Source organism: Snodgrassella sp. W8158 (assembly GCF_016100435.1).
GTDB lineage: Bacteria > Pseudomonadota > Gammaproteobacteria > Burkholderiales > Neisseriaceae > Snodgrassella > Snodgrassella alvi.
In genome coordinates this window covers 1-115,343 of the sequence record NZ_JACFSM010000001.1, presented here as the reverse complement: position 1 = coordinate 115,343, position 115,343 = coordinate 1, and the positions used below count along the sequence as shown (strand labels likewise).

Annotated in this window: 94 protein-coding genes, 8 tRNA genes and 1 pseudogene; 49 read left to right on the top strand and 54 right to left on the bottom strand. The window is 39.2% G+C overall.

Going from position 1 to position 115,343, the window contains the following annotated elements:
- Positions 1–22: 22 nt before the first annotated feature.
- From H3V11_RS00515 to H3V11_RS00505, 3 genes are all read left to right on the top strand, one after another.
- Complete coding sequence (locus H3V11_RS00515) at positions 23–1,210, top strand: MFS transporter (RefSeq protein WP_078474359.1); 1,188 nt, start codon at positions 23–25, stop codon at positions 1,208–1,210.
- A 301-nt stretch (positions 1,211–1,511) separates the two neighbouring features.
- A complete protein-coding gene (locus H3V11_RS00510; protein ID WP_198206844.1) occupies positions 1,512–2,693 on the top strand; it encodes an FAD-dependent monooxygenase in 1,182 nt (393 codons plus the stop codon).
- Between the two features lie 36 nt (positions 2,694–2,729).
- Complete coding sequence (locus H3V11_RS00505; protein WP_198223367.1) at positions 2,730–3,893, top strand: FAD-dependent monooxygenase; 1,164 nt, start codon at positions 2,730–2,732, stop codon at positions 3,891–3,893.
- Positions 3,894–4,502: 609 nt separating this feature from the next.
- On the opposite strand, the gene H3V11_RS00500 is transcribed toward H3V11_RS00505, so the two are convergent.
- The 8 genes and pseudogenes from H3V11_RS00500 to msrAB form a co-directional block, all read right to left on the bottom strand.
- Positions 4,503–4,593: transfer RNA gene (locus H3V11_RS00500), tRNA-Leu, on the bottom strand.
- Positions 4,594–4,635: 42 nt separating this feature from the next.
- Positions 4,636–4,710, bottom strand: a tRNA-Cys gene (locus tag H3V11_RS00495).
- An 18-nt stretch (positions 4,711–4,728) separates the two neighbouring features.
- A tRNA-Cys gene (locus H3V11_RS00490) sits at positions 4,729–4,802 on the bottom strand.
- Positions 4,803–4,842: 40 nt separating this feature from the next.
- A tRNA-Gly gene (locus tag H3V11_RS00485) sits at positions 4,843–4,918 on the bottom strand.
- A 30-nt stretch (positions 4,919–4,948) separates the two neighbouring features.
- Positions 4,949–5,024, bottom strand: a tRNA-Gly gene (locus H3V11_RS00480).
- A gap of 30 nt (positions 5,025–5,054) precedes the next feature.
- Positions 5,055–5,130: transfer RNA gene (locus H3V11_RS00475), tRNA-Gly, on the bottom strand.
- Positions 5,131–5,237: 107 nt separating this feature from the next.
- Positions 5,238–5,810, bottom strand: coding sequence for a CDP-diacylglycerol--glycerol-3-phosphate 3-phosphatidyltransferase (pgsA, locus tag H3V11_RS00470; protein WP_025331015.1), 573 nt, complete (start codon positions 5,808–5,810; stop codon positions 5,238–5,240).
- 238 nt (positions 5,811–6,048) lie between these two features.
- A pseudogene (gene msrAB, locus H3V11_RS00465) lies at positions 6,049–7,041 on the bottom strand (bifunctional peptide-methionine (S)-S-oxide reductase MsrA/peptide-methionine (R)-S-oxide reductase MsrB); the annotation flags it as partial.
- A 146-nt stretch (positions 7,042–7,187) separates the two neighbouring features.
- Here msrAB and H3V11_RS00460 point away from each other — a divergent pair.
- The 5 genes from H3V11_RS00460 to rfbD all read left to right on the top strand — a co-directional run bounded on the left by H3V11_RS00460 (position 7,188) and on the right by rfbD (position 11,401).
- Positions 7,188–7,676 (top strand): GNAT family N-acetyltransferase, encoded by a 489-nt coding sequence (locus tag H3V11_RS00460; protein ID WP_025331014.1) that lies wholly within the window; start codon positions 7,188–7,190, stop codon positions 7,674–7,676.
- A 388-nt stretch (positions 7,677–8,064) separates the two neighbouring features.
- Entirely contained in the window at positions 8,065–8,520 is a 456-nt protein-coding gene (nrdR, locus tag H3V11_RS00455) for a transcriptional regulator NrdR (protein ID WP_025331013.1), read from the top strand.
- Between the two features lie 189 nt (positions 8,521–8,709).
- Positions 8,710–9,219 carry a hypothetical protein gene (locus tag H3V11_RS00450; protein ID WP_078474211.1) on the top strand — a complete coding sequence of 170 codons (510 nt, stop codon included), beginning with the start codon at positions 8,710–8,712 and terminating at the stop codon, positions 9,217–9,219.
- Positions 9,220–9,222: 3 nt separating this feature from the next.
- Positions 9,223–10,365 (top strand): bifunctional diaminohydroxyphosphoribosylaminopyrimidine deaminase/5-amino-6-(5-phosphoribosylamino)uracil reductase RibD, encoded by a 1,143-nt coding sequence (gene ribD, locus H3V11_RS00445; protein ID WP_174830350.1) that lies wholly within the window; start codon positions 9,223–9,225, stop codon positions 10,363–10,365.
- Positions 10,366–10,540: 175 nt separating this feature from the next.
- A complete protein-coding gene (rfbD, locus tag H3V11_RS00440) occupies positions 10,541–11,401 on the top strand; it encodes a dTDP-4-dehydrorhamnose reductase (protein ID WP_174830349.1) in 861 nt (286 codons plus the stop codon).
- 57 nt (positions 11,402–11,458) lie between these two features.
- On the opposite strand, the gene H3V11_RS00435 is transcribed toward rfbD, so the two are convergent.
- Together H3V11_RS00435 and H3V11_RS00430 are read right to left on the bottom strand one after the other, a co-directional pair.
- Positions 11,459–11,896 (bottom strand): DNA polymerase III subunit chi, encoded by a 438-nt coding sequence (locus H3V11_RS00435; protein ID WP_174830348.1) that lies wholly within the window; start codon positions 11,894–11,896, stop codon positions 11,459–11,461.
- A 10-nt stretch (positions 11,897–11,906) separates the two neighbouring features.
- Positions 11,907–13,316 (bottom strand): leucyl aminopeptidase, encoded by a 1,410-nt coding sequence (locus H3V11_RS00430; protein ID WP_174830347.1) that lies wholly within the window; start codon positions 13,314–13,316, stop codon positions 11,907–11,909.
- A 133-nt stretch (positions 13,317–13,449) separates the two neighbouring features.
- On the opposite strand from H3V11_RS00430, the gene lptF reads away from it, so the two are divergent.
- Positions 13,450–14,559 (top strand): LPS export ABC transporter permease LptF, encoded by a 1,110-nt coding sequence (gene lptF / locus H3V11_RS00425; RefSeq protein ID WP_084547227.1) that lies wholly within the window; start codon positions 13,450–13,452, stop codon positions 14,557–14,559.
- Positions 14,559–15,647, top strand: a complete 1,089-nt coding sequence (lptG, locus tag H3V11_RS00420; RefSeq protein ID WP_174830345.1) for an LPS export ABC transporter permease LptG — start codon at positions 14,559–14,561, stop codon at positions 15,645–15,647. The genes lptF and lptG overlap by 1 nt, the downstream gene beginning before the upstream one ends.
- A 602-nt stretch (positions 15,648–16,249) precedes the next feature.
- On the opposite strand, the gene H3V11_RS00415 is transcribed toward lptG, so the two are convergent.
- From H3V11_RS00415 to H3V11_RS00405, 3 genes are read right to left on the bottom strand one after another with little or no spacing between them, the layout of a single operon-like run.
- Positions 16,250–17,569, bottom strand: a complete 1,320-nt coding sequence (locus H3V11_RS00415) for a TolC family protein (protein ID WP_078474731.1) — start codon at positions 17,567–17,569, stop codon at positions 16,250–16,252.
- On the bottom strand, positions 17,569–18,996 hold the full coding sequence (locus tag H3V11_RS00410) for an HlyD family type I secretion periplasmic adaptor subunit (RefSeq protein WP_078474734.1): 1,428 nt from the start codon (positions 18,994–18,996) through the stop codon (positions 17,569–17,571). The genes H3V11_RS00415 and H3V11_RS00410 overlap by 1 nt, the downstream gene beginning before the upstream one ends.
- Before the next feature lie 34 nt (positions 18,997–19,030).
- Positions 19,031–21,196 carry a type I secretion system permease/ATPase gene (locus H3V11_RS00405; RefSeq protein WP_078474730.1) on the bottom strand — a complete coding sequence of 722 codons (2,166 nt, stop codon included), beginning with the start codon at positions 21,194–21,196 and terminating at the stop codon, positions 19,031–19,033.
- A gap of 470 nt (positions 21,197–21,666) precedes the next feature.
- Here H3V11_RS00405 and H3V11_RS00400 point away from each other — a divergent pair, with 470 nt between their 5' ends.
- From H3V11_RS00400 to H3V11_RS00390, 3 genes are all read left to right on the top strand, one after another.
- Positions 21,667–24,333 (top strand): calcium-binding protein, encoded by a 2,667-nt coding sequence (locus tag H3V11_RS00400; protein WP_198223366.1) that lies wholly within the window; start codon positions 21,667–21,669, stop codon positions 24,331–24,333.
- Between the two features lie 349 nt (positions 24,334–24,682).
- A complete protein-coding gene (locus H3V11_RS00395) occupies positions 24,683–25,594 on the top strand; it encodes a hypothetical protein (protein ID WP_144340625.1) in 912 nt (303 codons plus the stop codon).
- 84 nt (positions 25,595–25,678) lie between these two features.
- The gene (locus H3V11_RS00390) at positions 25,679–31,903 is read left to right on the top strand and encodes a hypothetical protein (protein ID WP_198223365.1); all 6,225 of its coding nucleotides are present in this window, start codon (positions 25,679–25,681) and stop codon (positions 31,901–31,903) included.
- 436 nt (positions 31,904–32,339) lie between these two features.
- On the opposite strand, the gene H3V11_RS00385 is transcribed toward H3V11_RS00390, so the two are convergent.
- From H3V11_RS00385 to H3V11_RS00370, 4 genes are all read right to left on the bottom strand, one after another.
- Positions 32,340–33,860 (bottom strand): catalase, encoded by a 1,521-nt coding sequence (locus H3V11_RS00385; RefSeq protein WP_198189986.1) that lies wholly within the window; start codon positions 33,858–33,860, stop codon positions 32,340–32,342.
- A 292-nt stretch (positions 33,861–34,152) separates the two neighbouring features.
- Positions 34,153–34,500, bottom strand: a complete 348-nt coding sequence (gene erpA, locus H3V11_RS00380; protein WP_025330995.1) for an iron-sulfur cluster insertion protein ErpA — start codon at positions 34,498–34,500, stop codon at positions 34,153–34,155.
- Positions 34,501–34,554: 54 nt separating this feature from the next.
- The gene (gene argC / locus H3V11_RS00375) at positions 34,555–35,601 is read right to left on the bottom strand and encodes an N-acetyl-gamma-glutamyl-phosphate reductase (RefSeq protein ID WP_198223672.1); all 1,047 of its coding nucleotides are present in this window, start codon (positions 35,599–35,601) and stop codon (positions 34,555–34,557) included.
- Positions 35,602–35,632: 31 nt separating this feature from the next.
- Positions 35,633–37,504, bottom strand: coding sequence for a potassium transporter Kup (locus H3V11_RS00370; RefSeq protein ID WP_232335724.1), 1,872 nt, complete (start codon positions 37,502–37,504; stop codon positions 35,633–35,635).
- Positions 37,505–37,945: 441 nt separating this feature from the next.
- Here H3V11_RS00370 and rimP point away from each other — a divergent pair, with 441 nt between their 5' ends.
- The 4 genes from rimP (at position 37,946) to rbfA (ending at position 43,362) form a co-directional block, all read left to right on the top strand.
- Positions 37,946–38,428 carry a ribosome maturation factor RimP gene (gene rimP, locus H3V11_RS00365; protein WP_198223364.1) on the top strand — a complete coding sequence of 161 codons (483 nt, stop codon included), beginning with the start codon at positions 37,946–37,948 and terminating at the stop codon, positions 38,426–38,428.
- 47 nt (positions 38,429–38,475) lie between these two features.
- A complete protein-coding gene (gene nusA / locus H3V11_RS00360; RefSeq protein WP_037392462.1) occupies positions 38,476–39,963 on the top strand; it encodes a transcription termination factor NusA in 1,488 nt (495 codons plus the stop codon).
- Positions 39,964–39,973: 10 nt separating this feature from the next.
- The gene (gene infB, locus H3V11_RS00355) at positions 39,974–42,910 is read left to right on the top strand and encodes a translation initiation factor IF-2 (protein WP_198223363.1); all 2,937 of its coding nucleotides are present in this window, start codon (positions 39,974–39,976) and stop codon (positions 42,908–42,910) included.
- A gap of 80 nt (positions 42,911–42,990) precedes the next feature.
- Positions 42,991–43,362 carry a 30S ribosome-binding factor RbfA gene (rbfA, locus tag H3V11_RS00350; RefSeq protein WP_025330989.1) on the top strand — a complete coding sequence of 124 codons (372 nt, stop codon included), beginning with the start codon at positions 42,991–42,993 and terminating at the stop codon, positions 43,360–43,362.
- 76 nt (positions 43,363–43,438) lie between these two features.
- Here rbfA and H3V11_RS00345 read toward each other — a convergent pair whose 3' ends face one another.
- Positions 43,439–43,924: a YbhB/YbcL family Raf kinase inhibitor-like protein gene (locus tag H3V11_RS00345; protein WP_038648930.1), complete on the bottom strand. Its 486-nt coding sequence runs from the start codon at positions 43,922–43,924 to the stop codon at positions 43,439–43,441.
- Between the two features lie 218 nt (positions 43,925–44,142).
- Here H3V11_RS00345 and H3V11_RS00340 point away from each other — a divergent pair, with 218 nt between their 5' ends.
- Positions 44,143–44,835, top strand: coding sequence for an alpha/beta fold hydrolase (locus H3V11_RS00340; RefSeq protein ID WP_198223362.1), 693 nt, complete (start codon positions 44,143–44,145; stop codon positions 44,833–44,835).
- Between the two features lie 78 nt (positions 44,836–44,913).
- Here H3V11_RS00340 and H3V11_RS00335 read toward each other — a convergent pair whose 3' ends face one another.
- The 3 genes from H3V11_RS00335 to eno form a co-directional block, all read right to left on the bottom strand.
- The gene (locus H3V11_RS00335) at positions 44,914–45,291 is read right to left on the bottom strand and encodes an STAS/SEC14 domain-containing protein (RefSeq protein WP_198223361.1); all 378 of its coding nucleotides are present in this window, start codon (positions 45,289–45,291) and stop codon (positions 44,914–44,916) included.
- Positions 45,292–45,584: 293 nt separating this feature from the next.
- A complete protein-coding gene (gene ftsB, locus H3V11_RS00330) occupies positions 45,585–45,905 on the bottom strand; it encodes a cell division protein FtsB (RefSeq protein WP_198189991.1) in 321 nt (106 codons plus the stop codon).
- A gap of 30 nt (positions 45,906–45,935) precedes the next feature.
- Positions 45,936–47,219 carry a phosphopyruvate hydratase gene (eno, locus tag H3V11_RS00325; protein WP_100125926.1) on the bottom strand — a complete coding sequence of 428 codons (1,284 nt, stop codon included), beginning with the start codon at positions 47,217–47,219 and terminating at the stop codon, positions 45,936–45,938.
- A gap of 459 nt (positions 47,220–47,678) precedes the next feature.
- Here eno and H3V11_RS00320 point away from each other — a divergent pair.
- Both H3V11_RS00320 and H3V11_RS00315 read left to right on the top strand, forming a co-directional pair.
- Positions 47,679–47,771 (top strand) — tRNA-Ser (locus tag H3V11_RS00320).
- Positions 47,772–48,074: 303 nt separating this feature from the next.
- Entirely contained in the window at positions 48,075–50,054 is a 1,980-nt protein-coding gene (locus tag H3V11_RS00315; protein WP_198223360.1) for a ligand-gated channel protein, read from the top strand.
- Between the two features lie 210 nt (positions 50,055–50,264).
- Here the strand turns inward: H3V11_RS00315 and H3V11_RS00310 are convergent, their stop codons facing one another.
- The 12 genes from H3V11_RS00310 to leuC form a co-directional block, all read right to left on the bottom strand.
- Positions 50,265–51,032 carry a TatD family hydrolase gene (locus H3V11_RS00310; protein WP_198223359.1) on the bottom strand — a complete coding sequence of 256 codons (768 nt, stop codon included), beginning with the start codon at positions 51,030–51,032 and terminating at the stop codon, positions 50,265–50,267.
- A 44-nt stretch (positions 51,033–51,076) separates the two neighbouring features.
- Positions 51,077–51,514, bottom strand: coding sequence for a ProQ/FINO family protein (locus H3V11_RS00305; protein ID WP_025330981.1), 438 nt, complete (start codon positions 51,512–51,514; stop codon positions 51,077–51,079).
- Positions 51,515–51,615: 101 nt separating this feature from the next.
- Complete coding sequence (gene aroC, locus H3V11_RS00300) at positions 51,616–52,731, bottom strand: chorismate synthase (protein ID WP_025330980.1); 1,116 nt, start codon at positions 52,729–52,731, stop codon at positions 51,616–51,618.
- A gap of 252 nt (positions 52,732–52,983) precedes the next feature.
- Positions 52,984–53,238, bottom strand: a complete 255-nt coding sequence (locus H3V11_RS00295; RefSeq protein WP_038648923.1) for a hypothetical protein — start codon at positions 53,236–53,238, stop codon at positions 52,984–52,986.
- 401 nt (positions 53,239–53,639) lie between these two features.
- Positions 53,640–54,176, bottom strand: coding sequence for a membrane integrity-associated transporter subunit PqiC (locus H3V11_RS00290; protein ID WP_025330978.1), 537 nt, complete (start codon positions 54,174–54,176; stop codon positions 53,640–53,642).
- Positions 54,176–55,813, bottom strand: coding sequence for an intermembrane transport protein PqiB (gene pqiB / locus H3V11_RS00285; protein WP_174830318.1), 1,638 nt, complete (start codon positions 55,811–55,813; stop codon positions 54,176–54,178). Before pqiB ends, H3V11_RS00290 begins: the two co-directional genes overlap by 1 nt.
- On the bottom strand, positions 55,800–57,137 hold the full coding sequence (locus H3V11_RS00280; protein ID WP_100125981.1) for a paraquat-inducible protein A: 1,338 nt from the start codon (positions 57,135–57,137) through the stop codon (positions 55,800–55,802). Before H3V11_RS00280 ends, pqiB begins: the two co-directional genes overlap by 14 nt.
- Before the next feature lie 108 nt (positions 57,138–57,245).
- Positions 57,246–58,316, bottom strand: coding sequence for a 3-isopropylmalate dehydrogenase (leuB, locus tag H3V11_RS00275; RefSeq protein WP_037392326.1), 1,071 nt, complete (start codon positions 58,314–58,316; stop codon positions 57,246–57,248).
- Between the two features lie 91 nt (positions 58,317–58,407).
- Positions 58,408–59,049 carry a 3-isopropylmalate dehydratase small subunit gene (gene leuD / locus H3V11_RS00270; protein ID WP_198223358.1) on the bottom strand — a complete coding sequence of 214 codons (642 nt, stop codon included), beginning with the start codon at positions 59,047–59,049 and terminating at the stop codon, positions 58,408–58,410.
- 66 nt (positions 59,050–59,115) lie between these two features.
- Positions 59,116–59,256: an entericidin A/B family lipoprotein gene (locus tag H3V11_RS00265; protein WP_051506459.1), complete on the bottom strand. Its 141-nt coding sequence runs from the start codon at positions 59,254–59,256 to the stop codon at positions 59,116–59,118.
- Positions 59,257–59,274: 18 nt separating this feature from the next.
- Complete coding sequence (locus tag H3V11_RS00260) at positions 59,275–59,400, bottom strand: entericidin A/B family lipoprotein (RefSeq protein ID WP_078474712.1); 126 nt, start codon at positions 59,398–59,400, stop codon at positions 59,275–59,277.
- Between the two features lie 95 nt (positions 59,401–59,495).
- On the bottom strand, positions 59,496–60,902 hold the full coding sequence (gene leuC, locus H3V11_RS00255; RefSeq protein ID WP_198223357.1) for a 3-isopropylmalate dehydratase large subunit: 1,407 nt from the start codon (positions 60,900–60,902) through the stop codon (positions 59,496–59,498).
- A gap of 608 nt (positions 60,903–61,510) precedes the next feature.
- Here leuC and gshA point away from each other — a divergent pair.
- From gshA to H3V11_RS00205, 10 genes are all read left to right on the top strand, one after another.
- Positions 61,511–62,869 carry a glutamate--cysteine ligase gene (gshA, locus tag H3V11_RS00250; RefSeq protein WP_198223356.1) on the top strand — a complete coding sequence of 453 codons (1,359 nt, stop codon included), beginning with the start codon at positions 61,511–61,513 and terminating at the stop codon, positions 62,867–62,869.
- Positions 62,870–62,964: 95 nt separating this feature from the next.
- Positions 62,965–63,975: a tryptophan--tRNA ligase gene (gene trpS / locus H3V11_RS00245; protein ID WP_025330971.1), complete on the top strand. Its 1,011-nt coding sequence runs from the start codon at positions 62,965–62,967 to the stop codon at positions 63,973–63,975.
- Between the two features lie 69 nt (positions 63,976–64,044).
- Positions 64,045–65,016, top strand: coding sequence for a glutathione synthase (gene gshB, locus H3V11_RS00240; protein WP_198223355.1), 972 nt, complete (start codon positions 64,045–64,047; stop codon positions 65,014–65,016).
- Positions 65,017–65,066: 50 nt separating this feature from the next.
- Positions 65,067–65,474 carry a diacylglycerol kinase gene (locus H3V11_RS00235; protein ID WP_198206822.1) on the top strand — a complete coding sequence of 136 codons (408 nt, stop codon included), beginning with the start codon at positions 65,067–65,069 and terminating at the stop codon, positions 65,472–65,474.
- 147 nt (positions 65,475–65,621) lie between these two features.
- On the top strand, positions 65,622–66,548 hold the full coding sequence (locus tag H3V11_RS00230; protein WP_096765950.1) for an AEC family transporter: 927 nt from the start codon (positions 65,622–65,624) through the stop codon (positions 66,546–66,548).
- Positions 66,549–66,710: 162 nt separating this feature from the next.
- A complete protein-coding gene (locus H3V11_RS00225) occupies positions 66,711–67,643 on the top strand; it encodes a DMT family transporter (protein ID WP_198223354.1) in 933 nt (310 codons plus the stop codon).
- Positions 67,644–67,670: 27 nt separating this feature from the next.
- On the top strand, positions 67,671–68,588 hold the full coding sequence (locus H3V11_RS00220) for a LysR family transcriptional regulator (protein WP_084548016.1): 918 nt from the start codon (positions 67,671–67,673) through the stop codon (positions 68,586–68,588).
- Positions 68,589–68,882: 294 nt separating this feature from the next.
- Entirely contained in the window at positions 68,883–69,740 is an 858-nt protein-coding gene (gene dapF, locus H3V11_RS00215) for a diaminopimelate epimerase (RefSeq protein ID WP_198223353.1), read from the top strand.
- Entirely contained in the window at positions 69,737–70,390 is a 654-nt protein-coding gene (locus H3V11_RS00210) for a DUF484 family protein (RefSeq protein WP_084548014.1), read from the top strand. Before dapF ends, H3V11_RS00210 begins: the two co-directional genes overlap by 4 nt.
- Positions 70,390–70,944 carry a hypothetical protein gene (locus H3V11_RS00205; RefSeq protein ID WP_084585695.1) on the top strand — a complete coding sequence of 185 codons (555 nt, stop codon included), beginning with the start codon at positions 70,390–70,392 and terminating at the stop codon, positions 70,942–70,944. Before H3V11_RS00210 ends, H3V11_RS00205 begins: the two co-directional genes overlap by 1 nt.
- A 109-nt stretch (positions 70,945–71,053) precedes the next feature.
- Here H3V11_RS00205 and H3V11_RS00200 read toward each other — a convergent pair whose 3' ends face one another.
- Entirely contained in the window at positions 71,054–71,269 is a 216-nt protein-coding gene (locus H3V11_RS00200) for a hypothetical protein (protein WP_198223352.1), read from the bottom strand.
- Positions 71,270–72,328: 1,059 nt separating this feature from the next.
- Between H3V11_RS00200 and H3V11_RS00195 the strand changes: the two genes are divergently transcribed.
- A complete protein-coding gene (locus tag H3V11_RS00195; RefSeq protein WP_198223351.1) occupies positions 72,329–73,984 on the top strand; it encodes an electron transfer flavoprotein-ubiquinone oxidoreductase in 1,656 nt (551 codons plus the stop codon).
- A gap of 77 nt (positions 73,985–74,061) precedes the next feature.
- Here the strand turns inward: H3V11_RS00195 and H3V11_RS00190 are convergent, their stop codons facing one another.
- Positions 74,062–74,313: a hypothetical protein gene (locus H3V11_RS00190; RefSeq protein WP_198223350.1), complete on the bottom strand. Its 252-nt coding sequence runs from the start codon at positions 74,311–74,313 to the stop codon at positions 74,062–74,064.
- 142 nt (positions 74,314–74,455) lie between these two features.
- Here H3V11_RS00190 and H3V11_RS00185 point away from each other — a divergent pair, with 142 nt between their 5' ends.
- Complete coding sequence (locus tag H3V11_RS00185) at positions 74,456–75,391, top strand: hypothetical protein (RefSeq protein ID WP_198223349.1); 936 nt, start codon at positions 74,456–74,458, stop codon at positions 75,389–75,391.
- 162 nt (positions 75,392–75,553) lie between these two features.
- Here H3V11_RS00185 and H3V11_RS00180 read toward each other — a convergent pair whose 3' ends face one another.
- Together H3V11_RS00180 and H3V11_RS00175 are read right to left on the bottom strand one after the other, a co-directional pair.
- Complete coding sequence (locus H3V11_RS00180; protein WP_084562332.1) at positions 75,554–75,886, bottom strand: carboxymuconolactone decarboxylase family protein; 333 nt, start codon at positions 75,884–75,886, stop codon at positions 75,554–75,556.
- Between the two features lie 99 nt (positions 75,887–75,985).
- Entirely contained in the window at positions 75,986–76,501 is a 516-nt protein-coding gene (locus H3V11_RS00175; RefSeq protein WP_198223348.1) for an RNA polymerase sigma factor, read from the bottom strand.
- A 569-nt stretch (positions 76,502–77,070) separates the two neighbouring features.
- Between H3V11_RS00175 and H3V11_RS00170 the strand changes: the two genes are divergently transcribed.
- Positions 77,071–77,146 (top strand) — tRNA-Thr (locus H3V11_RS00170).
- Positions 77,147–77,436: 290 nt separating this feature from the next.
- On the opposite strand, the gene H3V11_RS00165 is transcribed toward H3V11_RS00170, so the two are convergent.
- Positions 77,437–78,414, bottom strand: coding sequence for a bile acid:sodium symporter family protein (locus H3V11_RS00165; protein ID WP_198223347.1), 978 nt, complete (start codon positions 78,412–78,414; stop codon positions 77,437–77,439).
- Positions 78,415–78,716: 302 nt separating this feature from the next.
- A complete protein-coding gene (locus tag H3V11_RS00160) occupies positions 78,717–80,312 on the bottom strand; it encodes an inorganic phosphate transporter (RefSeq protein WP_198223346.1) in 1,596 nt (531 codons plus the stop codon).
- Positions 80,313–80,429: 117 nt separating this feature from the next.
- Between H3V11_RS00160 and thiE the strand changes: the two genes are divergently transcribed.
- Both thiE and hemH read left to right on the top strand, forming a co-directional pair.
- Entirely contained in the window at positions 80,430–81,056 is a 627-nt protein-coding gene (gene thiE / locus H3V11_RS00155) for a thiamine phosphate synthase (protein WP_025330955.1), read from the top strand.
- Between the two features lie 214 nt (positions 81,057–81,270).
- On the top strand, positions 81,271–82,278 hold the full coding sequence (hemH, locus tag H3V11_RS00150; RefSeq protein WP_078474240.1) for a ferrochelatase: 1,008 nt from the start codon (positions 81,271–81,273) through the stop codon (positions 82,276–82,278).
- Positions 82,279–82,365: 87 nt separating this feature from the next.
- Here the strand turns inward: hemH and yegQ are convergent, their stop codons facing one another.
- A complete protein-coding gene (gene yegQ / locus H3V11_RS00145; RefSeq protein WP_198223345.1) occupies positions 82,366–83,718 on the bottom strand; it encodes a tRNA 5-hydroxyuridine modification protein YegQ in 1,353 nt (450 codons plus the stop codon).
- 179 nt (positions 83,719–83,897) lie between these two features.
- Here yegQ and recO point away from each other — a divergent pair, with 179 nt between their 5' ends.
- The 9 genes from recO to tssH all read left to right on the top strand — a co-directional run bounded on the left by recO (position 83,898) and on the right by tssH (position 94,489).
- Entirely contained in the window at positions 83,898–84,629 is a 732-nt protein-coding gene (gene recO / locus H3V11_RS00140; protein ID WP_078474242.1) for a DNA repair protein RecO, read from the top strand.
- A gap of 581 nt (positions 84,630–85,210) precedes the next feature.
- Positions 85,211–85,714 carry a type VI secretion system contractile sheath small subunit gene (gene tssB / locus H3V11_RS00135; protein WP_025330951.1) on the top strand — a complete coding sequence of 168 codons (504 nt, stop codon included), beginning with the start codon at positions 85,211–85,213 and terminating at the stop codon, positions 85,712–85,714.
- A 21-nt stretch (positions 85,715–85,735) separates the two neighbouring features.
- Positions 85,736–87,268, top strand: coding sequence for a type VI secretion system contractile sheath large subunit (tssC, locus tag H3V11_RS00130; protein WP_037392136.1), 1,533 nt, complete (start codon positions 85,736–85,738; stop codon positions 87,266–87,268).
- 64 nt (positions 87,269–87,332) lie between these two features.
- The gene (locus H3V11_RS00125; RefSeq protein WP_198223344.1) at positions 87,333–87,596 is read left to right on the top strand and encodes a PAAR domain-containing protein; all 264 of its coding nucleotides are present in this window, start codon (positions 87,333–87,335) and stop codon (positions 87,594–87,596) included.
- Positions 87,597–87,623: 27 nt separating this feature from the next.
- Complete coding sequence (gene tssK, locus H3V11_RS00120) at positions 87,624–88,967, top strand: type VI secretion system baseplate subunit TssK (RefSeq protein ID WP_110414315.1); 1,344 nt, start codon at positions 87,624–87,626, stop codon at positions 88,965–88,967.
- Complete coding sequence (locus H3V11_RS00115) at positions 88,957–89,598, top strand: DotU family type IV/VI secretion system protein (RefSeq protein WP_171991476.1); 642 nt, start codon at positions 88,957–88,959, stop codon at positions 89,596–89,598. The genes tssK and H3V11_RS00115 overlap by 11 nt, the downstream gene beginning before the upstream one ends.
- Positions 89,599–89,606: 8 nt before the next feature.
- Positions 89,607–91,217, top strand: a complete 1,611-nt coding sequence (locus H3V11_RS00110) for an OmpA family protein (RefSeq protein WP_078474410.1) — start codon at positions 89,607–89,609, stop codon at positions 91,215–91,217.
- A 34-nt stretch (positions 91,218–91,251) separates the two neighbouring features.
- Positions 91,252–91,737, top strand: a complete 486-nt coding sequence (locus tag H3V11_RS00105) for an Hcp family type VI secretion system effector (protein WP_037392137.1) — start codon at positions 91,252–91,254, stop codon at positions 91,735–91,737.
- Between the two features lie 61 nt (positions 91,738–91,798).
- On the top strand, positions 91,799–94,489 hold the full coding sequence (gene tssH, locus H3V11_RS00100; RefSeq protein WP_078474409.1) for a type VI secretion system ATPase TssH: 2,691 nt from the start codon (positions 91,799–91,801) through the stop codon (positions 94,487–94,489).
- A 454-nt stretch (positions 94,490–94,943) separates the two neighbouring features.
- Here the strand turns inward: tssH and H3V11_RS00095 are convergent, their stop codons facing one another.
- A complete protein-coding gene (locus H3V11_RS00095) occupies positions 94,944–96,176 on the bottom strand; it encodes a hypothetical protein (protein WP_198223343.1) in 1,233 nt (410 codons plus the stop codon).
- A 303-nt stretch (positions 96,177–96,479) separates the two neighbouring features.
- On the bottom strand, positions 96,480–97,688 hold the full coding sequence (locus H3V11_RS00090; protein WP_198223342.1) for a hypothetical protein: 1,209 nt from the start codon (positions 97,686–97,688) through the stop codon (positions 96,480–96,482).
- Between the two features lie 394 nt (positions 97,689–98,082).
- Between H3V11_RS00090 and H3V11_RS00085 the strand changes: the two genes are divergently transcribed.
- Both H3V11_RS00085 and H3V11_RS00080 read left to right on the top strand, forming a co-directional pair.
- Entirely contained in the window at positions 98,083–98,298 is a 216-nt protein-coding gene (locus tag H3V11_RS00085) for a DUF4177 domain-containing protein (protein ID WP_174833649.1), read from the top strand.
- Positions 98,291–98,506 carry a hypothetical protein gene (locus H3V11_RS00080; protein ID WP_037473124.1) on the top strand — a complete coding sequence of 72 codons (216 nt, stop codon included), beginning with the start codon at positions 98,291–98,293 and terminating at the stop codon, positions 98,504–98,506. Before H3V11_RS00085 ends, H3V11_RS00080 begins: the two co-directional genes overlap by 8 nt.
- Before the next feature lie 338 nt (positions 98,507–98,844).
- Here H3V11_RS00080 and xerD read toward each other — a convergent pair whose 3' ends face one another.
- The 8 genes from xerD to rph form a co-directional block, all read right to left on the bottom strand.
- Positions 98,845–99,744 carry a site-specific tyrosine recombinase XerD gene (xerD, locus tag H3V11_RS00075; RefSeq protein WP_198223341.1) on the bottom strand — a complete coding sequence of 300 codons (900 nt, stop codon included), beginning with the start codon at positions 99,742–99,744 and terminating at the stop codon, positions 98,845–98,847.
- Positions 99,738–100,196 carry a methylated-DNA--[protein]-cysteine S-methyltransferase gene (locus H3V11_RS00070; protein WP_198223340.1) on the bottom strand — a complete coding sequence of 153 codons (459 nt, stop codon included), beginning with the start codon at positions 100,194–100,196 and terminating at the stop codon, positions 99,738–99,740. Before H3V11_RS00070 ends, xerD begins: the two co-directional genes overlap by 7 nt.
- Entirely contained in the window at positions 100,189–100,635 is a 447-nt protein-coding gene (locus H3V11_RS00065) for a peroxiredoxin (RefSeq protein ID WP_025330937.1), read from the bottom strand. The genes H3V11_RS00070 and H3V11_RS00065 overlap by 8 nt, the downstream gene beginning before the upstream one ends.
- 36 nt (positions 100,636–100,671) lie before the next feature.
- Positions 100,672–101,055 carry a hypothetical protein gene (locus H3V11_RS00060; protein WP_084547264.1) on the bottom strand — a complete coding sequence of 128 codons (384 nt, stop codon included), beginning with the start codon at positions 101,053–101,055 and terminating at the stop codon, positions 100,672–100,674.
- Positions 101,056–101,126: 71 nt separating this feature from the next.
- Complete coding sequence (locus H3V11_RS00055; protein ID WP_025330935.1) at positions 101,127–102,365, bottom strand: MFS transporter; 1,239 nt, start codon at positions 102,363–102,365, stop codon at positions 101,127–101,129.
- 11 nt (positions 102,366–102,376) lie between these two features.
- Positions 102,377–103,306, bottom strand: coding sequence for a tRNA 2-thiocytidine(32) synthetase TtcA (ttcA, locus tag H3V11_RS00050; protein ID WP_198223339.1), 930 nt, complete (start codon positions 103,304–103,306; stop codon positions 102,377–102,379).
- A 109-nt stretch (positions 103,307–103,415) separates the two neighbouring features.
- Positions 103,416–104,657: an aspartate kinase gene (locus tag H3V11_RS00045; RefSeq protein WP_096765968.1), complete on the bottom strand. Its 1,242-nt coding sequence runs from the start codon at positions 104,655–104,657 to the stop codon at positions 103,416–103,418.
- 203 nt (positions 104,658–104,860) lie between these two features.
- Positions 104,861–105,598: a ribonuclease PH gene (gene rph, locus H3V11_RS00040; RefSeq protein ID WP_078474400.1), complete on the bottom strand. Its 738-nt coding sequence runs from the start codon at positions 105,596–105,598 to the stop codon at positions 104,861–104,863.
- 162 nt (positions 105,599–105,760) lie between these two features.
- Here rph and H3V11_RS00035 point away from each other — a divergent pair, with 162 nt between their 5' ends.
- A complete protein-coding gene (locus H3V11_RS00035; protein WP_198223338.1) occupies positions 105,761–106,633 on the top strand; it encodes a YicC/YloC family endoribonuclease in 873 nt (290 codons plus the stop codon).
- 104 nt (positions 106,634–106,737) lie between these two features.
- Here H3V11_RS00035 and dapC read toward each other — a convergent pair whose 3' ends face one another.
- Entirely contained in the window at positions 106,738–107,925 is a 1,188-nt protein-coding gene (gene dapC, locus H3V11_RS00030) for a succinyldiaminopimelate transaminase (RefSeq protein ID WP_198223337.1), read from the bottom strand.
- A 153-nt stretch (positions 107,926–108,078) separates the two neighbouring features.
- Entirely contained in the window at positions 108,079–109,248 is a 1,170-nt protein-coding gene (locus tag H3V11_RS00025) for a nitronate monooxygenase family protein (protein WP_025330929.1), read from the bottom strand.
- A 339-nt stretch (positions 109,249–109,587) separates the two neighbouring features.
- On the opposite strand from H3V11_RS00025, the gene H3V11_RS00020 reads away from it, so the two are divergent.
- Positions 109,588–110,115, top strand: coding sequence for a C40 family peptidase (locus H3V11_RS00020; protein WP_084585117.1), 528 nt, complete (start codon positions 109,588–109,590; stop codon positions 110,113–110,115).
- A gap of 55 nt (positions 110,116–110,170) precedes the next feature.
- Positions 110,171–111,376: an acetate kinase gene (locus H3V11_RS00015; RefSeq protein WP_025330927.1), complete on the top strand. Its 1,206-nt coding sequence runs from the start codon at positions 110,171–110,173 to the stop codon at positions 111,374–111,376.
- A gap of 227 nt (positions 111,377–111,603) precedes the next feature.
- Here H3V11_RS00015 and H3V11_RS00010 read toward each other — a convergent pair whose 3' ends face one another.
- Both H3V11_RS00010 and H3V11_RS12000 read right to left on the bottom strand, forming a co-directional pair.
- Positions 111,604–114,372 carry a calcium-binding protein gene (locus H3V11_RS00010; RefSeq protein WP_198223336.1) on the bottom strand — a complete coding sequence of 923 codons (2,769 nt, stop codon included), beginning with the start codon at positions 114,370–114,372 and terminating at the stop codon, positions 111,604–111,606.
- 443 nt (positions 114,373–114,815) lie between these two features.
- Positions 114,816–115,343: calcium-binding protein (locus tag H3V11_RS12000; protein WP_304944947.1), on the bottom strand; the 528-nt coding region annotated here is incomplete at its 5' end.

Here is a 115,343-nt window from a genome sequence, read left to right as displayed (position 1 = left end):
CTAATAAATAGTTTGCATTATAATGAGTAAACCACTTACACCTTCAATCACTCCAAAACTGAATCTGGCCTTAATTATAACAGTGCTGATTACCGGTGCTCTGGCTTTTATTCAGGTTTACGCTATTCAGTCAGTGTTACCTGTATTGATGCAGGAGTTCCATGCCAGTGCTGCTGCAATAGGTTCAACTGTAGGAGCGACAATTTTGGCTGTCGCATTAACGTCTCCGTTTTTAGGAATGATTTCAGATGCTTTCGGACGCAAAGCTTTTATTGTAGGTTCGGTTTTTTTTATTGCTATTCCTACTTTAGCATTGTCTTTTGTGCACAGTATCAATTGGCTATGGTGGTTGCGCTTTGCTCAGGGTGTTGCAGTACCCGGCATAACTGTCGTTTTACTGGCTTATTTAGGTGAAGAATTTTCTGGTAATACACGTATCAAACTGATGAGCTTTTATGTTTCTGGTACGGTATTGGGTGGTTTCCTTGGCCGGTTTCTGATGGGATACCTCACAGACTTTATGGGCTGGCGTCATGCTTTCTTAATAATGGGTATTATCAGTATATCTGGAGCGGTTCTGGTATGGAAAAATCTTCCTGCATCGCAAAAATTCGAGGCTAAACCACAGATTTCAACAGCATTAATAACCTTATGGCATCATTTACATAACCGGTATATTCTTGCAGCTTGTGCATTGGGTTTTTGTGTTCTGTTTTCTCTGGTTGGTTGTTTTACCTATATCAATTTGTATCTTGATCAGCCGCCATATAATCTAAGCAGTTCACAATTAGCTAATATTTTTGCCGTATATCTGATTGGTATGATTATTACTCCATTATCAGCTCGGTTAATTGTCAAATTTGGTACCAATCTAACTGTATTAATAGCTATGAGTTTATCCATTTTTGGTGTGCTGATAACCCTGATGCATCCGTTATGGGTTATTGTACTGGCACTGGCTATTATGAGTAGCGGTATTTTTATTACTCAATCGTCTACTATTACCTATATCTCTGCCAATGTAACAGAAGGCCGTTCACTGGCTTCCGGTCTGTATTACATGTGCTATTATGCAGGCGGTTTTGCCGGCTCATTATTATGTGGTCATGCCTTTGAGAGTGGAGGGTGGTTTATGACTGCTGTTGTATTAATTAGTGTACAGTTGCTGGCAATGCTGATTGGTGGTGTATTGATGCGAAAAAAAGCATAAACAGAAACATTGAAACCATATAAAGCACCATTTTTATAATGGTGTTTTATTTTGTATATTTTTCGATTTAGTAATTGTATCTGTCGAAATAAATTTTATCAATTTATAAACTATTAAGTAAAAGAGTAATATTTATTTCATTATCAGGCTGAAGAAGTTGGAGTAGAACTTTAGTGCTTGAAAAAAGAATTACATATTAGCTTAGCAAGAATTTTATTTAATCTGACTGGTAAATAAGATTTATGTTTCTATATGGATAAATTACGTTAGAATTTGACTGTCTTGATTAAGAGTACTGCTTATGCAGCCATTATCACATTATCCGTTTATTATTATCGGTGCAGGCCCTGTTGGCATGCTTACTGCTTTGTTGTTAAAACAGCAGAATCAATCGGTTTTATTACTGGAGGCCAGAGCTGCTGACAGTAATCTGAATGATCAGCGTACTCTTGCTTTGTCATATCATAGTATCCAGACTTTCCGGCAGGCCGGAGTATATCTGCCTGATGAAATGTTGACTTTTATCCGGCAGGTACATGTTTCACGGCAGCATCATTTTGGTCGTGTACTAATGTCAGCACACGATATAGGATTACCTTATCTTGGAGCGACGATTGATTATGTCAGATTATTACAGGCTTGTGAAACAGCATTACAAAAAAACAATATATCTGTGCAATGGCAAACAACTGTTGAACAGGTACAAAGTACAACTCATTGGGCTTCAGCACAGTGTTTTTATCAGCAACGAAGGCATAACTTAACTGCACAATGGCTGATTCTGGCAGAAGGAGGTGAACTGGCTGCCGGTTTGCCGAATATAAAAGTACACACCCATGATTACCGGCAGCTGGCTTTAGTTAATACTCTAAAGTTCGAGGCAGGCAATCATGCTATTGCCTATGAACGTTTTACTGAAAATGGACCGCTTGCTTTATTACCTTATAGAAATGATTTTCGACTGGTCTGGACATGTACTCATGAAGAAGCATTGCAACGAGAGCTGTGGAATGTGGCTGAATTTAATCAGCAGTTACAGTCTGTAATGGGAGATCGCTTAGGTCATTTAGAGCAAATGGGAACGCCGGCAACTTTTCCATTGAAATTACGTCAGCTTAACCAGGTGTATAGTCGGAGAGTAATTTGCATCGGAAATGCCGCTCAAACCATGCATCCAGTTGCTGCACAAGGATTGAATCTCGGTGTTCGTGATGCCGAAATGTTAAGTGCAACATTTGGTAAGACAGATAAGATTTCTCTTAATGATAGTTCTTTAGCCGGAAAATATGCACGAATACGTGCTTATGATGCTCGTGCAGTTGTAGGCTTTACGCATATTCTGGTACAACTGTTTGATCATGCTCACAGCGGGCTGGCATATGGACAAAGTATGGGTATGAGTATTTTGGGATCAGTGCCTGTTTTGAAGCATAAGTTTACCAGGCAGCTGGTTTTTGGAGTAACTCCGCATCCCGATATCTAGAATAAATACTATTGTTTAAACGATATGGAAAGCAAAATGTGCATAAATACACAATATGATTTTGATGTCATTATTCTAGGGGGAGGGTTGGTTGGTGCAACTTTAGCTTTAGCTTTACATCGGCAAGGTAAAAAGATTCTTATCATTGAAAAAAAGCCACCTCAAACAGATTTGCTCAGTCTCTCTCAGTCTTGGGATGCCCGTATTTATGCCATTAGTCCGACTAATCAGCAATTTTTAAATAGTTTAGGTGTTTGGCCGGAAGAAAGAGTACAAAGAGTAAGCCATATGGAGGTTTATGGTGACGGTAATGGATGTATTAGTTTTGACGCCTCCAGTATAAATGTACCTTGTTTAAATTCAATGGTTGAAAACCGCTATTTGCTGGCAAAATTGTGGCTAGCATTGGAGGAAGAGGGGGTAGCAATAGTCAGTAATTGTCCTCAATCTGTGATTACCGATGTATGGTCGGCAAAGATAACTCTGGAAAATGGTCAAACTTATTGCAGTCAGCTAGTGGTTGGTGCAGATGGAGCTAATTCTTGGTTGCGTGAACAGGTTGGCATTGAAGTAAACGCTTCTCCATATCAGCAACAAGGTATTGTTGCTAATTTCAACACGGAAAAACCACATAATGGATGTGCTTATCAGTGGTTTCGTGGTAGTGATATTCTTGCTTATTTGCCTTTGCCGCAGCAGCAGATTTCTATCGTATGGTCGATATCTGACCCAGAAAGTCTGACGAAACTGGATAAAGAAAGTTTTGCACGGGAAGTTGCTTTGGCAGGTAATCAAAAGTTAGGTGAACTAACACTAACCACTCCTGTGGTCAACTTTGACCTGATAATGCGACAGCCTAAAAAAATTGTCAGCCAAAGAATTGCTCTGATTGGGGATGCAGCTCATACTATTCATCCATTGGCCGGACAAGGCGTAAATCTGGGTTTTGTAGATGTGCAATGTCTCAGTAACTTACTGACAAATGCCAGTGATTCGGGTATATGGTCTATTCTCAGGCAGTATCAGCGATCAAGATTATTAGCAGTAAGGCTGATGCAATATAGTTGTGATGGTTTATTCAAATTATTTGCCAATGACTATTTTCCTGCCATTGGCTGGGTTCGTAATAAAGGATTGAATCTGGTGAATTATTCAGGCTTAATTAAAAAAAGAATGATTCGGGAAGCAATGGGTTTATGATTTAATAATAAAGATTTGTTGCTAAAGATAGAGTAATAATGACTGGATTAAGCAATAATGAAATTATTTTTATATTCTCAATTTATATTTCAATTTATAGCTCATCATAATTGAGAATATAGATTTGTATGAAAAATTTTGCTTTATACGATAGTAGTATTGAATAAAACATTTATCTAACATTGGAATTTCGCTAATTTCATTGTTACCAATATAAATTTGCTGGCTTTTTATCTCTGTAGTTCTTTATCAGTTTTGCTATTGGCTGCGCATGCCTAAGGTATTAGCTACTTCGAATTCAGTGCCTGTTTTAAAGTTCTATACGCTTCACCCAGCTTTAAATTCATGTTTTTTAAAATGCATGGTTATTAAAAATACTAAGTATAGTTTGATTACTGCTTTTCTAAATTTTATAAAATATGTTAGAGCATGTTCTTTATGTATAGGAATATATGTAAGAGGTAGAAAATCATCAATAGAATTTCAGGTATCAATTTGATGTTTTATATGTCACAGAGCAGTTGAAAAAGCAAAATATACAAGTGTGTATTTCTTGAAATATAAATGTAAAGAATCCAGATACATCTAAGTGTATCTGGATTCAATAAATGGTGCCCGGAGCCGGAATCGAACCGGCACGGCCGTTTTAAGAGCCGACGGATTTTAAGTCCGTTGTGTCTACCAATTTCACCACCCGGGCGGGTAGTTTTTAATGCACTTTTGTGCATATTTGTGTGCTGTATGGAGGCGGGGGCACGGATTTAAACCGGCCTGCACAGCTTTGCACACTGTGGCATAGTCACTCTGCCACCCCGCCATAAACTTTAATATAATCTGGAGGCGGGAGTCGGAATCGAACCGGCGTACACGGATTTGCAGTCCGCTGCATGACCACTCTGCCATCCCGCCTTATATATTACTCAATCGGGTAGAGCAACTATTATAAAACTGGAGCGGGAAACGAGTCTCGAACTCGCGACCTCAACCTTGGCAAGGTTGCGCTCTACCAACTGAGCTATTCCCGCAAATTCACTTTATACATGTGAACATGTTTTTGGAGCGGGAAACGAGTCTCGAACTCGCGACCTCAACCTTGGCAAGGTTGCGCTCTACCAACTGAGCTATTCCCGCAAATTCACTTTATACATGTGAGCATGTTTTTGGAGCGGGAAACGAGTCTCGAACTCGCGACCTCAACCTTGGCAAGGTTGCGCTCTACCAACTGAGCTATTCCCGCGTTGTTCATTCGTACTGAATGAAGAAGCAACATTATATCGATGAAAAAAAATGTGTCAAGATTATTAATACATCTGATGAAGTATTTTTTGCTTTCACTATGATTTTTTAGGATTTAAATTCTTTCGTTGCCATCTTTAAATAATACAGCATTGACCAGATAGTAAGGATACAGGCTATAAGCATAAGAATATTTCCAAATATCCATAACAAATTGGGTTCTGCTAATGGTGGGGAAGTGAGTAGTAAAAGAAAAATAGCTGCCATTTGTGCCGCGGTTTTAAATTTTCCCAATTTGGCTACGGCAACACTATTTCGTTTGCCAAGCTGAGCCATCCATTCCCGTAAAGCAGAAATGGTAATTTCACGACCGATGATAATCATGGCAAATATGGCATAGGTGCGGCCGGTTGCTACAAGTAATATCAGAGCAACAGCTACCATTAGTTTATCCGCAACCGGGTCAAGAAAAGCACCAAAATTAGATGTTTGTTTCCAACGACGTGCCAGATAACCATCAAACCAGTCAGTTATTGCAGCTACGGCAAAAAAGCCTGCTGCAAGCCAGTTAATGATCTGGCGATCACTAATCCAGTCTGCTGGCAAATAAAATAATAAAGTAAATATTGGAATGATAAGGATACGCAACCAAGTGAGCAATATCGGAAAATTCCATGGCATAACGGGGTGTCCCTGACAAGTTATGATTTGGTTGCTTATATGATACCGCTTTGAGCGCTTTAAGGTGATTTTTTATTATTGATTAATGAATGTATCTCGGGATAAATTGTTGTGATAATTTTATATTTTTATTTAAATATTTAATTATTAGTTATGTTTTGATAGTAATTTATACTATTGGAAACTACAGCATCGGACAGCAAAGATAGTTTATATATCCTGTCCGATGCTGAGGAAGTTATTTCACCATGTCTTTATAGGCAGCATAGCCGGCTGCATCCATCTCTTCATAGGGAATGAATCGTAAACTTGCTCCGTTGATGCAATAACGTAATCCACCACGATCTTGCGGACCATCTTTAAATACATGTCCTAAATGTGAGTCTGCATGCTGACTACGCACTTCAGTTCGCTGCATGCCATGACTGTTATCTTCATGTTTACTCACTGCTTCGGATTGTATTGGCTGACTGAATGCCGGCCAGCCGCAACCGGAATTAAATTTATCCCGTGAGCTGAAAAGTGGCTCTCCACTGACAATATCTACATAAATCCCAGGGACAAACAGTTCATCATACGGATGACTATACGGACGCTCAGTGCCTGCATTCTGAGTAATTTGATAAGCTTCTTCACTCAGTTGCTGGTGTAAAGTGGCTGCATCAGGTTTGTGGAAAGCATTTGCATCATATAATGTTGTGGAAGTCTGCGATGGTGGCAATTCAGGCAGAGGCTCCCGGGCTTTTCGTAAATCAATATGACAGTAGCCTTGTGGATTTTTGTCCAGATAATCCTGATGATATTCTTCAGCGGGGAAAAATTGTTGTAAAGGCAAGTCTTCTACTACGATAGGTGCAGTATAACGCCCTTGTTCAGCTTTAATCATTGCCTGAATGACATCATGGTCAGCCGGATCTGTATAGTAAATACCGCTGCGGTACTGGGTGCCTGTATCGTGTGCCTGACGATTTAGGGTAGTAGGGTCTACAATCCGGAAAAAATGCCGCAGGATATCAGTTAAAGAGATGATATCTGCATCATATTTAACCTTTATCGTTTCAGCATGGCCTGTGTCCTGATTGCATACTTCTTCATAGCTTGGATTATCAGTATGACCGTTGGCATATCCGGCCTCGGTTTCAATCACGCCATTTAAACGCTTAAAATAGCCTTCCATACCCCAGAAGCAGCCGCCAGCTAAATAAATAGTTTTTAGATTCATGATGTTATTCCATATATTTGTGTGGTTTATTTGTACATGCTAACACCAGCATGTGTTGAATAAAAGATGTTGTTTTGCTTAATTATGTTTAAGTGATATAAAATCTCTGACTTATTTTGATAAATTGATGCATCGTCATATTGGTTAAAGATCATATGAGTATTATTACTTATTTACGTCCTGCGAGACCGGAAGACTGTGAAGATATTTATAATGCTCATCGCTATGCTGTTCAGTATACCTGTGCACGTAAATATGATGAAACAGTATTGAAAGCATGGTTGTCATTATTAAATATACAAAGCTATTTGCATACGCTGGCAGATGCTAATAAAGCTTTATGGGTGGTTGATTATAAAGGCCATATACAAGGCTTTTTTCAGATGGATTTAGTAGAAGCTCAACTGGATGCTTTATATATCCATCCTTTCGTACATAATCAGGGTTTGGGAACTGCTTTGTTGCAGCGTGCTGAAGATGTTGCCAGTCGTGCAGGGCTGGGTATGCTGAAGCTCTATGCATCGCTTAATTCCGTAAAATTTTATGAAATTAATGGTTATACTTCATTAGGTGAATGTGCATTGCCACTCAATCGTGAAGTTACCGTTAACTGCTTACTGATGCGCAAATATTTAATTGAGTGATGTGCTATAAACAATATTTAATACTTAATACAGAAAATGAAAATTTAAAATTAATGGTTTGAATAATTATTAAATTTATTTTTATAAATTGTTTGTTTAACTAAATTGTTGATAGTAAATTTCTATTTCTCTTTTTTTGAGTGTGTTGGATTATCCAATAATTATAATGTGCCTATTTTTTAATCAATAAAAAATAATCAATATAAATCAATATTATATTGTAGTTATCCCCATATTTTACCTAAAGTTTTGCGCTGAATTTTGTGTACAGGTAGATAAGTTATCTATAATTGATTAAATCATTTGAATTTACAGAACAAAGAAGCTTGCCAGCAGTGGTACTGCCTGCCACAATAGCTATTCAGTTTAATATTTATTTTGTATTTATATGAAATGTCCTTTTTGCCAGCATAACAATACACAGGTAATTGATACACGTCTGAGCGAGGGTAATAATAGTATTCGCCGACGTCGTCGCTGTCTGGCTTGTGATTGTCGGTTTAGTACGTTCGAAGTAGTTGAAATGCGGATGCCATTGATTATCAAACGTACTGGAGAAAAAGTTTTGTTTGATCCGGCTAAGTTGTATACCAGTATCAGCAGGGCATTACATAAACGGCCAATGGATAGGGAAAGTATTGAAAATGCAGTGGCAGAAATAGAAACTAATCTTTATCACATGGGGGTTAAGGAAGTTCCCAGTCAGATGATTGGAGATATGGTCTTGAGTTTACTGGCTAAGCTGGATGAAGTTGCTTATGTGCGCTTTGCTTCTGTCTATAAAAGTTTTCACGATGTTTCGGAATTTACTCAATTAATTGCTACTTTAAAAAATACCAATTAGTTATATCAGCCCTTGAGAAGAGTATTGTTTTGTTCGCTGCATTCGGCGCTAATTCTTGTTATACTTTGTAACTATTATGCCTTGTCATGAAAGCTTAAATATATCATGTTGAAATCTCGTATAGGGTTGTGTGCAATACTTTTTTTATTGGGCTTATCTGCTTGCACGAAACAGGATACTTCTGTAACTATGGATGCAAGTGATACTCAGACTGCCAGCAGTAGCGCAGCATCTGCTGATGAACCTGCTGTTTCTGCTACTCAGACTCTGACCAGTAAAGACAGTAAACTCAGTATAGTAGTAGACGGAGATTTTGCTGATGTACTGGATAGTGCAACAGACTGGGTAGATCCGGCACAATTAAATAATCTAACTTTATTACAGCATGATGACGGTAGTAATATCACTTTGGCAGTAAATAACTTAGGTACATTAAAAATTAAACCAGATGAATATTTTAAAAATCTGGCTGACAGTCTCGAACATAATAGTAGTATTAGTAATATCAAAGTAGGTGCCGCTACTGTAAACCGTATGAATTATCGTTTCAGTCATCAGCAAAATGGTACGTTGCTAAATGAAAGCTGTGTTGCACTGATTGTGGATAATAATCTTTATTCAGTATGCGCCAGCAGTGAAAGTGCCGACTATAATGCACTTGCTGGTACTTTAAAAACCATAAATGTACAGAATAATTAAAAAATGAGCTTTTCTGAGCTTGATGCGAAATTTATGCAAACCGCCCTTGAGCTAGCCTGGCAAGGGCGGTTTTCTACCAGTCCTAACCCGCGAGTAGGCTGTGTTATTACTCATGGCGAACAAATTGTGGGTCAGGGATTTCATGTCTGTGCAGGACAGCCTCATGCAGAAATTCACGCATTACATCAGGCCGGATATCTGGCAAAGGCTGCTACTGCCTATGTAACCTTGGAACCGTGCAGTCATACAGGTCGGACAGGACCATGTGCTCAGGCATTGATTGATGCTCATATTAAGCGTGTTGTTGTTGCTATGAGCGATCCAAATCCATTGGTAAAAGGTAATGGGTTACACATGCTGCAAAAGGCAGGAATTCAAGTTGACAGTGGTTTGTTTGCACAACAGGCGCGTGAACTGAATTCTGGTTTTTTATCCAGACAGGAAAGAAATAAACCTTATATCAGATTGAAGATAGCAGCTAGTCTGGATAGTAAGACAGCTCTAAGTAATGGTTTAAGCCAGTGGATTACTGGAGAGGCAGCGCGTGATGATGTGCAGACATTACGTGCTGAAAGTTGTGCCATATTAACTGGTGTTAATACTATACTGGCAGATGATCCTCTGTTAAATGTACGTCGTTTTTCGACATTAAGACAACCATTGCGCATTATTCTGGATAGCCGCTTACGTCTTACACCTGAGTATCAGATAATTCAGGACACTAAAAGTCCTACACTGATCATTACTACTGTCACAGACAGCGCTAAAAAAGCCATTTTTGTATCTTATCCGCATGTTTCTATTCTTACTGTACCTGCAAATTTGCGAGGACAGATTGATTTACAAAAACTTTGGGTGATTCTGGCTAAACGTGATATTGGTTCGATATTGGTGGAAGCAGGTTCTATATTGAATTCAGCATTGCTGACAGCTGATGCAGTTGATGAAATCATTTACTATCAGGCTCCCAAAATACTCGGAGCTAATGCGCGCAATGCTATTGAAATATCAGAAAATCCAAATGCTTTAACAGAGCGGAAATGGCAGACTGTTGATGTAAAAGTTTTAGGTCAGGATTGTCGCTGGTTATTGCGTCATCGTGAAAGTGCCAAATGGTTAGCGGGTAAAACTGCTTCAGAAGCATAGTTAGCTGCATATCAAATCAATTCTTCTGAGTAAAAATTTTTTGGTGCTGAAAATAAACTTTCAATATGTAACAATAAGCTTATTTTATGTAAGCATAATTTTTAAGCGTGATTTAGCGTTATTGTTGTAAATATATTCATTTTTCTATTGGCAATTTAAAATAAAAGGTTTCGCCATGCGTATTTTATTAACAGGTTCAAAAGGTCAGGTAGGTAGTTGTTTAAGAGACAGATTACCGGAAAGCTGGGAGCTGATTGCCAGTGATTCTCAGACTCTGAATATTACTGATGCACATAATGTGCTTAATATGGTGAAAACTTTTGAACCGGATGTGATTATTAATGCGGCAGGGTATACCAAAGTTGATGCTGCGGAAGCAGATATAGACAGAGCTTTTGCTGTAAATGCAACAGGAACACTGAATCTGGCTCAGGCTGCGCATTCCATTGGTGCACGTCTGATTCATATATCGACTGAACAGGTATTTGATGGCCATCATCATGTCATTCTCACGGAAAATATGGCACCTAACCCTTTGAATGTATACGGGCATAGTAAACTGGCGGGTGAACTGCTGGCTTTAAATGCTCATGTAGATGCTGTGGTTATTCGTACTTCATGGGTTTATAGTGAATACGGACATAATTTTGTAAAAATTATGTTACAAAAAGGATTGGAAACACCCAATATACGGGTTGTTGGTGATCAGATTGGTTGTCCTACCTATGCCGGTGACTTGGCTGAAGCCATTATACGCCTTGCAGCATTACCTCATTCTCCGCGCGGTTTATTACATTTTGCGGGAAGTCAGCAGATGAGTTGGGCAGAATTTGCTCAGCGTATATTTACTGAAGCGGCAAAAATTGACGAAAGGTATAATCAGGTTAAGGTAGAGCGTATTGCCACAGCTGATTACCAGTCAGCTGCCAGAAGACCTGAGTTTGGTATTCTGGATAGCCGTACCTTGCAAAATATGCTTCCGCAACCGGTTACTGATACACCTTTAGCTCATATTGTTGAAAAATTGATGAGATAAAAATTATAGAAAGAAAGCGGGTTAACTGATAACCCGCTTTTTTGATAACTGCTAGTTTTAGTTTTGCGTCCTCATATCGAAATGCTCAACTTTAAATCCGGCGCTCCGATAAGTGCGAAAACGTTGACGTGCAGCTGCGATTTCATCCAGATCATTACTTACCAGTTCTAATACGCGTTCTGGTTTCCGTGGGGCATTACACCAGTATGCATCTGCAAGATTAATAACAACATAATCTTTTTCTATTACTGGTAAATCTTCACCATAAGCCAGTAATACTGCCTGAATTGGTTGAACATGTTGTGGTGACCAGATTTCATGTGGAATAAAACTTGCAGGTTGAAATGACCATAAAGCATGATCCAGTTGATTAACACGGCTTACATCATCACACCAAATCAAAATATTTGAACCACTTTTAAATACTTTTTGCGTCAGCCGGCATGTAAATGAAACGGGGTCAGTAATGTGAGTATAAAAAGTAGTTGTGGCCATATCTTTTTTCTCAGGATTGCTGAATCAGATACTCAAGCAGAAGTGGAACAGGACGACCTGTCGCACCTTTATTATTGCCGGAATTCCATGCCGTACCGGCAATATCAAGATGTGCCCACGAGTAAGATTCAGTAAAGTATGAGAGAAAGGCAGCAGCCGTAATCGTTCCCGCAGGACGACCGCCAATATTTTGTAAATCAGCAAAGTTGGATTTTAATTGTTCTTTGTATTCCTCAAATAATGGTAGTTGCCATGTTTTATCATTAATACTGTCTGCTGCCTGTAATAACTGATCGATTAATTGCTGATTGTTGCCTAATACACCTTGTGCAACATGTCCTAAAGCGATGATACAGGCACCAGTAAGGGTGGCAACATCGATTACTGCTTTAGGCTGGAAGCGTTCGGCATAGGTAAGTGCATCACATAATATCAGTCTGCCTTCTGCATCAGTGTTTAAAACCTCAATATTTAAACCATTCATAGCCTGAACAATATCGCCTGGTTTAACAGCATTGCCTGAAGGCATATTTTCACAAGTTGGGATTATTGCAACGAGGTTTAATGGTAGTTTGAGTTTTACTGCAGCTGCAAAAGTACCAATAACCGAAGCTGCACCACACATATCAAATTTCATTTCATCCATGGCAGCACCCGGTTTAAGAGAAATACCACCAGAATCAAAAGTAATACCTTTGCCAACCAAAACTACCGGCTTATCTTCGTTATTCGAAGCTCCATGATATTGCAATTCAATAAGATAAGCTCCGGCCGTGCTTCCCTGTGCAACAGACAGTAAAGCATTCATACCCATTTCCTGTATTTCGGTGTCGTTTATGATTCTTACACTGGCACCTAAATCATTGGCAATCTTGGCAGCAGAAGAAGCCAAATAGGCCGGAGTACAGATATTTCCCGGTGCATTGCCTAAATCTTTACAGATATTCATACCATAGATAATAGCTTCGGCCTTGCTAAGGTGGTTATTGACAGGGTGAACAGTCTGATAATTGATTTTTTCAAGTAATACCGGCTTAGAATCTTTTTTGAATTTATCAAAGCAATAGACCGCTTCGCCAACAGCAATTGTAAAAGCCTGTACCCATTTCTGGGCAAGTATTTCCGGCAATTTGCTTAAATCTATATTGAGTGATGATTGCTCTTTGGACCAGCTGGCAGCTTTTGCAGCCAGTTTCTGGATGCTGGCATAATCATCTTTATCGATGTTTACTACAGCTAAAGCCTGTAAAAATTCATCTTTTACTGTGTGTGTCGCAATAAAATCCTTTTGTTGCTGTTGTAATTGAGTTAACAAAGTATTAGCCAGATTTTGTTCTGGTTTGCTTTCTTTGCAATACACAAATAGTAAAGAACTGTTGTTTTGCGGCTGCAATTGTTCCGCATTTATGCTAAATTCCATATTTTCCTATCCTATTTTATAAGGGCATTGTATATATTCTGTACGAATCATGCGTTAAGCAGAACCGGATGCACTTATTGTAACGCAGGCTGCCGCTAAAGTAAGGACAGTCGCAAATGTGTTTAATTATCTTATGATTTATCAACGCCAATTTATTAAAGAATTATCATGGACTGCCGTAGGCATATTCGTGATCTTATTGGTAGTACTGGTAGCTACACAGGCAATTAATCTGCTGGGTCGTGCCGCCAGTGGCCGTGTAGCCATTGATGCAGTGTCTGCGTTAATTGGATTCTGGACAATTGGCCTGACACCTGTACTGCTTATTCTGACAGCTTATATCAGTATCATCACGGTACTTACACGTTATTGGCGTGATAGCGAAATGGTGATATGGCTATCCAGTGGCTTATCATTAAGAAACTGGATTATTCCTTTAATGAAATTCGCTATTCCGTTTGCAGTTTTGGTGGCAATAGTTTCCATGCTCATTCAGCCTTGGGCAGAGTGGCGCAGCCGTGAATTTGCGGAGATACTAAAACAAAAACAGGAAATGTCATTACTGGAACCCGGGGTATTCAAAGAAATTGGCAAAAGCCATCCGCGAGTTTATTTCATTGAAACATTTGACCCTGATAGCGGTCGTGCCAGTAATCTTTTTGTTCGTGAAAAAGAAAAAAATGGCAAGGAAAGTTCGATTTTTGCGAAAAAAGGCGAATTTAAACAGGATGGAGAGAAACGTATTCTTACTCTTGAAGACGGTTTTCGCTACTATGGAAAGCCCGGACAGGCTGATTATCAAAGAGCTTCTTTTGATAAAATGACAATGATTATCAGTGTTAATACAACCGTTATAGATCCAAAACAGAACCGGCATACAATTCCTACTTCTGCATTATTTGCTAGTAACAAACCCATTTACAAAGCAGAACTAATGTGGCGCTTATCATTACCGATTAGTGTTATTGTACTTGCTTTAATGGCTTTACCATTATCCTATTTTAATCCCCGTACCGGACATACATACAATATTCTGATTGCAATTGCAGTATTTTTAATTTATCAAAATGGCCTGACCTTTCTGCGAGATCTGGTAGAAAATGGTCGTATACCTTTCTGGCTAGGCATATTTCCAATGCATCTAATGATGTTTATGCTGTTTCTATTCTTATTACGCTGGCGTGACTTCCCATCAGCTTCTTTTAAAACAGCGTTTACATCATTACTGGGAGGACGGTCCTGATGCGTTTGCTTAATCGTTTTGTCATCAGCCAAATGACTGTTTATACTTTATATGCATTATTGGCACTGGTAAGCTTATACAGTTTTTTCGATATTATGGGTGAAATCAGCCATGTTGGTGACGGACGTTATACTGCCGATAAAATGCTGTATTATGTTCTTATGCTGATTCCGACACATGCTTATGAGCTTATGCCTCTGGCTGTACTAGTTGGTGGTCTGGTTTGCCTTAGTCAAATGGCCAGCAATAGTGAATTTACTGTAATCAGAACATCCGGAATCAGTTTGTCTAACATTATTAGTATGATGCTGCAATTTGGACTATTCTTTGCAGTCATTGCTGCGCTGCTTGGTGAATATATCGTACCTAGAATAGGTCCTTATGCAGAACAGTATCAATTACATGCACGTCAGAACAGCATTAGTGCTGGAGATAGTGGTATATGGTTAAAACAAGGAAAAGATATTGTAAATGTAGCTGAAATGCTTCCAGATGGCAGTTTAACAGATATCAATATTTATCGTCATGATGAAAATTTTCAACTGACTGAAACTTTACATGCTTTCAGTGCTAAAGTGGATGTTCATTCTACTGAAGGTAAAAAATCTAAATGGCATTTGAATCAGGTAGATCAGTCACTATTGGGGAAAAATCAGATATCTGTAAATCATATTGAAAATCTGGATTGGAAAATGTCTGTTAATCACCAGCTTCTCAATATATTGCTGGTAGCACCAGAACAAATGTCAGCTATAGCACTTTCAACTTATATCAAGCATCTGAAGCATAATCATCAACAGACAACACGCTACGAACTTGCCTGGTGGAGAAAGATTGCCTATCCATTGGCGTGTATGGTTATGGCTTTGGTAGCGCTGGCATTTACGCCCCAACAAAACCGGCATGGGAATATGGGTTTGAAACTATTCTATGGAATATGTTTAGGACTATTATTTCATTTTTCCGGAAGACTGTTTGGATTTACCAGTCAGTTATATGGAGTGCCGACTATAATTGCTGCATTTTTGCCTACAATTCTTTTTCTGTGTCTGGCTGTTTATCTGATTCGAAGACAGGAAAAACGTTAATATCCATTTTGTATTTAAACTTTATACGCCTGAACCGTAAAATGTTAAGTGATAGTTACTAATTTCAATAAGAAAATTAAATGGATATTGTTTTTATGGTAAATCTCATTAAACAATTTATTAATTGTTAAGAAAAATATTAATGAATTAGTTTCTAAATATTATTCAGTAGAATTTTAGCAAATAATTGCCGGTAAAAAATTTGGTTATAGTGAGTTTATTTCACATATGAAAATTCTAAGCAAATGAGGAAATTATATTTATATTTACCATTTTGTAAAAAGTTACCATACCTGAAAATAGCTTTAGTGAATTTGAGATTTTTGCTTTATTTATAATCGAAAATAAAAAATTATCGTCTGTAAAGAATTGACTCAACAGTTAACAGATAATTTAAATGATTGCGATTTTAATTCAATACATTAATTTTTAGGAAACGCTAGAAATTAAATAATATTTTTATTTAAATAAAAATTGATTTAACATAAAAATGAAAATTCAAATAAAGTAACAAATTTCTCTTTAGTAGCTATCAATTAAATATCAGAGAAATTGATAGCTACTTAATCTAAGGTACTTAATAAGATTAATTATAGAATTGCTTAATACAGCAATTTATGTAATTTTTTTTGTTCTGTGGGTTGAGTCAAAATCCCTGCGCTTTGTAGAAGCTGAATATACGTTGTTATATAACCATATTGTGCTTCGGCTAATTTTTGCTCAGCATCAGCCTTAGCCTGTAAAGCCTGTAATTCATCCAGATTACTGCGTATACCTACTTTTCGACCTAATTGGGTAGCTTCTAGTTTTACAGAATTCGCTTTTAATAATTGTTGCTGTGCCTGAATCTGATAAAGATTGCCTAATGTAGTCTGATAAGCCTGATTAACATTAAGTTCAATTTTACGTTCAGTTGCAATTAATAAAAATTTATTTTGTTGCTCTTTTGCTGCTGCTTCTTTAATTTTACTGTGGATTAATCCACCAGTAAATAAAGGCATTGAAAGCTGGACTGTAACAATCCCGCCTTTACTGCGAGTACCATGATCCAAACCATAAAATTGCTGAATCTGATGATTGTCCTGATAACCGCCATTAATCGTTAACTTCGGCCAGTTTTCTGCTTTAGCTGCGATATAAGCTTGTTTAGCATTTTCTAAAGCTAGCTTTTGCTGCTGCCATTCTGGATTATTTGTTTGTGCTGTATTTATCCAATCTGCTTTGCTTGTTTTGCCCAGTAAGTCGCCAAAATCTGTATGTCTTAAACGTTTAATTTTCTTCGGATCAAGGCCTGTGATATTAGCCAGATTATTTTGAGCTACCAGCAGATCGGTCATTGCACTAACTTTTTTTGCACGCGCTGCTTCATACCCAGCCTGAGCTTCGTTTGTATCCAAAATGGTGGCTGCACCTTTATTGAATAGAGCTTTGGACTGTCTGATTTGCATTGCATAGGCTTCTTTTTCTTTTTCAATTGAAACTAGTTTATCTTCAATGAGTAAGACCTGAAAATAAGCCTTAGCAACATTAAATAGCAAATCTTCTTTTACGTTCTCCAATTGCCAGTCAGCCATATTGGCGGTAATTTTACCTTGCTGGTATTGTGCCCATTTAGTTTTATCAAACAGAGCCTGACTTGCCTGAACATTCCAGCCATGAGTCTGGGTTGTACTGGATAGAGAGGGGGGCTGCTTCTGATAGATATAATTGCCATTTACCTGAGGGAGCAGAGCAGCACGTGTCTGTGCCAGTTGTTCTTTTTGAGCATCGCGTTCACTTTGAGCTGCTGAAAAATCTGCAGAATAGTTTATTGCAGCCTGCCAGGCATCAAATAAATCGAATGCCTGTACAGGAGCAGTAATAACACTGTATCCAATACAAATACAGAAAACTTTCCAAATAGTAAAAGTATATTTTTGCATCAGCGTTCTCGCATACTTTCATCAACTTTAGTTTGCAGCGGGCTTAACAAATAGGTGATAACGCGACGCTTCCCGGTTTTAATTTCTGCAGTTACATTCATACCGGCTGTTAAATTTACTTTTTTACCATCTATCATCAGATAATTTCTGTCCAGAACAATAGTAGCAGCAAAAACCAGCCCCAGCTTTTCATCTTCAATTGCATCAAAACTTACATTTTTTACTTTACCGGTCAGGTATCCGTAGCGAGTATAGGGAAATGACTCAATTTTAATAATGGCACTTTGTCCTGCTTTAACAAAACCGATATCTTTATTTGGAACAAGTGCTTCGATTTCCATCTGATCCTGATCCGGCACAATAACCATAATTTGCTGAGCAGCTGTAACGACACCGCCTATAGTATGTGTGGCCAGTTGCTGCACCGTACCGTCGACAGGTGATTTCAATGTCATTAATTGTTTACGCTGTAACGCTTTATCAGTTGCTTCTGTTAGTTGTTGAATTTGTTCATTGGCCTGACGCAATTGATCGAGTGTATCGCGTCTAAGGGTATTAGTCTGTAACTGTCTGTTTTGCTCTGCTTCGCGTATGCTTTCCTGAATTTGACGAAGCTGACTACGCTGGCTGGCTAAGTCATTTTTATTTTGAATAAACTTGCTTTCCTGCTCGTAATAAGCATGTTTGGATACAAAATTTTGTGCCAATAAGTCCTTATAATCAGCTGTACGACGTTGCTCAATGGCTGTAGTTTGTTCAAGTTTACTTACCTGTGACTGGGTTCCCTGTAACTGTGCCTGATGTTCACGCAATACAGTCTGCAATTGGGCATCCTGAGTAAACCATGTTTGGAACTGATTTATTGCTAATGATTGTGCTTCCATAATCTGATCAGGAGTCAACTGCCATTTTGTTGCTAGTTCGTGATCCAGTACAGGAGGTTGATGTGTATCAACAGCACGAATCACCGCTTCCAGACGTAATTTATTTAAACGTGCGGCCTGCAGGGATTTTTCTGACTGAGCATAATCACTGTCAGAACCAATACCACTTAGCTGAACTAATACTTGTCCGCTTTTTACATGATCACCATTTTTGACTGCAACTTTATCGACAACAGATGTTTCAAGCGGCTGGATAACTTTACTGCGTCCGCCCGGGGTGGTTTTACCCATTGCTACAGCAACAATATCCAGTTTGCCAATTAATGCCCATAATAGTGCCAGCACGGCAAACAGAATAATCAGTCTTGCTGTCCATTTAGGTGCGGCAGAAATAGGTGTTTCAGTTAATTCCAGATGTGCCGGTAAAAAAGCACGTTCGTCTTCATCTCGTTTAGGCGGATCCAATTGAAAGCGTACCGCCCAGACATTTTTCCAGACTGTGCTATATCGTTGTAAAAAATCTTTAAAAGCTTGAAAGCGAATGCCCATATCTTATTTTCTTATTTTAAATTTAATGTCAGCTGTTTTGCAGTTGATATAAATAGCGATAGTAACCATTTGGTTTTTCCAGTAACTCCTGATGAGTACCTTCTTCTACTATGCAGCCTTTATCCATGGCTATAATACGATTGGCCATACGGACTGTAGACAGACGATGTGCAATAATCAATACAGTACGTCCTTTGCAGATAGCCTGCATATTTTTCATAATAGCTCGTTCGGATTCATAATCCAGAGCACTGGTTGCTTCATCAAGAATCAAAATACGCGGATTGCCTACCAGAGCCCGGGCAATTGCTACTCGTTGTCTTTGACCTCCTGAAAGACCAGCGCCCTGTTCTCCAACTATAGTGTCATATCCTTCCGGCAACTCCATGATAAATTCATGTGCGCCGGCCATTTTAGCAGCATACATTACTCTTTCCAGCGGCATGCCCGGATCAGCAAGAGCAATATTGGCACGGATACTCTGATTGAGTAGAACGTTTTCTTGAAGCACCACACCTACCTGACGCCGTAACCATGCCGGGTCAGCCAACGCCAGATCATTACCATCAACTAAAACCCGCCCCCGCTCCGGTGTATATAAACGCTGTACCAGCTTGGTTAGAGTGGATTTACCTGAACCAGAACGCCCGACAATTCCCAGAATTTCTCCGGGCCGGATATTTAAACTCAGATCCCGTAATATTTCTGCACCATCAGGCCGGTAGCGAAAAGAAATTTTTTCAAATTCAATTTGTCCTTTAATATTGGGAAGAGCCATGCGCGAAGTTGGATTTTCCGTCGGAGTATTCAGAATATCTCCTAACCGTGATACCGATATTCCCACCTGCTGGAAATCCTGCCATAGCTGTGCCAGCCGGATAACAGGAGCCGCTACTTGTCCTGCAAGCATATTAAATGCAATTAATTGACCTACAGTCAGATCGCCCTTAATTACCAAATGCGCACCAAGCCATAATGTAACAACTGTAACCAGTTTTTGGATAAACTGTACACCTTGTTGTCCGATAGTAGCCAGCCGGGCAACGCGAAAACCGGAATTGACATAAGCGGCCAGTTGCTGATCCCAGCGTCTGGTCATCTGTGGTTCAACGGCCATTGCTTTAATGGTACCGACAGCAGTGACTGATTCAACCAGAAAAGACTGATTATCGGCATTGCGGGCAAATTTTTCATTCAAACGAGCACGCAAAATCGGGCTGATAGTTGCAGACCAGATGGCATAGCAGGGCAGGGAGATAACAACTACCAATGTTAGCCAGCCACTATAAAACCACATAACCAGCAAGAAGATAAAAGAAAAACATAAGTCTAAAACAGAAGTTAATGCCTGTCCGGTTAGAAAATTCCGGATTTGTTCCAGTTCACGCACCCGTGCAACGGTATCTCCCACTCTGCGATGCTCAAAATAAGCCAGAGGCAGACTTAACAGATGTCTGAATAATCGTGCACCTAATTCAACATCAATACGTGATGTGGTATGAGCAAATATATATGTACGTAATCCGCTTAGCACGACATCAAAAATAATGATCACCAGCAATGCAATAGTAATAACATCAAGTGTTGAAAAGCTGCGGTGAACCAGAACTTTATCCATTACCACCTGAAAAAACATAGGTGTAACAAGTGCAAAAAGCTGAATAAAAACGGATACAACCAGTACTTCCAGAAAGATACGCCGGTATTTGATAACAGCCGGAATAAACCATGTGAAATCAAATTTGGCCAGTTGACCAAGTATTGATGCACGGGAAGTAACCAATATAAGCTGTCCAGAATAGCGTTGGGTAAATTCTTCTTTCGTAAGGATAACCGGTTTACCCTGTTCAAGATCCTGAATTAAATAGCGATCACCATCTATTCTAGCCAGAACAAAATGCTGTCCGTCATCCCGCCAAACAACTGCAGGTAAAGCCACAAGATGCAGACGTTCAACATTATGCTTTACCAGCCTGGCTTTTAATCCCAGGTCTTTGGCTGCCAATAGCCATTGCTCACTGTTTAAATCCCCTTTTTCAGCATATTTATGGGTAATATCGGCAGGATTAACTGCCAAACCATGAAAATGGGCAATAAGTACGAGTGCAGTAACCGCTATATTGGGTTTTTGAAAACTATCTGATTTTTTTAAAGAATCAGATTTTGAAGGCAGAGACTCAGGTGATAATGACATAGGTATTAAAAATATCTTAATTTAAGATGACAAATTAACATAAATAATAACAAAAATACACATAAAAAAGACAATAAAATCCAAATATTTAATATTTAATTATATTGTATAAAATTTAAAATATATATAAATAATATGTATATATTTGACTTAACATCAAATAATGTTAAATTTAATTGATATCAATTCAGGATTTTAGTAGTCTGTTTTAAATCAGATTTTGTTGATTTTATATAAAAAGGATAACTAAGTTCATATAAGAATATTTTTAAACACGAACTAGTATTTTATTCCTTGTTAATATAAAAATGATATACAGATAATTTTATTTAATAAGTTAAATGTAGAGTTGTATTTATTATTTTGTTTATAAAGTAAAGGGGGGATTTTATATAAATAGAAATTAATTTTTAGAATGCAAATATTAAATTTAACTTTTGTATTAATTTTTTTAATTAAGGATTAGCTATATGAATGCGTTAATCAAAGAATACCAATATCAGAATACTAGCTCAATATTTTCAGATAATGTGAACCTAATTGAAGGAAGTGATAAAGATGATATTTTATCAGGAACAAGTCAGGATGATACTCTGATAGGAGGTTCAGGGAATGATAAGCTATACGGAGGTGCAGGTAACGACACTTACGTTTTTGCTAAAGGATATGGTAAAGATCTGATAAGTGACGAGGGAGGTGAAGCGGATACAATTCAGTTTTTAGATGTCAATTTTGAAGAAGTGAAATTCAGGAAAAAAGACAATACACTGTTTATTTATGGTTATAACGAAGAAGATTCAGTTGAAATACGAGATTTCTTTAATTTTAATGGTAAGTATGCGATAGAAAATTTTGTATTCAAAGATAAGACAATTACGCTGGAGCAGTTGCAAAAAGAAGGTATGGAACTGTACGGAACATCAGGAAATGACAATATCAATATATCAAAAGGCAGAGGAATACTGCATGGCGGAGATGGTAATGATACTCTTAAAGCCAGTCAATATGATATTGCAAATGACATACTGGATGGTGGTGCAGGAGATGATACATTATGGGGATATAAAGGAGATGACATCCTGATAGGAGGTGGAGGAAATGATAATTTATATGGAGGAGAGGGTAACGATACTTATGTTTTTGCTAAAGGACATGGTAAAGATCTGATAAGTGACGAGGCAGGTGAAGCAGATACGATTCAGTTTTTAGATGTCAATTTTGAAGAAGTGAAATTCAGGAAAAAAGACAATACACTGTTTATTTATGGTTATAACGAAGGAGATTCAGTTGAAATAAAAGATTTCTTTATTGGCTGGGGAAATCATTCAATAGAGAATTTTGTATTTAAAGATAGAACAGTTACATTAGAGCAACTTCAGAAGGAAGGAATGGAACTGTACGGAACATCAGGAAATGACACTATCAATATATCAAAAGGCAGAGGAATACTGCATGGCGGAGATGGTAATGATACTCTTAAAGCCAGTCAATATGATATTGCAAATGACATACTGGATGGTGGTGCAGGAGATGATACATTATGGGGATATAAAGGAGATGACATCCTAATAGGAGGTGGAGGAAATGATAATTTATATGGAGGAGAGGGTAACGACACTTATGTTTTTGCTAAAGGACATGATAAAGATATTATAAGTGACGAGGCAGGTGAAGCAGATACGATTCAGTTTTTAGATGTCAATTTTGAAGAAGTGAAATTCAGGAAAAAAGACAACACACTGTTTATTTATGGTTATAACGAAGGAGATTCAGTTGAAATAAAAGATTTCTTTATTGGCTGGGGAAATCATTCAATAGAGAATTTTATCTTTAAAGATAAAACTGTTACGTTAGAACAGCTTCAGAAGGAAGGAATGGAACTGTACGGAACATCAGGAAATGACACTATCAATATATCAAAAGGCAGAGGAATACTGCATGGCGGAGATGGCGATGATTTGCTCCAAGGCAGTACATTGGATATTGCGAATGACATACTTGATGGTGGGGATGGTAATGATACCCTTTATGGATATAAAGGAGATGATACTCTGATAGGAGGTGCTGGAAATGATTGGCTATATGGCGGAGAGGGTAACGACACTTATGTTTTTGCTAAAGGACATGGTAAAGATCTGATAAGTGACGAGGCAGGTGAAGCAGATACGATTCAGTTTTTAGATGTCAATTTTGAAGAAGTAAAATTCAGGAAAAAAGACAATACACTATTTATTTATGGTTATAACGAAGGAGATTCAGTTGAAATACGAGATTTCTTTTATCCGCATGGAGGGCATGCGATAGAAAATTTTGTATTCAAAGATAAGACAATTACGCTGGAGCAGTTTCAGAAAGAAGGAATGGTAATACACGGTACTGCTGGCAAAGATGAAATTTGGCTTAATACAGGTAGAGCAATTTTATTTGGAGAGGATGGGGATGATATCCTTAGTGGCGGAAAATATAATGATGTTTTAGTTGGTGGTAACGGAAATGACATTTTACAAGCTTATGGAGGAGATAATACATTAATAGGAGGGACAGGTAATGATGATTTAAGAGCAGATGATGGGAAAAATATATTTGTGGGCGGAGCTGGTGATGATTATCTTTCCGGCGGAGGTGGTGATGACATATATATTTTTTCAAAAGGACATGGAAATGATTTTATCTGGGATGGAAATGTATTATTACAACATAATAATAGTAAAGAAGATACTATAATATTTACAGATGTGAATATGAATGAAGTTATATTTAGAAAAAAAGGAAATTCATTATTTCTTCTAGGTTATAATCAGGGTGATTCCATTGAAATAAGAGAGTGTCTTTCTAAAGGTGCTGGAAATTGGGCTGGAGTCGAGAAGTTTGTTTTTAAAAATCAATTAATTACATTATCAGAAATTTTTGCTAGTTTTGAACGAAATGGAAATAAAGATGGTGATTACTATTTTTATACTGAAAATAATGTAAATCATAACGACATAACCGGTCATCCTCAGGTCACACAACAAGTTCAACAGCTTGTTAATGCAATGGCAGGATTAAATACAAATGCAATAGATGATGTGCAATTGTGTGAATTATTAGAACAAAACAGATTACTGGGTAATATTGCAACCAGTTTTGATAAATAATTGAAATTTAATTATTAAAGTCTGTGTAAAATAACCTGTGATTAATATTAATCACAGGTTTATAATATATTTGACAAAGATATTTATATAAAATAAAGACCTATATTAATTATAAAAATTTTGAAAAATATAAATCCAAGATTTTATTAAAATTATTTCATATACAGCAAATATAACAATTATACTCGGGTAAATATTAATTTTAAATATTTTATTAAATGGTTTATTATTTGATTATTTGAAAAAATTTTTCTAAAGGGATATATTAGCAATGTTTAAACTTATATTGATATTGGATCAGATAGGTACGCTCATAATCATTTTACCATTACTATATTGTCTAGTAAATATGATAGATAAAGTACTGATTATTGCAAAAAATAATCAAAAAAAAACAAAATATATAGTAATAGTTTTATCCATGATATTAATTATTGCAGGAGGATTTAAAATAAAAAAACTATATTATGAAAGACCCCCTTATCACTTTTGGTATGAATTATTAAAAAAGAATTCTAAACCTTTTTACATTTCACAAAACGAGTTTGAGGAAAAGAATAGAGAAGGATACTGCTGGCGAGACAGGAAATATTACACCAAAAAAGAGCTTTGGCATAAAGCAATGAAAAGTCTGATAGGAAAAATCATATATGAAAATAAATTATATTGGGAAAATCGGACAAAAAATATGGATGGTAAATTTTTACCTACTTATGGTCAATGTACCAGCTCGGATAATTGCAGAGTATGGCAAGTACCAGTTGATCTAACAAATCAGAAGCTTAATAATTATATAGGTGTTCAAAATAATTATTTGGATAATATTAATGAACTTATTAAATTACCAAAAGTACAGACTTTTATATATGACTCAGATAAAAATTATATTAATTATAATTTTGGATTAGAAAAATTTATTTTAATACACCGAAAAACAAGTGAAGATTCTATTAAATTATATGGGAGTGATTGTTGTACAGTATATAATAAATCTGAATGGCAATTAATGAAGAAAAGAAAAAATTATGTCTTAGCATATAAAGAATCGATTTTTGATACTTTTGTAGAAGAATCAAGAATTCCTCCAGATGAAGATATAAATTCATTGGGAGTAGGTAATTATTATTTTGGTATAGATGGTTTTTTACCAAAAACCAAAACAAACTATTATCCGATAAATTATCCGTATGAAGTATTTTATTTAAATAATTGTGGCGATATTTTATATAAACCATATTTCTATAAAATAAATAAAATGTAATTATATGACAAATGTGATATATTTTGTAAAGCTTATTAATAATAAGTTTTATTAATCTAAAATTATGTATGAAAGTATAAATATATGGCTTATGAATTAGAAAATGGGAAAGATTTAGTTAGTGTTGATGAAATTCTGGCTAGATATATTTGGAATCAGGAAAAAGCACCATCACGCACAGAATTAATTGATGATAAATGGATAAGAGAGACTAATGCCGTAGGTGAAGCATTAATTATAGACGCAAATGAATTTATGTGTCATGGGGGAGGACGTTTTGTTTCAGCGGCGGATTTTGGTATGTTTGAAAAATTTTTTGATTATAAAAGTAATATATTAGCCGGAAACTATAATTTCCTGAATATGTGTAAGTTAATATACAAAAATGATAAAGATTATAAAATTGATGAAAGTGATCCCGACTGGCGGGAAAAACATCAATATTTTAAAGATAAAGTTTTTAAAAGACACATAAGTCAATATGATACTGGTTTTAGTGCAAGTGATTTTATCACACGTGCCTTTATTTTTGGCTCAACAAGCTTCACTATAGATTTTGATTCAATAGAATTCATTGTAAAAGAGGATGGTTCAAAGGAAATACGAGGATTAAAAATAATCCCAAATGCAGATAATTTTGATTTTGAAGGCAAAGGATTAAAAGCAGATATATTTAACTCTTTATACAAAAATAAAATTGATCCGTATGGAATAGGTAGACAAGTTCCTATTGTATTTTCAGGTAATATTTCTGCTATTACTGTAACAGAGGCAGATTTTGCTCAATTGCGTTTACAAAAAAAAGAGCTTAAATCGAAAGACGGTCTGATTGCAAAATCAAAGGCATATACAAATGGTTTATTTGAGATAGATAATTTGATTAGAAACTCTCCATCTATTAATTTTAAAGATTCCTTGGGAAGAAAAGTTATTTATGATGCAGATAGTAAATTTCACAATGGTATTTTAGAGGCCGAATCTATAGATGATATGGGAATGGTGTTTAATGGCCCTGGATCTGTATTAATTGGTGGTGGTGGTGAAGATGATTTAATAGGTAGCGATGGTGATGATTTGTTAATGGGCGCCAGTTCCTACTCATATGAAAAAGATCTACTTAATGGAAAAAACGGATATGATACTTATATTGTTGATACCATGGATGTTATTGAAGACTCAGATGGTTCTGGAGAAGTATATTTAAGAGATGGCAGAAATAAATGTCTTGCACCAATCAGCAGCTATAAAGGTAATAAATTAACCGGTGGTGTTCATGCTGAAAATGATCCTGAAAATACTTACTATGGTGGCGGAATTAAGTATTTTTGGGAAGGCGGGGATTTAATTATTAATGATGGATTGATCATAAAAAATTTCAGAAATGGAGATTTAAATATCCGGCTGAGAGAAGAAGATGATACTCGGCCGGATTTCAAGGATGCGGAGGATATCAGATCACCTATTATCATTGATATGAATGGAGATGGTGTAAAAACTACTGCACAAGGTAAGCATACATATTTTGATCATGATGGAAATAGTTTTGCAGAGAATACTGGCTGGGTTGATAGTAATGATGCACTACTGGTTTTAGACCGTAATCAAAACGGATTGATTGATGACGGAAAAGAGTTATTTGGCAGTAATACTTTATTATCTTCTGGTAAAAAAGCACAAAATGGATTCGAAGCCCTGGCTGAATTTGATGAGAATCGAGATGGTGTAATTGATACTGCTGATTCAGTGTGGTCGAGATTACAATTATGGCAAGATAAAAATCAGAATGGTTTAGTTGATGAGGGAGAATTATTGTCGCTGAGTAATACTCAGATTACAGAGATAGGACTTAAATATCTGAAAGGTGATAAAAAAGATGAGAATGGTCATGAGCACAGAGAAACATCTCAAGTTACCTGGGCAGACGGGCATCAGACAGATGCAACAGATGTATGGTTTAAGGTAGATAAAGGAGATACTTTTAATACTGATAACTTGGCAATTGATAAAGATATAGCGAAATTACCTTATATACAAGGCTTTGGTAATGTATCAGATCTGCATACTGCTATGCAGAAAGATGCTGTTCTAAAGGAAATGGTTAAAGCTTATCTGACAGCTGATACTAAAACACGTGAATCATTACTGAACAATTTGATTTATAGATGGACTGGTTCTGAACAGATTGATCCCGTAAGTCGAGGAAAATATATTGATGACGCACGGAAGTTGGTAACTTTAGAAAATCTAACCGGCTCAGATTTTTTAGGTACTTGGTGCTGGGGAGAAATTGATTCAGATCCTCATTCAAAAGCAGCACCTATACTTATTAAGGAGTTTAATAAATTTGCAGAATATGTTTCTGCCAGTTTATTGGCTGAAGGAGTATATAAAGAGCTATTTTCCCCGATTATTCTGGCGCAGTGGAATGCTGAACAGCAAAATATTGGATATGATTACTCTAAGCTAAATCAAGAGCTTGTAAAATTAGTTGAAAATAATCAGCTGGTCGAAGCTAGAGAATTGATGCAAATTGATAAGAATCTTGGTAAATATAATAGTGAGGCAAAAGAAAGAAGGCTGAATAATATCAGAAAATTCACTAAAGAAGCCAATAATGAAATGGTTTCTAAATTATACGGAGAATTAGATAATATTTATTTCAGTACGACTGGAAATGATGTTTTTGTCGGACAGAAGAATCAGAAAGATCGGTATATATTTCGGATAGGTCATGGTCAAGATGTAATAGAAGATAGAGGTTATGTAAGAGCTGATGAAAATGAATTACATTTTGAAGGAGCAAAATCTTCAGATGTGCTATTTTTGCGGGATAAAAAAAATTTAATTATAAAAGCTTATGGAGCGAATGACTCGGTAATATTATCTGATTACTTTTCATATTGGAATATATGGGATTTTTTTAAATTTGTATTTGAAGATGAAAGTGTTTCTGCGAAAGATTTAGAAAGTAGGTATATTATTACACAGAATGGTGATGATAAAGATAACAGAATCGATGGTTGGCACGGTAAAGATCTCATCAAGGGAGGGGCAGGAAACGACGAATTATATGGAGAAGATGGCTATGATATTTTGATAGGGGGGGCAGGAAACGATAAATTATATGGGGGAAATGGTCATAAAGATCGTTATGAATTTGAAGCCGGACATGGAGCAGATATAGTTTATGATGAAGGTAATCGAATTATTAACCCTAAAAATCAACGCAATGATCTAGTATTTAAAGGTGCTAAATTCTCAGAAACAAGATTTATTTGTGTTAATAAATATGACTTAGTTATTCAGGCATATGGGGCTGAAGATTCGGTAACTCTGCCAAATTTTTTTAATGCTGATTATTATGCAAGCAGAGAATTCAACTTCATATTTGATGATCAAAGTATTACATATGAAGATCTTTATGAATATCCTTTGTTAGGAAGTGATAAAGATGGTGTTCTGAATGGAGGAAAAGGAAATGATGTTCTGAATGGAAAAAAAGGCAACAACATTCTTAATGGTAATGATGGTAATGATATTTTAGTTGGCGGAGCTGGAAAAGATATTTTGAATGGAGGAGATGGTGACGATATTTTATGGGGAGGTTTTGATTATGATGTTCTGAATGGCGGTACCGGAAATGATGTTTTAAACGGCGGTGATTGTCATAAGGACCGTTATGAATTTGAAGCCGGACATGGTAAGGACATAGTTAATGATTTAGGATATATGGATAAACAACGTCAGGATGAGCGTAATGATCTGATATTTAAGGGAGCTAATCTTGCAGATGCTAAATTTATCCGTTCTGGTGAAGATTTGGTTATTTATGCATATGGATCAGATGATTCAGTAACCTTGCCCGATTATTTTAATACTATTTTTAATTTTATAAATGAATATAACAGAGCTTTTAATTTTGTGTTTGAAGATAAAAGTGTTACCTATGAAGATATTGAAAGAAATTTTCCTTTCACTCAAAATGGTGATGAAAAAGATAATGTTATTTCGGGCTGGCTAGGAATTGATATTTTAAACGGAGGGGCTGGTAATGACACTCTCAAAGGTGAAAATGGCAATGATATTCTGAATGGAGGAGCTGGTGACGATATTTTATGGGGAGGTTATGGTTATGATATTCTGAATGGCGGCACCGGAAATGATATTTTAAAAGGCGGTGATTGGCATAAGGATCGTTATGAATTTGAAGCTGGACATGGTTACGATGTAATTGATGATAGAGGGGAAAGCTCTAAAGAATATATAGAGCATCGTAATGATGTAGTATTTAAAGGTGCTAATTTCGCGGATGCTGAATTTATCTGTTCAGAAGGCAATCTGATCATAAAAGCATATGGAACAGAAGACTCTGTGACGATCTTAAACTATTTCGGTACCGATAGTTACTACTACCACTCTTTTAATTATATATTTGAAGATATAACTATAACATATGAATATATTATTGATAATTATATCTTTACTTTTATCGGAAGTGATGAGGACGATAGACTATACGGATCAGATGGAAATGATATTCTTAACGGGGGAAAAGGTAATGATTCCATAAGCGGCGGACTGGGATACGATATTTTGATTGGAGGTACAGGAAACGATCGTTTATTCGGGGGAGATGGTCATAAAGATCGTTATGAGTTTGAAGCGGGGCACGGGAATGATTTTATTGATGATATGGGAAGTTACGGCAAAATAAACTATTATAAAGATAATAATGATTTAGTATTCAAAGGAGCAAAGCTGACAGAAGCGGAATTTACCCGTTCCGGAGATCATTTAGTTATCCGGGCATATGGAGGTGATGATTCGGTTACTTTGTGGGGCTATTTTAAGGGAGACTCTAGTAGCTATAATGAATATAGATCATTTAATTTTATCTTTGAAGATGAAACTATTATAGGTAAAGATATTAAAGAACGATATACTTTCAATCAAAGTGGAAATGAAAAAGACAATACTATTTTTGGATGGGATGGAAAAGATATTTTAAAAGGGGGAGAGGGTAATGATACTTTATGGGGAGGAGAGGGTGATGATATTTTATACGGCGAAGAAAATAACGATATACTGAATGGGGGAGATGGTAACGATATACTATATGGAGGGGATGGTAACGATATACTGTATGGAGAGGATGGTAACGATACACTGTATGGAGGGGATGGTAACGATATATTGTATGGAGGGACAGGTAGAAGTATTCTGAATGGGGGAGACGGTGACGATATTCTTAATGGGGGACGCTTCACTGATATTCTTATTGGCGGAGCTGGTAATGATATATTAAGTGGAGGAGATAGAAATAAAGATCGCTATGAATTCGAAGCTGGTCACGGACATGATATAGTTAATGATTTAGGTGGAGGCTATGGGAAATTTGATTTTAATGATTTAGTATTTAAAGGTGCGCAATCAGCAGAAGCTGTATTTAGTCGATCTGAAAATAATTTGATTATTCAGGCTTACGGTTCAGAAGATTCAGTAACTTTACCTGATTATTTTGATGTCAATAATCAATATAGTAGAGAATTTAATTTTATATTTGATGATAAAACTATTAACGAATACAATCTTTATTCTTATCCTATAATTCAATGTACAGACGACAAGAATAATACTATTTACGGATGGAATGGAAAAGATATTCTAAAAGGAGGAGCAGGTAATGATATTCTGAATGGAGGTTCAGGAAATGATGTTCTGATTGGAGGTGCTGGCAACGATATTTTAAAAGGCGGTGATTTTGATAAAGACTGTTATGAATTTGAAGCCGGACATGGTCAGGATATGGTGAATGATTTAGGAAATATGGGTAAAAAATATCAGTATCAGCGTAATGATTTGGTATTTAAGGGGGCTAATCTGACAGATGCTGAATTTATCCGTTCTGCTAATGGTAAAGATTTAGTTATTTATGCTTATGGATCAGCAGATTCAGTGACCTTGCCTGATTATTTTAATACTAAAAATAAAAATAGCAGGGCTTTTAATTTTGTGTTTGAAGATAAAAGCGTTACCTATGAAGATATGAAGAAAAATCCTTCTTTTGGCGTAACTAAAGCTAAAAATGGAAATAATATTGCTAATCTACGGAAAATTGCTTCCAGTGATTTGGCAGATAACTCACCACTTAAAGGTAAATTTGTTTCTAATCATAGTAATGATCCTTCAGCACAGATTCAGAATTTACTTTCAGCCATGGCAGGATTTACTCCCGCTATTGATGATAGATTAAATTCGGTGGAGCCGATACAGCAATCTATGCATTTAACAAGTGTCCCTGCTTATTGAATAAATTGGTTTATTTATTAATTAAGCCTAGGTAATAAAATACCCGTAATTGCTGATTACGGGTATTTTTTATTGTGCATGAAATTATCTGTGGAAAATTTAAAATAAAGATAAATGTTAATTTAATGCAGAATTTGAAGGTTTGAAATAAGTCGATGATCGATGAATAGTCATTAAAGAAATTCAGGTAATTAATATTATGAATTTTAAATATTAAAATATTTTGATACATTTTTATGTTGTAGTTTAATTTATAGTTTTTCATTCCCTTTATATAGAACATTTTTCTGATTAAATTATTTTAATGTTTTAGTTGTTTATGAATCCGGATTAATAAAGATTTTAGTTTTAATAAATTATCTAACGGAAATATATTTCTATATAAAAAATCCTTAAACGTTATTGTTTAAGGATTTTTATCAATTAATGATTAAGTTTAAATCAGAACAGCACATCCCTGTGCCGGGTCACTGCTGCGTGCTGCTATAGCTGCTTCTACTGTCATGCCCAGTGCTTTGGCTACGCCTGCACCATAGTCCGGATGGCAGGCATTGCAGTTACGAATATGTCTGTATTTGATAAAGTCAGGTGCATCACCCATAGCTCGTGCTGTGTTTTCAAACAGTACCTGCTTCTGGTTATCATTCATTAAGTTAAATAAGGCGCGGGGCTGGCTGAAATAGTCATTATCGTCTTCGTGGAAATTCCAGAAATCAGCATCACCATGTATTTTAAGCGGAGGTTCACGAAATTCAGGCTGTTCCTGCCATTGATGAAAGCTGTTAGGCTCGTAATGGGGCAGACTTCCATAATTGTCATCTACCCGGGTTGTACCATCACGATGGTTACTGAAAACGGGACAGCGTGCTTTATTAACGGGTATCTGATGATGATTGACCCCTACACGGTAGCGGGCAGCGTCTGCGTAATTATACAGGCGTGCTTGTAATACTTTGTCAGGAGAAACGCTGATTCCCGGCACCAGATTACTAGGAGCGAAAGCAGCCTGTTCAACGTCAAGATAATAGTTATCCGGGTTGCGGTTTAGTTCGAATTCGCCCACCTCGATAAGCGGATAATCGCCATGCGGCCATACTTTAGATAAATCAAACGGATGATAGGGTACTTTTTCTGCATCGGTTTCCGGCATGATTTGGATATACATTGTCCATTTAGGAAAATTACCGGATTCGATAGCATTGTAAAGATCGCGCTGATGGCTGTCGCGATCTTGTCCCATGATAGTGGCGGCCTCTTCATCGGTAAGGTTTTTAATTCCCTGTTGAGTGCGGAAGTGAAATTTAACCCAGAAGCGTTCTTTATTAGCGTTAATGAAACTGAATGTATGTGAACCGAAACCATGCATATGCCGGTAACTGGCCGGTATGCCTCTGTCGGACATGGTAATGGTTACCTGATGAAATGATTCCGGCAGTAAAGTCCAGTAGTCCCAGTTATAAGTAGGGCTGCGCAGATTGGTACGGGGGTCGCGTTTGACGGCTTTATTAAGGTCTGGAAATTTACGCGGATCACGCAGAAAAAATACAGGTGTATTATTGCCTACCAGATCCCAATTGCCCTGTTCGGTATAAAAGCGCATGGCAAAGCCGCGGATATCGCGCTCAGCATCTCCGCCACCGCGTTCAGCTGCTACTTCGGAAAAGCGTACAAACATTTCGGTTTTTTTGCCAATCTGGCTGAATAGTTTGGCACATGTATATTGGGTTATATCGTGGGTAACTGTGAAAGTACCAAATGCACCTGAGCCTTTTGCATGCATCCGGCGTTCAGGGATAACTTCACGGACAAAATTGGCCAGTCTTTCGTTCAGCCATAAATCTTGAGCCAGTAAAGGACCGCGTGGTCCGGCTGTAAGACTATTCTGATTATCAGAGACAGGCGCCCCCTGATCTGTTGTGAGATGGGTTACCGGGCATTTTTTTATATCATGGTTCATGGTAAAGCTCCTTGTTAATTTGTTATTAAAAAAGTCCTTTACTGCTTTTGGCTACCCAGATGATTATAGGCTTTTGAATAAAATATGATGTTAATATTTTGTTATTTTATGTTTTATTGTAAATAGAAATTATTTTTAATATTGTGTGAAATTTTTAATGTATTGAGTTTTAAAGTGAACAATTTTTGGTTATTGCTGGTTGTTGCCCATAAATAAACCAGCCTGCTTTGGCTGGTTTAGAAAATTAATTCAGTTGTTTGAGTAAAGAAATCTTGCTATATAGTCGATTCACTTAAACAGAGAAAGACGAGCCACAACCACAGGTGGTAGTTGCGTTAGGGTTGCGGATAACAAATTGTGAACCGTGCAGACTTTCAGAATAATCGATTTCTGCACCAACCAGATACTGATAACTCATTGGATCAATCAGAAATGTTAAGCCATCTTTCTGGATTTCAAAATCATCATCATTAACGATTTCATCAAAAGTAAAACCGTACTGGAAACCTGAGCATCCCCCACCTGTTACGAATACGCGCAGTTTCAGGTCCGGATTGTTTTCTTCTGCAATTAAATCTTTTACTTTGGTACAACAGCTTTCAGTAAAGATAATCGGTGTTTCAATATCGGTTTCTGACATGGTGTAGTCCTTTTAATAATATGTGCATACTTGATTGTCTATCCTGCTGACCGGTTATGGCAAGAGGGGAATAAGATTTAATCCGCTTTTTTCATCAAACCCGAACATGATATTCATATTCTGTACAGCTTGTCCGGCTGCACCTTTTACCAGATTATCAATTACAGAAAGTATAATCCAGGTATTATTCTGCGGCGCAGGTTGTATACTGATGCGACAGAGATTCGCTCCGCGGACTGAGCGGGTTTCAGGTGCACTGCCAGCAGGCATGACATCAACAAACGGGCTGGATTGATAATAATCGGCAATCAACTGATATGGGTTGCAACCTTCTTTTACTTGAATATATATGGTGGCATGCATGCCGCGAATCAAGGGCATCAGATGAGGTACAAACACCAGACTGTTACCTGAATTAGGTTGTAAAAGATTCAGTGTTTGCCTGATTTCCGGTAAATGTCTGTGTCCGCTGATACCATAAGCTTTGAAATTATCGCTGCATTCTGCAAACAGGTTGCCGGTATTTGCTTTGCGACCAGCACCAGATACTCCAGATTTACAATCGGCAATAAGCGGCATGTCATGAATCAGACATTGTTGCTGTAATAAAGGTAACAAAGGCAGGCTGACGCAAGTTGGATAGCACCCAGGATTGGCTACCAGCTGCGCCTGAGTAATGGCAGTACGGTTCAGTTCCGCCAAACCATAAACAGCTTTTGCGATCCATTCGGGGCTGGCATGAGTAAACGGATACCATTTTTGCCAGACTGCTACATCTTTGATACGGTAATCTGCAGACAGGTCGATTACTTTAACTCCCTGTGTCAGTAATATTGGAGCCTCATGCATGGCTACACCGTTAGGTGTTGCAAAAAATACTAAGTCACATTTACTTAAGTCGGCCTGATTGGGATGTTGGAAAATCAAATGATCATAGATGCCGCGCAAACTGGGAAAATAATCGCTTAGCGTTGTTCCGGCAGTGCTGCGGCTGGTAACAGTGATGATTTCAGCTTCCGGATGCTGTGCCAGTAAACGTAATAGTTCTACACCAGTATAACCTGTGGCTCCGACTATGCCGATTTTAATGCTCATATGGATCTCTCATGAATTTTTTGCAATTGCTGTGTAGTTAAATCACGACCTGAGCGCCGAGTTCGACGACGCGGTTAGCCGGTATATGATAGTAATTACCGGCTGAAGCACTGTTTTTATATAACCATTTGAAAAGGCGTGCACGTAACCGCCCCATATTGCCATGTTTGGTTTTGGCGGCAACAACAATGCTGTCGTGCGACAGAAAAAATGAGGTATCCATGGTATCAAGTTTAATCCCTTGTTCAGCCATCAATTTCAGAATATGGGTGATATTGGCTGTTTCCTGAAAACCATAATTGGCGATGACTCTGGTAAAGCGGGGACCAATCTGTTTCATGGCAATACGGTCATTATCGGCTACATAGGGTATTTCTTTGGTTTTGACGCTGAGTAATACATTATAGCTATGCAGTACTTTATTGTGTTTCAGATTATGCAGGAGTGCTCGCGGAATGCTGAACGGGTCGGAAACCATGAATACTGCATTGCCGGAAACAATCTGAGGCGGGTAGTAGTGCAGGTTTTCAACAAAATTATCCAATGAAAATTCCTGATTTTGCTGTGCCTGTAGCAATTGTGCCTGTCCGCGACGCCATGTTGAGAATAATGTAACCACAATCAGGGCTACCATTACCGGGAACCAGCCGCCATGAATTAGTTTTAGCAGGTTACTGCTGAAGAAAACCAGATCAAAACACAGGAAAACCGAAGTCAGCAGTAAGGCAAGCGGGATTGGCCAGCGCCAGTTTTTAATCATCACTACACAGAACAGACATGAGGTAATAACCATAGTACCCGTAACCGCAATACCGTAAGCTGAAGCCAGATGTTCTGAGTCGTGAAAAGCCAGTACTACTAATGTAACTGCTACCAGTAACAGCCAGTTAACCAGCGGCAGGTAAATCTGACCAACTTCTTCATTATTGGTATGGATAATATTCATGCGCGGGGCAAAGCCAAGCTGTATTGCCTGACGGGTAAGCGAGTAGGCTCCAGCAATAACGGCCTGACTGGCAATAATAGTTGCAAAAGTAGCCAGAATAATTAATGGAATCAATAGCCAGTGCGGTGCGCTGAGAAAAAACGGGTTATTAATTGCATTCGGATTATGCAGAATCAGGGCACCCTGACCCAGATAATTGATAATCAGACTAGGTAAAACAATTTTTATCCATGCTGTCTGGATTGGTTTACGACCAAAATGTCCCATATCGGCATAGAGGGCTTCTGCACCGGTTACAGCCAGTACAACGCAGCCCAGCCCGATAAAACCGTCCCAGCCATGATTAATGGCAAAATTAATTGCATAGAAAGGGCTGAACGCAAGAATAATTTTCGGAGCCTGAACTATCTGATACAGGCCTATCAGTGCAATAGCACTAAACCATATCAGCATAACCGGACCAAACAGTGTACCGATTTTGTGTGTACCTTTTTTTTGAATTAAAAAAAGTCCGAACAGGATAACCAATGCTATTGGCATAACATAAGACCGGAAGCTTTCACTGATTACCGTTAACCCCTCTGCAGCGGATAAAACCGATACGGCCGGCGTAATCATGGCATCACCGTAAAAAAGAGCGGTGCCGGTAAGCCCCATCATCATCACAATCCATACAGGTTTACCCTTAAGATGCTGCATTGCCTGCTGCATCAGTACAACAACGCCGCCTTCACCATTATTATCGGCTCGCAGAATAAACAGAACATATTTCAGAGTAACGATCAGGAGTAATGACCATACAATCAAAGAAACAAAGCCCAGTACATTAGTTTCTGTGGGAGCGATTGTAGAAGCGCGGAAGCTTTCTTTTAAGGCATACAGAGGACTGGTTCCAATGTCACCGTAAACAATACCCAATGCAGCCAGTGTCATTGCGGTATTGGCAGAAAACTGTTTACGCATTTATTTACCTCTAGTGATTATAGGGGAGTGCAGTTTAGTCTTAACGTCAACTTTAGCCAATCCCTTAAGTGTGAGTTTCTTTAGTTTTTTATTCAATAGTCATAGCAACTTATAATTAATTCATATTAATTTTGTGCTTTTGGATATGATGCAGATGCATCATTTATCAGTATATCTGAACGAAACGGTAAATTGTTGACATTATTTCATAATTTGTTATGAAAAATTTACATAATGTTAATTATTATGACTGATTTCAGACAGTGATTATACAGTGCCAATGACGCAATTAATTGATATGTTTGTGCTAATCGGTATTAATTTTAAATTTGAATAATGGCAGGTGGTTTCTTTTTTTTCAACAATGAGTTAAAATAAAGAAATTTTTCGAATTATTGAGAAATGGCCCTAAGGCCATTTTTTTGTTTTTATGGAGCACAGATGGATATTCAGGGCATTTTAGAAAAAACTTTGCCGGGTCTGGGCTATGAGCTGGTTAATTATGAGCTGACTGCTCAGGGGGATTTACGCGTCTTTATTGATAAGGCAGAAGGCGGTATTTCCCTGGATGATTGTGTTGCGGTCAGTAATCATTTAAGCCGGGTATTGGCTGTAGAGGATGTGGATTATCAGCGTCTGGAAATTTCCAGCCCGGGCTTAGACCGTCCTTTAACCAAACCGGCAGATTTTACGCGTTTTACCGGGCAACTGGCCAAGATTAAGACACGTTTGCCTATAGACGGGCAGAAGAATTTTATTGGTCGGATTAATGGTATTGATGAAAACGATTTAATCAGTATTACGCTGGAAGAAATTAATGAAGCGCGTCGGGTCAAACGTGCTGCTGTGGCAGCCGGTAAGACAGTTTTAATAGAATGGCAGAATATTGATAAAGCACGTTTAAAACCAGAATTTGATTTTTAAATTGAAATTTCATATTTTTGTAAGCAAAGGCTTACAAGGAGAATTAAATGAGTCGTGAAATTTTACTACTGGCCGAAGCTTTGGCCAGTGAAAAAAATGTAGATACAGAAGTAGTATTCAGCGCGCTGGAATTTGCTCTGGCCAGTGCGGCAAAGAAAAAAACTGAGCGTGAAAATATGGATGTGCGGGTGGTGATTAACCGCAATACCGGCGATTACAGCAGTTTTCGCCGCTGGCTGATTGTGGCTGATGAGGATTATACCTATCCCGATATTCAAAAAACCATTGAAGAGATTCAGGAAGAAATTCCGGGAACTACGCTGCAGATTGGTGAGTATTACGAAGAACCAATCGAAAATGTAGAATTTGGCCGGATTGGCGCACAGACAGCCAAACAGGTTATTTTGCAGCGCATTCGCGATGCAGAGCGTGAACAGATTTTAAATGAATTTTTACAGCGTAAAGATAGCCTGGTTCTGGGTACGATTAAACGTGTGGAACGACACGGTGCAATCGTGGAAATTGGCCGTCTGGAAGCACTGTTGCCGCGAGATCAGATGATTCCGCGTGAAAACTTTCGTAATGGTGACAGAGTACGGGCTTTGTTTTTACGGGTAGACCAGATTGGTAACCGCAGTCAGGTTATTCTGACACGTACTTCGCGAGAATTCCTGTTAAAACTGTTTGAAATGGAAGTGCCGGAAATTGAAGATGGTCTGCTGGAAATCAAGGAAGTAACACGTGATCCGGGTTTACGTGCCAAAATTGCGGTGAAATCCAATGATGCTCGTATTGATCCGCAGGGTACTTGTATTGGTGTACGCGGTTCGCGTGTCAATGCAGTAACGGAAGAGTTAGCAGGTGAGCGTATTGATGTAGTGCTGTGGTCGCCTGAAACTGCACAGTTTGTGATTAATGCGCTGAGTCCGGCCGAAGTAACCCGTATTCTGATAGATGAAGATCATCATTCTGTTGATGTGATTGTGGCAGAAGATCAGCTGGCCCTGGCAATCGGACGTGGTGGACAGAATGTACGTCTGGCAGCCGAACTAACAGGCTGGCAGCTGAACATCATGACTGTGGATGAGGCTCAGGAACGCCACGAAGCTGAAGATAAAGCCGTACGTGAGCTGTTTATCAATAACCTGGGTGTTGATGAAAACGTAGCTGAGGTACTGGTTCAGGAAGGCTTTACCAGCCTGGAAGAAGTGGCTTATGTTCCTGTTCAGGAAATGCTGGAAATTGAGGGTTTTGATGAAAGTACGGTAGAAGAATTGCGTAATCGTGCCCGTGATGCCATTTTAACCCTGGCCATCGCCTCTGAAGAGCAGTTAGAGCACATGGACGAAGATTTGAAAAATCTGGAAGGTGTTGATCAGGAAATGCTGCATGATCTGGCCAATGAAGGAATTAAAACCCGTGATGATCTGGCCGAATTGTCAGTAGATGAACTGATTGAAATTACAGGCATTGATGAGGAAACCGCCAAGAAAGTGGTGATGGCAGCACGCGCCCACTGGTTTGACGAAGTATGAGGGTACGCGAATGAGTAATCAAATAACTGTAGAACAATTTGCCTCGGAACTGCATTTATCAACCTTAAGGTTGCTGGAACAGTTAGCCGAAGCAGGAGTACACAAACAGGCAGCGACGGATAAACTGACAGCTGCAGATAAAAAACAGTTGCTGGTTTATTTAAAGCAGTCTAATGGTAGTCAGTCTGCCGGTACCATCACGCTGAATCGTAAAAAACCAGCTGAAAAAAGTACTGTTGGCGGCGTTGAAGTTGAAACCCGCCGGCGGCGGCGTATTGCTGTACCGCCGGAAGAACAGGAAGCCAGACAGGCAGAAGAAAAACAGAATCTTCCGCAGCCTGAATCCGAACCGGTGAAAACAGCAGATACTGAGGCTGAAGAACTGGCAAGAAAAGCTGCTGAAGAGCAGGCTGAAGCGCGACGCAGAGAAGAATCTGCTGCGGCAGCAGCTGCAGAAGCAGCACGTCTGAAAGCAGCACGTCTGAAAGCAGCAGCGGCGGCCAGTAAAACCGAACAGAAACCTAAAGTGGAATCTGTGCAGACAGAAGTGGTAAAACAGGAAGTGAAACAGCAACAGAACGCAGCAGCTCAACCTGCAGAAGTACCTGCTGATAAAAAGCCAGCAGCAGACAAAACTGAGCAGTCTAAATCCAAACGCAACAACCGTAACCGGAATGCGAAAAAAATTGATTTGGCTGCACTTAAGGCTGAAGCAGCTAAGCCGATTATCAGTCCTGAAGAGCAGGCTCAGCGTGATGAAGAAGCCAGACGTGCTGAAGCCATGCGCGCTCATCGTGAAATGTTACTGAAACAGAAACAGGAACGTCAGGCACGGCGCGAAGCAGCTAAACAGCAGGCTAAGGAAGAAAGTAAAGCAGTTAGTGAGCAGAAAACTGCTGAAGTGCGTTCGGCTAAGCCAACTGAGAAAAAGCCGGTGAGCAGTAATGCACCGAAAGCGGCAGAAAATGTGTCTGAATCAGCAGGCCGGCGTAAAAAGGATGAACAGCGTCATCAGCGTGAAGACGATATGCCAAAAGGTAAATCAGCACGCGGTGGTAAAAACCGGCGTTCGGCAGATGCGGCCAACTCTGAAGAGGGACGCAGCAGCAGACGAGGCAGTAAAAAAGGTGGTAAGAAACAGCTTAAACTGGAACCGAATCAGCATGCCTTCCAGGCACCTACTGAACCTGTAGTACATGAAGTGCTGGTGCCGGAAACCATCACGGCTGCTGAGCTTGCACATAAAATGGCTGTTAAGGCTGCAGAAGTGATTAAAACCCTGATGAAGATGGGTATGATGGTGACCATCAACCAGTCACTGGATCAGGAAACCGCCCTGATTGTAGTAGAAGAAATGGGGCATATCGGTAAGGCTGCTGCAGCTGATGATCCTGAAGCCTTTCTGGATGAAGATACTACCGTTACTGAGGCTGAAAAATTACCCCGTCCGCCGGTGGTTACTGTGATGGGGCATGTAGACCATGGTAAAACATCCTTACTGGACTATATTCGCCGTGCCCGTGTTGTGCAGGGTGAAGCAGGTGGTATTACACAGCATATTGGTGCCTATCATGTGGAAACACCGCGCGGTGTGATTACATTCCTGGATACACCGGGACATGAAGCATTTACTGCTATGCGTGCCCGCGGTGCGCAGGCTACCGATATTGTGATTCTGGTGGTGGCTGTTGATGATGGAGTAATGCCTCAGACTATTGAAGCCATTGCACATGCTAAAGCTGCTAAAGTACCTTTAGTAGTGGCTGTAAATAAGATTGATAAAGAAGGCGCCAATCCTGAACGTATTCGTCAGGAACTGACAGCACATGAAGTCATCCCTGACTCATGGGGTGGTGATGTACAGTTTATTGATGTTTCTGCCAAACAGGGCACCAATATTGATGCATTGCTGGAAGCAGTATTGCTGGAAGCAGATGTTCTGGAGCTGAAAGCTCCTGTAGATTCTGCTGCTAAAGGTATTGTTGTCGAGTCACGTCTGGATAAAGGGCGTGGTGCGGTAGCAACCTTGCTGGTACAAAGCGGTACATTGCGTAAAGGTGATGTTGTGCTTGCCGGTACGACTTTTGGTCGCGTACGTGCCATGGTAGATGAGAACGGCAAAACCATTACTGATGCCGGCCCGTCTATCCCGGTAGAAATCCTGGGCTTGTCAGATGTACCTAATGCCGGTGAAGATTTTATTGTACTGGCCGATGAGAAAAAAGCACGTGAAATTGCTCTGTTCCGTCAGGGTAAATATCGTGATGTACGACTGGCTAAACAGCAGGCCGCCAAACTGGAAAACATGTTTAACAACATGGGTGAAAATCAGGCGCAAAGCTTGCCGATTATTATTAAAGCAGATGTTCAGGGTTCTTATGAGGCCTTAGCAGGAAGTTTGCGTAAACTGTCTACTAATGAAGTACGGGTTGATGTATTGCATAGTGGTGTAGGTGGTGTGACAGAATCTGATGTGAATCTGGCTATCGCCTCGGGCGCAGTAATCATCGGCTTTAATGTACGTGCTGATGCCACTGCACGTAAACTGGCTGAACATGAAGGTATTGAGATCCGGTATTACAATATCATTTATGATGCTATTGATGATGTGAAGGCAGCTTTAAGCGGTATGCTGGCACCAGAACAAAAAGAAAATGTGATTGGTACAGTAGAAATTCGTCAGGTTATTAACGTATCAAAAGTGGGTAATATCGCCGGCTGTATGGTAACCGATGGTTTAATCAAGCGTGATTCTCATGTTCGGTTAATCCGTAATAATGTGGTTGTACATACAGGTGAACTGGCTTCATTAAAACGCTTTAAAGATGATGTTAAGGAAGTACGTCAAGGCTTCGAATGCGGTCTGATGCTGAAAAACTTCAATGAAATTATGGAAGGTGATCAGCTGGAAGTCTTTGAGGTAGTTGAAGTTGCCCGTAAGCTTTAAAATGATTTAGGGTATAACAGGCAGCCAGAGAAGTTTCCGGCTGCCTGAATTTACTGGCCTGATCACAGAAAGGAATGATTATGCGTAAACCTCAGCGTGGTTATGCTCGTCAGGATCGTGTTAAAGAGCAGATTATGCGTGAACTGGCCGAACTTGTACGTGTTGGTCTCAAAGATCCGCGTGCCGGTTTTATTACAATTAATGAAGTAGAAGTAACCCGCGATTATAGTCATGCTACTATTTATTACACTGTGCTGGATGACAGTACCCGTGCTGTAACCGAAGAAGCACTGGAACATGCTAAGGGTTATTTGCGTAGCGAACTGGCTCGTCGAATAACTTTATTCCGTACACCTGAGCTGACGTTCATTTATGATGACTCGCTTGAACGAGGTATGAGTATTTCGCATTTGATTGATAAAGTTTCTAAAGAAAAACCGGTTGAGGATTAAATGAAGCTTAAAAAAGAGGTTGTCCAAGATTGGACAACCTCTTTTTATATTATTTAACCTGATTTATATTATGAATTTAGCGGCCATAGTGAACCATTACTGAGGCTTTGGCAATGGCATGACTATTCACTACAAAACCCGTATAACTAGTAGTTGCATCCTCGGGTAAATCAATTTTATCAGTATTCAGAGCATAAACAGTAAAAATATAACGATGGGGCGGATGACCTTCTGGCGGATAAAAACCCGAATAACCTAAAGTTCCGCTATCGTTACGTAGCTGACGTGTTCCGGCAGGTAAATTCTGCCCGCCTTTTGCACCAGCATTTCTTTTCAGTTCAGTTAAGTCTTTTGGCAGATTAATCGCCATCCAATGCCACCAGCCTGCACCTCCTGTAGGCGCATCAGGATCATGGCATTGAATTGCAAAACTTTTGGTTTCGGCTGGCGCATTTTCCCAAATTAAAGCAGGAGACTGGTTATCACGATCACTTTGATAAGAGGAATCAACAGTATCGCCATTTTTAAATTCAGGACTGGTTAAAGTAAATGTATTTGGCATTATATTTCTCAATGTCATTGGAAAATAAGATATGTAGTGATTTAATTTTGCTGGATAAGGTTGGTTAAGTCAATGTAAATGTAAAAAAATTAAATAACAATGGAATTAGTTAAATGGGTTTTAAATTGGCAGCAAACTAATTGCAAACATTAATTTGGCTGATTGATAAACTGTTATAAAATATCAGACCAGTGGTTTGCTCTATTGGGAATATCAAGATGAAAGAAATATTACCTTGGGTATGCATTCCTGGTTTTATGCTCGATGAAACATTATGGAATGATATGAAAGCTAATTTGGCTGAATCCCAGCCGGTATTATGTGCATCACTGGTAAACGGAGACAGTATTGCTGCTATGGCAGAAAATATTGCTGTTTCTGCTCCTGAACGTTTTGTGCTCATTGGTTTTTCGCTTGGCGGCTATGTTGCAAGAACACTGGCCGCCCAGTATCCGCAGCGGGTTGCTGCCCTTGTCTTAATTGCTACTTCATTGCGTGAGGATACACCACAGCAATACGCAGCAAAGCAAAATACTTTACAAATTCAGCAGCATCTAAATTTTCGTGGTTTGGGACATAAGGCTATAATCCAGACGTTGCGACCTGATAATCAAAATAATCAAGAGATGATTAGCAGAATCCGGCAGATGAGTGAACGTTTGGGTTTTGATGTGTTAAGCAGACAATCTTTGCTAAACCGTAAAACTCCGACAGGTCAGAAAATTTCCTGCCCGACTTTGATTATTGCTGCTGCGCAGGATCAGATGCGCTTTATCGATGAAGCTAAGGAGTTGCAGGAATTTATACCACAGGCTAGTCTGAAAATAATCGAAAATAGCGGGCATATGTTGCCACTGGAGCAACCGGAAATATTGGCTGAAACGATATCCGGCTGGCTCAATCAGCTTTGATGTAATTAAATTTAATTAAAAATATTTTTGGTTTTATCAGTTAAATATATTAAGTGTGCTTACTGATGAATAAAGCAGTTAATTATTGCGGATGGCATTTGAATTTTGTGTATTCTGTTCCAGCCATTTTTGCGCTGTAGCTGTATCACTAAAGTATCTGGGTCGTTGCAAAGTTAGTAAATTAGCAAGACGTATACCTATACGAATCCAAACATCGTCAACGACAATAGCAGTGCGACCAAAATCATGGGCATGCTGACGCAGAAATCTGAGATGTTCTAAAGCCATATCTATAGTGAAATCTTTCATCTGGCTCAGATCAAGTAACAGATTAGGTAAATGAATGTGTTCAATGGCTTTTAACAAAGCATTTTCCAGCTGATAAAAGTCTTCCAGTGTAAATTCATTGTATAGTACAACGTCTAAACCGTAACTTTTCTGATGGATAGAAATCATATATTTGCCTTTAATGCCCAGAACAATTTATCTTACCTGATTCAGCAGATTTTAAAATATCATACTAATTGATTAATATATTGGCTATGATTCTTTTAAGTCTATTCTGATATTGATTAGAAAATTTTAAAAGCTGTGGTATTGATACAACCAAACTATAGGTTGATGGATTTTATTAGTCAAATTAAATCATCTGTTGGAAACAGAATATATTGCAATTTATTGCTATAAAATAAAACCAGCGGTTTTTGGTACTAAAAACTGCTGGTTTGGTAATGTCAAAGTGTTTTTCTTTATCTTTGAGGAATATTATTCTGATTATTTGTAGTAGTTACAAGTGTGCCTGAAGGTACAAAACGATAGAAAACTTCGCCATCCTGTATATAACCCAGTTTATCCCGAGCCATTTCGTTTATCGCATCTTTTCCATCGGCGAGATCTTTAATTTCGGCGGTAAGAGCACGATTACGCTGTATCAGGGTTTCATTACTGGCATTCTGATTTATGACGTTGTTCTCTAAATTCCACATATCGTGCCAGCCACCATGCCCCATCCACAAGTCGTATTGTAAACCGGCCAATGCAAATAACAGTACCCAGGTTACCCACTTCATTTTATTTGCCTATAATATTCCATATCAGAATTAGCTAAGCTGATAAAAAGCTTTTTTACCGGGATAGTAGGCTGCAGAACCAAGTTCTTCTTCAATTCGCAGCAACTGATTATATTTCGCAATACGATCAGAGCGTGAAAGTGAACCAGTTTTAATTTGCATGCAGTTTGTACCTACAGCCAGATCAGCTATGGTGCTGTCTTCGGTTTCGCCGGAGCGATGGCTCATTACACTGGTATAGCCAAAGCGTTTGGCTAAATCTACCGCTTTAAGTGTCTCGGACAATGTACCAATCTGATTGACCTTAACCAGAAGTGAGTTAGCCAGACCCTGGGTTATACCTTCGCTTAAAATAGCCGGATTGGTAACAAACAGATCATCACCAACCAGCTGTACTTTTTTACCCAGACGTTCTGTCAGAAGTTTCCAGCCTTCCCAGTCGTGCTCGCTCATACCGTCTTCAATAGACACAATAGGGTATTTGTTAACAAGGTCAGTCAGGTAGTCAGCAAACTCGGCACTGGTCAGGCTCAGATTTTCTGCAGTTAATTCATAATGCCCGTTTTTGTAAAACTCACTGGAAGCGCAATCCAGAGCCAGTACGATATCTTTGCCCGGAATATAGCCTGCTGCCTCTACAGCAGACAGAATCAGCTGAATGGCTTCTTCATGACTGGCTAAATCTGGCGCAAAACCGCCTTCATCACCAACACTGGTAGACATACCTTTATCATTACATAATTTTTTCAGATGGTGAAATACTTCAGCACCACAGCGCAATGCCTGACGAAAAGATTCTGCGCCCACCGGCATAATCATGAATTCCTGAATATCAAGGCTATTATTGGCATGTGCACCGCCATTGATAACATTCATCATCGGAACAGGCATGGACATTGGCCCGGCACCGCCTATATAACGATATAGTGGCAAACCGGCATCTTCTGCTGCAGCACGGGCAACTGCCAGTGAAACTGCCAGCGTAGCATTGGCTCCAAGGCGACCTTTATTATCAGTACCGTCCAGATCAATCATAATCTGGTCGATATAGCTTTGTTCACTGGCATCAATGCCGATAAGTGCCTGTGCAATTTCATTATTAACATTCTCTACAGCCTGTAATACACCTTTGCCCAAATACCGCTGTTTATCGCCGTCACGCAGTTCCAGTGCTTCTTTTTCACCGGTAGACGCGCCGGAAGGCACGGCAGCTCTGCCCATTACCCCAGATTCAAGCAGAACATCACATTCAACTGTCGGGTTACCGCGTGAATCCAGTATTTCACGCGCAAAGATGTCAATAATTGCACTCATGCAAGTCTCCAGAATTTTAAATTTTATATTGTTATGCGATAAAGACTACAAACAATAATTTTGCCAGTCATCGGGTTGACCAGATGGTTAAACTTTGTATTATACCGGAGGCTGAGTATGAGAAAAGGGTAATTTACACTTGATTTTTTTGAGCAGTAAATTAAATAGAACAATCAGGTAGCATATGTTTATTATATAAAGTAAACAAATTGATTTCTGTTAAAGGTGCTTTGGAGAATCAGCTAAAACTCTCAGGAACTTATGGTGGCTATATATCACTTTATCTGAGATCGGAATTTTAGTATAGCTCAAATTTGTATCCATCGGTGGTTTATAGGCGTAAAGAAAATGTTGTTTACTGCTATAGTGTTAGCAAATAGGGCATCATTTCGGAGTTTTTTTTGTATATTTTTGTTTGACAGTTAAGAGTTGATTAGGTATAGTTCGCAACTTCTCTACGGAGAGTTGGCCGAGTGGTCGAAGGCGCTCCCCTGCTAAGGGAGTATACGGGCAAAACCTGTATCAAGGGTTCGAATCCCTTACTCTCCGCCATATTACAAAAAATCCCTGAATTAAATTTCAGGGATTTTTTATTTACTGGTTTTAAAATGAGAGTATGTATCGCTATTGGTAAATCTTATTTTCAAATCATTTAGTTATGTCATTACTTGCCATGACATAATACCTACGCCAACTCAAATGGTATTCTTTTTTATATTTTGTCAATAAATCTGATGCTTTTTAGGTATATTTATGTTAAATTATATAATGATTACTATTATCATTTAAATGAATTTAACTAAATAATTTATTTAAATTTTATTAAAATAAATTCGTCAGAGGTCCGTCTTCATTATGCGTAAACTGATTCACCATTCGTTTTCACTGGCATTACTCCCAACTTTAATATCTCCGTTATATGCTGCAGAAGCAGTACTGGATGATGTAGTGGTAACAGCTTCGGGATTTAAACAACAGGCAAAAAATGCAGCAGCATCAATTACTGTGATTAATGCCAAAGAACTCGAAACTAAGGAATATCACGATGTCACTGATGCTTTGCTGGATGTACCAGGAGTGGTAGTAACCGGTGGCGGCAGTACGAAAGATATCAGTATCCGTGGGATGTCGGGTGCTTATACTATGTTGCTGATAGATGGCAAACGGGTCAATTCGCGCGGGGTTCGTCCTAATTCCGATGGTCCGGGAATTGAGCAGGGCTGGATGCCACCAATTTCAGCGATTCAGAGGATTGAGGTGATTCGTGGTCCTGCTTCAGCTTTATATGGATCCGATGCAATGGGTGGGGTGATTAATATCATTACCAAAAAAACAGCTGCTGACTGGACTGGTTCAATTAAGGCAGATGCTACTATACAACAGCATAGTAATAGCGGTAATACTCTGCAAAGCAGCGTTTATGTTTCCGGTCCGTTAATTCAGGATAAATTAGGTATCCGTGTTAATGCAGGATATTCTCACCGCGATGAAGATAAATTTATCGGCGGCTATAAAGAACAGCGTATGCGCAACGGTGATCTGGTTCTGTCCTGGACACCGGATGATAAAAATACAATTGATTTTGAATTAAACCGAAGTTTACAGAATCGCAATGGTAAAGTAGGTAAAACAATTGATACAGCACCCCGCAGGGGTGTAAAACCTACAGACGATTACACGCTGTATGATCGCAATCAGTATAGTATTACTCATCGTGGCTACTACGATAAAATTGATACTCAGACATATGTTCAGCGTGAGGAAAATGATAATCCGTCACGTGATATGCATGAAAAAAATACTATTTTTAATACCCAGACTCAGTTTCGCCTGAATAAGCATACTTTGAGCATCGGCGGCAGATGGCAGCGGGAAGAACTGAATGATACGGGTAACCAGCTTGTTATTAACGGGCGACGGTTAACTCATCTGGAGCGTGATTCCTGGGCAGTTTTCGGACAGGATGAATGGCGTATCGTGCCAACATTTGCACTGACTGGTGCAGCACGACTGGATCATGATGAAAATTATGGTTCTGAGATCACTCCAAAGCTTTATGGTGTATGGACGCCTAATAAAGAATGGACAATAAAGGGTGGTTATTCCCGTGGTTATAAAGCACCTGCACTGCGTGCAGCATCAGATGGCTGGGGGCAGGTAACCGGTGGTGGATATTCTAATGGTATTATTATAGGTAACTCAAATCTGAAACCGGAAAAATCAGATAATTTCGAAATCAGTTTCAACTGGGATAATAACCGTAATCTTTCTGCTGGTTTAACTACTTATTATACAAAGTTTAAAAACAAAATAACGGAAGTACGTACCTGTCAGGGTAAGGCTGGTTCAAATGCCTGTTCTTGGCGTAATGAATATTTTGATTTCATCAGTCAGCGCGAAAATGTGGATAAAGCAGTTTTACGCGGTATAGAAGCAACATTTGGCTGGAAAATTACACCAAAAGTAGACTGGTCTGCGAATTATACCTACACACATAGTGAGCAAAAGAGTGGTCAGTTTAGTGGTAAACCATTAAATGAAATGCCAAAAAATATGTTCAATACAACGCTTAACTGGAATGCGACGGAAAAATTATCTACATGGGCCAGATGGAATTTCCGCAGCAGAACTTCAGATTATCTGTCACGAACCTCAATGGCAATTGGTAAACCATCATATGGTTTTGTAGATACAGGATTGGTATTTAAACCGAAAAAAGATCTGATTTTAAGTGGCGGTATTTATAATATATTTGATAAAAGAGTTGATCAGAAAGATTATGGTCGTACTCTGGATGGGCGCCGTTATAGTATTAGTGCACAAGTTAATTTCTAATCTGAAGTTATTGCTGTTTCAAAATAATTTCTTATTATTAACTTTCTGAAAAAAGTATAAATCTGTCAGCTTTCCATTGTTGAAAGCTGGCAGATTCCTAATGATGAATAGTTATTTAAATTTCTGTATATGCGTACTAAGCAAAAAGCATTCTAGTGTTATTCATGTCTTTCACCAATGATTTTTTTCAGTTAATAAATAATACTGAGACTAAGTTTTTTGTGAAATAACTTGAAACGTATTTTTGCTGGTAATAGAGGCTATATTCTGCCAGTGACTATTGCGCAAGCCAGCTATGATTTCAGCAATCTGGCGTAAATTATCAGGAGTGTTATTCTGATGCGGCAGAGGAGACATATAAGGTGCATCTGTTTCGATTACTATATGTTGTAAAGGTAGCTTTTCGGCAATGTGCCGAATTTTTTTTGCCTGTGTTCGTAATAATAAAGAACCAACACCAATAAAAAAACCGTGCTTAATCCAAGCTTGTGCTTCTTCCATACTGCCGGAAAAGGCATGAGCAATCCCGCCAAAAGTAAATTGGCAACGTTTAATACTGTGTATGCAAGCATCGGTAGTATGGACGTTATGAATAATGACAGGACGCTGTAGAGATTTGGCCATTCTTAGTTGGGCTTCAAAACAGTTAATCTGCAAATTTTTGTCTGTTGTGTTATTTATTCGTGCAAAATCCAGACCAATTTCTCCCATCATAATATCTGGATGTGTATGTAGTAATGATTCGAGTTGATTGAGTGCAGAATCATTGTGACTGTTGATATACCAGGGATGAATGCCTATTGCCGCATATATGCAAGAGTAAGCTTCTTGCAGTTCGATAGTTGTCAGCCAGTCAGCAGGACTGGTGGCTGGTACGAGAAAATGACCAATATGTTTATCAGCAGCCTGTTGCAGTACTTGGGTTAAATTTTCTGTCAGGGGGCTGTGATTGAGATGGCAGTGGCTGTCAAATAGCATGAGAATAAAAAACACGAGCTTGAGGGCTCGTGTATCTGCTGGTATCAGTTCTGTGATGATTCTTCGCTGCTACTGCTATGATCAGTTTCAGCTTTTGCAGAGGGGGTTTCTGCGACTTCAGTTGCTGATGCCGGTTTTGCTGTCTGCATAGAGGGATGCTGTTTAGCAATAGCCTGCTCTTCTGGTGAAACTTCACCTTTAAAGCGGTTATTCAAATCAAAACGCTTTCCTCCGCGTGCCAGAGATTTGATATATCGCGGCCGGCGGCAGTGATTGGCCAGAACGCGTGCTATAAGAGCAGGATCATATTGTGGTAATGCAGTAATTAAATCCTGATCAATGCCGATTGCCAATGGTTTAAAATGCTTAAATACATCATATTTGCGATAGATATGTTCGGCAATCATATCAGTTTGCTTTTTTTTGCTCATGGTCTGTACAGCTGATTTCAGGGCTGCACCCAAAGCGGTTTCTTGACTCATAAAGTTACTTCCTTGTGGGTTTATGGCCATTTCAATGAAATAATAATGAATTAAATCATTGATACAGATGATAACTTTGCAGTTATGGCTATAAAAAATATTCAGATATTAGCTTCATCAGATAAATAATGAGCAATATCAGGTGTATCTACGTGAATATCAGCATTTTGTGCACGCTGGCGTAAAGCATGATCCATGAGAACCAAAGCAAGCATTGCTTCGGCAATTGGCGCTGCGCGCAGTCCGACACAAGGATCGTGACGACCTTGGGTCGATAGTAGAACCGGCTTGCCATGAATATCTATTGAATGACGAGGTGTGGCAATGCTGCTGGTAGGTTTAATGGCCAGATTAATGTGTATGTCCTGACCACTGCTGATGCCTCCTAATATACCGCCGGCATTATTAGATCTAAATCCTTCAGGTGTCAGCTCATCTCCATGTTCACTACCTTTTTGGCGTATACATTCAAAACCTGCACCTATTTCTACGCCTTTAACTGCGTTAATGCCCATCATGGCATGAGCTATATCGGCATCAAGACGATCGAAAACCGGTTCACCCAGTCCGACCGGAACATGACGAGCAGTAACATGCAGTTTGGCTCCGATGGAATCACATGCTTTACGTATGCTATCCATATATTGTTCCAGTTCTTGAATCTGGCTTTTATTGGCGACAAAAAAAGGATTATTGTTTATATAGGCATAATCTTCAAAAGAGATATTTTTTTCACCAATCTGGGTGATATGGGCAATTATTTCAGTATTAAAATGCTGACGTAACCATTTTCTGGCTACTGCGCCTGCTGCTACCCGGGCAGCTGTTTCACGAGCTGAGCTACGTCCGCCGCCGCGATAATCTCTGATACCGTATTTATGCCAATATGTGTAGTCCGCATGTCCGGGGCGGAAACTCTGAGCAATATCACTATAATCTTTACTGCGCTGATCAGTATTTCTGATTAATAAAGCTATCGGTGTGCCGGTGGTTTTTCCTTCAAATACGCCGGAAAGAATTTCGACAATATCTGCTTCACGACGCTGAGTAACATGGCGGCTGGTACCGGGTTTACGTCTGTTCAGATCATGCTGAATATCGGCCTCATTTAAAGCCAGTCCCGGCGGACACCCGTCTATGATACAACCAATTGCAGCACCGTGGCTTTCACCAAAGGTGGTAACAGTAAGGATTTGTCCGAAAGTATTGCCGGCCATAAGTTTTACTCTTACATTTTCAGTATCAGAAATAATTTTGCTGTTGAGTTTAGCATGGTTTATACGGTTTAGGCATAATTTGTCTGGCAGTTCGTTTGTTTTTGGCGCAGATGCTTTGATATGGTTATAAATTTACCTTTTTTACCAGAAATTTTTGTCTCTTATCAACAGAAATAAGGATGTGATAAGCCTGATAAGTAAAAAATATGTAAATGGATAGTAAAATTTAATAATGAATCAAATGTAATATTTTTATTTATTGATAGGCTGTTTTTTCTGATCGGTTGTTTTTGCTGCCGGTTTTTCAGGCTGGCCGGATGGTTCTGTACCGGCTATAACGGGTGGTTCTGATGGTACGGGCTTGGTTCTAATCGGAAAGTTAATTGTCGTACCAAGACCAAAATTGTGATTGCCACCACCAATACCGACTGCCACATTAGAAGGCATGCCAATACTGCATGCTCCAACTAGAAGTAAAGCAATAAGGGAAACGAGTTTTAATCTCATAATTCTCTTCGGATAGAAATATTGTTTTATTATAAATCTTTCTGGTTATCTGGCGAATTAATTTATGGTGTCATTAGTGTAATTTTGTTATCTGGAGATTATAGAATAAAAAATCATTTAGCTGAAAGTATCATTATTAATATAGAGAATATCAATATTTTTACTGATTTATATTATTGTTTTATCTATATTTATTAAATATGGCATTAAAAGAATAATTTTTTATTATTATAAATGATGGGGTATTGATAAATTCCCCATCATAGCTCATCTCATCTGCATTTTCATTTACTGAATTGCCATCTTATGCACTTGAATTAGTAACGGTATGTCCCGTTTAGAAAAAAATTGTCAAATGTGCTTATTAGGCCAAACTGCGATCCTGGTTAGTATTGCAATAATTAATTATATGGAGCAATGCTTTTGGCTACATTACTGAGTCCTTGAGCCAGAGCATTAACCATATTATTGTAGCCATTGCCTTGCTGAGGTAGTCGGACATTAAAGTTCTGACCTTGTTCATTATTAATACCCTGCCAGCTGCTGTAACCACTGATGTAGATATAACCATCATAGCTACCTTGAAAAGACTGTATATATACAGTTAGTGTGGTTTTAGTTTTATTTTCAGGAGTAAACAGATAGCGAATACTTTGTTTATTAAGTTCATTGGCCAGTGTCTGACTAATTTCATCGCCAAGATCATCAGCCCATAGATGCTGCTGGGCAAAGTGCAGAGTTGTCGGACTGTCCTGATAAACTAAATTCCCCTGATTAAGGCGCTCAGCCAGTACCACTTTAAGTTGTACCGGAATTCTCTGGCTGCCGGCCGGTAATTGATAGTTACTGCCGGGTAGCTGATAGTAGGTAATCGGATTACCGGCACATGCACCAAGCGTCAGACTGACAGCACAGACAAGTGGTAACAAAATTTTCATTATCTGGCTCCTTTTGGTTCCGGATCATGCCCGCGACGATTAAAAATCAGGGCATTGGGTTGTTGTTTCAGGGTTTTCAGTGTTGGCTGTGCATCTTTCAGGGTGCTGTCAATACTTTTCAGAGTTTGCTGAATATCACCATATAGAGGTGAGGTGCTGGATACACCTTGTAATGTAGTCCGTAATTCTTTCAGAGTAGCCGCCAGCTCAGCAGGTAGTTGCTGAGTTTTATTTTGTGATAACAAGCGGTCTGCACTGGCCAGAGTCGTTTTTAATTGCGCCAGTGTCATATCCAGCTGTTTCATGGTGTTTTCTATAGGCAGCTTATTCATTTTGGCTAATAGTGCAGTCAATTGATTCTGGATCATATCAAGTCCGGTATGGGTGCTGCTGATAACGGTATATCCCTGATATTGTGCTACGGGTTTAAACAGTGATTCTCCCGCTTGCGCCTGAGATAAACTAATATACTGATTACCAGTAATCAGATTGTCTTTTTCCAGAGATGCAGATAACCCCAGATTAAGTGCCTGCTGGATTTGCTGCTGCCAGATTTTATCATCTTGTTTGCCGGCATTTATTTCCATACGTCCCGGCTCAATACGTAAACGTACTGGTATCCAGCCATGCTGGAAGAGTTTATGGCTGTCATTCAGGGCAAAGTAAGGTACATCTGCAACAGAACCGATATTAATACCCTGATATTCTACCGGAGCACCAACGCTGAGTCCGCGTACAGACTGCTGGAAGAATACAACATAGTATTGAGCACGGTTTGTCGGCAGGTTATCCAGCTCCCGTTCGCTATTGTAGAGAGTAAATTCAGTGTTGTTGGCAACAGGATTGCCTTTACCTTCAAACATGGTTTTGAATACGATTGCACCCGAGAGCAGTGCGGGTATGGGCGCAGAATCAATATGTACACCGCCGCCAGAAGCAGTAATCTGCAGGCCGGTCTGCAACCAGAATTTAACTTTGTCGCCTATCAGACTGTCATACGGACTATTGATGTAGACCTGATAATGTACACTGTTGTCTTTAGGGTCAAAATAGGCTTTTTCAATTTGTCCGGCACTGATATCTCCGTAAAGCACCGGGCTACCCGGATTAAGCAGCTTGTCACTGTGGCCTTTCAGACGCAAACGTATACCACTTTGCGATATGGCAGTAACCGGAGGTAAATCAGCAACTGTAAATGTTTCTGCTCTTTCTTTGCTGTGCCCCGGAGTAAAAGCGATATATGAACCGGAAACTAAGGTATTCAGGCCGGTAATACCACTCTGATCTATGCGTGGTTTAACAATCCAGAACTGAGTGTCTTTACGTAGCATATTTTTGACGTCAGCTGTCATCTGCGCTTTGATTTGTACGCCTTTTTCATCCGGGCTGATTCTGATTGCAGTAACTTTACCGACGGTGACGTTCATGACTTTAATGGTAGTCGTGTTAATTTCAATCCCGTCTGCGTCTTTTATATACAGAGTAATTTCCGGCCCTGTATGGCGCAGATGCTGAAAAAGCAGCCATGCACCGGTTAATAATGCCAGTACCGGAATAATCCACACCAGTACGTTAAAGGGTGGATTACGTTTTACTGTGGCAGTTGCCTGCGGCGTCTGATTATCAGATTGGCTCATGATGAGAATGCCTTTTACTGCTGTTTTTATAATGAGGTTTATGGTGTTTTCTTTGTTGTACTGCTTCATCCCAGAGTAAACGCGGGTCGAAACTCAGTGCAGAAACCATGGTCAGGATGACAACTGCACAAAAGTAAATGGTGGCAGCACCCGGGGTTACATTAGCCAGTGGTGTGGAAAATGCCGACATGAGAATGATAACGACAAATATATCAATCATTGACCAGCGCCCGATTGATTCGGTAATACGGTAGAGTATGGTTAATTTGTGTGCAGACATTAATGGCCGGTAAGCAGCAGAATACAGTAGAACCAGCATAGAAATAATTTTCAATATGGGAATGGCCATACTGGCACTGAATATAACAACTGCAATTAAAACGTCACCATCATTCCACATGTATTCTATACCATCAAGAATGGTACTAGAAAGATTGGTGCCCGGCGAGCGGGTAATCATCATCGGCAATAAATTAGCCGGTATATAGAAAATAATGGCTGCCAGCAGAAAGGCCATACTAATGCTCAGACTTAACGGTTTACGGCGGCTCAGATACGAACCGCAGACGCTGCATACATTCAGGCTGGCTGGTTGCTCAAAAAGACAATAATTACAGTTGATGGTATCAGCACTATTGTTCTGTAAAACAGGATCATTGCCGGTAAGGCGCTGTATCTGATAAAAAATCCAGTGTTCAGGTACACCCTGAGAAGTGCGGATAAGTAAAATGGCCAGTACCATCATCAGCCAGAAAGCAAGTCCGAAATGAATTTGTGCCATACCACTGATTTTAATATAAGCTACCAGTGTGGCAATATAAAATACATCGACCATAATCCAGTGGCGCAGACGAACCAGTGTACGGGTAGCGTATAGCATACCGGGTAATATCTGCCGGTAGCGCAAACCTGTGTATACGTACAGACACAATAACAGAAACAGTACCGGCGAACCAAAAGTTAACAGGAACATGACTTCCGCCAGCAAAGAATAATCCTGCTGGGCCAGTGTCTCAACCATATACGGAATAGTTAGCTCTACATGTATGCCAAGTAAATCTATGCTCATGTATAACTGTGTATACACAATTAACATGATAATTAATGAAGCAATAGCATAAGCTGTTGGCGTATCCAGTGGATGATGTTCAATTCTGACCAGATGCTGCCTGCAACGGGGGCAATGAGCATATTCGCCGGGAGTCAGCGAAGGAATAGACAGAGAAAGACCACAGCAGGGGCAGCCAACATGATGTGCCGGCAGGCTGCCATCTGGCAAGTCAGTTAATGAAGTTTGCGCCTGTTGTGTGGAACGGTAGCTCAAGATATCAAATTTCAATTATAAAAATAGCTATATAAAAAATAACTTAACAGAGATATAAATTCTCTGTTAAGTTTAATATACGTAATTTAATGATAATGTGCAATTATCTTATAACGCAGCAAGTACGGCATCACCCATCTGGCTGCATGAAATACGCGTACAACCTTCTTCAAATATATCACTTGTCCGCAAACCTTGAGCCAGCACTTTGCCAACAGCTGCTTCAATTCGCTGAGCCGCATCTTCGTTATTCAGGCTGTAACGTAAAAGCATCGCTAAAGAAAGTATAGTAGCCAGTGGATTAGCCAGATTCTGACCGGCAATATCAGGAGCAGAACCATGGGAGGGTTCATACATGCCCTTACCGGTTTCATTAAGAGAAGCGGAGGGCAGCATACCAATAGAGCCGGAAAGCATTGAAGCCTGATCAGAAAGAATATCACCGAAGATATTGCCTGTTACAATAACGTCAAATTGCTTAGGTGCTTTAACCAGTTGCATGGCGGCGTTGTCTACGTACATATGGCTGACGCTGACATCAGGATAATCTTTACTCATTTCTGTAATGATTTCACGCCATAACTCTGTTGTTTCCAGTACATTGGCTTTATCGACGGAACAAAGTTTTTTGTTGCGTTTTTGTGCTGCTTCAAACGCTATTTTACCGATACGGCGAATTTCACTCTCACTGTAACGCATGGTGTTGATACCTTCGCGTTCACCGTTAGCTAATGTATGAATTCCGCGCGGTTCGCCAAAATAAATATCGCCGGTTAATTCACGCACAATAAGAATATTCAGTCCAGAAACTACTTCCGGTTTTAATGTAGAAGCATTGGCCAGTTCTGGATAGAGGATTGCCGGACGCAGATTGCCAAAAAGATTGAGGTCTTTGCGTATGGCCAGCAGACCGCGTTCGGGGCGTAAAGAACGTTCCAGTTTATCGTATTGAGGACCGCCAACTGCGCCAAGCAATACTGCATCTGCCTGACGACAGATATTCTGAGTAAATTCAGGGTAGGGATGTCCGTATTCATCATAGGCTGCTCCTCCCAATGGTGCATACTGATAATCTGCATCCAGCCCCTCTGCAATCAGTTTGTCCAGAACGCGTACGGTTTGTCCGATGATTTCCGGTCCGATACCGTCACCCGGAAGAATAGCAATATGTTTGCTCATTTTATTCTTTCTGCTTATCGATTAATGACTGATAATTTTGAGTTGTCAGTTAGTTTGTCAGAGTATAAATGATTGAAAATTTCTGATTCAGTCAGAGCTGATACAGCCATGGTTGTTGTTGCTTATGTTTATTTTCATATGCTTTGATAGCATCAGCATGTTGCAATGTCAGTCCGATTTCATCCAGACCGTTAAGCAGACAGTGTTTGCGGTGTTCAGTAATCTCAAAATGATAATGTTTTCCGTCTGGCGTGTTAACAGTTTGTTTCGGAAGATTAATATTTAGCTGATAACCTTCGTGAGCTGTCACATCGTGAAATAGGAGATCAACAGTTTCTTCAGGCAGAACGATAGGTAATAAACCATTTTTGTAGCAGTTATTGAAAAAGATATCAGCAAAAGAAGGTGCAATAATGGCACGGAATCCATAATCATCCAGAGCCCAGGGAGCGTGCTCACGGCTGGAGCCGCAACCGAAGTTTTTCCGTGTGAGCAGAATATGCGCGCCCTGATAACATGGCTGATTAAGCACAAAATCAGGATTTAGCGGACGTTTACTGTTATCCATACCTGGCTCACCATGATCCAGATAACGCCATTCATCAAATGCATTCGGCCCGAAGCCGCTGCGTTTAATGGATTTAAGAAATTGTTTGGGAATGATTGCATCAGTATCTACATTAGCACGGTCAAGAGGTGCTACGAGTGCAGTAAGAGTGGTAAAAGATTTCATGCGGTATTTTAGTATTTTGTAGTTTATGATTGAATTTTATGCAAGCCCTTGCGGGCTTGCATGCAGTTACATTTCTGAACGTACGTTGTCAGAAGCATTACTTACAGCCTGACCGCCGGCAGAAATATCGCGACCTACACCGGAAACAGTATGACAACCGGCCAGAAAACCAACAATAGCAAGACTCAAAAGCATTAATTTTTTCATGATTTTATCCTTGTATTGTTATCTGTTGGCAGCATTGGATAAATGTTGACCACCAGCTTTGACATCCTGTCCCACACCGTGAATTGTGTGGCAACCAGTAACTACGGCCATAACCATTGCAGCAATTAACAACATTTTTTTCATACCGTACTCCTTCAACAAAGATAAATATTAACAAATTCAATCAGAACTACATGCTTATCATGCACGTGCTGGCTTAAAACTGCAAGTTATTCACTTTATATCTGTCGCACATCGGTAAAATGTCCAGTAATGGCAGCAGCAGCTGCCATCGCCGGACTAACCAGATGAGTACGTCCGCCGTTGCCCTGTCTGCCTTCAAAATTCCGGTTAGACGTTGAGGCACAGCGCTCCTGCGGCTGTAAACGGTCTGCATTCATGGCCAGACACATTGAGCATCCCGGTTCACGCCACTCAAATCCGGCTGCTGTAAAGATTTTATCCAGTCCTTCTGCTTCTGCCTGCTGCTTAACCAGACCGGAACCGGGCACAATCAATACCCTTTTTACATTATCTGCTTTGTGATGTCCTTCTGCGACACTGGCAGCAATGCGTAGGTCTTCAATTCGTCCGTTTGTACAGGAACCAATAAAAACAACATCAACCGGAATCTCGTTAACTGGGGTACCAGCTGTTAATCCCATGTATTGCAGTGCGCGCTGCATACCTTCCCGTTTAACCGGATCAGTTTCAGTAGCCGGGTCTGGTACTTGCTGATTGACTGCAATCACCATTTCGGGTGATGTTCCCCATGTTACCTGTGGTTCTATATCAGCAGCATTAAAGTGGTAGGTTTTATCAAAATGTGCGCCTTCATCGGATACTAAAGTGTGCCAGTAGCCGACAGCCTGATCCCACAGCTCACCCTGAGGTGCAAAATGACGGTCTTTAATATAATCAATAGTTGTCTGGTCGACGGCAACCAAACCGGAGCGGGCACCAGCCTCAATGGCCATGTTACATAAGGTCATGCGACCTTCCATAGAAAGATTACGAATAGTCTCGCCGCCAAATTCAATTGCATAGCCTGTACCGCCGGCTGTACCAATTTGCCCGATAATATATAAAGCAATATCTTTGGCTGTGATACCTGTTTTGAGGGCGCCATCGATTTTAATTAGCATGGTTTTTGATTTTTTCGCAGTAATACACTGTGTTGCCATCACGTGCTCTACTTCTGATGTGCCAATACCATGAGCAAGTGCCCCGAATGCACCATGTGTAGAGGTGTGTGAATCACCACATACTACAGTCATCCCAGGTAAAGTTGCTCCCTGTTCAGGTCCGACAACATGCACAATACCCTGATTGATATTTTTAAACGGATAATATTTCTCTACACCGAATTCGCGAATATTTTTATCCAGTGTATTGACCTGAAGTTTGGATATCGGGTCAGTAATTCCTTCGTCCCAGTGATCGGTCGGTGTGTTATGGTCAGCAGTCGCCACAATGCTTTGTTCACGCCAAAGCGGACGGTGAGCAAGTTTCAGTCCCTCAAAAGCCTGCGGACTGGTTACTTCATGTACAAGATGGCGGTCAATATAAAGTAAAACTGTACCATCAGCCTGTTCTTGGACAATATGGCTATTCCACAGTTTTTCATACAAGGTTTGTGCATTCATTGTAGTAGCTTTGTTTTGTTATGTTTTATGTGTGATGCATCTTAATACTGTTAAGGTGGTTTTACAAGTATTTTGTCTAAAAAATCAAATTTTGGACTAAAATAAGCAAAATTATCGAATACTTTAGACTAAATGTCTAATTTGCCTGTTTGAATTCTCCATAAATCTATTTGATTTAAGCTGGTTAATCTGAATCATGTGTGGTGAAGACTATAGATAATAGTTGCTGTTTTATAAAGATTAAAAGTTGTTGGTTTCAAGCTAGCTGGCAATTATTCAAATAATAGTAAGCGATGCTTTTATCTGGATATCTGTGTTAACTTAATAAAATGTGTTTATATATTCGGTAGTAATCAGAAAAAAGTATGTACAAAGGATAGTTTATCTGTTGATATCTAAATTTTTATATTAAAAAATTAATATTTTCATTGTGTTATATTCTTGTGACTGGTTTGGTTTATATTTATGGTTGCCTGCTTGAATCTGTCAGAAAATAAAACCTTTAGTTGAGCCAAACTTAAAAAGAATACCCTCTGAACTGGCAAAATTATATAGAATACCGCATGTGCAGCAAAAATGCTGGGTATGAATGTAGAAAGGAATGAAATATGAGTTTACCTGATGTAGCCTCAGCGCATCGTGAAGAATTGCAGGATTTTGAACGTGCAATTTTAGCCAGTCAAACACAGATTGAATCATGGTTTCGTGCTCAATGGCGACATCACCACGCTCCTTTTTACGGTTCTGTGGATATTCGTAACAGCGGATATAAATTAGCCAGCATAGATATGAATCTGTTTCCGGGCGGATTTAATAATCTGAATCCCGTTTTTCTTCCGCTGGCATCAGTAGCAGCACAGGATGCCGTAGAACGTGCCTGTGCAGATGCACAATCAGTTTTACTGATCCCCGAAAATCATACGCGCAACACTTTTTATTTACAAAATGTCTATGCGCTGTATTCTATCTTGCGCCATGTCGGATTAGATGTTCGTATCGGAACCCTGAATCCTGAGATTACAGAGGTTACTACGCTGGAAACAGCGCTGGGTGATCACATTACGCTGGAACCGGTACAGCGACAGGGCAATCTTTTACAGCTGGCCGACGGTTTCACTCCTTGCATGATTCTCCTGAATAATGATTTATCTGGCGGTGTGCCGGAAATATTGCAGGGTTTGGAGCAAACATTATTGCCTCCGTTAAAAGCAGGGTGGACTACAAGGCGTAAAAGTACACATTTTCAGGCCTATAATCAGGTAGCTTCTGAGTTTGCACAATTAGTAGGTATAGATGAGTGGACAATTAATCCTTACTTCGAAGTATGCAGTGGTCTGGATTTTACCAGTCATGAAGGAGAAAACCGGCTGGCTGAAACTGTCGAAAGATTATTGCAGCGTATTCAGCACAAATACGATGAATTAGGTATTCAGGATAAGCCATTTGTTATTGTTAAAGCCGATGCCGGTACTTATGGTATGGGTGTCATGAGTGTGCATTCTGCTGAAGAAGTATGCGGTTTAAATCGTAAAAAACGTAATAAAATGGCTAAAATCAAAGAAGGCCTGGAAGTAAGCGAAGTAATTGTACAGGAAGGAATTTATACTTATGAAACGCTGAATGGGGCAACAGCCGAGCCTGTGGTATATATGATGGACCGGTTTGTCATTGGTGGTTTTTACCGGGTACATCAGGATCGCGGACCAGATGAAAATCTTAATGCAGTTGGTATGCATTTTGTACCATTACAATGCAATATTGCTTCTCTGGATACTCAGAGCGCTGAAGAAGCAGCCAGCAAACGGGAATTTAAACCATGGGAACAGCTGGGCATACCGCAAACAGAAAATGTCACTCAGGCCAGAGATTGTGAAAGTATCCGCTTATATGTTTACGGAGTTCTGGCCAGACTGTCACTTCTGGCCGCTGCCATTGAGTTGGAAAATATGTCTGAACCGGCGGTTTAATTTATCCAGATTGATTAAATGATTTGCTGAATGTTAAAAGTATGAAAACCGGCCTCAGTATTAATAAAAATTTATTTTTAAAGTAAGTGTTTATAATGAAAAAAATTCGTGTTTTAACTGGTGTAACACCAAGCGGAGTTCCGCATCTGGGTAATTACGTAGGGGCAATTCGTCCGGCAATACAAGCAAGTATGAACTCAGAAGTAGAATCTTTTCTGTTTTTATCTGATTATCATGCGTTGATTAAATGTCATGAACCTGAAAAAGTACATGAATCTACCAAAGCTGTAGCAGCAACCTGGCTTGCCTGCGGTCTTGATCCGGAACGGACAACTTTTTACCGTCAGACGGATATTCCTGAAGTAATGGAATTGAACTGGATACTTACCTGTAATACAGCCAAAGGTTTGATGAACCGGGCACATGCCTATAAAGCTGCGGTACAGGAAAATGCAGAAAAAGGGCAGGAAGATCCGGATCACGGAGTTGAAATGGGACTGTTCTGTTATCCGATGCTAATGAGCGCGGATATCCTGATGTTTAATGCGGATAAAGTACCGGTAGGGCGTGATCAGATTCAGCATCTTGAAATGGCGCGTGATATTGCCGGACGATTTAATCATCGTTATAAACCGTTATTTACGTTACCGGAAGCTCAAATTGATGACAACGTTGAAACTCTGGTAGGGCTGGACGGCCGGAAAATGAGCAAAAGTTATGGCAATACCATTCCATTGTTTGAGTCTGAGAAAAAGTTGCAGAAAGCTGTTAATAAAATTGTTACCAATCTGAAAGAACCTGGTGAAGCCAAACAACCGGATGAAAGTCCGCTGTTTGATATTTATAAAGCATTTTCGACTCCGGCAGAAACTTTACAGTTTACTCAGATGCTGGCTGACGGGCTGGCCTGGGGTGAGGCTAAAAAAATTCTGGCTGCAAAAATTAATGAAGAACTGGCTGAAAAACGTGAACGTTTCGAGCAGCTTAACGCACAACCATCCTTAATTGAGGATATTTTGCAGGCTGGAGCAGTAAAAGCACGTCAGACAGCAAAACCTTTGCTGGAAGCGGTACGTGAAGCTGTGGGTATCCGCTCACTTAAATAAATAATGTGGTAATTATCCGGACGGGAATAATTTTATCCTGGCCGGATAAAATTCTAACAGGTAAATTCAATGAAAATCTTATTTATTGCAGACCCGATGGCGAGTTTCAAGACTTATAAAGATACGACTTATGCCATGATGCGCGAAATGTCTCAGCGGGGCTGGAAACTGTTTCACACCTTAGCGGGTGACTTGAGTGTGCAAAATGAGTATGTGACAGCAAAGACAGATGAATTTGATTTTATTGGAGCAAAAGATAAATATGACCATGCATGGTTTAATGTTTTATCTCAGCAGCAATGTACCTTAAATAGTTTTGATGCAGTAATCATGCGTACAGATCCGCCTTTTGATATGCAGTATCTGTACGCTACTCATTTGCTGACTCTGGCTGCTAATCAGGGTGCGCATGTATATAACAGTGGTCAGGCTATGCGTGATTTTAATGAAAAACTGGCTATTCTGAATTTTCCTGAGCTTACCGCACCAACACTGGTTACTACCCGCGCTGCAGATATACGTGAATTTTTAACCCGGCATCATGACATTATTATTAAGCCTCTGGATGGTATGGGAGGAATGGGTATCTTTCGTCTGACGCTAAGCGATCCCAATATCGGCAGTATTCTGGAAATGCTGATGCATCTGGATAGTCGAACTATCATGGCACAACGTTATATTCCGGAAATTGTGCATGGTGATAAACGTATATTGGTTATTGGTGGAAAAGTCGTTCCGTATGCGCTGGCTCGTATTCCTCAGCAGGGTGAAACGCGCGGAAATCTGGCTGCTGGTGGAAAGGGTGTGGCTCAGCCATTGAGTCAACGAGATCAGCAAATTGCAGAAACACTTGCTCCGAAACTGGTACGCAGAGGGATTTTACTTGCCGGTCTGGATGTTATTGGTGATTACCTCACTGAAATTAATGTAACCAGCCCGACAGGTTTTCAGGAAATTACCAACCAGACTGATTGTAATGTACCGGCATTTTTTGCTGATGCAGTGGAAGAAGCTGCCCGTTTATATGGCTCTCCGGTTTGATACTTAAAAACTCAATTAAAAATTCAATATAACAAGGATAATATTTGATCATGCCTGAAAATAATCAATCGTTTGCAACATCGATTAAAGGTAAAAAGGGCTTGCGCCGTATATTCAATGCCTATGGTTATTCTCTGGCGGGTTTGAAGGCGGCTTGCAGTGAATCGGCTTTTCGCCAGCTGCTGGCATTAAATAGTGTATTGATTGTACTTGTATTTGTGCTGGATTTTGGTAGCCTGACACGAATGGTATTAATCATGGCATCGTTTTTAAGCTGGATTGTGGAATTATTTAATACTGCTATTGAAGCTGCAGTAGATCATACTTCGCTGGAAAAGCATCCTCTGGCAAAGCGAGCCAAAGATACAGCTTCAGCCGCTCAATTATTAACTATGTTATTGCTGGCTGTACTATGGTCAATGGCATTGTGGTGCGACTATTTTGTAAACTGGTTTTAAGTCACAATTAAATTTAGGATCAGGGCAGAATAATTACATAATAATGACAGCCTGATTCTGAAAAATATTGCCAAACTATTTACATTTTCTTCATATAGCAGAATATATACATATCTGGCAGATATACTGAGAAGGAAAGGGCAGACAATGCATTTCTTGCTGATTTTATTACCGGTGTTTGGTATTTTCGTCACTGGTTTTATCGCTCAGAAGACATTGAAATTTGATATTGCCGGTTTATCAAAAATGTCTTTGTATATTCTGTCTCCCTTTCTGGCTTTCAAAACTTTCTATAATCACCCGTTAACCAGTGCTTATGTTTATTATGCTTTCTATGTTCTGGCATTGTGTGTCGGGCTGATTATACTGGTTTATCTCTGGTCGGCATTTTGTCATTATAAAAATCAGGATAATTGTGCTCTGATTCTGGCTTCATGCTTTATGAATAACGGTAATTATGGCACTCCGGTAATTCTGGTATTTTTTGGTAGTGCCGGTTTTGATATTGCTGTTATTCTGATGGTATTACAGCAATTTATTATGAGCACCATCGGCACTTATTATGCTGCTAAAGGCAGTAGCGATGTTGATGGTATTAGCCAGAATACCGTACTGAAAAAAGTCTTACGAATGCCGATTATTTATGGCGCATTGTTCGGATTAATATTTCAATTACTGCATATTCCTTTAAGTAAGGAAATTATGCTGGCAGTGGGCATGATCGGGGATTCATCTATTCCGGTAATTATGCTGATTCTGGGCATGCAGCTGGCTACATTGCATATCAGGCAGATTGAAGCAGCCAAAATCAGTTTTGCGCTGGTTATCCGATTACTGATTTCACCTCTGTGGGCAATGCTGCTTGTATATTTTATGCCAATAGATCTAATGGCTAAAAAAGTGCTTATAGTGCTGGCGGCAATGCCTACCGCGGCTAACACTACATTACTGGCTGTCCAGTTCAATACCAGACCACAGCTTGTATCTACAGCTACCTTTATCAGCACGGTTTTAAGTTTAATTACTTTGCCTGTTGTTCTGATGCTAGTTCAGCCTCCGGTTATGCATTTATAAATAATATAAATAAAATTCTTACAAATGCTTCTGGTTGAGATATCTGTATTTAATAACAGTTATTACCTGATGTAATAACTGTTCTTACGGCTGCTGTAATGCACTTTTACCTGAGAACTGCTATAAAAATAAAAAATTTAATACTGAATCAGGTTTAATGATATGAAAGTCAGTCAGCTGCAAAATTATAAAAGTATCTTGTATTTATTAATCACGGTTGCAGGCTGGGGAATTATGTATCCTGCCTCAAAACATGCTGTTTCTTCTGGTATTGATGGTTATTATCTTACCTGTATTCGCTATGTGCCTGGTGCCCTGCTGGTTAGTCTGGTATTGATTATTCAGGAAGGAAAACAGAGTTTTCGAACAGAAAATAAAACTTTGCAGCTTTGGTTTTTCGGTAGTATCGGTTTTGCCGGATTGAATTTTTTTACATTTATCGGTATAGGATTCTCATCAGCCGAACATGCAACGATTATTCTGGCTTTAATGCCTTTATTATCCCTGATTTTATTTTCAATAATTCATCGCATTTTGCCGGATTTTCGCACAATCATCTGCATGCTATTGGCTTTTACTGGTATTGTTCTGGTTATTACCGATGGAAATTTTAGCCATTTACTTGCCTCATCAAGTTTTATCGGCGACATATTATTACTCACAGCAACTGTTTGCTGGGTAATATATACTTATTTTGCCAATACGATGATTTCAAAATATGATTGGAGTGCATTGCGTATAACCGCTCTGAGCTCCTCATTAGGGATGTTAACCATCATAGCAATAACTATGATTGCGACTTTGCTGGGATATGCCGGCAGGCCGGAAATGAAAGCCATATTAGCAAGCAGGCTGGATATTTTTATACTGATTATCACTGCGCTGGTTATCATTAGCTGGAATGCCGGTATTAAAGGTCTGGGTGCAGTTAATGGTATTTTGTTTGTTAATCTGGTACCGGTTATTTCGTCTGTTATCGGAATTTTTCAGGGGCATAAAATTTCTGTAGTGGAAATGTGCGGTATGGCTATAACTTTGGTCGCGTTGGTGCTAAATAATATTTTTATGCGAAATAATCAACAGACTAATGATTAGATTCAAATGATTTAAAGCATTATCAGAATGAAAAAACGTTTAAAAAGCATGCATATAGCTAGTCTTGAATTGTTTTTGACGGCTGCTGAAAATGAAAATTTTTCTACAGCTGCACAATATCTGAATATTACACCGGCAGCAGTCAGTCGTTCAATTAAGCGTCTTGAGGAAAGAATAGGGGTTGAATTATTTAGTCGCAATACTCGTAAAACAAAATTAACGCCAGAAGGACGAATTTATTATACAAAATGTACTGAAGTTCTGGAGTCATTAATCAGTACCGAAAAGGCACTGAAAGTAAACAAAGAGGCAATTTCCGGTAAATTGAAAATAAGCGTTCCGGAAACTTTTTTTAATTATAAAATAATACCCTATGTAAAATGCTTTTGTGCACAGTATCCGCAGCTTAAGCTTGACTTTCATGTAACAAACCGCAATATTGACTTTGTAACGGAAACTTATGATATTGCTGTAAGACTGATTCAGCCGGATACCAGACTGGAACCATTTTTAGTTAAAAGGAAATTATATTGTGCCACATCCGGTTTGTTTGCCAGTCCTGAATATTTGTCTGAGAATAATATAATATATGAACCGGCTGATATTCAAAATCATAAGTGTATCAATTTCAGTATCAGCCAGAATAATAAAAAATTTTCATGGAAATATATAGATAAAAGCACAGCACACAGTAATGGAACTGATCAGATACACGTATTTGACAGTATGCTGGCAACAAAATTTCTGGCCATTAATGGCAATGGTATTGTTCAGCTTTTTCGATTTGCTGTTCAGGAAGAGTTACAATCCGGCAAGCTGGTCGAAATATTACCGGAATGTTCTCAGGATAATCAATGGGAGTTTTGTTTTCTTTATCCGCAAAGCAATAAAAATTCGGCAAAACTACAAGTTTTTATTGATTATTTCAGTAAACAAATAAAATAATCAGTTTTTCTGCATAATTTATATAAACAGATTTATTTATCTGAATAGGTTCTGTTTGATAAATTGACAAAATCTTTTGCTGCTATTTTCTCTTGCCGGCAAAATAATCGGGCTATTCAGGTTAATTGTAAATAAAATAGCTGATTTAGTGATCAGTAACGCCTGTTTTCAAGATAATTGTATTTTTTCCGGATAAAGATATTTGCTAATTAGTTCAGTGCAGAACTTATCGTTACGGTGATAAATCGGTATCATAGCTGCTTAAACCAGTTGTGATGACAGACTGAATGGCATATGACTAAACTAAAATTTACTAAAATGCATGGTTTGGGTAATGATTTCATGGTGATAGACGGAATTAGCCAGAAATTTTATCCGGATACAGCACCAATCGCTGCATGGGCTCAGCGCCATACAGGGGTGGGATTTGATCAGCTTCTGCTGATTGAGGCACCGCAGACACCGAATGCTGATTTTCGTTATCGTATTTTTAATGCAGATGGCTCCGAAGTAGAGCAATGTGGTAACGGTGCACGCTGCTTTGCCCGTTTTGTTTATGATAAAGGATTAACCAGTAAAAAACAGATTGTGGTAGAAACTGCCGGCGGAATAATTGTGCCGCGATTGAATGAAGATGGGCTGGTAACAGTGGATATGGGTATACCGCTGTTTGCACCGGAACAGATTCCGTTTGCGGCTGTTGATGAAAATGATGCCAAGAGTATCAGCCATGAACTGGTTGTCGGAGCTGATACCGTTAGTGTGACCTGTATCAATATGGGTAATCCGCATGCAGTGGTGGTTGTAGAAGATATTAATCATGCGCCCGTGCACCGGCTTGGTGCAGCCATTGAAAGTCACAGACAGTTTCCTCAGCGGGTTAATGTCGGATTTATGCAGATAAAAGCGCCACGAGAGATTTATTTGCGTGTGTTTGAACGAGGTGTCGGAGAAACACAGGCATGCGGTACCGGTGCCTGTGCTGCGGTTGTGGCCGGAATCAGTCTGGGCTTACTGGGTGATGATAAACCGGTACAAGTGAATTTACCTGGCGGGCAGCTATCAATAAGCTGGCAGCAGAAACCTGATGCGCATGTCTGGATGACCGGACCGGCAGAGACTGTATTTGAAGGAGAGATAAATTACTTATGAGTATTAAGGAAGCTGAAGTACTAAAATTTTTACATGCACAGCCACAGTGGTTATACGAACATGCCGCTGAATTTAATCTGCGCCCGATTGAAAGCAAAATATTGTCATTTCAACAGGGCAAAATGCAGGTAATGCAGCAAAAAACTGAAAAAATGGCCTCACAGCTTATTCAAATGCTGGGCGATGCTGATGCTAACCATACATTAATGGCCAAATTTATGGCGTTTACTCAGCGTCTGCTTATCGTCAATACTCTGGCACAATGGCAGCGGGCAATCAGCGATGGATTAAACAATGAATTTACTTTACCTTATCATGCACTAATCATCACTGCGGATATTCCTAAAAATGTTCGTGTACCTGTAAATTTACATGTGAATGAGAAATTTAAGGTTATTGGTAAAAAATTAACTGCCCCTGCTTGTGGCGCTTTACCGGTTGCTGCTTTACTGGAATTATTGCCTGAACAACCGCGACTGGAAAGCTTTTTGCAATTACCTTTACGCTGGAAAGAACAGACGCTGGCTATTCTGGTAATTGGGCATGAAGATGAAGCACATTTTTCCCCTGATATGTCTACTGAATGGGTCGCAGCTATAGCTGATAATATGGCGGCTGTGCTTGCACGTTTGCTGAAACTGGTGCGTTAATGGGTACGCTAATCAGTTATGCAGTTGTATTGGTATATACAGGAGTATTTATCTGGCAATGCTATAAATACCGTATTTATGGCTGGCTGGTTGTTTCACTGGTACTCTGGATAATTCTGGCCGCAATGAGTAGCCTGATATTACCGGGTATTGCTGATTTATTTAAGCCACTAAATCTGTATTTGATGCCAGTGTATATCTTACTCGGTTCATGTTTTGCTCTGCATCGGCGCGATCAGCTGAAACAAAGTGCATATTTAACTGCGTTGCTGTATGGTGGCTGGTTGCAGTTTAGTGCCTTGGTTGTTTGTTTGGTTTTGGTATTATGCTTAGTGAAAAATGTTATCCTGCAAATTCCATTACTGGTCACTTTATTCCAGATGTTTGTCTGGCAACCGGTTTTCTGGATAGGAAGTCAGTGGATAATAATGCTTCTGCTATTTTTACGCAGTACAGAAACTGAAAAACCTCTCTGGAGTGTACGAACTGTATTATTTTTCTGTTTATTTGAACAGTTGTTATATTTGATGATGAGTTTCAGAGGCAAACTGTAAAAAAATTTTAATCAATACAGGTTGCTTGAATAATTTTATTATATTACTCGATACGATTAAGCAACAAAAAAGCCAGACTTTCCAGTCTGGCTTTTTTGATTTCTTGTGCTTAGTTAGAAGCAGCAGAAGCTTCAGAAGCTACAGCAGGAGCAGAAACTTCAGAAGCCTGAGCTGGAGCTGGTTCAGAAGCCGGAGCTGCTTCAGAAGCTGTAGCAGGAGCAGAAACTTCAGATGCAGCAGATGCAGCCGGAGTTTCATTTTTATCATTGCAGGCAGCCAAGAACAAAGACATCAGAGCTGCAGCAACTAATAAAGATTTTTTCATGATTATGTACCTTAACTTGTATCAAAAAGTATTACTTTAGTGATGGAAATCCAGTTTTTGCACACTATATCATTCGTCAATAAATAGCTATAGTGCGCATAACTTGTGCAAAGCGAATTATGCCCCGCCTTGCAAACTAATGCAATCAGCCAAGTGTGTATTTTCGTTAAATAAGTAGTTTCTTTGATACATGTATATAGTTGAAAACATGGATTGATAGTGTATTTACTTCTACCCGCGCCCATGGAAAGGTGTTGTAATTTAAAATATAAAGTATTGATAAATTTTAATAAAAATAAATATTAAGCAACAATATTGTTATTAAAAAGTAATTATGTGCTTAAATTATTAGTAATCGAGACAGTTGCTTTTTTACAACAAATTTACATGTTTGTTGTTTTATATACTCAATATCTGATTAGCGTTTACTAACAGTGGTGATATTTGATGAAAAGCAATAGAAAAAATCAGCTATATTTTACTGATGGGTTTAATTTATACATAACTATATAATATTTATATTTTTTTATTTAAATATAAATTATTAATATCGTTGTGACTGTAATTCTACGATGGATAATTTACATAGATTGTTGAAAAGCATATCTGATAACAGATATATTTTGATTCTTTCTTGAAGGCTTGAAGGGCTGATTAATTTCTTGCTGTTATATTTATAGTTTTTACAGTTTTTATTGTGAAGTATTAATTGGTAGTAAAGATGTAAGTCGTTTGAACTTTTTAAGTAGAGTGAAAAACGGTTTTCAAATAAACAAAATTTACGTTAAATACTTTTATTAAGTTAGAGGTAATTACGGGTAAGTTTAATTTACCTGCTTTCGTCAATATTTATTATTTGATCAAATGGGTTCGAAATTAATTCTATATATAATATTTTGTCTGTTTGATTACTAAATTAAGATATAAATTCGTTAATCAGTGTAGTCGATATATCTAGTCATTGTTCGATATAATGCCAGTTTTTATTATACGGTATATGTATATTGTTTATGTCTGCCGTAGATTTAGTTATCATTGTTTCAATGCAGGAAATCGACCATGACAGAATCCATAGAACGTGAAAGCATGCATTATGATGTAGTGATTGTTGGTGCCGGACCGTCTGGATTAGCTGCTTCCATACGATTAAAGCAACTTGCAGCTAAAGAGCAACGTGACATTAGTGTATGCATTGTCGATAAAGGTTCTGAAGTGGGGGCGCATATTCTTTCGGGAGCCGTCATTGACCCGCGTTCATTATCTGAACTGATTGAAAACTGGCTAGAAAAAGGCGCACCTTTAACCTGTGCAGTTAAAGAAGACCGGCTGCTGTTTCTGACTGAAAAAAAAGCTTATCGTTTACTTACTCCGTCCAGCTTTAATAATCATGGTAATTATATTATTAGTCTGGGGTTGTTTTGTCGCTGGCTGGCACAGCAGGCTGAGGAAATGGGGGTAGAGATTTATCCTGGTTTTGCAGCTGCAGAAGTTCTTTATCATCCTGATGGTTCCGTACGCGGAATTGCTACCGGTGATATGGGACTGAATAAAGACGGACAACCGGGAAGTAATTATCAGCAGGGTATGGCGTTACTGGCAAAACAGACCATATTTGCAGAAGGATGTCGGGGCTCGCTTACCAAAACTTTAATCCGGCAGTTTCAGCTGGATAAAGATTGTCAGAGTCAGACTTATGGAATTGGTATCAAAGAATTGTGGTCTATTGCCCCGGAAAAATCCAAACCAGGCACAGTCATTCATTCAATTGGCTGGCCGCTAGACCGGAAAACTTATGGTGGTGCGTTTCTTTATCACCTAAATGATAACAAAGTTGCTGTCGGGTTTGTGGTCGGACTGGATTATCAGAATCCGTATATGTCACCATTTTCTGAAATGCAGCGCTATAAAACCCATCCGGCTATCCGGGAGGTGCTTGAGGGTGGTACCCGTATTGCTTATGGGGCCCGTGCATTAAGCGAAGGTGGGTTGCAAAGTTTGCCCAAACTGACTTTTCCGGGTGGCGTGCTTGTCGGAGATACTGCCGGTTTTCTGAATGTTCCCCGAATCAAAGGCATTCATGCGGCAATGAAGTCAGGTATGCTGGCAGCAGAAGCTATTGCTGAGGTATTAAAAGAGGAACATGTCAGTGATGATAGTAATACTGAAGCAGTGAAATATAGTGAAGTGTTTCGAAACAGCTGGCTGTATCATGAGTTACATAAAGTACGAAACATCCGGCCATCATTTAAATGGGGGCTGTTTGGCGGTCTGGCCTATAGCGGACTTGAAGAATATATTTTCAGAGGTAAGGCACCGTGGACGCTACGTCATCAAAGTCCGGATTATGCATCTTTACGAAAAGCACAAGAATGCCGGCCTATTGATTATCCCAAGGCGGATGGTAAATTAACCTTTGACCGTACGAGTAGTGTTTATCTTGCCAGTATCAGCCATGATGAGAATCAGCCCGTACATTTAAAATTGAATAATCCTGAGCTGGCGATATCTGTCAATTATCGTGAATATGGCAGTCCGGAAACACGCTATTGTCCGGCTGGTGTTTATGAAATTGTAGATCAGGCCGGTGAACCGCATTTACAGATTAATGCGCAAAACTGCGTGCACTGTAAAACCTGTGATATTAAAGACCCTGAGCAGAATATTAACTGGGTTTGTCCTGAGGGTGGAAGCGGACCCAATTATGCAGAGATGTAAGAAAATAATAATTTATTTTAACTGAATCTATTTAATTAAACAGGCTGGCAATTATACTATTGCCAGCCTGTTTAGGTTTAATGTTCACGTTCGTGAAAAAATGCATAAGTGGCATCGTGAAATAATTCTACTTGCGGATTTTCCTCATACTGTAATTCCGCAATTTCATTATCAAAAGCCGTGCGTATGGACTCAGTAGCCAACTCAGCTATGTCTGCAGGCAGCGCACGCAGCAGACCTTTAATTGCGGTGGCCAGCACCCGGTTTTGCATAATCAGAGCCTCGTTGCTTTCTTCCAGAAACTCTATTCGCTGTTCAATGGTACTCATGTGTTATTCCTAATTTAATTGAACACTATGTAGTTTATTTTAGCATTTTAACCTATAAAAGTTGCTATAATTACTCAGATATGGCTTACATAAAAATATGCATAGCCAGTTAAAATATACCGGACTGATCAGAAGTGGGGGCATGGTGAAAAATCAGTATGAACAACAAAACCAATTTGTTTTTACTTTGAGTGATGATCTGCCTGAACAGCAATCTGTCGCTAATTCAACTGTCAGCTCTGCAAAAATGACTACAGAGACTATGCCCGAATGGGAGCGCAGTCTTGAGCAGTTGCGCCAGCACAAAAAAAAGCAAGATAGCCGGTCAAACCGTCAGGAAGAAGTTATATCAGATGCACCGCCGTTATCTATACCTAAAACCAGAAGACGTTCGCATGATTTCAATGTGCCTCCGATAGTTACCAATACGATAAAAAATCGTAATAGACAAACTGAGCCAGAGCCGAAAACGGTATCCACATCCCAGCCTGCTGAAGTTTTACTTGATCCAGTACAGCGTGAGCGAGTTTATCGGGCTTATCTGAAACAATGGCAGCAGCAAAGTACACTAGAAGCGCAAAAGCAGGAATCTGCATTAAATGATACAGCCTTGCTTATTCAGGAAGACTGGCTGGCTGCACAAAACTGTTTACAAAGCGCTCCTGTTGATGAAAATCTGCCTTCAAACTGTACTATCCAGCTAAAAGGCAAACAGTCTACTGTTATACCAACAGAAGTAAGCCGGCAGAAAACAGAAGATGAGCTTTCTGCTACCAGCGATAATGAACAGCCAATCATTCATGTACATATGCATGTCATAGAACCGCGTGGTACAGCTAACAGGGCAGTAACCTGTATTTCCGAGCAGGCTTTACTGCAACAGTTAACTGAAAAATTACGTCCGCATCTTACTGATGTATTAGCAGGTATGGTTCGTGTTGCAGTACAAAAGCATACAGCCGGTTTGGTAACCACATTACAGCGTGAATTAATGGCCGAAGTACCCGGAGCAGTAGAGGATGTACTGCAGCATAATCTGACACAGGTTATGAATAATTTTAAGAAAAAACAGCGCTAAATCAGGCCTTGCTTAGATGTAATATAGATAATGTTATTGAGTACACTAGCCATTCGAGTGTACTCAGTTTTATATGCCAGTTAGAAATCCAGAAAATTTAAATAGCTGCTCCTACAAGGTATATACATAAGTATTTATTACTGTTTTACTGAATCAACTATTTTATTGCTCAAATAAACGCATTGCCAGCAAACCATGTGCCATGGTTGCGCCTGCTTTTACAGAAGCTGAAATTGAAATTAATTCTGCTAATTCTTCTTCACTTACTCCTGCTTGTTTTGCTCCTTTAATATGAACATCAATACAATATGCGCATTGTGTAGTGAGTGCTACGGCTAAAGCAATTAACTCTCTTGTTTTTATCGGAATATTTCCTTCTCTGCGTTTGATGGTTTTATGGTCAAAATCTATAAATGCCTGTGTTTCTTCGGGTGCATATTTTAATAATGCAGCAGTGTATTTAAAATCATTGCTTGATTGATATTGATTAGTCATTTTATCTCCCAGTTTAAATTTAAAACTAACATTCCTGATAAATTCTCTGCGAAAAGAACAAAGCTATTATGTTGTCTATAAATTATTGAATTTAAATTTTTATAAATTAATTTTTTCTTTTACCATTAATCTGGCACGGTGTAAGCGACTTTTAACTGCCACAACTGTGATGCCAAGCTTTTCAGCAATTTCCGGCGTGGAGTACTCCTGAATATCTCGCAAAATCAACACCTGCCGGTAAATCAAAGGTAAAGAAATAATTGCATTAGTTAGATCTATTTTAAGATCGATATCTGTAGAAGATGCAGACAGCTTATCAATATCTGCCCGGGCTTCAATGTTTTTGGATTGTCTGACTTTAAATAAACGATAACATTCTCGTTCTATAATTCGAAATAACCAACTTGTAAAAGAAGAGATAGTTTTCAGCGTACCGATTTTTTTATGTAACTGCCATAATGTGAATTGCACAGCATCTTCAACATCTTCTGTTGTGGAACAAGTTCGTCTGGCAAATCTTCTGATGTCAGGTTGACATACGAACAATAACTGATTAAGTGCATGTGCATCACCCAGACAGGCACATTTAATGAGTTGCTCTCTGTTTTGTTTCATTTTTTATCCACTGTATCCTGCTTAAAATTAATGCTGAATAAGCCTGAATAAATATCTATTTTTATCAACATATCTGTATAGAGTGCTAAATATACAGAATGGATTCAAAAATTTTGATTAAATTTTTAGAACGAAGTTTATTATTCAGACTGAATTGGAAAAATCTAATATTGAATGAACATTGATTATTAAAATTTTTTTATAAATATCTGATTAAAAATAAATCTGAGAGAAGATAATTGATTATGTGGTTTGACCGAAATGCGGCTAATATCAATTTTTAAATCTTTTATTAATTTATTGAGATACAAAAATTAATCTCGAAGAAGAAAATAAAATATAAATTATTTTAGATAAAATCTGAATATTTTTAATATTCAATTCAATTATTAAAAGCCCCATTAAAAATTTCAGGTATAAAGCGCAGAAATAACTTGGGGCTCAATTAAACAGATATTATATTTATGGTCAAAACTATTATATTAACAAATAAATAAAATTGGATAGCAATGGTGAGTATAGAGCGATTATGCTATACTGCGTGCCATTCAGAGTATTCTTAATCGGAAGCCAGTATAGCTCAGTTGGTAGAGCAGCGCACTCGTAACGCGAAGGTCGTAGGTTCGATTCCTATTACTGGCACCATAAGATAAAATAAATCAATTAGTTACAATAATTTTATCCCTAACTCGTGACTACCAGTCTATTCACAGCAGCTACTTTTAAACCTAATTGTTTCAGCTTATAGTATATCTATATTTTTGATTTATGCCATTGTATCAAAATCAAGTAAATACGATATTTGCAGCATTATTGAGTGATTTGATGCAAATAGATTAAGTGCCAGCAAATCTTATTTCTGGCACTATGATGCAGATATTATAAAAAACAAATAGCAAGCTTTATTAGAAATAAAACCTACACTCGAAGGTAATCTATTCCGTTTTATTCAAACGTGCATAGCGTTGCGCCAGTACTGCACAGATCATTAGTTGTAACTGATGAAAAATCATCAGTGGTAATAGCATAATGCCTACTATGCTGGCAGGAAAGAGTACATTGGCCATGGGTACGCCATTTGCCAGACTTTTCTTAGAGCCGCAAAAGACAATAGTAATTTCATCAGCACGGTTAAAGCCCAATGAACGGGCAACCAGTGTATTAATGCTGATAACCAGAAACAGAATCAACAGACTCAGAATCACAATCATACCAATTGAGCCTAGATTAACTTTGTGCCATAGTCCTTCAACAACAGCATCACTGAATGCTACATAAACGACTAAAAGAATCGAGCCCCGGTCAGTACGGTTTATCCATACTTTATGTTTATGAATCCAATTTGCAATTAATGGTCTGGCCAGATGGCCTAAAACAAACGGCAGCATTAGCTGTAATAAAATCGATTCGATAGCAGCTGTTGTGTCCACGCTGTTGCCACTAGTGGGCATCATTAGACCAACCAGTACAGGTGACAGGAAAACGCCCAGAATACTGGAAGCAGATGCACTGCATACTGCTGCTGCAACATTTCCGCCGGCAACAGAAGTAAAAGCAATTGCGGACTGTACTGTAGCCGGTAATGCGCACAAATACAGAAAGCCCAGATACAGTTCGGGAGAGAGCCAGTGGGGAACCAGAATACGCAAACCTAAACCGATTAGCGGAAATAAAATAAATGTGCTGCAAAATACGACTAAATGTAATCGCCAGTGTCTGATACCTTCTGTAATCGCCTGCCGTGACAGCTTTGCACCATGCATAAAAAATAGTAAGGCAATGGCAACTGTGGTCAGATAGCTAAAGAATGTTTTTGTGCTGCCCTGACAAGGCAAAACAGTAGCTGTACCTACAATAGTCAGCATTGCCAGCAAAAAGGGATCTATATAAAATTTTTTAAGCAGGTTATTCATTGGCAACGACCAGTTTATGCTGAGTTTCTAACAAAAGTCATCATTTTAGCTTAAATGGTTGAATAAAAAACAGCCGGTGATTAAGTTAAAAAATTTAATTTGATTTTAAAATTACTTTGTAAATTTAAGAAATCTGGAAAAAAAGTATTAAAAGAAATTTAATAACGACTATTTGTAGTGTCATTCAAATCAGAGTTAAATTTATTTTATAAAATCTTTGAAAATTTACTTTAGACAATCGCTTTAATCATAATGAAACCGGATAAGCATATTTATCCGGTTTCATTATGATAATTGTTAATTTAAAAAAATGAATTGAGTCCCAAAAATATCAATACAGATAAAACTGCAGCAGAGGGCAGGGTAATTACCCAGGCCAGTGCAATTGGTTTCATCAATTTCCAGTTGGCATTACGATTAACTAGTCCTATACCCAGAACAGCACCAACCAGAATATGTGTACTGGATACCGGCAGCCCCATCAGTGTAGCTAGCATCACAATAGCTGCAGAGGAAAGCTCTGCTGTGAAGCCAGAAGCAGGGTGCATTTTGGCCAGATTGGTACCAACAGTCTGGATGACTTCTTTGCCAATAAACCATAATCCAACAATCAGTGCCACACCAAATGTTATCATCACTGGTGCCGGAATCATGGCATTGGCATCTATACCTATATCACCGGTACGGATAATATCCATAATGGCGGCAAATGGGCCAACTGCATTGGAAATATCATTAGCGCCGTGACTAAAAGCAAAGCCGGCAGCCGTAAATACTTGCATCCAGCTGAACATCAGAAAGGTTGATTTGCTTAAATCTTTGCGCCTTAAGGTTTTGGCGTAAATAAATGTGGCCATCCAGATTAGCGCGCCAATCATGATGATTAAGAGGAAATTGGTAATCACAGATAAACCAAGATGCAGATTAGTCAGCCCTTTAAATAACATCATAGCGGTAATCATCATGCCGCCACAGGCCGAAATTAAGGGTACCCAGCTATGCAGTGCCTTAAATGCGTCGATGTTATTTTTACGGCTTTCGATATCTGCCAGGCCTTTATAGTAATCTGATTCCAGCTCTTCGACGCTATAATCAGGATCACTATAATTTTCGGCGTCACGGGCTATAGCAGAGGAAATGCGAATTTTTTCGGTTTCACTTAGTTTTTCAAACCAGATTTTGTGTTTTTCTTTATATGCTTTTTTTTCCTGCTTAATTTCTTTCAGTGCTATAACCATTCGGTCGTTGTAGTCCAGTACATGCTTTTTTATCTGGCTGAACAGGATATAAGAAAATGCACCTCCTAAAACAGGTGAGATAATCCAGGACAGACCAATTTCTGCCATTTTGTTCCATTGGATTAAATCTAAAGCGCTGCCATTACCGGTTATCAGATATCCTAGACATAATCCGCCACCCACCAGTCCACCTATCAGCGAGTGTGTTGTTGAAACCGGTAAACCTTTTTTGGAAGCAATTAACAACCAGATTGCCGCTGCCAGTAATGCTGCCAGCATGACATTAATGCATTGTGAAGGTGTTAAATGCATGGCACCAAGGTCTATAATGCCGTGACGAATTGTTTTTGTTACTTCGCCGCCGGCAATAACCGCACCAGAAACCTCAAAAACAGCCGCTATACCCAATGCCTGCGGTATTGTAAGGGTTCCGGCGCCTACACTGGTACCAAAGGAGTTGGCAACGTCATTGCCACCGATGTTAAATGCCATGAAGGCGCCAAACAGAGTGGCAATAACAAATAATAATGGAGAATGATGGTTGGTATATCCAAGCCCCCAATAAATAAAGTATGCAATTGTGCCGAATAATAATGCAGCAAAAGTATAATTAACCCGGGTGATCAGGGGAGAGCGAACAGAGGATGCGTCTGAGGCCATAATATATTTGTAAAAGTGGAAAATTCAGTACAGACATCTGCAAACATTATTGTGTGTATGCAGTGCTGCGTGAAAAAACTATCATTATAAAGATTTTTATTTCAAAAGGAATATTTTATGTATGCAAATTCGTTTTTACCTATAGTTGCTCCGCTGAAATTCTATGCTGTTGTTCCTACTGCGGATTGGGTAGCACGGATGGTCGATGCAGGGGCCAATACTGTGCAGCTGCGTAATAAAACTCTGATTGGTTCAGCATTGTACCGTGAAATTCAACGCAGTGTCGCTTATGCAAAAGATACACCTACACAACTATTTATCAATGATTTCTGGTGGGAAGCTGTAGATTGCGGTGCGTATGGGGTGCATCTCGGACAGGAAGATCTGGACAGTGCTGATTTAGTAATGATTCAGAGTTCAGAGTTAAGGCTGGGGGTAAGTACACATTCGCCAGCAGAACTGAGTAAAGCATTAGCAGTTAAACCAAGCTATGTAGCCTGCGGGGCAATTTTTCCTACTACAACCAAAACTATGCCTACTGAACCTCAGGGATTGGACAAATTAAAGCAATACGTGATTCAAGCCGGAAATACACCTACAGTTGCTATTGGTGGAATTGATTTAAATAATGCACGCGATGTACTGGCTACCGGCGTAAGCTCTCTGGCTGTAGTTCGTGCTGTTACTGAATCAGCTGATCCTGAAAAAGTAGTAAAAGACTTTCAGGCGCTTTGGGATAAATAAAGATTTACCAGTATTTTGTAAACTAAAGTAGTTTTATCAGGGTGAGCAGGGGATTAGGTTAAGCACAGATAATCGCTGCATCAGGTCTGTTGCAGAGGTAATGCCTGATGTCAGTAAAGTATATAACTGGTGAAATTGCTAACAAGCAGAAGATATAGGCTATACTCGCAGTACTTTTATCTGATTGACTGATAATTGATTGCTGCCAAATATTATGTCAAAAATTTTTCTTTCTGAACCAAAAACTTCTAAACCGGCAATTGGTGTTTTATTGCTGAATCTCGGTACACCTGCTGCACCTGAACCTCAGGCTGTACGCCCGTATTTACGCGAATTTTTATCCGACCAGCGTGTAGTCGAATTACCGCGTTTTTTATGGCAGTTAATATTACGCGGGATTATTTTGCCTGTTCGCGGGCGTAAAAGTGCCCACGCGTACAGCACCATCTGGCAGGAGGCTGGTTCTCCTTTATTAATCGGAACACAACTACTTAGTGCTTCTTTAGCCAGTGCTATGCCAGACGGTGTTATTACCCGTTTTGCTATGACCTACGGACAGCCCAGCGTAATTGATGTTATGCAGGAAATGAAACAGCTTGGTGTGCAGAATTTGCTGGTGTTGCCGTTGTATCCGCAATATGCGGGTTCCAGTAGTGGTGCTGCACTGGATCAGGTATGGCGGGTGATGCTTAAGCAGCGTGTACAAATGGCAGTACGAAGTATCACCGGTTTTTATGCAGATAACAATTATATAAAAACACTGGCCAGACATATTCAGACATACTGGCAAAAGCATGGCAGAGGGCAATGTTTATTAATAAGCTTTCATGGTATACCAGAGGCTCAGCATCAGGCTGGCGATAGTTATGTTGAGCATTGTAAAACCACGACCCGTTTACTCACAGAAGAACTTGGTCTGCAAGCAGATGAATACCGGCTGGCATTTCAGAGCCGCTTTGGCTATGCACCCTGGGTCGGACCAAGTACTCAGGATTTGCTTATCCAGCTTCCTCAGGCCGGAATCAGCAGACTTGATGTCATATGTCCGGGTTTTGTTACCGATTGTCTGGAAACACTTGAAGAAATCAATATTCGTGGTAAAGCAGACTTTCTGGCGCATGGCGGAAAACAGTTTCAGTACATTCCCTGTATGAATAGTGAGCATGAATGGGTTGAAATACTGGCTCCGCTTGTGAAGCAGCATTTACAAGGCTGGCTGTAAATTACACAAATATAGAAACGGATAATAAAAAAGCCATAGTGTAATATCACTATGGCTTTTTCAGCAGCTAATTTAATTAGCTTCTGCCTAGGGAATAATGCGTGCAATCAGTGCATTATCTTTGCCAAGCATTTGTGGAATTTTTACTTCAATTCCGTTTCCGGAAGCCACTTCTACCGGATAGCCCTTACGAGTCATTGCTTCAAGGCGGATAATCTGATTACCGCCCGGATGAATAATTTCCAGCTGGTCACCAAGGCTGAATTTATTTTTTACCTCAATGGTTGCCCATCCTTCAGAATCAACAGCCGTAACTTTGCCTACATACTGACTTTGTTTTGATAAAGAATGTCCGGAAAGGTAATTCTGGTACTCTTGTGTCTGATGCCGTTCCAGAAAACCAGTGGTATAACCCCGGTTGGCTAATCCTTCGAGTTCTGCCAGTAGGCTATAATCAAAAGGTTTACCTGCAACTGCATCATCAATAGCACGCCGGTATACCTGTGCTGCCCGCGCTACGTAATAGACTGATTTAGTCCGTCCTTCTACTTTTAAAGAATCTACACCGATTTCTGCCAGTTTAGCGACTTGTTCTACCGCGCGTAAGTCTTTGGAATTCATGATATAGGTGCCATGCTCATCTTCCATTATGGGCATCATATCACCAGGCCGGTTTGCTTCTTCAATCAGATAGACTTTATTTGCCAGCGGGTGACGTTGCTGGTCATTTAAGCCATATAATGCGTTATCAGCGAGACTTTTCGCCTGATTAAAGTCAAAATCGGGTAATAATTGAGCATCGCCGCTGTCGCTATCAGCCGTATTATGTACTTTATAATCCCAGCGGCAAGCATTAGTACAAGTACCCTGATTAGGATCACGATGATTAAAATAACCGGAAAGCAGGCAGCGGCCTGAATAGGCAATACACAAAGCTCCGTGAACGAATACTTCCAGCTCAATATCCGGGCATTGCTGCCTGATTTCGGCAATTTCATTAATACTGAGTTCGCGCGACAGAATAATACGTTCTATGCCGATACTCTGCCAGAACTGTACACCCCATGCATTGGTGGTATTAGCCTGAACGGATAAATGAATCGGTATTTCCGGCCATTTTTCACGCACTTTCATAATAAGACCCGGATCTGCCATAATCAGCGCGTCTGGCTGCATAGCAATAATCGGCTCCATATCGGCCAGGTAAGTTTTCAATTTTGCGTTATGTGGCAAAATATTACTGGCCAGAAAAAATTTCTTTCCGCGTGCATGTGCTTCAGTAATACCCTGTTCCAGTACTGGCAGATATGCAAATTCATTATTACGTGCGCGCAGAGAATAACGCGGCGTGCCGGCATAAACAGCATCTGCGCCATAATCAAAGGCTGTGCGCATCCGCTCCAGTCCACCAGCGGGCAATAATAATTCTGGTGCTTTCATGGGTATTTAAACTTTCCTGATTATTTCGAATACATTCAGGCAGCCGGCTTTAAAATAGCCGGCTGCCTGAAAAATATAGTCTATATTGTTAATAGAATTATCCGCTTTTTCCTGAACATGGTCAATTGCATGCCATAACCGGCTATAATTGAAAAATCCACATCTGACATAAAACGGCTATGTCTAATAATCGCATCAATCATCAACCTGCTTTCTTGCTTACCTCCCGTCCATGGAGTGAAAGCAGTCTGCAAATTGAAGTATTTTCCCGGGATTATGGCAGAGTAGTGATGCTGGCGCGCAGTGCGAGGCGCCGGCAAAGTGAATTGCGAGGTGTACTCGTTCCTTTTGTGCCGCTACAGCTATCCTGGTATGGGAATAATGAATTGAAAACTCTGCACCGGGCAGAATGGATAGGCGGCTGGCCTCAGCCTCAGAATCAGGCGTTATTCAGTGCCATGTATGTAAATGAGCTGGTACTAAAACTAACAGCCCGGGAGGATCCGTTACCTGATGTTCACGCGGCACTACATACCGTACTACAACATATTTCAAACGGCGAACACTTATCTGCACTGCGTTATTTTGAGTGGTCATTACTGCGTGCTTTAGGTATTGCTCCTGATATTAGTCAGGATAGTCAGGGGAAGGAGATCATTAATCATGAACGCTACTGGCTGCGTGCCGAACATGCCCCTGTTTTATTGATGCAGGCACAGATGTCAGCGCAGGAAAATGGTATTGTTGTTCACGGACACACTCTGAATGCATTAAATAACCGCTCACTAGCTGAACAGCCTGAATGGCATACCGAGGCCATAAGGCTGACACGTATGCTTCTGGATTTTCGTCTGCCTGAAGGTATCCTTAGCCGGCGTGTATTAAAACAATTGCAGCAATATACCGTATAGGAATAAAGAAACCTGGTTTGAAAAATAAAAAAAATGAATTTACAATTAGATTATAGTTTTTTTCTATAAAATTTTATTTTATGATCAATAAAATAATTATATTTTTTTGGTTAAATTGAATAAAAAATGTTCAGAACATTATCAGCTGAAAATTATATTTCATTTAAAAAATAATTATTTACATATATCCAATAAAATAAATCTTTACAATAATTTTAAAAAATTTAATATTTATTATGGCTAATATTTAACAAATTTTTTTCATAGATAAAATTTATGAAAAAAATTGGTTAATAAACGACAGATGAAATGATTTTTGTAATCAATATAGCATTAAATTTTATAAAATTATTTACTTGGTAACCAAAATAAGTCAAAATAAGTTAAAACATGTATATATGGGCAGAATAAAATTTAATTTAACTTCCAATTAATTTAAAGCTGTTGTAACTTAATTATTATTAAATTTTTAAAACAAAATTTATTGAAAATTTTCATTTTGCTTTATATTCCGTATCAAAACGCAGTAATGTAATGACTCTGATCTGTTATCAGTATTCAAATTTCAACAAGGAGTAATCATGTCAGAAAGTTTTCAGAACGAAGTACCACCAGCACGTGTCAATATTAAACTGGATTTACATACAGGAGGTGCTAAAAAACAAGTTGAATTACCTTTGCGTTTATTAGTGGCTGGCGATTTCAGCTTCAAAGAAAGCGATACTCCGCTGGCAGAACGTGAAAAAGTTTCAATTAATAAAAACAACTTTGATGCAGTGCTTGCTGAAATGAATCCAGCCGTAAAACTGTCTGTTCCAAATGCTCTGGCTGATGATAATTCCGAAATTCCTGTGAATCTTGAATTCAAATCAATGAAAGATTTTCATCCTGAACAGATTGTTCAGCAAGTACCTGAACTGAAATCGTTGCTAGCTATGCGAAATCTGCTGAGAGATTTGAAGTCCAATATTCTGGACAATGCAGTTTTACGCAAAGAACTGGAAAAAATTCTGCAGGACAAAAACCTTTCTGATGAGTTGCGCAAAGAACTTGAAGCAATCTCACCGATCATTTCTAAAGAATAAATACCGCAGAGGAAAATAAGTATGCAAAAAAATGTGCAGAATGCTGGTTCCGTTAAAAAGGGAAATGCTGTTCAACAGTCTGTTTATGAATCATTATTTGATAAAATAAATCTGAATACCGTCTCTACAGCTCCGACTTTTGACCATTACACCAATAATACAGCATTATCTGAATCTGCTACCAATGAACGTATCTCAGTAGCGATAAACGTATTCCTGAAAATGATTCAGGACAGTGCCCAAACTGTAGACAGATTGGATAAATCCTTACTGGATTTCCATATTGCCAAGCTGGACAAATTAATCAGTAATCAGTTAGACAATATTCTTCACCATCCTGAATTTCAGGCAATTGAGGGTACATGGCGTGGTCTGAAATTTTTAGTAGACCGTACCGATTTCCGTCAAAATGTCAAAATTGATGTACTTGATGTTTCAAAAGATGCTCTGATTCGCGATTTTGAAGACTCACCGGAAGTCATCCAAAGCGGTCTGTATAGCCATACTTACATTAACGAATATGACACTCCGGGCGGACAGCCTTTTGCCTCAATCATTTCGGCTTATGAATTTGACCGCTCCCCTCAGGACATTGAGCTGCTCAGAAATATTTCAAAAGTTTCCGCTGCTGCACATATGCCATTTATTGGTTCTGTAGGCCCTCAATTCTTTGGTAAAGAAACAATGGAAGAGGTTGCCTCAATTAAAGATATCGGCAACTACTTTGACCGTGCTGAATACATCAAATGGAACAGTTTCCGTAATACTGATGATGCCCGCTATATCGGTCTTACTTTACCGCGCTTTCTGGCACGTTTGCCTTATGGCAGTGAAACAGTACCGGTACGCAGTTTTAATTATAGTGAAGAAGTTAAAGGCCCTGATCACAATCGTTATTTGTGGGCTAATGCCACCTTTGCATTTGCAGCCAACATGGTAAGAAGCTTTATTAAAAATGGCTGGTGTGTTCAGATTCGTGGCCCGCAGGCCGGCGGACTGATTGAAAATCTGCCGATTCATTTATATGATCTGGGTTCCGGCGCACAAATGAAAATTCCGACGGAAGTATTAATTCCTGAAACACGGGAATTTGAATTTGCCAATCTGGGTTTTGTGCCATTATCGTTCTACAAAAATCATGATTTTGCATGTTTCTTCTCTGCAAATTCAACACAAAAACCAGCCCTGTACGATACTAAAGAGGCGACAGCCAATAGCCGTATCAATTCACGTCTTCCTTATATTTTCCTGCTGTCACGTCTGGCTCATTATCTGAAACTGATTCAGCGCGAAAATATCGGTATGACAAAAGACCGGCGTGTTCTGGAAGTGGAAATGAATAACTGGATACAGAATCTGGTTACAGAAATGACTGATCCAAGTGATGAGCTGCAGGCTTCACATCCGTTACGTCAGGCAAAAGTGGTAGTAGAAGATATTGAAGATAATCCGGGTTTCTTCAAAATTAAACTATTTGTCATTCCGCACTTCCAGATTGAAGGTATGGATATTAATCTTTCATTAGTATCTCAAATGCCAAAAGCTAAAAAATAATCCGGTATAAGCGAAAAATCTACCGATAGTTCCCTATCGGTAGATAACCATAAAGGATTGCTAAATGTCACGCGCTATTATTTGTAAGGGAGATGCCACTACACATGGTGGGGTAGTACTTGAAGGTGATCCTATCGCAAAAATTGAAGGAAGACCGGTAGCACGTAAAGGCGATAAAGTTAGTTGTCCGAAATGTAGTGGTACTCATTACATTGTAGAAGGTGATCCCAAGCTAACAGTAAAGGGGCGTCTTATGGTTCTCGAAAACATGAAAACCAGCTGTGGTGCTCGATTGTTATCCAAACAATCATTAGCTAAATGTGAATAATCTATCTAATTTAGAACAGGTTGTAAGTTGAAAATCATCAATCCGATTTGGTACGAAGGTACCTTACTGCTGCCACAAATTTTCCAGCAACAGGAATTACTGCAACAGGCAAATGCCTTTAGCATAATGCAGTGTACGCGAATTATGCCATGGGGCGTAATGCGTATGGAAATAGACACTAATAGTCTCACTCTGAAAAAGCTTAAATTATCGGATTGTGCAGTATCATTTCAGGATGGTACTTGGTTTGATTCACAGCAGATGCAGTTTCTGCCGCCTGCCCGTGACTTGTCACAACTACCGGATGACATACTCGAAACAACAGTATATTTAACATTACCAGAACTAAATACCGTAGGCAGTAATCTGCTTGAAAACAGCAGTAATGCACCACTACGATTTTCTAAACAGTTTGTTTCGGTTACTGATCTTTACGGTAGCCAGCAAACAGAAATTGCAGAAAAAAGATTAAATTTCAGCCTGAAATTCTCTCATGAAAACCGTCAGAATTTTTTGGCAATACCCATTCTTCGTCTGATTAAAAATCAAAATAATATCTGGCAGCTTGATGCACAATACATACCGCCAGTATTCTTTATTGGCAGCAATATTTTTCTAATGGAGATGCTGTCAAGACAGATACAAATTCTGCTTAATAAAAGTCAGCGTCTTGGTTCATTACGAAAAGAACGTAATCAGCAATCAGCAGACTTTCTTGTATCTGATATTTCATTATTCTGGTTGCTGAACATACTCAATCAGTCTATACCGGAAATGGTGCTGTTACAAACACATAAAAATATTGCACCAGAAAACTACTACATTTTACTGGCACGTTTGGTTGGAAGTCTGCTGTCGTTTTCAATTGAATCCAGTATCAAAGACATACCGCAATACGATCCGTTTAATTTAGGTACAACATTCATCCGGTTAAATGAAATGCTTATAGAGCTGCTGGATACTGTTATACCTACAGTACTGGTACTGGTGGATCTTGAAAAAGTTGGTAATACCCGATGGATTGGTCATCTGTTAGATGCACGTCTGGATGAAAACACAGATTACTATATTTCCGTTCGTGCCAGTGTTCCGTTATATGAACTTCAGGAACGCTTTCCGAAACTATGTAAGATTGGTTCGCCTGATGATGTTGAGCGAATTCTGCCGTCAGCATCCAATGGTATTCCATTAAGAATGATGCAGCGTTTACCCAGCGCGTTACCCATGCGTTCAGAAGCTACCTATTTTGCATTAGATAAGTCGCACCCGGGCTTTAAAGCCATGATAGCAGCCAGATCATGCTGTATTTATTCACCTAATTCATTTGATGGATTAAATATCGAATTATATGCGGTGCCAAATGAAGAATAACGAAATTCCAGATTACGTACGGGAAAATTTACGTAATTATATTTTATTTGTAACGCGGTTAAGTTTAGGGCATGCCATTCAGGATATGGATGAAGTGCAGTTGCTTGCTATTCATTTTGTTTCAGAGTTTGATCAGAAACTGAGTGAAAATCACCTGCCTGAGCATGAGCGAAAACAGATAAAGTATGCATTGTTTGCACTTGTTGATGAGCTTGCCTTACGCTTTTTAGACAGCAAAAGTAAATCAATTTGGGAAAACAGCCCGTTACAGGTATCCCAATTTGGTGAGTATGATGCTGGTATACAATTATTTGAAGATATTCAAACTGAATTGCATAAACCGGATCCTTCATTCTGGCTTTTAAGTGTTTGGCAGCTGGTATTTGCTCTTGGTTTTAATGGTAAATATTTATTTGAAGAAACACATGCTCGAAATGAACTCATTACCAAAATTGATTCGCATTTGCCTGAAATAATCATTCCTTCACTTCAGACTAATCGAAGATTGCGCCCGATTACTATACGTTCTTTTTCGACAGTGAGCTGGTGTTTAGCTTTTCTGGTGTTCACTGTGGTTATATATCTGGTGCTGAATAAATATCTCAGTAATCTGGTTGCCAGTATTGGATAAGGTACCAAATGAGTAAACGCATTTATTACACATTACTGCTTGTCTGGATTGTTTGCCTGTCGCTATATTTTATCTGGCAAATTTGGGATATATACTGGGTAATCAAAATATGCTTGAGTATACTCATAGTACTGGCATGTGGATTTCTGTGGTATCAGAATCAATTTTGGTTTCGTAAGCAAAGTGCAGCAAGTCTGTACAATATACCTAAATCCCAGCGCATCATTCTCGTAGCAGGCGATGATATATCTGATTGGATAGAATCTTCTGAACGTTGGAGACTGTTGCGTGATTCAATGTGGATCAGGGTAGAAGACTGTGCGCAGTTAATCAGCATTTATCAGAATCTGGATGAACAGAATAAAATAGCTAACGGTATATTTCTGATACTTAATCCAGATAAATATCCTCATGTGGCAGCATTAGAGCAGCGTATTTCACAATGGCGGCAAGAAATCGAAACTATTCAGGCATCATATAAACGCTGCCTACCGCTGACATTGGGTATCCATACCGATCTGCTTAATGAAAATCTTGATTACTGGCCTGAAAACAATAGTAACCATTTGTGCAGGGAGCGTACAGATGTGCAAGAGTACTTTTCCTGTTTACAAAAACAATTGGATAGCAGAGCAGCATTGAATGCCCGACAGCCGGAACATCTGGACTATACAACTACATCCACACTTTATCTGAATCAGCAATGGCTTAGTAAATATGTGATTAAAAATTTGTTACCGGAAAAATCATATCGTTATTCTCTGTATATGATGTCATGTGTCTGGTTAAACAGTTTCAATACTAATCAGCAAGCAGGCTGGCGTAAATTTGAAATTGAAAAAACAGGATTTGTTAGTCCGACTCACGTTTTTACAGTTAACGGTCTGAAAAATTTTCCGGTTATTGAGAATAGCTTTGTACGTCAGCATTATTTAAGTAAAGGTGCAAAATATCTGTGCTACGCAATTGACTGTTTCCTGATGTTCATTCTTATTGGTACCGAGTATTCGTTTGTTCAAAATAAAAAATGGCTGCAGGAAGTTATTGCTGCTCATCAGCAATATATAGCAATACCTCAGCACCTTGAAAATGAACGTATAGATAGTATTAAAAATTTAAAAATCATTCAGCAGACCTTACAGGATTATAAGACATTCGGTGAGCCCAGAAGAATGGGATTTGGTTTATATCATGCTACTGAATTATTACCAGTTATCAATAAAGACATAAATTCTTTCCAGATAGAGAAGCAGAAAAAACAAATTATCCGTTTAGATACCACAGCATTGTTTGACGTGGGTCAGAGTCAGCTTAAAGCGGATGCGAAACTGGTTTTACAAGGGGTTTTAACCTGGGTACAGGCAAACCCGAATAAAAGAGTACTAATAGATGGTCATACCGATAACACCGGAAATGCCGCCAGCAATAAAACTCTGTCATTTCACAGAGCTGAAGCTGTACGTGACTGGCTAGTGAGTGCATCCACCTTTCCGGAAGACCATTTTACTGTACAGGGATATGGGGATAGTAAACCCATAGCAACCAACGACGACCCGCAAGGGCGTAGTAAAAATCGTCGTGTCGAAATTACCTTGGTTGATATGAATCATACCGACTAATGTAATATTTATTAACTAATTAAAGGATATTCATATGGCAATTCCTGCTTACTTATGGATCAAGGATGACGGTGGTTCAGAGGTTAAAGGCTCTGTAACTGTACAGAATCGTGAAGGCACAGTAGAAGTATTGGCATTCGATCACGAAGTTTATATTCCTACTGACGGCAATACCGGTAAACTGACAGGTACTCGTGTACACAAACCTATTTCTTTTGTAAAAGAATATGATGCTTCTTCACCATATCTTTACAAAGCAGTAACCAATGGTCAGAACCTTAAATCTCTAGAATTTAAATGGTATCGCATTGACGATGCAGGTCAGGAGAAAGAATATTTCAACACCCTGCTTGAAAATGTGAAAGTAGTGGCTGTGCGTCCTAAAATGCACAACATTAAAGAAACCAGTAAAGAACGCTATAACCATCTTGAAGAAGTGGAATTGCGTTACGAAAAAATCACCTGGGCTTACAAGGATGGCAATATTGTTCATTCCGACAGCTGGGTTGAGAACCGTTAATTTTAATTAACTCAAGGCGCACGCATCTGTGCGCCTTTTTAAGTATTTAGTCGGAGCCGTAATGAAAGATTCAATGCAATTATTAAGAAAACTCAATGAAAATTGTGCACGGGCACTGAATGAGGCTGCTAACTTCTGTTTAAGCCGTGGTCATCATGAAATATTGCCTGAACATTTTCTCGTCAAATTACTTGAAACAGATAATAATGACCTGAATCTCTTATTACGCCAGAACGAAATCAACATCAACCGGTTGTGGGATGATTTGCTGGCCGGACTGGATAAATTGCCCTGGCAGCGAGTACCCCAGAAACCTGAGCTTTCACGCGCATTACTTAAATGGATAGAGCAGGCATGGATGCTGGCATCTATTGAACACGGACAGGAAGAAGTCCGCTCATTGCATTTGCTTGAAGCTATCCAGAAAATTCCTAGCATCTTCACACTTACAGATTTATGGCAGTTACTGATATTTAGAGCAGGACAACTGGCTGAAGCAGGACGATGGCTTGATAAATACTCAGTTGAAGCAAACACAGACAATGATGCGATCTTCACCAAGAGAATAGATACCGATAGTAAAGCAGCAGAACCTGCTGAAACACCAGCCACACAGAATATACTTAATACCAGTAACTTACAGGATAAACAATCGCCGGCAGAACAGGAAGCCTTGTCACGTTTTACCATCGATCTTACTCAAAGAGCCAGAGACGGATATATTGATGCAATTTTCGGACGGGATGAAGAAATCAGCCAAATAGAAGATATTTTGAGCAGACGACGTAAAAATAATCCAATATTGGTAGGTGAACCGGGAGTAGGTAAAACAGCACTTGTTGAAGGGCTGGCATTGAAAATCGCCAATGACGAAGTGGGCAGCCATCTGAAAAATACCCATATTCTTGCTCTTGATATGGGGCTTTTACAGGCAGGTTCCGGCTTGAAAGGTGAATTTGAGCAGCGCCTGAAAACGGTAATCGAAGCCATTCAGCATGCTTCCGAACCAACCATTCTGTTTATAGATGAAGCTCATACCATTATTGGTGCCGGTAATCAGGCCGGAGGGTCTGATGCAGCCAACTTACTCAAACCTGCACTTGCCCGTGGTCAGTTGCGTACAATCGCAGCAACAACCTGGTCTGAATACAAACAATATTTTGAAACCGATGCTGCTCTTGAGCGCCGTTTTCAGCCGGTAAAAGTAGATGAACCGGATGATGAAAAAGCCTGTCAGATGCTGCGCGGTATTGCTAAACTCTATGCAGAACATCATCAGGTACATATCAAAGATGATGCGATTAAAGCCGCTGTTACATTGTCACGTCGGTATTTACCGGATCGTCAGCTTCCTGATAAAGCTATCGATTTACTGGATACCGCTGCAGCTAAAGTTAGACTTGGTATGCAAACATTACCACTGAATCTTATTAAAAAAATCTCCCTGCACAGCGCGCTTCAAGAAGAAATCGACCGTCTGCAACAGGATATTCTTCTCGGACACCAGATAGATAACGAAAGAATGGAGCAGTGCCGGCAGCAGTTACAGCAATTAGAGCAGGAAATAGAAGAAGAAAAACAAAAATTTGTTCAGGAGCAGGAAGCTGCTCAGGCAGTACTGGATGCGCGTACAAAAGATGAGCATGAAAGCAATCTGCATACACATAATCAGTCTTTTCAGCAATTGCAGCAAAATATTAGCCTAGATGTAGATCAGCAAGTCATTGCCAGTGTAATTAGTGAATGGACAGGCATTCCTGCCGGTCGCATGCTGGATGATGAAATTGAACGTCTGATGACTTTATCTGAGCAACTTAACAGTGAGGTAATTGGTCAGGAAGACAGCGTTAGTAGTATTGTTAATCATATTCGTACCCAGAAAGCCGGACTTGGCGAACCCAACAAACCACTTGGTGTATTCCTGCTAACAGGTACATCCGGCGTTGGCAAAACCAGAACAGCCAAAGCGCTGGCCAGATCACTTTTTGGTAGTGAAGATACAATGATTACCATCAATATGTCTGAATATCAGGAATCGCATACAGTAGCTCAGCTTAAAGGTGCGCCTCCGGGATATGTGGGCTATGGTAAAGGCGGAGTCCTTACTGAAGCAGTACGTAAGCGTCCTTATTCAGTAGTACTGCTAGATGAAATAGAAAAAGCCCATCCGGATGTGCTTAATATTTTCTATCAGGTATTTGACCAGGGTGTTATGCGAGACGGAGAAGGGCGCATCATCAACTTCAAAAATACCATTCTGTTGATGACATCCAATCTGGGCAGCGAAGCTTTACAAAATGCTCCTGATGCCGATTTACCAACCCGACTGGAACTGGTTGATCAGCCCATCCGGGAAGTTCTTGCTCCTGCTTTGCTCGGGCGTATGAATGTACTGGCTTTTCGTCCGTTATCAGCTGACGATATGCAGATTATTATCCGTCAGCAACTAGACCGCATTGCAGCCAAAATTGCAGCTCAATTTGCTGTTATCTGTGAGTATAGTAATACACTGGTAGAGGCGCTGGCGCAAACAACAGCCGGTCATGATTTGGGCGTACGCTATTTTGAACAAATGTTGCAGCAGCAAATTGTCCCCGAACTGGCCAGACAATTATTGCTGGAAAAGCAGCAAGGCCAGAATAGTGCCTATATCCAGCTTGATTTGGGAGAGCAGGGCGTAGTCATCACTTTGAGTGATGAACCAATGAAAGAGGTGGCGGCTGAAACAAATAGCGAAAATCAGCCAATATAACTGTTAATCACCGAATATAGTAAAAAGGGCAAATTTAAATAAGTATATGTCCTTTTTACTATTCATATATCAGCATATTAGTTTTTAATTTGGCTATACTTTAAAACTAATCAGCTACAGATTGAATTATTATCGAATAAAAATTGTGTTTGAATTAAAATTACCCAGATTCTTTGTTTATATTTTGTTTGTAAATAGATGAATTTATATTTGCCAAAATGTTTACTGAGCCATTTAGGCATATATATTTGCAGTCGGTTTGTTATATATTAAACGTGTAGAGTAGTTTATTATGAATAACAATAGAAAAATCAGTTAAAGTATACCCTGCGTGATTAATTCAGTCTTTATCCATATTTTGACATAACATTAAGAAAAAATTATCAATATAAAATAGCCAGTAAGTTTTAGTATACTGGCTAAAAATACTTGAAACTGATAAATTGAATTTTAATTAATTGAGTTCAGGTCGAGACATCATATCAATTGAATTCTGCGGCGTAGGTGGCTGCATAGTAAATTTAGGGTTTGTTGTGTATTTCAGGTGGATTTTGGTATCTGTTTTTACTGTCCCAGCTATACTTCCTACCTCCTTAGGAAATGCTAGCTGTTCACGGATGCCTATAATTCTTCCTTTTAAATCAAAGTAATAATTATATTGTATAGGAATTTGATTATTTTTGAATTGCTTTATAAGTCCAAAATAGGGTTTTTTAAAAACACCGCTGTCATCATCAGAATCATGTTCATCAAAAAAATAAGAATTAAAAGTAGAAGTGAATTCGTCAATTTTATTCTGTAATGCAGCATAATCCTCAGGTTTATATTTACTATTCTGATCAGCTTTGTCTGCAGCCTCTTTTAAAGCCTTTGAAAGGCTTTCAAGCATTGTATTATCAATTTTTTGCATTAGGGCATAGTCTATATTCAGATTAACCTGATACTTTGCTTTTAGGGTTTTTCCATACTCATCAACGTTGACTTTTTTGAATGCATCGCGATCAATTGCTGCATAACCATCATCAATTGATTTTGGTAAGCTTTTTAACAGATCGGATATAGGCATGTTTTTTATCTGGGATTTTGGTACAGCAAATTGTAAATATTTGTCATCAATTACCATTCTAGTATAAGGTATTTTATCTAGCAAATGTGTAATAGCGGAAACATCTGCGTATAGAGATAGATTTTTGAAGTCTATATAGGTAGGAAATTTAAAAGAAACCAGTACATTTTTGTTTTCATAACGAATTTCCGGAATTATTTCCATTTGCCCTTTTCGGATATCTATAGCGCCAGTAAAGGGTACTGAAAAGGATTGACTGAATTGCTCAAAAAAAGGTGCCAAAGAATTTTTTGGTTTTGATTCATCATCATCATCATCATCATCTGCTTCTGTTTGAGGTAGTGATTTTGATGCAGTATTTAGAAGATTGTTATGTGTTTCATTAGTTTTGTTTATTTCAGATGTATCAGAAGAAATTTCATCTTCATTGTTTGTATTAGGATTAATATGATATTCTCCTTGAAAAGAACCACTGAAGTTCAAGCGGTTATCTTTTAAAATCATTTGCTGGACACCAGTCCGCACCATTTTATCCGGCGAATTGTCATTTATGTGGCTGCATGCTGAAACTATCCCGGCTACAGCCATTGTTAATATTAATTTTTTAAAATTTAACCGCATAAAACATAAGTCCCTTTAAAATCAAATTAACAAATTATGTTATTAATAATTGTATTTTAATTGCAAATATATAAATAGTAAAATTAATGGTATCTGTATTTGCAGACAGTTTGGTATATATCAAATGAATAAAATAGTTGTTATAACAATAATTATAAAAAATCAGCCAGAATATATCTGTTGGGATTAATTCTGTCTGGATTTATGTTTTGAAATAACATGTAATAAATAACTTATTAATGGAAAAAGCCAGTATGTAAAACATACTGGCTAAAAAATCTATAAATCAGATAAGAAAATTAATCAGTACCAACCAAGACGAGATCCCATATTGATTGAGTTTTGTGGTGTAGGCTGCATGGTGAATTTAGGGCTTCCGGTGTAATCCATCCGAAATTTATAATCTATTCTGATTGTTCCTTTTGGCTCTTCCCTATCTGTTATTGCCATTGGAATATCAGTCTTAATGCGAATACCTATAATGCGACCTTTTGAATCAAAGTAGAAATTAACTACTACTACTATTAGATTAGATTGATTTTTGAGCTGCTTCATATGAGCACCCATAGGAGTGTCTGCAAGAGCATTATTACTATCAGAATAAATTGAAGCCAAACCATCAATTATATTTTCTAGCATAGCGTAATCTTCAGGTTTATATTTATTATTCTGATCAGCCTTGGCTGCTGTCTCTTTTAGAGCCTTAGAAAGACTTTGCAGAGTTACAGTATTACATTTAAGGCTTGAAGCATAGTCTGTATTCAGATTAACCTGATATTTTGCTTCCAGTGTTTTTCCAAATTCGTCGACATTTACTTTTTTAAATGCACTGGGATCAATTGATGCATAACCGTCATCTACTGATTTAGGTAAGCTTTTTAATAAATCTGCAACAGGTAAGTGTTGTGCTTTATCCTGCGGTACAGTGAATTGTATATATTTATCACCAACTACCATTTTATTGTAAGGCATAATGTCTGACAAATGGGTAATTGCAGAACCATCGAGATATAAGGACAAATTATTAAAATCTAAATAGGTAGGAAATTTAAAAGAAATCAGTACGTTTTTATCTTCATAACGGACTTCAGGAATCACTTCCATCACCCCTTTTTTCATATCTACAGCACCAGTGAAAGGTACGGAAAAAGATTTACCGAATTGTCCTAAAAATTGCCCTAAAGATTTGTTGTACAAATCCATTTCTTTGCGGTGATACTCTGTTAATTCTGGAGTATCATCATACTCTTCTGATACAGAGGCTTCTGATGCAGAAACTTCAGATGCAATTGTTGGTTCAGTTATTTCTGAAGGACTTTTATTCTCATTATTTTGAATAATAAATTCTGCCTGATAAGAACCACTAAAATTAAACTGATTGTCTTCAGTCATAATGCGCTGAATACCAGTTCGCACCATTTTGTCAGGGGATTTTTCGGTTTTATTATTACATGCCGAAACCATACCGGCAACAGCCAGCACTAATATTATTTTTGTAAATTTCAATCGCATAAGAGCCCTTTATTCAATAAGCTAAAGTGTATTGTTAATAATTGTATTTTAATTGTAATAAAATGACCAGAAAAAAATTAACAAATTACAATTCTAATCAGATATTATAAAGAGAACATTATTACTTATTAATATTTAGATTAGACTATGTGAATAATTTACATTACATTTGTTCTATAAAGTTTATAATCTTTTAATCATTGTTTTAGATGATATACTCAGCCTATTTCTAAGTTTTAAGCTGAACATCTGTTAAAATCATTCTAAAAAGGTCATTGCAAAAATAAATTAAATGTATGATAATAAATGTAAATAAAAAATTGTTTTGTTAAAATTAATAATTTATAATTCATTAAAAAAAATTTATAAATTTAATTTAAATTTAGGAGTTTTTATGAAAGAATATAAAGTAGTTATTTATCAGGAAGGTGCTTTGGCAACTATGTTTTTGGGGGCGGCAAATGCAAATCCTATAAAATTTTCAGATTTCTTAAACCGAAATGCTAAAGAAGGCTGGCGTGTAGTGACTATGCAAAAAGATATGCGTCGACTGTTTTTATTTTGGGCAAGAGAAGCTTATGTAGTTATTATGGAGAGAGACGTTGATTAAAAAAGCCGGATTAGGATGCCTTTGCATTTTCATATTCTGGTGTGTTTTACTGATACTGGAATTATGGTGGGACATTTTTTCTGCTGAATTTTTTCTAAAAATATCTATATCTTTAGCAATTTTATTCTTTATATTGTTAGCAGTTGCTGTCGTTTTTGATCAGCTGAACTCAGATAAAAAGCTAAAAGATAAAGATTATTTAGAATAATATTTATTCTGAATGAGGTTATTTTATTCTTGAAAATAAAAATCTAATATTAAATAAATAGTAGTTAAAAATTTAAATGATTTCGAATTTTTTAAATTAAGTATAAGTATTAGGTGATTTATTATTTCATTTAGTTGTTTTTTTTCTAAGTGGTTAATATTTTTATTTTAAAATAAAATAACCTTGTCACATTTAGTTGTTTGAATATATAGTGTTATTTATTTGTCTAGTATATATCAAATTATCATAAATTTTTATTACATCTTCAATAAATAAAAACAAAATTTCTGGATTTATAATCTTTTACTCTATGCAAAGCAGTATAAACAAATAATTTTTTATCCACGCGGATGATGCTGATGCACAATCTGTTTTAGGCGTTCATTGGCAACATGTGTGTAAATTTGTGTTGTGCCGATATCAGCGTGTCCCAGAAGCAATTGCACTACACGTAAATCTGCACCATGATTCACAAGATGCGTAGCAAAAGCATGACGCAAACCATGCGGGCTAAGATGATGGATGCCGGCTGCACTAGCATATTTGGTCACAATCATCCAGGCCAGCTGCCGAGTGATGGCTGTTTTTTTCTGACTGACAAATACTGCATCACAAGCACGTCCTTTAAGTAAAGCAGGGCGGGCATTTGTAAAATAATTTTCCAGCCAGTCGGTTGCTTCTTCCCCTAATGGAACCATACGCTGTTTATTTCCTTTTCCGATGGTACTTAACAGGCCGTTTTGTAAATCGATTTCATTGATTCGTAAGTTAACAGCTTCGCTAACCCTCAATCCAGTAGCGTACATAAGTTCCAGTAAGGCTTTATCACGCAGACCCAGAAAGGTTTTGGTATCAGGGGCTGCTAATAGAGCATCTATCTGTGTTTCGGAAATAATATCCGGCAAGTATTGCCCTTTTTTAGGCATTTGCAGCTGTTCGGTAGGTATATCCTGACGGCGGTTATATTCATGCATCCAACTGAACAGACGTTTACAGGCTGATAATGCCCGTGCCTGTGAAGATGGTTTTTCACTAGGAATAAATACAGCAGATGCAAGTGACAAGGGATCTACATTCAGCCAGTTCAGATGTTCGGCTTGTATGCGACGAGCAATTTTATTCAAATCCCGCCGGTAACTTTCCAGTGTATTGAATGCCAGCTGCTCGCTAAGCCAAAGATGTTCGAGCAATGACTCGATTGGTTCGAGTAGTTCTGCCGGTAAAGTATTATTTACCATGTTGCTCCTTCGTGTTTAAGCAGCCAACGCTTTATATTTAGTTCAAAAGCATTGGTACTGAGGCTGAACCCTCCCAGACCACTGGCTGATACAACCCGATGACAAGGAATAATAATTGGTAACGGGTTTTTACCACAGGCCTGACCTACGGCTCTGGGTGAACTGTTTAGCACACGCGCGATATCTCCGTAAGTGGCAATCTGACCATAGGGGATATCGGCAATAACCTGCCAAACTTTTTGCTGAAATGCAGTGCCGTCAGCGGAAGGAGGATAGTTAAATTTTTGCAGGCTGCCATTAAAATAGGAGTCAAGCTGTTTTGCCCAGAATCCAGTCAGGTTAGGTAAGACTTCGGAAAAGGGTGTTTGCCAATGGATAGCCTTTAATTTTTGCTCAGGACTGAATTCCAGTTTTAATGAGCAGCAGGGCGCTTGATATGAGTAACTAGGCATGCTGTTGCAGTGTATTTAAAACAATTTGAGCGTGACCGGCCGCTTTAACTTTACGCCATTCCTGTGTAATTTGCCCGTCCTGATTCAGGATAAAGGTACTTCTTTCAATACCGAATACCTTTTTACCATACATGTTTTTCTCTTTAAGTACATCAAATTGTCTGCATACTGTTTCTTCACTATCTGAAAGTAGGGTAACGTTAAGTTCATATTTGCAGATAAAATTATGATGGCTTTTCATACTATCACGGGAAATACCAATCACGTGGTAACCCAGTTGTTTGAATTGGGGCAGTAAAGCACTGAATTCCTGTGCTTCGGTCGTACAGCCCGGTGTGCTGTCTTTCGGATAGAAATAAACCACAGCTGGTAAATGTTCTGCAATATTAAAGTTATTGCCTTCGGTATCTGGAAGTGTAAACAGCATAGATTGAGACATTATTTATTTTCCTTTGTATATATTGATTACTTTGGTTTAATCGCGAATAAAAGCCGTAATCAGAGGAACATCGCCAATTAGACGGCTGCAGTGTCCATGAATATTTGAGTCGAAGGTAATGCCTTCAGGTAAAGTGTCGGCAGAATAAAAATGTTCTCCGGCACTAAAGCGGCGGGTACTACCATCGCGTAGTCCGATTTCCATCACTCCTTGTAATACTATCAGCCATTGTGGTTTACCAGTGCAGTGAAAATCACTTTTAAAACCCACCGGACTGTAACGTAATTGTAACCCTTCTGCATTAAACCAAGGTGATAACTGGCTTTTTTCATTACCTTCGTTTAATTCAATTTTTTCTTCTTTGAAGCGGGCAAAACCATCACTTCCGGTATATAAAATTACTTTAGTAAATGTTGTCATAATTTCTACTCATGGCCTAATGGTAAAAAAATCAGTGCAGAGATATATATCTGCACTGAAAGAATAATAAATCACCCTATAACACCAAGATTATCATCATTGGACGGGGTATTATTGTGTTTGGGAAGCAGCCATAAAGTGGCAATGATGTCCAGAAGGTAAATAGATGCCAGCAAACATAAGGCAACATAAAATGACCATTCTTTAACTAGAAAACCGATAACCAGTGGCCCTAATCCGCCAATGCCACGACCCAGATTAAATAATACATTTTGAGCAGTTGCACGCACATGCGGGGGGAAGTTATCAGAAATCAGTGCTCCATAGCCGCCAATCATGCCATTGACAAATAAGCCCATAATGGCACCGCATATCAGTAATGCAGTGGGGTCCTGCAACTGTGCATATTGTGCCACCATGATAAAAGAACCAATCTGGTAAATCAGAAAGATTTTCCAGCGGGCAAAATGGTCAGCCAGAAAACCGAACAGCCAGATACCGATGATCATGCCAATAACGGTGACCGCAGTCCAGTTGCCGGAATCTGTAAGACTGAATCCGAGTTTTTTGGCAAGATAACTGGGCATCCAAATCATTAAACCGTAATAACCGAAATTTTGTACAGCGCAAAGAATAAATATACCTAGACTGGTTTTAGCTGTCTGACGGTCTTTAACCAGTAATTTAAGACGTGCAGAAAATGACAACTCACCATTTGCTTTATGTTCGCGGGTAAATTGTTCCGGTTCGTTGGTATCATGACGAATAAAATAGGAGACGATAGCCGGAAATAATCCTACGACAAACATGCCGCGCCAGCCAATATGCTGAAGCAGGAATGGTGTAATAAAAGTAGCCGCCAGTACACCTAGCTGCCAGCCGATCCCGACGAAAGCTGATGCGCGATTACGTTTTGATGCAGGCCATACTTCTGCAATCATTGCCATACCGATACCGAACTCTCCGCCCAGCCCCATACCTGCAAGAGCCCGGTAAATAAGCAGGTCGTAATAACCTTGTGCAACCGCACACAGACCAGTAAAAACGGCAAACATGAGAATGGTTAGCGATAACATGCGTATCCGGCCGAAGCGATCACTTAAATGTCCGAAAACGATACCGCCGACAACAGAACCTATTAATGTCCATGTTACCAGTGAACCTGCCTGAGAAGGATTCAGTCCGAGATCAGCACTGATGGCGCTGAGCATAAAACCGAGTATCAGCAGGTCAAAACCATCCATGGCATAGCCACTGATAGCGGCAACCATAGCTTTTGCAGGAGTTAATTTTTTTCTTGGTTGTTTCATAAGGGGACTTACTATCGAGAATCTAAAATGTTAATAACGGTTTTGCCTGCACCGGCAGGCTGATTAATATCACCGGTCTGTGCTGGTGTTTTATTTGGAGAAAAATGTTCACGGTCAAAGGCAATATCGCCGCCATGTGGCAGTTGTTGTCCACGTTGCAAGCCGGCAAAATTGAATAAATGATAATCAGCCAGATGAGAGGGTACGATGTTTTGCATGGCCGAAAACATGGATTCAATGCGCCCGGGAAACTGTTTGTCCCATTGCTGGAGCATATCTTTGATAACCTGTCGTTGCAGGTTGGGCTGTGAGCCGCACAGGTTGCATGGAATAATTGGAAATTCCAGCATTTGTGCATACCGGATCAGATCTTTTTCTTTAACATAGGCTAATGGTCTGATGATGATATGCTCACCGTTATCTGACAGCAATTTGGGCGGCATGGCTTTAAGTTTGCCTCCGTAAAACATGTTCAGAAACAGGGTTTCCAGAATATCATCGCGATGGTGACCTAAAGCAATTTTGGTACAGTTATTTTCTTTGGCTACCCGGTATAAAATACCGCGACGCAAACGGCTGCACAGACCACAAGTAGTTTTGCCTCCATCTATTACCCGTTTGACTACGCTATAGGTGTCTTCTTCAATAATTTGAAACGGAATGCCAAGACTTTGCAGATAATCCGGCAGTATATGTACAGGAAAACCCGGTTGTTTCTGGTCAAGATTAACTGCAAGAATTTCAAATTGTACTGGTGCAGATTTTTGTAATCTGAGCAGGATGTCCAATAATGCATAGCTGTCTTTACCACCGGAAAGGCAAACCATGATTTTGTCGCCGTCTTCAATCATCTGAAAATCATTAATAGCAGCGCCAACCTGATGACGAAGTCGTTTAATCAGTTTATTGTTTTCGTATTCGCGTTTTGGTGTATGAGACATGGATACAGCACTAATTTATGCAAATACCTGCAATTGTACAATAAATAAAGGCCGGCTGATGTGACTTAGCCGGCCTGTGTTAATTTTTACATGAATTAAAAAGGAGTTTTCAGCCTTTTTTTACTGGTTCTTTATCAAGCTCAAACACTTGGTGCAGTACACGGGTGGCCAGCTCCAGATATTTTTCATCAATTAACACGGACACTTTGATTTCAGAAGTAGAAATCATCTGGATATTGATATTTTCTTTAGCCAGAGTACGGAACATGGTAGAAGCAATGCCAACATGTGAACGCATGCCCATACCGACTATTGATACTTTACATACGGTATCATCGCCGCAGACTTCACGCGCTCCTATTGTTTTCTGCACTTCATGAAGAATATCCAGCGTATTCTGATAATCACTGCGTGGTACGGTAAAGGAAAAGTCTGTGGTTCCTGCTGAGCCGACATTCTGAATAATCATATCCACTTCAATATTGGCATCGGCGACAGCTCCCAGTATCAGTGAAGCCATTCCCGGCGTATCTGGTACCCCGCGCACATTAATTCGTGCCTGATTTTTATCAAAAGCAATACCGGATACTGCCGCATGTTCCATCATATTCTGATCCTCTTCAAATGTGATTAATGTGCCATTACCGCTGTTTTCCAGACTGCTTAATACGCGCAGCCGCACTTTATATTTACCGGCAAACTCTACTGAGCGGATTTGTAATACTTTACTGCCTAGACTGGCCAGTTCCAGCATTTCTTCAAATGAAATGGTATTGAGACGGCGCGCTTCCGGTACGACACGCGGGTCGGTGGTGTATACGCCATCCACATCAGTATAGATCTGGCATTCGTCTGCTTTCAGTGCTGCTGCCAGTGCTACTGCTGAGGTATCCGAACCGCCGCGACCCAGAGTGGTAATATCATTGTTGGCATTAACACCCTGAAAACCGGCTATGATAACAACTTTGCCGGCATTGATATCTGTGCGGATGCGTATCTCATCGATCGCATCAATGCGTGCTTTGGTATGAGCACAATCGGTTTTAACGGCTACCTGCCAGCCAGTATAGCTCTTTGCGTCTACGCCAATACTGTGCAAAGCCATGGCAAGCAGACCGATAGTGACCTGTTCACCTGTTGATAAAACAACGTCCAGTTCACGCGGATTGGGCTTTTCCTGAATTTCATGTGCCAGTGCAACCAAACGGTTGGTTTCTCCGCTCATAGCGGATACAACCACTACTACATCATCACCATTGGCTCTGGCTTGTGCTACACGACGAGCTACATTTTTTATACGTTCAACTGTTCCAACTGATGTACCGCCGTATTTCTGTACGATTAACGCCATAATACTGCTTGCTTTCCGGGTTGTTATAATGTCAAAAAAGGACAGGTTGTGTTAACCCTGCCTGCTTAAATATCCTGTCGGATATTCTTTTTAGCATTTTTATCATGCAAAAACAAGCTGCTGAGTTAGTATTTTGTCAGGTTCAGGCAGCTTGTTTTAAATAGTGTTTAAATTCGGAAAATAGGTGATTGTATTTTTGTGAATTAATTTTCAGCCAGTGCTTGTTGCTGAGCAGCAAGAATTTGTTTAATTCCTTTTTGTGCCAGGGTGATTAAATCATTTAACTGACCGATACTGAAAGTAGCTCCTTCGGCTGTACCCTGAATTTCAACCAGCTGCTGTGAGGCGGTCATCACTACATTAATATCCGCATCACAGGATGAATCTTCCGGATAATCCAAATCGAGCAGGAGATTACCGTCAATCATACCGACAGAGATAGCAGCTACAGCTTCACGAATCGGATTTTCTCTGATCAGGCCTGTTTCCAGTAATTTTCTGACTGCCAGAGCAAGAGCAACATAAGCGCCGCTGATGCTGGCGGTGCGTGTGCCTCCGTCGGCCTGTATAACATCACAGTCAATCAGTATCTGGCGGCTGCCCAGTTTCTCTAAATCTACGACTGCCCGTAAGGAACGTCCAATCAGGCGCTGAATTTCCTGAGTTCTCCCCGATTGCTTTCCTGCTACTGCTTCGCGGCGCATACGGCCATTGGCAGAGGCGGGCAGCATGCCATATTCTGCTGTTACCCAGCCACGACCCTGATCTTTTAAAAAGCCGGGTACATTTTCATCAATAGTTGCTGTGCAAATTACTTTAGTATTACCGCAGCAAATCAATACAGAACCGTCTGCCTGTGCGAGGAAATCAGGCACGATACTAAGATGACGTGGCTCATCGTCAGCACGTCCGGAACGATTGGATAGAGGTGTGTTTTTCATATTTAGAGACTTTGTCGGGAGATGAATGCAGAATTATATAACCAGTCTGTTGCGATTCATATCAATTAAACCTTTTATGGATTAAGCCGTTTTCGTTATACTTGATTTAATTGCCAGTTTGAATATAACCCGGCAGGAATAAACGGTTTAAGGAAAATATATATGTTATACAGTATGACTGGCTATGCAAATGCTTCAGAACAATGTGGAAATCGTCAAATCAATATTGAGCTTAGAGCAGTTAATCATCGTTATCTGGATATCCAGTTTAAAATTGCAGAAGAATTACGTCCGTTTGAAGGCAAGATGCGTGAATTAATCAGTTCTCAGGTGGCACGGGGTAAACTGGAATGCCGTATTCAGATTCAAACTCTGCCCAGCGAAAGTACTGATGATTTACCGGTTAATCACAAAATGGTAGAACAACTGGCATCATTTAATCAACAGTTGCGTCGCAAGTATAAAGATTTAGGCAAATTAACTGTTGCAGATATTTTGCATTTCCACGGTGTTATTGTGGCGCCAACGGAGGACGAGGAAATATTACATAACGGTGTACTGACTTTACTGGGACAAGTACTCACCGAATTTAAAGCAGCGCGTGCTCGTGAAGGTGAAAAACTGCAGCAGCATTTGCTGGATCGTCTGAATGATATGACAGATATCGTGGCAGCTATGCAGCAGTTGTTCCCGCAATTATTGCAGGACTATATGAATAAGGCTGAAGCCCGTTTGCGCGAAGCAGTGGCTCAGGTAGATGCAGAGCGCCTGAAACAGGAATTCGCATTGTTTATGCAAAAAGCTGATGTAGATGAAGAACTGAATCGTTTAAATACGCACATTGCCGAAGCACGACGTCTGATAGAAGAACATCGGGGTAGTGTGGGTAAACGTCTGGATTTTCTGATGCAGGAACTAAATCGCGAAGCCAATACGCTTGGCAGTAAAGCGATAGCCATTGAATGTACACAGGCATCAGTAGGGCTTAAAGTACTGATTGAACAAATGCGCGAGCAGGTACAGAACGTAGAATAAACAATAGCTGTTTATGCCATACTATTAAAAACCAGAATTGCTTTTAAAATTGAAACTGGCAATTCTGGTTTTATTTTAATTCCAGTATCTGTTTGAAACCAATTCTAAAAAGCCAGTTTGACCATACGATTGGCGGCTTCAACACATTCTTCGACACTGGATACCAGTGCGATCCGCACAAAGCCTGCTCCGGAGTTACCGTATGGTGTATTACGGGCAAGATAACGTCCCGGTAGTACACGAATCGCTGCTTTTTGCCATAATTTCTGTGTAAAGGCCAAATCATCACAATCGGGAACATTCAGCCACAGATAGAATGAAGCATCAGGTTTATGCAGGGCAAATTTTTGCTGTAATATCGGAATCACTTTATCAAATTTTTCCCGATACAGATTACGATTGGCAATGACGTGTTCTTCATCATTCCATGCTGCAATACTGGCGTATTGTGTGGGCAGACTCATGGCACTGCCATGATAGGTGCGGTAGAGCAGAAAATCAGCCAGAAGTTTACTGTCACCTGCTACAAAACCGGAACGCAGTCCGGGTGCATTAGAACGTTTTGACAGGCTGGTAAACATAATCAGACGGTCGAATGTCCGGCCTAACTGAGTAGCCGCCTGTAATGCCCCCAGAGGCTTGTTATCATCATCAAAGTAAATTTCTGAATAGCATTCATCTGACGCAATCACAAATCCGTATTTGTCCTGTAAGGCAAATAGTTTTTTCCACTCGTCCAGATTCATTACCGCGCCACTGGGGTTGCCCGGAGAACAAACGAAAACCAATTGTACCTTTGGCCATGTATTCTGATCGATTTCCTGCCATTGCGGCATAAAATGTGGAGCGCGGCAATTGACATATTCTACCCGCGCGCCAGCCAGCAAAGCTGAACCTTCATATATCTGATAAAAGGGGTTCGGGCTGACAACTACAGGCTGATATTCAGTATTGTTATCAATGATGGTTTGAGTAAATGCAAATAATGCTTCTCTGCTGCCCAACACGGGTAATACTTCAGTATCAGGATTAATTTTTACTCCTGAGTAGCGGCGCATAAGCCATTGAGCACAAGCCTGACGAAGCTCAGGAATGCCGGCAGTAACCGGATAGGCTGCAAGTCCGTCCAGATGCTGAATCAGTGCATCAGTTAAAACCGACGGGGTAGGGTGTTTGGGTTCACCAATATGTAATGATATAGGCTGGAGATCAGCCGGTGGTTCCAGACCATCCATTAATTTACGTAATCTGGCAAAAGGATAGGGCTGTAACAATTCCAGTTTCGGATTCATAATCGTAAATACAAATTATTGTAAATGCTTTGATACTACCACCATTCAAATTACTGCGGCAGTAAGTATTCATTTTTAGCTCCGGAAAATACCGGTTACAGACAAATAAAAAGCCACATGCATGCATGTGGCTTATGAAATTGTTCAGCAATTTCAGGCAGATTTCTGGACAGCCTGAATTTCGCCGGTCAGTAAATATTCAATGGTTTCTTTAACAGTGCGCATAGCTGAACCGAATGGCAGCGGATCTTTACCACGGAAAAATAAACCTTTGTCAGTTTCTCCGCGCCAGGCTGCAGCAAGTTTCAGATCAATACAGAATTGTCCGACTTTTTCGAGACCATCACGTAAACCGCATACAGACAAACAGTTAATCCCCTGCGTACAGCGCCGCGGGTCTGCTTTGGCATTAGCCTGTAATACGCTTTCACGTTTCAGATAGCTATCCAGAAATTTAGTTTTAACGCCGCGTGCCGGCAAGCCGGCTACCGACATGAATTCTACAATTTGTTCGCCTTCGGCACCGGCGAGAGTTTTTTTGAAATTGATATGAGCATCACCTTCCTGAGTTACAGCAAATGCTGTACCGATTTGTACAGCAGCTGCACCCCATTCTTGTAAGGCTACAGTGATTTTCTGAAAATTAGCCATCCCGCCAGCAATGATCAAAGGAATTTTTTCCCGTTCCAGATCAAGTTTTTTAAATAATTCGAATGTTTCAGTCAGTACCCGTTTAAATTCAAAACGTTCATCATTAACACCGGCAACAGTAGCTGCACCAAGATGCCCGGCAGCATGGGCGGGATGTTCGATTACAATTGCATCAGGCAGACGGTTCTTTTTCATCCAGCGTTTAAGCACAATACCAATACCGCGTGATTCAGACAAAATAGGCAGTAAAGCAACATCAGGAAAATTTTCAGTCATATCCGGTAAGTCCAGCGGCAGACCGGCTCCCATTACAATTGCGTGTGCACCGGATTCACAAGCCTGCTGTACCATCGCATGATGGTCTTTAACCGCTTTCATCACATTAACTGCGATCATTCCGCGTCCTTCAGACTGGGCAAGTGCGGATTTAATTTCACGATCAAGTGCAATCCTGTTTAAGGTATCGTATTTTTCCTGTGTAGGATTTTCTTTGGACTGCTCAAGTAAATCGGGATGCAAATGACGTAAATCCACGCTTGCAATCGTTCCTACTCCATTTTCTCGTGCTACTGCACTGGCCAGACTTGAGGCGGAAACACCTACGCCCATACCGCCCTGAACAATCGGAATGAGATGATGATTGCGAATAACTAGTGGTGCAAATTCCTGCATATTGCTTCCTGTATCTTAATTAGTAAGCGATGCTTTAAAGTATTGCTTCAAATAAAAGCTTGTAATTACAATAAAAATACTAGAAAGTATTTTAATCCGGCTAGCTTTTATCAATTAGTGCTTCTACTCTATTCTTGCACAAGGACACTGTCAAGAGATTAAAACTTCTCAGAGCGATATGGCTTTCTCAAAGTGGTAAAATTTGTATGATTTGTACGACAAGGTTAGTTAATGTAATGATTGTCATTTAAGCCTTAATGCTTAGAGAAATTATTACCAACTCATGTTATATTTAATGAGTAAGCATGATTCAGGTAATCACAACAGGGTAAATAACTAATGGTTACATGTAATGCACAGCGGCGTGCTGTTTTAGGTGCGCTTGTTTTATTTCTTTCTGCCTGCAGAAGCAGTAGTCGAAAATTAGTTCAGTCTGGTACTCAACCCCGTCTGGCTCCTATTCGAATTACTAAAGTCAGTCATCAGGCAGGGAGTCAGGAATTGCTGTTGCATAGCATGAGTCTGATAGGTACACCCTACCGTTATGGCGGCAGTAGCCGGGGTAGCGGATTTGATTGCAGTGGTATGGTGCAATACGTTTACCAGCAGGCATTGCAGGTAAATCTGCCTCGTACCGCACGTGATATAGCAGCTGTTTCCGCCCCGATCCGCACCAAAGATTTGCAGGTTGGGGATTTGGTGTTTTTCAACACTTCGGGACAGGCTTATTCACATATGGGGCTGTATATTGGCAACGGTGAATTTATTCATGCGCCTTCCAGCAACGGTGTTATCCGCACCGCCAGACTGGACCAGCCTTATTTTAGCCAGCGTTTTACAGGTGCACGCACGCTGTTTGCCCGCTGAATAAAATCAATTATTCATTTTGAATTTAATAATCACGATATAACAGGACAACAACATGAGTGAGCAGGATTTAGTATTGGTACTTAACTGTGGCAGTTCTTCAGTAAAAGCCGCAGTAATGGATTTAGCCGAAAAAGAAGTTTTAATGAGCTGTCTGGCTGAAAAAGTAGGTAATACTGATGCTTTCATCACCTTTAAAATCAATGGTGAAAAACATAAACATGCTTTAACCGGCAATCATGATCACGTTGCAGCAGTAATGGCTTTGCTGGAACAGTTAAAAGATCTGGGCTTATATGACCGTGTCAAAGCTATCGGCCATCGTGTCGTACATGGCGGCGAACGATTTACCCAGTCTACAGTGATTACTCCTGAAGTAATGCGTGATATTGAAGCCTGTATTGTACTGGCTCCATTGCATAATCCTGCTCATATTCTGGGTATTCAGGCAGCACAGCAGGCGTTTCCCGAGCTGCCGCAGGTAGCAGTATTTGATACAGCATTCCATCAGACTATGCCACCGCATGCTTATCATTATGCTATACCGTCAACACTGTATACCCGTTACGGTGTACGCCGTTATGGTGCGCATGGTACCAGCTACCGTTATGTTGCTCAGGAAACCGCAGCATTTTTGCGCCGTGATATTAATGAAATGAGCATGGTGATTGCTCATCTGGGTAATGGCGCCTCTATTACCGCTGTTAAAAACGGTCGTTCACAGGATACCAGCATGGGGCTGACTCCGCTGGAAGGTCTGGTAATGGGTACCCGTTGCGGCGATATTGATCCGAGTATTTTTTCTTTCCTGGCCGCGAATGCCAAAATGAGCATTGATGAAATCACCGAAATGCTGAACAAAGAAAGCGGTATGCTGGGTTTATCCAATCTTTCCAACGATTGCCGTATGCTGGAAGAAGCTGCTGCTAACGGACACAAAGGTGCCGAGCTGGCTCTGGATGTATTTGCCTATCGTCTGGCTAAATATGTGGGCGGTATGATGGTTGCCTGCGGCAGTCTGGATGCATTGGTATTTACCGGTGGTATTGGTGAAAACTCAACTACAATGCGCGAAAAAGTAGTTAATTATCTGAATGTATTTGGCATGATTTTGGATCATGATGCCAATATGGAAGCCTGCTTCGGTACACCGGGTGTGATTAGCACAAAAGACAGTAAAGCAGCAGTTTTGGTTATTCCGACTAATGAAGAGCTGATGATTGCTCAGGATACTGCCCGTTTAACAGGGATGCATGTGTAAAGAAATGAATTCGAAACAGTGAAATAACTGTGAGATATTCTTAAGACTTTTAAAACAGGCTTTGTATGATTACAAAGCCTGTTTTTGTATAACATTTTATTTATTTAAATAAATACTTTAATATTTCATGATAAATATTAAATCAGATATCAACTAATAATGAAAAAGGAATCCATAGGATGGATTCCTTGAGAAGCAGATATTATAAATAAATAACTATTTATAAATTAATTCCCCCAATATGAAGAAATAATTGCCTGCTGATTAAATTGCATTTTTTGATTATCTGTCGTGGCAATATCATGAGTACTCGCAGTAAAACTCGACATGGCATTTACTAACTGTTCAACTTGCGAAGCATAAATTTCCTTACCATCAGCAGTGGTTATACTATATTGACGGTTATATTCAGAAACAAACCAGTTTTTTACGGTAACCTGATCAGAAGTACCGATATGACTGATAATTAAATCATTTCCGTTTTGACAAAACCATAATTCTCTGCTGCTATAGTCTTTAAAGGCAAGAATATCGCCTTGTTGTCGGTTTATTGCTATATCTTCAACAACATCTCTGCCATAATTAGCGTTGAAAACATATAAATCTCTTTCAAAGTTACCGCCGAAAAGATAATCATCGCCGGCACCGCCATTCAGTATGTCGTAACCTTCTTCTCCAAAAAGTGAATCGTTACCTTCTTCGCCATAAAGAGTATCGTTACCCTGTCCTCCATAAATGTAATCGTTGCCCTTACCACCATAAATAATATCATTCCCTTTTTTACCATTGATAATATCATTACTATCCCAGCCGGTAAGTACATCATCATTATCAGTACCCTCCAGTACAAATGTCATTTTTGCAATATCATTTGCAGTTATTGTTTTATCTTCAAAGATAAAATTAAATGCTCGTGTACTTGCATAACCGGAGATGAAGAAATCAGTAAGAGTAACTGAATCATTATTGCCATAAGCCTGTATGACTAAATTGTTTCCTGAACGGCTGAATCTGGCATCAGCAGCAAAAGCTTTTTCAAATTTAACATCATTATAGTTATTGTGATCGGAAGACAAGCTTTTATCATTGATAATGTCATTACCGTGACCTGTCTGAAAGATATAAAGGTCTTTTCCTTCACCGCCAGCCATAACATCATTACCAGTACCACCAATCATAACATCGTAGCCGTCTCCTCCCAGCAGGATATCGTTACCATTGCCGCCAATAAAAATATTATCTCCCTGGGTGTCTTCCAGGTAATCATCACCGTCGCCGCCATTAAGAATATCGTTACCATTGCCGCCGTATAGCTTGTCATTGCCGGCTTCGCCGTTGAGAACATCGTCGCCGTTGCCGCCATACAGAATATCATCACCCAGGCCGCCATTAATAATATCGTTACTATCCCAGCCATGTAGTACATCATTACCATCGGTACCATTCAGAACCAATGTCATCTGGGCAATTGCTTCCGCCGGAAGAGTGATATCCGCAAAGATAAAGTTAAAAGCGCGTGTGTCTGTACTATCTGGTTTAAAGAAGTCTGTAAGAGTAACCGAATCCTGATTACCATAAGCTCTGATAATTAAATTATTTCCTGAACGGCTAAAAATGGCATCTTTGAAGAACGCATTTTCAAATACAACATCATTGTACTTTTCATGATTTCTGTCTTCATAACCTTTATCATTAATAATGTCTTGACCGTGTCCTGACTGAAAAATATAACGATCTTTTGCCCAATCACCGCCATTCAGAATATCATTACCTGCACCACCGTTAAGAATGTCATATCCGGCATTGCCAATCAGCGTATCGTTACCATTACCGCCGATAAGAATGTCATTTCCATCGCCGCCATCGATATAATCGTCACCATTTCCGCCATCTAAATAGTCATTACCATTATCACCGCTAAGAAAGTCATTTCCATCGCCGCCGTTAAGAATATCATTACCATATCCGCCGTACAGTCTGTCATTACCCAGTTCGCCATTAATGATATCGTTGCTGTCCCAGCCCTGCAGTTCATCATCACCGTCAGTACCATTTATGATAAATGTCATTTTTGCAATATCGACTGCAGTTAATATTTTATCTTCAAAGATAAAATTAAATGAACGTGTATATGAGTTATGAATGATAAAGAAATCGCTAAGAGTAACTGAATCATTATTGCCATAAGCCTGTATGACTAAATCGTTTCCTGAACGGCTGAATCTGGCATCTGCAGCAAAGGCTTTTTCAAACTTAACATCATTATAACTATTACTATCAGAGGACGAGCTTTTATCGTAGATAATGTCATTACCGTGGCCTGTCTGAAAGATATAAAGGTCTTTACCTTCACCACCATCCAGAACATCATTACCAGTCCCGCCAATCAGTACATCATAGCCATCATCACTACCAAGCAGAATATCGTTACCGTTGCCGCCTATAAGTACATTATCACCATGTTCGCCAACGATATAGTCGTCGCCATCGCCGCCATTCAGAATATCGTTACCATTGCCGCCATATAGTTTGTCGTTACCGGTACCACCGTTAAGAGTATCGTCGCCGTTCCCGCCATACAGGATATCATTACCAGCTCCACCATTAATAATATCGTTACTATCCCACCCATACAGGACATCATCGCCGTTAGTGCCATCCAGTGTGAATGTCATCGCTGCGATATCATTGCGATATAAAATTTTATCGGCAAAGATGAAATTGAAAGCACGGCTATCAGCATTATCAGTATTAAAATAATCCGGCAGGATAACAGCATCTGTTGCACCGTATGCTTTGATTACTAGATCATTACCGGAGCGGGTAAAAATAGCATTAGCTGCTTTAGCCTGCGGAAAAATAAGATCATTGTATTGAGATATATCATATTCATTACCTTTATCTTGTATGATGCTCTGTCCATGACCCGGCTGGAAAACATAGCGATCTTTTGTCCAGTCGCTCCCGGTTTGTATTTTTTTAACAGTTTTAATCATTTCTAGCTCCTTATAGTTTTTGAAAATAAATATTAAAATTATTTATATCAAGTAAATATTTTTCAATTTAAATAATATGTTTTTAAACATAAATGTTAAAAATTTGCTAATGAAAAAATAAATGTATGAATATAATTTGCTTAAATATCTAAAAGCACCTTTGTTTCAGTTGATTATTTGTAATTGTATATTTTGTTTTATATTTTGTATGTATCTGCATTTAAAATGTTGTATTTTATTTACTTTAATACTATTTTTGATTGATATTTAATCATTTATTTATAAATATACAAACAGATAATTGGTATACAAAATAGTTTATTAGTGAATTATTTTGACTATTTATTTTGATAAATTACTTCATTAAAGCAAAAAGGGAAAGTTCTAATTATAGAACTTTCCCTTTACTAAATTGATATTTTAATTAGAAAATATATTGATTATTAATTACCCCAATATGATGTAATAGTTGTCTGATGATTAAATTGAAGCATTTGTTCATCAACAGAAAATTCATCATTCTGATTTTTGGTGAAATCAGCCATTGCTGTTACCAATTGCTGAACCTGTGATGCAAAAATTTCTTTTCCATCGGAAGTGGTAATACTGTATTGTCTGGAATCATTACTATAAAACCAGTCTTTAACGGTTAATTGATCTGTTGAGTAAATATGACTAATAATTAAGTCATTACCATTTTGTTTAAACCATAACTCATCACTATTGTAATTTTCAAAAGCCAAAATATCACCTTGCTGCTGATTATATGCTTTATCCATTACGACATCTTGTCCATGATTTCTATGGAATACATAACGATCTTTTTCCCAGTCACCGCCACGGAGAATATCATTACCGGTACCGCCAATAAGGATGTCGTAACCTTTGCCGCCGTTCAGGGTGTCATTACCGGCACCGCCGATGAGAATATCATCTCCATCATCCCCGTTCAGCAAGTCATCCCCGTCTTC

Excerpts from the sequence above, each read along its gene's own strand:
- H3V11_RS00515 (WP_078474359.1), top strand. The coding sequence starts at position 23 with ATGAGTAAACCACTTACACCTTCAATCACTCCAAAACTGAATCTGGCC.
- H3V11_RS00510 (WP_198206844.1), top strand. The coding sequence starts at position 1,512 with ATGCAGCCATTATCACATTATCCGTTTATTATTATCGGTGCAGGCCCT.
- H3V11_RS00505 (WP_198223367.1), top strand. The coding sequence starts at position 2,730 with ATGTGCATAAATACACAATATGATTTTGATGTCATTATTCTAGGGGGA.
- pgsA (WP_025331015.1), bottom strand. The coding sequence starts at position 5,810 with ATGCCATGGAATTTTCCGATATTGCTCACTTGGTTGCGTATCCTTATC.
- H3V11_RS00460 (WP_025331014.1), top strand. The coding sequence starts at position 7,188 with ATGAGTATTATTACTTATTTACGTCCTGCGAGACCGGAAGACTGTGAA.
- nrdR (WP_025331013.1), top strand. The coding sequence starts at position 8,065 with ATGAAATGTCCTTTTTGCCAGCATAACAATACACAGGTAATTGATACA.
- H3V11_RS00450 (WP_078474211.1), top strand. The coding sequence starts at position 8,710 with ATGGATGCAAGTGATACTCAGACTGCCAGCAGTAGCGCAGCATCTGCT.
- ribD (WP_174830350.1), top strand. The coding sequence starts at position 9,223 with ATGAGCTTTTCTGAGCTTGATGCGAAATTTATGCAAACCGCCCTTGAG.
- rfbD (WP_174830349.1), top strand. The coding sequence starts at position 10,541 with ATGCGTATTTTATTAACAGGTTCAAAAGGTCAGGTAGGTAGTTGTTTA.
- H3V11_RS00435 (WP_174830348.1), bottom strand. The coding sequence starts at position 11,896 with ATGGCCACAACTACTTTTTATACTCACATTACTGACCCCGTTTCATTT.
- H3V11_RS00430 (WP_174830347.1), bottom strand. The coding sequence starts at position 13,316 with ATGGAATTTAGCATAAATGCGGAACAATTGCAGCCGCAAAACAACAGT.
- lptF (WP_084547227.1), top strand. The coding sequence starts at position 13,450 with ATGATTTATCAACGCCAATTTATTAAAGAATTATCATGGACTGCCGTA.
- lptG (WP_174830345.1), top strand. The coding sequence starts at position 14,559 with ATGCGTTTGCTTAATCGTTTTGTCATCAGCCAAATGACTGTTTATACT.
- H3V11_RS00415 (WP_078474731.1), bottom strand. The coding sequence starts at position 17,569 with ATGCAAAAATATACTTTTACTATTTGGAAAGTTTTCTGTATTTGTATT.
- H3V11_RS00405 (WP_078474730.1), bottom strand. The coding sequence starts at position 21,196 with ATGTCATTATCACCTGAGTCTCTGCCTTCAAAATCTGATTCTTTAAAA.
- H3V11_RS00400 (WP_198223366.1), top strand. The coding sequence starts at position 21,667 with ATGAATGCGTTAATCAAAGAATACCAATATCAGAATACTAGCTCAATA.
- H3V11_RS00395 (WP_144340625.1), top strand. The coding sequence starts at position 24,683 with ATGATAGATAAAGTACTGATTATTGCAAAAAATAATCAAAAAAAAACA.
- H3V11_RS00390 (WP_198223365.1), top strand. The coding sequence starts at position 25,679 with ATGGCTTATGAATTAGAAAATGGGAAAGATTTAGTTAGTGTTGATGAA.
- H3V11_RS00385 (WP_198189986.1), bottom strand. The coding sequence starts at position 33,860 with ATGAACCATGATATAAAAAAATGCCCGGTAACCCATCTCACAACAGAT.
- erpA (WP_025330995.1), bottom strand. The coding sequence starts at position 34,500 with ATGTCAGAAACCGATATTGAAACACCGATTATCTTTACTGAAAGCTGT.
- H3V11_RS00370 (WP_232335724.1), bottom strand. The coding sequence starts at position 37,504 with ATGCGTAAACAGTTTTCTGCCAATACCGCAATGACACTGGCTGCATTG.
- rimP (WP_198223364.1), top strand. The coding sequence starts at position 37,946 with ATGGATATTCAGGGCATTTTAGAAAAAACTTTGCCGGGTCTGGGCTAT.
- nusA (WP_037392462.1), top strand. The coding sequence starts at position 38,476 with ATGAGTCGTGAAATTTTACTACTGGCCGAAGCTTTGGCCAGTGAAAAA.
- infB (WP_198223363.1), top strand. The coding sequence starts at position 39,974 with ATGAGTAATCAAATAACTGTAGAACAATTTGCCTCGGAACTGCATTTA.
- rbfA (WP_025330989.1), top strand. The coding sequence starts at position 42,991 with ATGCGTAAACCTCAGCGTGGTTATGCTCGTCAGGATCGTGTTAAAGAG.
- H3V11_RS00345 (WP_038648930.1), bottom strand. The coding sequence starts at position 43,924 with ATGCCAAATACATTTACTTTAACCAGTCCTGAATTTAAAAATGGCGAT.
- H3V11_RS00340 (WP_198223362.1), top strand. The coding sequence starts at position 44,143 with ATGAAAGAAATATTACCTTGGGTATGCATTCCTGGTTTTATGCTCGAT.
- H3V11_RS00335 (WP_198223361.1), bottom strand. The coding sequence starts at position 45,291 with ATGATTTCTATCCATCAGAAAAGTTACGGTTTAGACGTTGTACTATAC.
- ftsB (WP_198189991.1), bottom strand. The coding sequence starts at position 45,905 with ATGAAGTGGGTAACCTGGGTACTGTTATTTGCATTGGCCGGTTTACAA.
- eno (WP_100125926.1), bottom strand. The coding sequence starts at position 47,219 with ATGAGTGCAATTATTGACATCTTTGCGCGTGAAATACTGGATTCACGC.
- H3V11_RS00315 (WP_198223360.1), top strand. The coding sequence starts at position 48,075 with ATGCGTAAACTGATTCACCATTCGTTTTCACTGGCATTACTCCCAACT.
- H3V11_RS00310 (WP_198223359.1), bottom strand. The coding sequence starts at position 51,032 with ATGCTATTTGACAGCCACTGCCATCTCAATCACAGCCCCCTGACAGAA.
- H3V11_RS00305 (WP_025330981.1), bottom strand. The coding sequence starts at position 51,514 with ATGAGTCAAGAAACCGCTTTGGGTGCAGCCCTGAAATCAGCTGTACAG.
- aroC (WP_025330980.1), bottom strand. The coding sequence starts at position 52,731 with ATGGCCGGCAATACTTTCGGACAAATCCTTACTGTTACCACCTTTGGT.
- H3V11_RS00295 (WP_038648923.1), bottom strand. The coding sequence starts at position 53,238 with ATGAGATTAAAACTCGTTTCCCTTATTGCTTTACTTCTAGTTGGAGCA.
- H3V11_RS00290 (WP_025330978.1), bottom strand. The coding sequence starts at position 54,176 with ATGAAAATTTTGTTACCACTTGTCTGTGCTGTCAGTCTGACGCTTGGT.
- pqiB (WP_174830318.1), bottom strand. The coding sequence starts at position 55,813 with ATGAGCCAATCTGATAATCAGACGCCGCAGGCAACTGCCACAGTAAAA.
- leuB (WP_037392326.1), bottom strand. The coding sequence starts at position 58,316 with ATGAGCAAACATATTGCTATTCTTCCGGGTGACGGTATCGGACCGGAA.
- leuD (WP_198223358.1), bottom strand. The coding sequence starts at position 59,049 with ATGAAATCTTTTACCACTCTTACTGCACTCGTAGCACCTCTTGACCGT.
- H3V11_RS00265 (WP_051506459.1), bottom strand. The coding sequence starts at position 59,256 with ATGAAAAAATTAATGCTTTTGAGTCTTGCTATTGTTGGTTTTCTGGCC.
- H3V11_RS00260 (WP_078474712.1), bottom strand. The coding sequence starts at position 59,400 with ATGAAAAAAATGTTGTTAATTGCTGCAATGGTTATGGCCGTAGTTACT.
- leuC (WP_198223357.1), bottom strand. The coding sequence starts at position 60,902 with ATGAATGCACAAACCTTGTATGAAAAACTGTGGAATAGCCATATTGTC.
- gshA (WP_198223356.1), top strand. The coding sequence starts at position 61,511 with ATGAGTTTACCTGATGTAGCCTCAGCGCATCGTGAAGAATTGCAGGAT.
- trpS (WP_025330971.1), top strand. The coding sequence starts at position 62,965 with ATGAAAAAAATTCGTGTTTTAACTGGTGTAACACCAAGCGGAGTTCCG.
- gshB (WP_198223355.1), top strand. The coding sequence starts at position 64,045 with ATGAAAATCTTATTTATTGCAGACCCGATGGCGAGTTTCAAGACTTAT.
- H3V11_RS00235 (WP_198206822.1), top strand. The coding sequence starts at position 65,067 with ATGCCTGAAAATAATCAATCGTTTGCAACATCGATTAAAGGTAAAAAG.
- H3V11_RS00230 (WP_096765950.1), top strand. The coding sequence starts at position 65,622 with ATGCATTTCTTGCTGATTTTATTACCGGTGTTTGGTATTTTCGTCACT.
- H3V11_RS00225 (WP_198223354.1), top strand. The coding sequence starts at position 66,711 with ATGAAAGTCAGTCAGCTGCAAAATTATAAAAGTATCTTGTATTTATTA.
- H3V11_RS00220 (WP_084548016.1), top strand. The coding sequence starts at position 67,671 with ATGAAAAAACGTTTAAAAAGCATGCATATAGCTAGTCTTGAATTGTTT.
- dapF (WP_198223353.1), top strand. The coding sequence starts at position 68,883 with ATGACTAAACTAAAATTTACTAAAATGCATGGTTTGGGTAATGATTTC.
- H3V11_RS00210 (WP_084548014.1), top strand. The coding sequence starts at position 69,737 with ATGAGTATTAAGGAAGCTGAAGTACTAAAATTTTTACATGCACAGCCA.
- H3V11_RS00205 (WP_084585695.1), top strand. The coding sequence starts at position 70,390 with ATGGGTACGCTAATCAGTTATGCAGTTGTATTGGTATATACAGGAGTA.
- H3V11_RS00200 (WP_198223352.1), bottom strand. The coding sequence starts at position 71,269 with ATGAAAAAATCTTTATTAGTTGCTGCAGCTCTGATGTCTTTGTTCTTG.
- H3V11_RS00195 (WP_198223351.1), top strand. The coding sequence starts at position 72,329 with ATGACAGAATCCATAGAACGTGAAAGCATGCATTATGATGTAGTGATT.
- H3V11_RS00190 (WP_198223350.1), bottom strand. The coding sequence starts at position 74,313 with ATGAGTACCATTGAACAGCGAATAGAGTTTCTGGAAGAAAGCAACGAG.
- H3V11_RS00185 (WP_198223349.1), top strand. The coding sequence starts at position 74,456 with ATGGTGAAAAATCAGTATGAACAACAAAACCAATTTGTTTTTACTTTG.
- H3V11_RS00180 (WP_084562332.1), bottom strand. The coding sequence starts at position 75,886 with ATGACTAATCAATATCAATCAAGCAATGATTTTAAATACACTGCTGCA.
- H3V11_RS00175 (WP_198223348.1), bottom strand. The coding sequence starts at position 76,501 with ATGAAACAAAACAGAGAGCAACTCATTAAATGTGCCTGTCTGGGTGAT.
- H3V11_RS00165 (WP_198223347.1), bottom strand. The coding sequence starts at position 78,414 with ATGAATAACCTGCTTAAAAAATTTTATATAGATCCCTTTTTGCTGGCA.
- H3V11_RS00160 (WP_198223346.1), bottom strand. The coding sequence starts at position 80,312 with ATGGCCTCAGACGCATCCTCTGTTCGCTCTCCCCTGATCACCCGGGTT.
- thiE (WP_025330955.1), top strand. The coding sequence starts at position 80,430 with ATGTATGCAAATTCGTTTTTACCTATAGTTGCTCCGCTGAAATTCTAT.
- hemH (WP_078474240.1), top strand. The coding sequence starts at position 81,271 with ATGTCAAAAATTTTTCTTTCTGAACCAAAAACTTCTAAACCGGCAATT.
- yegQ (WP_198223345.1), bottom strand. The coding sequence starts at position 83,718 with ATGAAAGCACCAGAATTATTATTGCCCGCTGGTGGACTGGAGCGGATG.
- recO (WP_078474242.1), top strand. The coding sequence starts at position 83,898 with ATGTCTAATAATCGCATCAATCATCAACCTGCTTTCTTGCTTACCTCC.
- tssB (WP_025330951.1), top strand. The coding sequence starts at position 85,211 with ATGTCAGAAAGTTTTCAGAACGAAGTACCACCAGCACGTGTCAATATT.
- tssC (WP_037392136.1), top strand. The coding sequence starts at position 85,736 with ATGCAAAAAAATGTGCAGAATGCTGGTTCCGTTAAAAAGGGAAATGCT.
- H3V11_RS00125 (WP_198223344.1), top strand. The coding sequence starts at position 87,333 with ATGTCACGCGCTATTATTTGTAAGGGAGATGCCACTACACATGGTGGG.
- H3V11_RS00115 (WP_171991476.1), top strand. The coding sequence starts at position 88,957 with ATGAAGAATAACGAAATTCCAGATTACGTACGGGAAAATTTACGTAAT.
- H3V11_RS00110 (WP_078474410.1), top strand. The coding sequence starts at position 89,607 with ATGAGTAAACGCATTTATTACACATTACTGCTTGTCTGGATTGTTTGC.
- H3V11_RS00105 (WP_037392137.1), top strand. The coding sequence starts at position 91,252 with ATGGCAATTCCTGCTTACTTATGGATCAAGGATGACGGTGGTTCAGAG.
- tssH (WP_078474409.1), top strand. The coding sequence starts at position 91,799 with ATGAAAGATTCAATGCAATTATTAAGAAAACTCAATGAAAATTGTGCA.
- H3V11_RS00095 (WP_198223343.1), bottom strand. The coding sequence starts at position 96,176 with ATGCGGTTAAATTTTAAAAAATTAATATTAACAATGGCTGTAGCCGGG.
- H3V11_RS00090 (WP_198223342.1), bottom strand. The coding sequence starts at position 97,688 with ATGCGATTGAAATTTACAAAAATAATATTAGTGCTGGCTGTTGCCGGT.
- H3V11_RS00085 (WP_174833649.1), top strand. The coding sequence starts at position 98,083 with ATGAAAGAATATAAAGTAGTTATTTATCAGGAAGGTGCTTTGGCAACT.
- xerD (WP_198223341.1), bottom strand. The coding sequence starts at position 99,744 with ATGGTAAATAATACTTTACCGGCAGAACTACTCGAACCAATCGAGTCA.
- H3V11_RS00070 (WP_198223340.1), bottom strand. The coding sequence starts at position 100,196 with ATGCCTAGTTACTCATATCAAGCGCCCTGCTGCTCATTAAAACTGGAA.
- H3V11_RS00065 (WP_025330937.1), bottom strand. The coding sequence starts at position 100,635 with ATGTCTCAATCTATGCTGTTTACACTTCCAGATACCGAAGGCAATAAC.
- H3V11_RS00060 (WP_084547264.1), bottom strand. The coding sequence starts at position 101,055 with ATGACAACATTTACTAAAGTAATTTTATATACCGGAAGTGATGGTTTT.
- H3V11_RS00055 (WP_025330935.1), bottom strand. The coding sequence starts at position 102,365 with ATGAAACAACCAAGAAAAAAATTAACTCCTGCAAAAGCTATGGTTGCC.
- ttcA (WP_198223339.1), bottom strand. The coding sequence starts at position 103,306 with ATGTCTCATACACCAAAACGCGAATACGAAAACAATAAACTGATTAAA.
- H3V11_RS00045 (WP_096765968.1), bottom strand. The coding sequence starts at position 104,657 with ATGGCGTTAATCGTACAGAAATACGGCGGTACATCAGTTGGAACAGTT.
- rph (WP_078474400.1), bottom strand. The coding sequence starts at position 105,598 with ATGAAAAACACACCTCTATCCAATCGTTCCGGACGTGCTGACGATGAG.
- H3V11_RS00035 (WP_198223338.1), top strand. The coding sequence starts at position 105,761 with ATGTTATACAGTATGACTGGCTATGCAAATGCTTCAGAACAATGTGGA.
- dapC (WP_198223337.1), bottom strand. The coding sequence starts at position 107,925 with ATGAATCCGAAACTGGAATTGTTACAGCCCTATCCTTTTGCCAGATTA.
- H3V11_RS00025 (WP_025330929.1), bottom strand. The coding sequence starts at position 109,248 with ATGCAGGAATTTGCACCACTAGTTATTCGCAATCATCATCTCATTCCG.
- H3V11_RS00020 (WP_084585117.1), top strand. The coding sequence starts at position 109,588 with ATGGTTACATGTAATGCACAGCGGCGTGCTGTTTTAGGTGCGCTTGTT.
- H3V11_RS00015 (WP_025330927.1), top strand. The coding sequence starts at position 110,171 with ATGAGTGAGCAGGATTTAGTATTGGTACTTAACTGTGGCAGTTCTTCA.
- H3V11_RS00010 (WP_198223336.1), bottom strand. The coding sequence starts at position 114,372 with ATGATTAAAACTGTTAAAAAAATACAAACCGGGAGCGACTGGACAAAA.